Genomic DNA, 113,699 nt, shown 5'->3' with positions numbered 1-113,699 from the left:
CGTCGGTGAAGGTCGAGCCGAGCCGCTCCTCGGTCAGGCCGAACAGCATGCCCGGGCCCTCCTTCAGGGAGGTGTCGGCGATGAAGCCGGGTCCGGCGGCGACCGTCAGGGCCCATGAGCTGATGGCGAGGAACAGCGCCGCGTACCCCACCGCGAGGAACATCACGCGGGAGACCACGATCTGCGGGCGGCTGGTCTCCTCCGCGTAGACCGGGGCCTGTTCGAAGCCGACGAACGCGGCGATGCAGAAACAGAGCGCGGTGGAGAGCCCGGCGCCGGTGAGGGTCTCCGGGTTGAACGCCGCGAACGAGAGCCCCTCGGGGCCCGGCTCGGAGACGGCGGCGATGTCGAAGATCACGACGAGCAGGCACTCGATGACCAGCAGGACACCGAGCACCTTGGCGTTGAGGTCGATCTTCAGCCAGCCGAGGATGCCGACGACGACCACCGAGATCAGTGCGGGGATCCACCACTGCACGTCGATGCCGGCGTACGTGGAGAGGATGACGGAGACCTCGAAGCCGAGGATCCCGTAGATGCCGACCTGCATCGCGCTGTACGCCACCAGCGCCACCAGCGAGGCTCCGGCACCGGCCGTCGGGCCGAGGCCCCGGGCGATGTACGCGTAGAAGGCGCCCGCGTTGTGGACGTGCCGGCTCATCTCCGCGTAGCCGACGCTGAACAGCATCAGGACGGCGCCGAGGATCACGTAGAGGAGTGGCTGGCCGACGATGCCCATCACGCCGAAGACCGTGGGCATCACCCCGGCGACCACCATCAGGGGGGCGCTGGCGGCGAGCACGGAGAGGAGCAGGCCGGGGGTGCCGAGGCGGTTCGCCCGCAGGGCGCGTTCCTCACCCTTGTAGGTGTTGATCCCGCCGGTATCGCCCGTCAGCCTGGTGGTGCCGGTCTGCCGGGTCTTGCCTGGAAATGAACTGCCCGTCGACATGGCGGGGGTGGTCCCTTCTTCGGTCTTCGCTATCTCGGTGTTCCGTCTTCGTTTCTCGGGTGAGGCCCTGGTCAGGGGGTGCCGAGTGCGTGGTCCCGGGCGGCGGTGAACGCGGCGTACGGGTCGCGGCCGGAGTACGACCAGGGGGCGGCCGTGGCGTGCGGGCCGATGCGGTGGAAGAGGGCGGCGGCCTCGGCGGTCCGGCCCTCGCAGACCTTGGCGTGGGCCAGGAAGTTGAGGTCCACGCGGTGGCGGGGGTGGTCCTCGCGCTCCCACTCCAGCCACCAGTCGAAGGCCGCCTTCATCACCTGCCGGGCCCGCCGTCCTGACCAGTGCCCGGACGCCACCGGGTCGTCCGGTTCGCTGCCCGCCGCCACGAGTACGCGGTAGCGCTCGGCGTGGGCGACGACCGGGAGCACGGCGAGCGGCGAGTCGGCCGGGGCCTGTTCGGCGGCCCAGGCGGCGAAGTCGTACACCTCGTGCAGCGGGTCCTGGCCGCTGTCGGGGTGGCTCTCGGCCAGGAGCGCGGTCATCACGTGGTGGGCGTGGTGGTGCTCGGGGTGGCGGGAGCGGACCTCCTCGAAGAGCCTGCCGGTCTCGTCACCGCCGTCGTCGCGGCCCCGGTCCAGGAGGAGCAGGGCCAGCCACGGGGTGGGGTCGTCGGGGGTGATCCGGGCGGCGGCGAGACAGGCCTGCCGGGCGCGGGCGGCGTCGTCGGCCTTGGCCTTGGGGCGCAGGGCCCGTACGACACAGGCGCAGCCGAGGAGGGTGGACGCGTCGGGGCTCTCGGGTTCGGCGAGCAGCCAGTCGCTGGCCCAGTCCACCGCGGAGGGGATCTCGGCGAGGCCCAGGACGCGGTGTCCCCGGCGGTCCCAGTCGTTCCCGGTGGTCACCAGCAGGGCGCGGGCGTCGCCCCAGCGTCCCTGGGTGAACTGGCTGCGGGCGTCGATGAGTTCGTGGTCGTCCAGGGCCGGGTCGAAGGCGTGGTCCGAGCGGCCGCCCCGGCGGCGGGAGCGGCCCAGGGGCGGCGGAGGCGGGGACATGCCGCAGACTTCTTTCGACGCGGTGTGCGAGCAGATGATCGCGCACAGCAAAGCGGTAGGGAATGCTCCGAGTCAAGAGGTGGTCTCTACCAACTGCTCTCCGTTTCCGGATAGTTGGCCGGAAGTCGTCGGGCCGGGAGAGGTGTTTGCCCAGCGTGCGGGTGGGATGGGCGGGTGCGGAGTGACGCCTGACACACTGAGGGTATGGAACCTCGCGAACCTCTCGCCCCCTTCCTCCTCGCCTTTCCCGGCCCGTTGCGCGACCGGCTGGTGGCGGCGGTCCTCTCCGGTGAAAAGGTCTCCACCTCCGGGCTGTTGGCCGAGTACGAGCTGGAGGGCGAGGAGCTTCCACCGGTGGGCGAACGGTCCGCGCTGATCGACTCGGAGGGTCGGGAGGTGGCGGTGCTGGAGATGACCGAGGTACGGGTGCTGCCGCTCGGGGAGGTCGATCTCCAGCATGCGCTGGACGAGGGCGAGGGGTACCGGTCGGTGGCCGAATGGCGTGCGGGGCACGAGGCGTTCTGGCACGGGGAGGAGATGCGGGAGGCGATGGGGGATCCGTCGTTCACGGTGGACGACGGGACGATGATCGTGGCCGAGCGGTTTCGGGTGGTGGAGCGGTTGGACGGGGGCGGGGTCTCCTCTGGGTGAGGGTCCGGGGTGTACGGCGGGCCTTCGGCCGGGTGAGGGTCCGGGGCGCCGCCCCGGGCCCCGCTCCTCAATCGCCGGAGGGGCTTGAATGGTGGCCCCGGTCCGTCATGCGCGGGAGAGCTTGAATGATGGGCTCGCCCCGTCCAGCACCGTAAAAGCTCAGTCAGCCAGTGTCTTTGCCGCCGCCCGACCCGCCGCTCGGCCCGAGAAGATGCAGCCGCCCAGGAACGTGCCCTCCAACGAGCGGTAGCCGTGGACTCCGCCGCCGCCGAAACCCGCCGCCTCGCCCGCCGCGTACAGGCCGGGGAGCGGGGTGCCGTCCGCGGTCAGGACCTGGGAGGAGAGGTCCGTCTCCAGGCCGCCCAGGGACTTACGGGTCAGGATGTTGAGGCGTACGGCGATGAGCGGGCCCGCCGCCGGGTCCAGGATGCGGTGCGGTTTCGCCGTACGGATCAGGCGGTCGCCGAGGTAGGCGCGGGCGCCGTGGATCGCGGTGACCTGGAGGTCCTTGGTGAAGGGGTTGGCGATCTCGCGGTCGCGGGCGGTGATCTCGCGGCGCAGCTCGGCCGCGTCGATCAGGCCGTCGCCGCTGACCGCGTTCATGCCCCGGACCAGGGCGTCGAGGTCCTTCTCCACCACGAAGTCCGCGCCGTGGTCCATGAAGGCCTTCACCGGTGCGGGCACGTCCGCGCGGGCCCGGCCGATCACGTCACGTACCGACTTGCCGGTCAGGTCCGGGTTCTGTTCGGAGCCCGAGAGGGCGAACTCCTTGCCGATGATCCGCTGGTTGAGCACGAACCAGGTGTAGCCGTGGCCGGTGCGCATGATGTGTTCGAGGGTGCCGAGCGTGTCGAAGCCGGGGAAGAGCGGGACCGGCAGCCGCCTGCCCCGGGCGTCCAGCCAGAGGGAGGAGGGGCCGGGCAGGATGCGGATGGCGTGCTTGGACCAGATCGGGTTCCAGTTCTCGATGCCCTCGGTGTAGTGCCACATCCGGTCCCGGTTGATGTGGTGGGCGCCCGCCTCCTCGGCGATGCCCAGCATCAGCCCGTCGACGTGGGCGGGGACGCCGGAGAGCAGTTTCTCGGGCGGGGTGCCGAGGCGCTCGGGCCACTGGGAGCGGACCAGGTCGTGGTTGCCGCCGATGCCTCCGGAGGTGACGATCACCGCCTGGGCCCTGAGCTCGAAGGTGCCGGTGGCCTCGCGGCTGCTGGCGGTGCCTCGCTCGGCCGCGCTCGGCTCCAGGATCTCGCCGGTGACCGTGTCCAGCGCCCCGGCCGTGCGGGCGAGGCCGGTGACGCGGTGGCGGAACCTCAGCTGGACGAGCCCCTTGGCGACGCCCGCGCGCACCCGGCGCTCGAAGGGGGCGACGACGCCGGGGCCGGTGCCCCAGGTGATGTGGAAGCGGGGTACGGAGTTGCCGTGGCCGGTCGCGTCGTAGCCGCCGCGCTCCGCCCAGCCGACGACCGGGAAGATCCGCAGCCCCTGCTGGTGCAGCCAGGAGCGCTTCTCGCCGGCCGCGAAGTCGACGTACGCCTCGGCCCACTTCTTGGGCCAGTGGTCCTCCTTGCGGTCGAACCCGGCGGTGCCGTACCAGTCCTGGAGGGCCAGTTCGCGGCTGTCCTTGACCCGCAGCCGGCGCTGCTCGGGCGAGTCGACGAGGAAGAGGCCGCCGAAGGACCAGTGGGCCTGCCCGCCGATGGACTGCTCGGGCTCCTGGTCGAGGACGATCACGGAACGGCCGGCGTCGACCAGTTCGGCGGTGGCCACGAGTCCGGCGAGCCCTGCCCCGATCACGATCACATCAGCGTCGTACGCCATGGGTTCCATCCTGTTCGGGGAGGCTCAGGGGTGTGAGAAACGTTCAAGTTACCCGTGCGTCAGATCTTGGGTACCGTCCGCTGCCACGTCAACCACCCGGGTGCTGTTGGATGAAACGCATGACGCCTTCTGACGAGATCCTGGACATCGTCGACGAGAGAGACGAGGTCATCGGGCAGGCCCCGCGCGGCGAGGCGACCGCGCGGGGCCTGCGCCACCGCTGTGTCTTCGTCGAGGCGCGCGATGCGCAGGGGCGTCTCTTCGTCCACCGGCGGACGGCGACCAAGCTGCTCTTCCCCTCGCACTACGACATGTTCGTGGGCGGGGTGGTGGGCGCGGGCGAGTCCTACGACGAGGCGGCGCTGCGCGAGGCGGAGGAGGAGCTGGGGGTCTCGGGGCTGCCGATGCCCGAGCCGCTGTTCCGGTTCCTCTACACCGATGAGAAGCACTCTTGGTGGTCCGCCGTCTACCAGGTGCGGTGCGAGCTTCCGGTGGCCCCTCAGGCGGAGGAGGTCGCCTGGCACACCTTCCTGGACGATGCGGAGCTTGAGGAGCGTCTCGGTGAGTGGCCGTGGGTGCCGGACGGGGTGGAGGCGTACCGGCGGCTGCGGGCCTACCGGTCCGCCTGATCCGCGACGCCGGGGCCCACGCCGCGCAGGGCGGTCATCGCGATGACCGCGGTGGTGGCGGCGACCAGGGCACAGACGACGGCGACGGTGTTCAGCCCGCTGGTGTACGCGTCACGGGCGGCGGCCAGAGCCTGGTCGCCCAGCTCCGGGGAGAGCCGTCCGGCCGCGGCCAGGGTGCTCTCCAGGCTGTCCCCGGTGGCCCGGGCCGCTCCCTCGGGCAGCCCCTCGGGCACCTGGACCTGGCTGCGGTAGACGGCACTGCCGATGCTGCCCAGGACGGCGATGCCCAGGGCCACGCCCAGGTCACCGCTGATCGAGGAGAGCGCCGCGGCGGATCCGCCCCTTTCCGGCGGGGCGGAGCTGACCACCAGGTTGGTGCCGAGCGCCCCGGCGGGGCCGCTGCCGAAGAACACGACGACGAAACCGGCCACCAGCAGCGGCAGTCCGCCGACCGGGCCGACAAAGGCGATCAGCACGTAGCCGACGGCGCCGATACCGAGGCCCATGCCGATGACGAGCCCGAGCGGCAGCCGCTTCACCAGGGTCGGGGCGAGTTGCGCGGAGACGATGGAGGCAAGGGCGGAGGGCACCATCCACAGCCCCGCCTCCATCGGGGAGAGGCCCTCGACCATCTGGAAGTAGCCGGTGACGAACAGGTAGAACCCGCCCATGGCGACCATCGACACCAGCAGGACCACCAGCGCGAAGCTGAACGAGGCGCTGCTGAACAGGCGCAGGTCGAGCAGCGGGCTCTCCAGCTTCCGCTGCCGCGAGACGAACAGCGCGCCCACCACGAGACCGGCCAGGATCGCCCCGGCCGCCAGCGGGTCCCAGCCGTACCTGGCCAGCTCCTTGAGTCCGTGGATGACCGGCAGGATCGCGCCGAGCGAAAGGGCCACGCTCAGCAGGTCCACCTTCCCCGCGCCGGCGTCCCGGTATTCGGGCAGCAGGATCGGAGCCAGGACCAGCAGGATCACCATGATCGGCACGCCCAGCAGGAAGACCGAGCCCCACCAGAAGTGCTCCAGGAGCACGCCGCCGACCACGGGGCCCAGCGCGGTGCCCGCCATGAAGCAGCTCGCCCACACCGCGATGGCACGGCCGCGCTCCTGCGGGTCGTGGAACATGTTGCTGATCAGGGCGAGGGTGGACGGCATCAGCGTCGCCGCGGAGATGCCCAGCAGCGCCCGGGCGGCGATCAGCGTCTCGGCGCTCGTGGAGTAGGCGGCGAGCAGGGAGGTGAGACCGACACAGGCGGCACCGATCATCAGGAGCTTGCGGCGGCCCACCCGGTCGCCGAGCGTGCCCATGGTGATCAGGAAGCCGGCGATCATGAAGCCGTAGATGTCCATCATCCACAGCGTCTGGGTCCCGGTGGGCTCGAGGGCCTCGGCGAGGTGCGGCAGGGCCAGGAAGAGGACGCTCTGGTCCAGCGAGATCAGCAGCGTGGGCAGGGCCAGCACGGCCAGCCCGGTCCATTCCCGGGTGCCCGCCTTGGGTGCGGAGGGCGCGGCGGCCTTCGACGACATGCGGTGTTCCTTCCATGGTTGTGCGTGACGTGCGCGTTCGCGTGACGTGCGCGTTCGCGTGACGTACGGGTTCTGCGTGACGTACGGGTTCTGCGTGACGTACGGGTTCTGCGTGACGTACGGGGTCTGCGTGACGTACGGGATCTGCGTGACGTACGGGATCTGTGGGCGGCTCAGCCGGGGTAGGCGCCCTCGGCGCGGGCGTCCCGGAGCAGGCGTCCCCACCAGGTGAGCTGGTCGAGCATCGACGTGGCCGCGTCGAGGGGCCCCTGGGGTCCGACGGGCGGCCCTGGTGGTCGAACTGCTCCCGGCAGTCCCGGCTTCTTCGGCCGCCACTGTGCGCCCGGCCGCTCCCGGTCCGCTCCCGGACTTCTCCCGGGTCCGGTCTCGGCCCGTGGCAGGCCGGGAGGGGCCTGTCGGCCGCCGTCCTCGCCGGGATAGCGTGATCACATGCGTTTCGGGGTGCTCGGTCCTCTGGCGGTGTGGACGGCGGACGGCCGGACGGTCCGCGTGCCCGAGCTGAAGGTCCGCGCGTTGCTGGCCCTCCTCCTGGTCGAGCAGGGGCGGCCGGTCTCGGCCGACCGGCTGATCGACGCGCTGTGGGGCTCCAACCCGCCCGGCAACCCGACGGGGGTGCTCCAGACCAAGGTCTGGCAGCTGCGCCGCGCGCTGGAGGACGCCGAGCCCGGGGGGCGCGAGCTCGTGGTCTCCCTCGCCCCGGGGTATCTCCTGCGCGCGGACGGGGACGCGGTGGATTCCGGCCGGTTCCACCGGCTGGCGGCCGGAGCCCGGGCCGCCGGCGACCCGCGCGAGCGGGCGGCGCTGCTCGCGGACGCCCTGGCCGTGTGGCGCGGGCCGGCGTTCGCCGACTTCGCAGACGAGGAGTTCGCCCACACCGCGCGGGACCGGCTGGACGAGCAGCGGCTGACCGCTCTGGAGGAACAAGCGGAAGTGCGGCTGGAGTTGGGGGAACACGCGCTGGTCGCCGACGAGCTGGGCGACCTGGTCGCCCTGCACCCGCTGCGCGAGCGGCTGCGCGCCGCGCAGGTCCGGGCCCTCTATCTCGCGGGCCGGCAGGCGGCGGCGTTGAGCAGTTACGCGGAGCTGCGCGAGCAGTTGGCGGAGAACCTCGGGGTGGATCCCGGCCCCGGACTGGAGGCGCTGCACCGGTCGATCCTCGGCCAGGACCCCCAACTGACCGCGGCTCCCCCGCCCGCGACCAGCGCCGTGCGTCCGGCGACGAACATCCCAGCCGCCCTCACGGAGCTGGTCGGCCGGTCCGGGGCGATGGATCAGCTCCGCACGCTGCTGGCCGCCAACCGGCTGGTGACGCTCACGGGGGTGGGCGGTGTCGGCAAGACGCGGCTCGCCCTGGCGATGGCCTCCGAGGTCGTCGACCGGTTCCCGGGCGGGGTGCGGCTCGCCGAGTTCGCCGTGCTCGACCCGCCCCGGGTACCGGCGGGGCGGGCGGCGGCGGGAGCCTCGCCCGCCGGGGTGTACGAGGTGGTCGGTGCGGTGCTCGGGGTGCGCGATGACGCCGGGCCGAACCCGGGCGGGGGCGCGCCGCTCTCCGCGGTGGACCGGCTGGCGCACGCGCTGGGCGACGAACCCGCGCTGCTGGTCCTGGACAACTGTGAGCATGTGGTCGAGGACGCCGCCGAGCTGGCCGAGCGGCTGCTCAAGGCCGCACCCCGGCTGAGGATCCTGGCGACCAGCCGGAAGCCGTTGGGGATCACCGGCGAACACCTCCAGGAGGTACCGCCGTTGCGGCACCCCGGCCCTGCGGCCGACCTCGGCCCGGCGGCCGTACGCCGGTTCAGCGCGGTGCGGTTGTTCGAGGCGCGGGCTGCGGCGGCGGCTCCCCGCTTCGTCCTCGACCGGAGCAATGCGGCGGCGGTCGTCTCGATCTGCCGTCGGCTGGACGGTATCCCGCTGGCCCTGGAGATGGCCGCGACCCGGGTCCGGTCCCTGGGGGTGGCCGAGCTGGAGGCCCGTCTGGACGACCGGTTCCCGCTGCTCGCGACGGGCTCGCGGAGCGCTCCGGAACGGCAGCGGACCCTGCGGTCGGTGATCGACTGGAGCTGGGGCCTCCTCGACGAGCAGGAACGCACGGTGCTGCGGCGCCTGGCCGTGCACAGCGACGGAGCCACCCTGGACGCGGCCGAGGTGGTCTGCGGGGCCGGAGGCCCGGACCGCGCTCCGGTGGTCGACCTGCTGGCCCGGCTGGTGGACTGCTCGCTGGTCGTCATGGCCGAGGGGACGGACGGCCCCCGTTACCGGCTGCTCGAATCGGTGGCGGCCTACTGCACCGAACGCCTGCGGGAGAACGGCGAGTCCGACGAGGTGAGGCGGCTGCACCGGGCGTACTACACGGCACTCGCCGAGCGCGCCGATCCGCATCTGCGGGGCCACGGCCAGCGGCAGTGGCTGCGCCGCATGGACGCCGAGACCGCCAATCTGCGGGCGGCGCTCGACAGCGCCGTACAGGACGGGGACGCGGACCGGGCGCTGCGGCTGGTGAACGCGGTGGCCTGGTACTGGCGTCTGCGCGGCCGCAACCAGGAGGCCGAGCGGTCCCTGGCCCTCGCCCTGTCCGCGGCCGACGAGGCCGGACTCCCGGTCCCCGAGGGGGCCGACGCGCGTGCCCTGTCGGTGGCCCGGGCCACCGCCTGGCTGGGGGGCTTCCGGCTGGCGGTCCACGGCAGCACCGATCCCCGGGCGGTGTACGAGGCCGCGCTCCGGCCCTACGCGGCGGTGGACGACCCGGCCGGGCGGGCCAGGTCCCAGTGGTTCCTGGCCTCCCACCTCTACGGCATCGGGGACGTGGCGCCGAGCACGGAGCTGGTCGCCCGCGCCCTGGACGGGTTCCGGTCGCTCGGCGACCGATGGGGCACGGCCGCGGCCCTCGGCAGCCGCACCTACCACGCGAAGCTGCGCGGGGACTTCGGCGCCGTGCGGCGCGACGGCGAGCAGAGCCTCGCCCTGTTCCGGGACCTGGGCGACCAGTGGGGGCAGCTCCAGGCCATGGTTCCGCTCCAGACCCTGGCGGAGGCCGTCGGCGACTACGCGTACGCCGGGCGGCTGTACCGGGACGGGCTGCGCATGGCGGAGGACCTCGGCCTGTGGCGGGACGTCGCCTTCCAGCTCTCGGGGCTCGGGCGGCTCGCGCTGCTGACCGGGGACCTGCCGGGGGCCCGGGAGCTGCACGAGCGGGCGCGGCGGCTCGCGGCCGAGCAGTCGGACACGTTCGGGGAGCAGTACGCCGAGATCGGGCTCGGGCTGGGGGCCCGCAGGGCCGGCGAGCTCGACGCGGCCGAGGCCCACCTGCGCCATGTCCTCGAACTGCACCGGCGGATGGGGTACGAACCGGAGACGCCCCCGCTGATCCTGGCCGAGCTGGGGTTCATCGCCGAACTGCGCGGCGACGCGGGCGAGGCCCTGCGGCTGCAACGGAAGGGGCTGACGGTGGCGCGCGCCACCGGCGACCCGCGGGCAGTCGCGCTGGCCCTGGAAGGGCTGGCCGGAGCGGAGCTGCTGAGGGGCAGGCCCGAGGCGGCGGCCCGGTATCTGGGGGCCGCGGCGGCGGCCAGGGACACCGTCGGTCTACCGCTGCCCGACGGGGAGCGGCACGACATCGACCGCATCGCGGCGCGGGCCGTGGAGGTCCTCGGCCGGGCGACGTACGAGACCCTGTTCGCCGGAGGCGGCGAGCCGGCGGAACAGCTCCTGGGCCAGGGGGAACGGTTCCTGGGCCAGGCGGAACAGTCCATGGGCCAGGTGGAACCGTTCCTGACCTAGGGTTCCCCTGTGAACAAGATCGCGCAGAGCGTACGCCTGTGGTTCGCGCCGCAGCGGATCCGGGACGAGGGGGACACCCCCGACTACCGGTTCTCCCTGGCCAACGAGCGAACGTTCCTCGCCTGGATCCGGACCGCGCTGGCCCTGATCGGCGGGGGCTTCGCCGTGGACCAGTTCCTGCCGGAGCTGGCCTGGGGCGTCCGGGCGGGACTCGCGCTGGGGCTGCTCGCCGCGGGGGTGCTGTGCGCGCTGCGGGCGGTCAACCACTGGGTGCGGTGCGAGCGGGCGATGCGGCGCGGGGAGGACCTGCCGGTCTCGCGGTTCCCGACGCTGCTGGGGATCGTGGTGGCGGTCGTGGCCGTGGCGATGGTGGTGGTGGTCCTCTTCGGCTGGGAGGGCCGGTGACGGCGGCGGTACACGACCGGGACCCCGGGCTCCAGCCCGAGCGGACCCGGCTCGCGTGGCGGCGTACGACGCTGTCCGCCACGGTGGTGGCCCTGCTCGCCGGGCGGCAGGCGCTGCACAGCGGTGTGTCCCCGGCCGCGCTGGTGGCGGTCGCCCTGACGGCGGTGGCCTGGCTGGGGCTCCTGGCAGTGGCCCACCTCAGGGTGCGGCGCATGGGGGTGGCGCGGCCGGAGCCGCTCGCGCCGCGCGGGGCGCTGGCGGCGGCGCTGTGCACGGTGGCGTTCGCGGTGTTCGCGGTGGCCATGCTGTTCTGAGCGCGTCCGGAGATGTCAGCTGTCCCAGTCCACCGTGACCACGATCTTGCCGCGCGTACGTCCCTCCTGGTTGAGGCGGTACGCCTCGGCCGCCTGCTCCAGCGGGAAGACCCGGTCCACATGGACGGTGACGATGCCCCGTTCGGCCAGCTCCGCGAGCTGCGCCAGGTCGGCGGCGTCGGGCCGGACGAAGGCGTAGCGGCCGCCGTAGGAGAAGACCTCGCTGTCGGCGATCGAGGCGAGCCGGCCGCCCTCGGCGAGCGTCTCGGCCGAGACCCGCAGCGCCTCGCCGCCCACCGTGTCGAAGGCCGCGTCGAAACCCTCGGGGACCAGCTCCCGGAGCCGGTCGGCGAGGCCGTCCCCGTACTCCACCGGTTCGGCGCCGAGGCTCCGTACATGGTCGTGGTTGCGGGCGCTCGCGGTGCCGACGACCCGGCAGCCGGTGTGGCGGGCGATCTGGACGGCGAGCGAGCCGACGCCGCCCGCCGCCGCGTGGACGAGGACGGTGTCGCCGTCGCGGATCTTCAGGGTGCGGTGCAGCACCTGGTACGCGGTGAGCCCGGCCAGCGGCAGGCCCGCGGCCTCCTCGAAGCTGAGGCTGAGCGGCTTGCGGGCGAGGGTGCGGACGGGGGCGGCGACGTACTCGGCGAACGTACCGCGGGAGAGGAAGTCCTCGCGGACGTAGCCGATCACCTCGTCCCCGACCCCGAACTCGTCGACGGCGATGCCCGGTTGCACGACCACCCCGGACACGTCCCAGCCGGGGATCACCGGGAAGACGGCGTCGAGGCCGCCCTGGAGGTAGCCCTCGCGGGCCTTCCAGTCGACCGGGTTGACGGCGGCCGCCCGCACCTTCACCAGCACGGAGTCGGGGCCGACCTTGGGGTCGGGCCGCTCGCCGTACTCCAGGACATCGGCCGAGCCGTACGCGCTGTAGCTGATCGCCTTCATTCCTCGACCTTCGGCGCAGGCCGGGGTCGTCGCAACTCAGAGCGCACGGCACCCCCTCACCAGCGCGGGATCACCGGCGCCACCCACTGAGGGTCGCCCCTGCGCATCGCCGCCGCGTCGTCGCGCTCGCGGTGGGTGCCGTCGTCCTCCAGCCAGCGGCGGTGCAGGGCGGCCAGGCGGTCACGGTCCAGCTCGACGCCGAGGCCGGGGGTGTCGGAGACGGTGAGCCGGCCGTCGGTGAAGGTGTGGCGTTCGGTGATGACGTCCTCGGTCTGCCAGGGGTAGTGGCTGTCGCAGGCGTACGCGAGGCCGGGCACGGTGGCGGCCACGTGGGTCATCGCGGCGAGGCTGATGCCGAGGTGGGTGTTGGAGTGCATGGAGAGCCCGACGCCGAACGTACGGCAGAGGGCGGCGAGTTCGCGGGTGCGGTGGAGGCCGCCCCAGTAGTGGTGATCGCCGAGGACGATCTGTACGGCGTCGGTGGCGAAGGCCTCGGGGACCTCGGCGAGGGTGGTGACGCACATGTTGGTGGCGAGCGGGACGTCGGTGGCGGCGGAGACGGCGGCCATGGACTCCGTACCGCTGGTGGGGTCCTCCAGGTATTCCAGGACGCCCGTGAGCTGCTCGGCGACGTACAGCGAGGTGGGGACGGACCAGGCGCCGTTGGGGTCCAGGCGGAGCGGGCGGCCGGGGAAGGCCTCGGCCAGGGCGCGGATCGCGGCGATCTCCTGGTCGGGTGGGAAGACGCCGCCCTTGAGCTTGAAGGAGGCGAAGCCGTACGTGTCGGCGAGGCGGCGGGCCTGGGCGACGATGCCCGCCGGGTCGAGGGCCGCGCCCCAGTCGTCGCGCTCGCCGCCCTGCGGGTGGTGGGCCCAGCGGTAGAAGAGGTACGCGCTGTACTCGACGGCGTCGCGGACCTTTCCGCCGAGCAGGACGTGCACGGGCAGGCCGAGCGCCTTGCCGAGGGCGTCCAGGCAGGCCACCTCGAAGGCGGAGACGACCGAGAGGCGGATCTTCTCCGCGCTCCGGACCCCGCGCAGCCCGCCGGCGTCCACGCGGAGGTCCGCCTCCCGGTCCCCGGCGGGCCGTGAGTCGCCGCACACCTCGTCAGCCAGGGTGAAGAGCCCGTTCAGATCGGTGACCGTGCGGCCGGGGAGCGCCCGGGCCAGCGCGTTCGCGGGGTCCAGGTACGTGCCGTCGCCGTACGTCTCCCCGACGCCGGTCACTCCGCCCCTGGTGACCACTTCCACGATGAGCCGGGGCGTGTACGGCTGGTGGACGCCCTGGGTGTTCAGCAGGGGCGGATCGGCCACGAGGATCGGGGTGAGCCGGACGTCTTCGATCACCAGGTCGGTATGCATCCGTGAAATGTATTCATATATGCGATCCGTTACAGGGGTGGGACGCGGTTCCCGTGGTGGATTGCGGGAGTTCACTGGACGACATACCGACTGGTCGGCATCATGGTCAGCGATCGTTCCCGTCAGCGATCGTTCCGTCGCCCCGGAGGTACGCACCATGAGCTCAGTCCCCCCGCCAGGTCTCGACCCGGAGCTGCTGCGCGGCCATCTCGACCGCGAGCGGCCGGGGCTGGTGAGCGGACCCCTCGAAGCGCGGCTCATCGAGGGCGGCCGCTCGAACCTGACGTACACCGTCACCGACGGGACCGGCCGCTGGGTGGTGCGCAGACCGCCGCTGGGCCATGTGCTGGCCACCGCGCACGACATGAAGCGCGAGCACCGGGTGATCAGCGCCCTGTACCCCACCGCCGTCCCGGTGCCGGAGCCGGTGCTCCTCTGTGAGGACGACTCGGTGCTCGGGGCGCCCTTCTACGTCATGGAGCACGTCGAGGGCACCCCGTACCGCACCGCCGAACAGCTCGCCCCGCTGGGCCCCGAGCGCACCCGGGCCGCCGTCCTCGCCCTCGTCGACACGCTGGTCGACCTGCACGCGGTGGACCCGGAAGCGGTGGGGCTCGGGGACTTCGGGCGGCCGGAGGGGTTCCTGGACCGGCAGTTGCGGCGCTGGGGCAAGCAGCTGGACGCCTCCCGCAACCGCGACCTGGCCGGCATCGACGAGCTGCACGCCTCGCTGGGCCGTGAGCTGCCCGCCTCCCCCGCGCCCACCGTCGTCCACGGCGATTACCGCCTGGACAACGTGCTGCTCGGCCCGGACGACCGCATCAACGCCGTCCTGGACTGGGAGATGTCCACCCTGGGCGATCCGCTGACCGACCTCGGGCTCCTCGTGATGTACAGCTCCGACCTCGATCTGCCGCACTCCCCCGTCTCCACCACCAGCGGCGCCGCCGGGCACCCCTCCCCCGCCGAGCTGATCGAGCGGTACGCCGCCGGGTCGGGCCGGGACACCTCCGCCATCTCCTGGTACACCGCGTTCGCCTGGTTCAAGCTCGCCGTGATCCTGGAGGGCATCCACTACCGCTACACCCTCGGCCAGACCGTCGGCGCGGGCTTCGATCAGATCGGCGATCTGGTCCCGGTCTTCATCGAGCACGGCCTCACCACTCTCCAGGAAGGCTGACCACCCATGGACTTCGCATTCGACGCCCGTACCGAGGAGCTGCGGAGCAGGCTGCTCGCCTTCATGGACGACTACGTCTACCCGGCCGAGCGGACCGACCACGAGCAGCGGGCGCTGCTCGCCTCGCCGTGGGACACCCCGGCCGTGGTCGGTGAGCTGAAGGCGGAGGCGCGGCGGCAGGGGTTGTGGAACCTCTTCCTGCCCGACGCGGAGTACGGGGCCGGGCTGACGAACCTCCAGTACGCGCCGCTCGCGGAGATCACCGGCCGCTCCCCGCACCTCGCGCCGACCGCGCTGAACTGCGCGGCGCCGGACACCGGGAACATGGAGGTGCTCTTCCAGTTCGCCACCGACGAACAGAAGAAGCAGTGGCTGGAGCCGCTGCTGGCCGGGGAGATCCGCTCCGCTTTCGCGATGACGGAGCCGGATGTGGCGTCCTCCGACGCGACGAACATCGAGACCCGGATCGTGCGGGACGGTGACTCGTACGTCATCAACGGCCGCAAGTGGTACATCTCCGGGGCGATGAACCCGGACTGCGCGATCTTCATCGTGATGGGCAAGACCGACCCGGACGGCGATGACCTCCGCCGCCAGCAGTCGATGATCCTGGTGCCGCGCGACACCCCCGGCCTCGAAGTGCGGCGCGCCATGCAGGTGTACGGGTACGAGGACCACTCCCACGGCGGCCACGCCGAGGTGGTCTTCCACGACGTACGGGTGCCCGCGTCGAACCTGATCGGTGAGGAGGGCGGCGGTTTCGCCATCGCGCAGGCGCGGCTGGGACCGGGGCGGATCCACCACTGCATGCGGCTGATCGGGATGGCGGAGCGGGCCATCGAGCTGATGTGCCGCCGGGCGGTGGAACGTACGGCGTTCGGCAAGCCGCTCGCCCAGCAGGGCGTCGTGCAGAACTGGATCGCGGACGCCCGGGTGACGGTGGAGCAGCTGCGGCTGCTGGTGCTGAAGACGGCCTGGCTGATGGACACGGTGGGCAACAAGGGCGCGCACACCGAGATCCAGGCCATCAAGATCGCCACCCCGCGCGCGGTGGTGGACATCCTGGACTCCGCGGTGCAGCTGCACGGGGCGGGCGGGGTGAGCCAGGACTTCCCGCTGGCGGAGCTGTGGGCGTCGGCGCGGACGCTGCGGCTGGCGGACGGGCCGGACGAGGTGCACCAGCGGTCGCTGGCCCGGCGGGAGATCAAGCGCTACCTGTGAAACCGTGTGCGGCCCCCTCCTGGGGAGGGGGCCGCAGCGGGAGTGCCGGGAGGTCAGAAGGTGAGCTTCCAGCTGTCGATGTAACCGGTGTCCTGCCGGGCGATGTCCTGCACCCGGAGCTTCCAGACGCCGTTGGCCGCCTTGGCGGAGGCGTTGACGGTATACGTCGTGATGACGTTGTCCGCCGAATCACCGCTGCTGGAGTTCTTCAGCCGGAAGGCGGCGCCGTCCGGTGCCAGCAGGTCGATGACGAGGTCGCCGCGGTAGGTGTGCTTGATGTCCACGCCCACCTGGAGGGCGGCGGGGGCGTTGCCGGTCCGGCCGGAGACGGTGACCGGGGAGGTCACGGCCGCCCCGGCGTCCGGGATGGCGACGTCGGCGTCGTTGGAGAAGACGGTGCCGGTGGGCGGCTCGCCCGTGGAGCCCGCGGAGAGGGTCCAGATCGCGTGGGCGGCGGCGTCGCTGTTGCGGTCCAGGGCGGTGTCGTTGATGTTCGCCGTGGTGTCGCAGGAGGTGTGGTAGCAGCGGTCGAAGGCCTGGCCCTGCGTTCCGCCCCACTTCTGCACCTGGGCCGCGGTCTTGGTGCGGCTGGCGCCGGTGAAGAGGCCGCCGACGGGGACGCCCGCCGCCTTGAACGGGGCGTGGTCGGAGCGGCCGTCGCCCTCGGTCTCGATCTCGGTGGGCACGCCGAGGCCGGCGAAGTAGTCCTTGAAGGTCTTCTCGATGACCGGGTCGTCGTCGTAGACGAAGTAGCCCGCGTTCGGCGAGCCGATCATGTCGAAGTTGAGGTAGCCGGAGATCTTCGAACGCTCGGCGGCCGGCAGGTTGTTGACGTAGTACTTGGAGCCGATCAGGCCCAGCTCCTCCGCACCCCACCAGGCGAACCGCAGGTGCTTGTCGGGCTGGTAGCCGGCGCGTGAGACGGCGAGGGCGGTCTCCAGGACGGCGGCCGAGCCGGAGGCGTTGTCGTTGATCCCGGCGCCGGAGGAGACGGAGTCCAGGTGGGCTCCGGCGAAGACGACCTTGTTCGGGTCGCCGCCGGGCCAGTCGGCTATCAGGTTGTAGCCGGTGGCGCCGCTGGAGGTGAACTGCTGGATGGACGTGGTGTATCCGGCCGCGTCGAGCTTGGCCTTCACGTAGTCGACGGACGCCTTGTAGCCGGGGCGGCCGTGGGCGCGGTTGCCGCCGTTGTTCGCGGCGATCGTCGAGAACTGGGTGAGGTGGCCCTTGACGTTGGCCAGCGGTATGTCGGGCGCTGCGACGGCGGCGATCGCCGTGGTCGTCGCCGGGGCGGCCTGCGCGGTGGGCGCGGCGGTCCCGAGGAGGGCTGCGAGGGCGACGGCGGCGACGGCTGCCGGGGATCTGCGCAGGGTGAGTCGGTTCGGTCTCATCGATGGGGCTCCGGATTCCGTTCGGGGACTGACGGAACGTGCGGGGGGCACCCGGCCGCGTGGAACGTACGGCCGGGTCCTGGAGCTGGTGGTGCGCACCGCGGGGCCGGTGGCCCGTGCGATGCGTGACCGATGGTCAATGAGGTGACAGTGTTCCGTCAAGAGCGGAAAGCGGACATGTCAGTTCCATTAACGAACACATATCGGCGTTTGGACGTGTTCAACCGGCTCTGATCAGGGCGGAGTCGAACAGGGCGGTGTTACGGGCGCAGGGCCCGCAGCAGCAGATCCGCGAGGTGGCCGGCGACCTGCTCGCGGCTGAGCGGGCCGTCCGGGCGGTACCAGGTGGAGAGGTGGTGGACCGAGCCGAAGTGGTAGTCGACCACCAGGTCGGCGGGGGTGGCGGTGGAGAACACCCCGCTGCGCTGGCCCTCCTCGATCAGCGCCCGGAACCGCTCGTGGTAGCGGCGGCGCTCCACCCGCACCTGCTTGTTCTTCTCCGGGCTCAGGTGGTGCATGGAGCGGAAGAAGATCGCGGCGTCGTCCAGGTTGTCGATGGTCGTGACGACCACGTCGGCGGCCGCGTCACGCAGCCGCTGCTCGACGGGGGCGTCGGCCCCCGCGAAGGCGTCCAGCCGCTCCTGCTGGAGCCGCAGCACCCGGGCGTAGACCTCCTGGAGAAGGTCCTCCTTGGAGCCGAAGTAGTGGTAGAGCGCCCCCTTGGTGACGCCCGCCGCCTCGACGATCTCCTGCACCGAGGTGCGGTCGTACCCGCGCTCGGCGAAGAGCCGGGTGGCGGCGGCCAGCAGCCTCTGAGGGACGGGCGTGCCGTTCTGCTCCGTCGCCTTGGCCATGAGCCGCCACCTGCCTTTCATACCGTGCGTTCGCTGTTTCGACGAGGTTCTAACGGGAGGAACGCAGTTCCCGCCTGAGGATCTTCCCACTCGCCGTCTTCGGCAGCTCGGCCAGGATCTCCACCTCGCGCGGATACTTGTACGCGGCGAGCCTTTCCTTGCAGTACGTCCCCAGCTCGCCCGGTTCGACGGTTGTGCCCGGACGCAGACTGACATAGGCGCGTACGGTCTCCCCCCGGTACGCGTCGGGCACGCCCACGACGGCCGCCTCGCGCACCGCCGGGTGGGTGTACAGGACGTCCTCCACCTCGCGGGGCCAGACCTTGAACCCCGAGGCGTTGATCATGTCCTTCTTGCGGTCGACGACGTAGAGCCAGCCCGCCGCGTCCATGAACCCGATGTCACCGGTGCGCAGCTCGCCGTCCGGGAAGGCGGCCTCGGTGGCCTCGGGGAGGTTCCAGTAGCCGGAGACGACCTGGGGACCGCGCACCGCGATCTCGCCCTGCTCCCCGAAGGGCACCTCCTGCCCGCTCTCGTCGAGGATCCGTACGACGGTGTCGGGGCCGGGCACGCCGACGGAGAGCGTGCCGGAGACCGGGTCCACCGGGGCCTCACGCTCGGGCGGGACCGAGGCGCAGGGGGCGGTGCACTCGGTGAGTCCGTAGCCGTTGCGGATGTACGGGCCGAAGCCGGCGCGGAACTTCTCCACCAGGGCGGGCGGCAGCGGGGCGCCGCCGGAGGAGATCACCTGGAAGGAGGCGAAGTGGTCCGGGGTGACGTCCGGGTGGGCGGCCAGGGCCATGAAGGCGGTGGAGGGGCCGACAGTGTACGCGGGGCGGTGGGCGGCGAAGGCGTCGAGGACGACGCCCGCCTCGAAGCGGTAGGCCAGGACCAGGGTGCCCGCGTTGGCGATACAGGCGGCGAGCTGGCAGACCATGCCGGTGATGTGGAAGAGCGGGGCGAGCGCGAAGTAGGCGGAGCCCTCGGCGACGGGGTGCCCGGTGCGCTGCCGCTCGGCGTTCACCATGATGTTGGCGTGGGAGTTCATGGCGCCCTTGGGGGTGCCGCTGGTCCCGGAGGTGTAGCTGATCAGCGCCACGTCGGCGGCGGTGAGCTCCCGGCCGTCCGGGGGCGTGTGGCCGGCGCGGGCCACGGTGAGCAGGTCGTCGGCGAGGTCGTCGGGGCCGGGGGCGGGGAGCCGCTCGAAGCCGAGGACACGGGGGTCGTCCGCGCTCTGGAGGTCCAGCTCGCAGGCGGTCAGCGCGATGGTGAGGTCCGGGGCGGCCTCGGCGGTCTCCCGCAGATACGCCGCCCAGGCCCGGTCCGAGCAGATCAGCGCGGTGACCCCGGCGTCCTTCAGCACGTGCCCGACCTCGCCGGACTTGTACATCGGATTGAGCGGTACGACGGTGGCTCCGGCCTTCCACGCGCCGAGGAGCGCGAGGACGAAGTGCGGGCTGTTCTGGAGCATGATCGCGACCCGGTCGCCGCGCCGCAGGCCCCGGGCGGCGAGGTGTCCGGCCACCGAGTCGGAGAGCGTGTCGGTCTCTCGGTAGGTCAGGCGCCCGTCGAAGTAGGCGAGGGCGGGGTGGTCCTCGGGGGCCCGGGCGACCGTGTCCCGGAAGGCGTGGAGCACGGTCTCGGCGGGGTGCACTTCGGCGCGCTGAGCGTCGCTGAGGAGGGCGAGCCAGGGCTTGGCGGCGTAGCGGGAGCCGGAGCCGGAGCGTGCGTCGCTCATGCGCCGCTCACCCCCTCCCACTTCTGCTGGAGTCGGTTCATGTTGCCGATCCACCGGTCGGGATCGGCTGCGCGCGCCTGGTAGTAGCCGGCGACCTCCGGGTGCGGCAGGACCAGGAAGCGGTCGGTCGCCATCGCGTCGAACAGCGCGTCGGCGACGGCGGCCGGCTCGATCGCCCCAGGGGCGAGCACCAGCTCGCCGGCCGAACCGGCGGCGGTGAGCATGTCCGTCCGTACGCCCTGCGGGCAGATGGCGTGAACCTTGATGCCGCGGTGGCGGTAGGTGAGCGAGAGCCACTCGGCGAAGGCGACCGCCCCGTGCTTGGTGACGCTGTAGGGGGCCGCGCCGATCATCGTCAGCAGTCCGGCGGCGGAGGCGGTGGTGACGAACCGCCCGCTGCCGCGCTCCAGCCACTGCGGCAGCAGGGCCCTGGCCGCCCGCACGTGGGCCATCACGTTGACGTCCCAGGCGGCGGCCCAGACCTCCTCGTCGGCGAACGCGTCACCGGGCGAGGCGAGTCCGGCGTTGGCGCAGTAGACGTCCACCGTGCCGCCCAGCGCGTCCCGGGCCGCCTCCACGATGCCCGAGGCGTCCCCGGCGACGGCGGTGCCGCCGATCTCCTTCGCGAGCGGCTCGATGCGCGCGAGGTCGAGGTCGTTGACGACGACCCGCGCGCCCTGCTCGGCGAACCTGCGGGCCAGAGCGGCGCCGATGCCGCCTCCGGCTCCCGTGACCACCACGCCGGCGTCCTGCACCGTATCCATCGTCATCCCGCCTCTCGGTCCGTCTGCACCGGCAGACTAACCGGTCGGTATGTGATCGGGGAAGGGTCGGGAAGGGGCCCGGGCCAGGTCGGCGGGGGCGGCGGTCCGGCTGGGGGAATCGGCGCGGCCCGGGTCGTTCCGTGGGGCCCGTACCCGCGCTAGCGTGCGTGGCCATGACAGTCGGCGCGATCATGGAGGTAGCGGAATGAGCCTGTCCCGACGTGGTGTGCTGGCCGCGGGAGGCGCCGTGGGAGCGCTCGCGGCGACGGCGGCCGGCACCGGTGGAGCCGCCGCTGCCGCACGTGGGCCCGGGCGCGGCCGGGTCCGTACCGGCTTCGACCGGCTGGCGGCCGACGGCTACCGGCTGCTGCGGGGCCAGAAGGTCGGCGTCGTCACCAACCCGACCGGCATCACCGCCGACGTACGGCACATCGTCGACGTGATGCACCCGGACGACCGGGTGAACCTGACCGCCGTCTTCGGCCCCGAGCACGGCTTCCGGGGCACCGCGCAGGCGGGCGGCTCGGAGGGGCGGTACGACGACCCGGCGACCGGGCTGCCGGTCTACGACACGTACCTCAAGAGCGGGCAGCCGCTCGCGGACATCTTCACCGCGTCCGGCGTGGACACGGTCGTCTTCGACATCCAGGACGCAGGCGCGCGCTTCTACACGTACATCTGGACGCTGTACGACTGCATGGAGGCGGCCGCGCTCGCGGGCAAGCGGCTGGTGGTGCTGGACCGGCCCAACCCGGTGACCGGGCGGGCGGCGCTGGGGCCGGTGCTGGATCCGGCGTTCGCCACGTTCGTCGGCCGCCGGGAGATCGCCCAGGCGCACGGGATGACGGTGGCGGAGCTGGCGCTCTTCTTCAACGCGGAGTTCCTGCACGCGAACCCGGCGCGGCTGGAGGTGGTGACGATGTCGGGGTGGCGGCGCTCGGACTTCTTCGACGACACCGGGCTGCCGTGGGTGCCGCCGAGCCCGAACATGCCGACGCCGGAGACGGCCCTCGTCTACTCCGGCACCTGTCTCTTCGAGGGCACGAACCTCTCCGAGGGCCGGGGCACCACACGCCCCTTCGAGCTGCTGGGCGCTGAGGGCATCGACCACCGCTGGGCGGCCGCCGTGAACGCGCTGCGGCTGCCGGGGGTTGCCTTCCGGGAGGCGTACTTCGCGCCGACGTTCTCCAAGTTCCAGGGGAAGACGGTGGGCGGGGTGCAGGTGCACGTCCAGGACCGGGAGGTCTTCGACCCGGTCCGGACCGGGATCGCCCTGCTGGTGACCGCGAAGCGGACGTGGAGCGGCTTCGCCTGGCGGCCGGACAACTGGATCGACAAGCTCACCGGGAACACCCGGGTACGCACGATGATCGACGCGGGCGCGGACACGGACGCGGTCGTACAGGCCTGGCAGCGGGACCTGTCGGCGTTCCGGGCGAAGCGGCGGAGGTATCTGCGGTACGGGGGGTAGCGCGGCCGGGGCCGGGGCGATCGCACGAACGCGCCCCGGCCTGCCCCTCTCAGCCCGTGAGGTCCATGTCGCCGAGGTACTCGCCGTCGTCGGTCAGGCCCCGCTTGCGGTAGCCGAGCTTGAGGTAGAACTCCTCCGGGCCGCCCTCACCGGGATGCCAGGTCACGGTCGAGACCGTCCCGCCCCTGCGGCGGATCTCCTCGTTCACCGCGCCCACGGCGAACCGCCCGTACCCCCGGCCCTGCTCACCGGCGGCTATGGCCAGCCGCCAGAGGCCGGAGCGCTTCGGGGCGTCCGGAACACCGGCGTCGTAGTCGAACGTGACGTCGAAGAAGGCCATCACGAAGCCCACGATGCGGTCGCCGTCACGGATCAGCCGGGGCCAGGCGACATCGGGGTGCACATAGGCCTCGGCCAAGGACTGCGCGACCGGCGAGACGAACTTTCGCTGCGCGGGAGCGACTTCCAGCCGACAGGCGTCGAGCACCGTGTCGGCCGTGACCTTTTCCAGGCGGGGGGAGACTGCAGTCATACGGGCACCCAACCGCACCCGCCTGGGCTTCTGCCACCGATTTCCTGGTCAGAGGGTGGGGGCGAACGGTCTCCGGGGGCCGGAGCGCCGACAGGCCCTCGCACGGCCGCACGCCCTCGCACCACCCGTCCGCGCGCCGTTCCGCTTCCGTCCGCCGTCCCCGTCCGACATGGGCAGTCTCAGCCAATGGACGGTTTCCATCTTTCGATGGAGCCGAAACGGGCAGGCGTACGTCCACTCCTTGACGCCGATGGACGAACGACGGAGGTGGCAGACGTGGCCGGTTTCCGGAGTCTAGCGAGACAGGTCCGTGATCCGCTGGGTGATCTGGCACTGCGGCGGTACTCGCTGCGCAAGTGCCTGGAGAGGTTCGCCCCCTACGGTCACCGGGCGACCTGGGACCATCTGTGCGCCCGGCACGGGATCGATCCCGAGGACCGGGCACCCGATCCGGCGCGCCTGCTGGCCGCCCTGGAGGAGCTGGAGGAGGCGCGGGCGATCTGGCTCGCCTACGAGGCGGGGTTCGCCGAGCGGCGGCGGCGCGAGAAGCACGAGGGCCTGCGGCGGCCCGGCGCCTTCGACGACTGGCACCGCCGGACCTGGGGCGGCCACGGGGTGGCGCGCTGCGCGGACCCGGAGGTACACCCGAGCGAGCCGCTCGCCGAGGTGCTGCGCCGGCTGATCGCGGCGCTCGGTTCCGGGCCCGGCTCCACCTGCCCGGTCTGTGCGGACACCGGGATCGAGTGGCGCCAGGAGCGGGAGCGCGGGCACGAGCCGTGGTCGGGTCCGGTGTGCACGGCGTGCGGGATCGCGGTGCCGCAGCCGGTGCTGACGGACCGCACGCTGGCCAGGGCCCGGCTGGTAAGGCACCGAAGGCTCGCCGCGGCGGCAGCGGCGTAGGCCTCCGGGCCCCTGGGACGCGCCCAGGTCCGTTGTCAGTGGCGGATGTCACCATCGGGGACATGATCCAGGTCTGCCTGAACGGCCGGCGTGGTGCGGATGCCTCGGCGGCCGCGCCCCTGTCCCCCGAAGCGCTGGCCCGGTCGGCGGCCGAGGCCGTCGCCGCCGGTGCCACCGACATCCATGTGCATCCGCGGACCCCCTGCGGGCAGGACACGCTCTCGCCCCGGGTGCTGGCCGCGACGCTGACGGCGATACGGGCGGCGGTGCGCGTCCCGGTCGGGGTGACGACGGGCGCCTGGGCCGAGCCGGATCCGCGGCGCCGGGTCGAGCGCGTACGGGAGTGGTCGGTGCTGCCCGACCACGCCTCGGTCAACTGGCACGAGCCGGGCGCCGAGGAGCTGGCCGCCGCACTGCTGGAGCGGGGCGTGGGCGTGGAGGCCGGGCTCTGGTCGGGCACGGAGGGGCACCGCCTCTTCCGGCGGTCCCCCCTGGCGCCCCGGGTCCTGCGGGTGCTGGCCGAGGTCACCGACACCGACCCGGCGACGGCGACCGGCTCGGCCCGGCTGCTCCTCGCCGAGGTGGGCACCGCGCACGGCCGCCCGGTGCTGCTGCACGGGGAGGACGGCGGCGCGTGGCCGGTGGCGGAGCTGGCCTTCAGGCTCGGCCTGGCGACACGGATCGGCGCGGAGGACGTCACGGTGCTGCCGGACGGCCGCCCCGCGCGCTCGAACGCGGAACTGGTCGCCGCGGCGGTGCGGTTACGGCGGACGAGCACGGCCTGATCCAGGCCGAAGGGCTCCGGGTCAGCCGTGCTCCTGCTCCTCCGCCGGGTGCTGCCTGCGCTCGGGCATCAGGCGCGAGCCGGTGATCCGATCGCCGGAGACGTCGTCGGGGTTGGACAGCACACAGGTCTCCAGCGACAGACAGCCACAGCCGATGCAGTCGGTGAGATGGTCGCGCAGCCGGTGCAACTGCGTGATCCGCTCGTCGAGTTCCCGGCGCCAGGCCTCGGAGAGGCGGGCCCAGTCCTCCCGGTTCGGTGTGCGCTCCTCGGGCAGGGCGGCGAGGGCGTCCCGGATCGTGGCCAGCGGGATGCCGACCCGCTGGGCCGCCCGTACGAAAGCGACGCGGCGCAGGGCGTCACGCGAGTAGCGGCGCTGGTTGCCGCTGGTGCGGCGGCTGCTGATCAGGCCCTTGGACTCGTAGAAGTGCAGAGCGGAGACCGCGGCGCCGCTGCGCGCCGAGAGCTGGCCGACCGAGAGTTCGTGGAGTGTCTGTGGGATCTGTGGCACTCCTCAGACCCTACTGCGCCCCCGGCGGACGCCACCCCGGAATCGTTGACAGGAGCCCACCGCGCAAGGATGCTGAGCAAGCGCTTAGACATCGCGCCGGACGGCGCGGCGAGCCGGAAGGCAGGGACCCGGAACATGGCAGAGCCGAAGATCTTCACGTCCGCACAGGAGCTGCGCGACGGAGTGGGCGAGCAGCTCGGGCACAGTGACTGGCTGGAGGTCGACCAGAAGCGGATCGACCTGTTCGCCGACGCGACCGGCGACCACCAGTGGATCCATGTGGATCCGGAGCGTGCGGCGGCCGGGCCGTTCGGCACGACCATCGCGCACGGCTATCTGACGCTCTCGCTGCTGCCCGCGCTGGTGCCGCAGGTGATGCGGGTCGAGGGCATGAAGATGGGCATCAACTACGGGACCAACAAGGTCCGTTTCCCCTCCACCGTCCCGGTCGGCTCACGGCTGCGGGCCACCGCCGTCCTCACGAGCGTCGAGGAGGCCGGGGGCGGTGTGCAGATCACCGCGCTCGTCACGGTCGAGCGCGAGGGCAGCGAGAAGCCCGCGTGCGTGGCCGAATCGGTGTCGCGCTACTACTTCTGACCCGCGCCGCTTCGTCTGACCCGCGCCGTGGAAGGCCCAGGAGGGCTCACACACTCAGTGCCTCCCGGACCGTCCGCTCCGCACCCGTTCCCCCCTCCCCCGACGATGTGACCCGGCCCGCCTCCAGGACGTAGTAGCGCTCGGCCGCCCGCATGGCGAAGCCGACGTGCTGTTCGACGAGGAGGACGCAGAGGCCGCCTCGCGCGGCCAGGGAGAGGACCGTGGTCTCGATCTCGGCGACGACGGAGGGCTGGATGCCCTCGGTCGGTTCGTCGAGGAGAAGGATCCGGGGACGGGTGACGAGGGCGCGGGCGATGGCGAGTTGCTGGCGCTGGCCGCCGGAGAGGAGTCCGGCGCGGCGGTGGGCGAGTTCGCGGAGGACCGGGAAGAGGTCGAGGGCCTCGGCGATGGCGTCGCGGCCGCCGCCGCGCGGGGAACCGTCGGCGACGAGCCGGAGGTTCTCGGCAGTGGTCAGATGGGGGAAGGACTGCTGTCCCTGGGGGACGTACGCCATGCCGCGGGCCACGCGCTGATGGGGCGCCAGGCGGGTGATGTCCTCGCCGTCGAGGAGAACCGTGCCGTGCGATGGCCTGATGAGGCCCATGGCGGTGCGCAGGAGGGTGCTCTTCCCCGCGCCGTTGTGGCCGAGGACGGCGGCGACGCCGTCGTCCGGCACCGCCACGGTCACCTCGTGCAGGACGGTGGTGCGGTCGTAGCCCGCGCGGACGTCGTTGATCTCCAGCACGGCGGTCACACCTCTTCGCGGACGGGGGCGGGGACGGGAACGGGAACGGCTACTGACGGCTCGGGCTCGGAGGCGCGGCCGAGGTAGACCTCCTGGACCTTGGCGTCGGCCTGGACCTGGGCGACCGTCCCCTCGCTGAGGACCTTGCCCGCGTGCAGGACGCTGACGCTGCGGGCGAACGAGCGCATGAACTCCATGTCGTGCTCGATGACGACGACGGTGCGGTCCTCGCTGACCCGCTGGAGCAGCTCGCCCGCGGCCTCGCGTTCGTCGTGGCTCATCCCGGCGACCGGCTCGTCGAGCAGCAGCAGCTTCACGTCCTGGACGAGCAGCATGCCGATCTCCAAACTCTGCTTCTGACCATGGGCCAGCACCCCGGCCGGGCGGTGGCGGAGCGCGGTCAGGCCGGTGATCTCCAGCGCCTTCCCCACTGATTCGGGGACGTTTCTGCGCCGCCGGAGCAGGGTCAGCGCGCTGCGGCCGGCCCCGGCGGCGATGTCGAGGTTCTGCTCGACGGTCAGCTGCTCGAAGACGGTCGCCGTCTGGAACGTGCGGCCGATGCCCCGGCGGGCGATGCGGTGCACGGGCTCGCCGATGATCTCCTCACCGCCGAAGCGGATCGATCCGCTCGCCCGCACCAGGCCGGTGACGGCGTCGACCAGGGTCGTCTTGCCGGCGCCGTTCGGCCCGATCAGGAAACGCAGGTCGCCCGGCCCGATGTCCAGGTCGACGCCGTCGACGGCGGTGACGCCCCCGTCGAACGTCACCCGCAGGTCGCGGACGGTCAGTCCCTCGCCGCTCATGTGGTCACTCCCTTCGTTGCACCGACTCGGTCGGAGGAGGTCCGCCGCCTGCGCAGCACCGTCCTCAGCGAGGCCAGCCCGCCGGGCAGGAAGCCGACCGCGACGACGAACAGCAGCCCTTGGAGGTACGTCCACCCGGCCGGCCACGCGTCCGAGAGCGTGCTCTGCGCCCAGGCCACCGCGATCGCCCCGAGCACCGCGCCCACCAGCGACGCCCGCCCGCCGACCGCCGCGCCGATGACGAAGCCGATGGACGGCACGATCCCGATGAGCGCCGGGGAGATGATCCCCACCGCCGGGACGAACAGCGCACCGGCCAGACCCGCCATGCCGGCCGCGACCACGTACGCCACCAGCTTGACGTTGGCCGGGTTGTACCCGAGGAAGCGCACCCGCTCCTCGGAGTCCCGTACGGCGATGAGGAGTTCGCCGTACCGGCTGACGAACAGCTGCCGAGCGGCGGCCATCAGGAGGAGCAGGGCGACCGCGATGACGACGTAGACCATCCGCTGGTTGATTGGGTCGTTCAGGTCGTAGCCGAAGAAGCCCTGGAAGCCGGTCAGGCCGTTGGTGCCGCCCGTGGTGGCCTGCTGGCCGACCAGCCAGATCGCCAGCGCGGCCGCCAGCGCCTGGCTGAGGATCGCGAAGTACGCGCCCTTCACCCGGCGGCGGAAGACGAGCGCGCCGAGCAGCGCGGCGACGGCCATCGGCAGCACGACCGTCATGGCGAGCGCGAAGGCCGGGTTGGCGAAGGGCTGCCACCACCAGGGCAGCCCGCCCTCGGTCCCGTACAGCAGCATGAAGTCCGGCAGCGTCTCTCCGGTCGCCGCCGCGTCGGCGAGCTTGAGGTGCATCGCCATGGCGTAGCCGCCGAGGCCGAAGAAGACGCCCTGCCCGAGGACCAGCAGCCCGCCCCGGCCCCAGGCGAGGCTCACGCCGACCGCGACGATCCCGTAGCAGAGGTACTTGGCGAGCAGGCCGAGCCGGAAGTCCGACAGGACCAGCGGGGCGACACCCACCAGCAGCACCGCGCCGAGCAGAAAGGCGGCGGGGGTCCGGAAACGGCCCAGGAAACGCCCCAGGAAGGGTGTCTCCGGCGGCCCGGCCGGGGGTTCGGTGGCCGGGGCGGCCGTCGGAGGGGTGCTCGTCGTCGTCATACCAGGCTCCTGGTGCGCACGGTGTACAGGCCCTGCGGCCGCCACTGGAGGAAGGCCACGATCCCCACGAGGACCACCACCTTCGCCACGCTCACGGTCGTGGAGTATTCGAGGACCGACTGGAGCAGGCCGAGGACGAACGCGGTGATGACCGCGCCCCTGAGCCGTCCGATACCGCCGACGACCACGACCAGGAAGGCGTCCACGATGTAGTTGGTCCCCGTCGTCGGACCGATCGGGCCGATCAGGGTCAGCGCGACCCCCGCCATCCCCGCGAGGCCCGAGCCGATGAAGAACGTCGTCCGGTCCACCCGGCCCGTCGCGATGCCGGACACCTCCGCGAGGTCCCGGTTCTGCACCACCGCCCGGATCCGGCGGCCCAGCGGTGTGGTCCGCAGGATCGCCGCCAGGCCGGCCACGCACAGCAGCGCGAACCCGAGGATGAACAGCCTGCTGGTCGCCAGGTTGACCCCCGCGACCGAGACGCTCCCGGTCAGCAGGCCCGGCGCGGTCGTCTGCACGTTCGGCGCACCGAAGATGTCCCGCGCCAACTGCTGGAGCATCAGGGAGACGCCCCAGGTCACCAGCAGGGTGTCCAGCGGACGCGTGTACAGCCGCCGGATCAGCAGCCACTCCAGGAGCGCGCCCATCGACCCGGCGACGAGGAAGGCGACCGGCAGGGCGAGGAGCAGCGAGACACCGGCGTCACCGATCGGCTTCTGGAGCACGTACGTCGTGTAGGCGCCGGCCATGATGAACTCACCGTGCGCCATGTTGATGACGCCCATCTGCCCGAAGGTGAGGGTCAGGCCGAGGGCGATGAGGAGGAGGACGGCGCCGATGCTGACGCCGGTGAAGGACTGGTTGAGGATGACCGTCACAGGTCCGCCGCCCAGTCGTAGCCCTTCAGGTACGGGTCGGGCTTGATGGGCCCGCCCGAGTTCCAGACCTCCTCGATGAGCCCGCTCGCGGTGACCTTGCCGATGCGGGCGGTCTTGTGGACGTGCTGCGTCGCACCGTCGACCGTCACCTTGCCCTCCGGCGCGTCGAACTCGATCCCGTCGGACGCCGCCTTCACCTTCTCGACGTCGAAGGACCCCGCCTTCTCGACCATCGCCTTCCACAGGTGGACGGAGATGTACGCCGCCTCCATCGGGTCGCTGGTCGGCTTGTCCTTGCCGTACGCCGCCTGGTACGCGGCGACGAACTTCTCGTTGGCGGCGCCGGGCGTGGTCTGGTAGTAGTTCCAGGCCGTCAACTGCCCTTCCAGGTACTGCGTTCCGATGCTCTTGACCTCCTCCTCGGCGATGGAGACGGAGAGCACCGGCAGCTTCTTCGCGGTCAGCCCCGCGGACTTGTACTCCTTGAAGAAGGCCACGTTGCTGTCGCCGTTCAGGGTGTTGAAGACCGCGTCGGCCCCGGCGCTCCTGACCTTGTTGACGATGGTCGCGAACTCCGTGGAGCCCAGCGGCGCGTAGTCCTCGCCGAGCACCTCCATGCCGTTCGCCTTCGCGTACGTCTTGATGATCTTGTTGGCGGTGCGCGGGAAGACGTAGTCGCTGCCGACGAGGTAGAGCTTGGTGAGGCCCTGCTTCTTGAGGTAGTCGAGCGCGGGCACGATCTGCTGGTTGGTGGTGGCGCCGGAGTAGAAGATGTACGGGGACTGCTCCAGCCCCTCGTACTGCACGGGGTAGAAGAGCAGCGACTTGTTCCGCTCGAAGACGGGCTTCACCGCCTTGCGGCTGGCCGAGGTCCAGCAGCCGAAGGTCGCGACGACCTTGGAGTCCGTGATGAGCGCCTGCGCCTTCTCGGCGAAGGTCGGCCAGTCGGACGCCCCGTCCTGACTGACCGGCTTGAGCTGCTTGCCGAGGACCCCGCCGGCGGCGTTGATCTCCTTGACCGCGAGCAGCAGCGCGTTGTGGACCGTCACCTCGCTGATCGCCATCGTGCCGGAGAGCGAGTTCAGCAGGCCGACCCTGACGGTGTCGCCCGAGGTGTCGGCCTTCGCACCGGCCGCCTTCGACGTGTCGCTGCCGGTCTTCGCGCCGCAGGCGCTGAGAGCCGCGCCGGCGCCGAGAGCGGAGATGCCGGCCAGAAGACCGCGCCTGGTGATGAGCCCGGACATGGCAATACCTCCTTGCCCCGAAGGGCGGTACGAGCGGATTCCTCCGAGCGAGGGAGCGAGGGAGCGAGCGGAGGAAGGGGAGGGGAAAGGGGAGGGCCCAGCCGTTCCGGGGTGGCCTCCGGGCTGGTCTCTGAAGTGGTCCACAGCCTGCGGCGGAACTGTTTCGGGTGCGTTGCCGCGTAGTTGAAGAACAGTTTCCGGCGGAAGTAATCGTGTTTCGCACTGATGTGAGCCGACGTCAATCGGCCTATGGGGGAACGAATTCGCGATGCGGGTATTCATTACTTCCACCGGAAAGGATCAGAATCGGCATACGGCCTGCCGGGAGCACGGTGATCGGTTGTAGGCTCCGACGCACCCCCGCCACGGGGGCCGTGCCGACGTGAGCTTCGAGGAGTGCGATGGCGAGGCAGCCCCAGGACCTGCTCCACCTGCTGACCCGGGCCGAGCGCCTCGCGGCGCGTCGTATCCAGTCGGTGCTCGACGCGTACGACTGCTCCGTCGACGCGTGGCGGGTCCTCGACCTGCTCTCGGGCGACGAGGGCCGGGGCATGACGGCCCTCGCCGAGGACGCCGCCCTGCCCGCGCCGACCCTCACCAAGCTCATCGACCAACTCGTCGACCAGAACGTGGTGTTCCGCCGCGTCGACCCCGCCGACCGCCGCCGGGTCCTGGTCCAGCTCACCCCCCGGGGACTACGGCGGCGGCGTCAGCTCTCCCGTGCGGTACGGGCGGAGTGGGGACCGACGTCCCCGGGGCTCACGGAGGACGAGGAGAATCAGCTGATGCCGCTGCTCGGGCGGCTGTCGGGCGCGCTGGCCGACGGGGGTGACAAGGAGGGGGCTACGACAACCGCTGCGGGGAGTCCAGTTGGGCGAGCACGGTGAAGTCCAGTCCGTCGGCCTCCGCCAGATAGATGCGCTGGCGCACATGCCGCCCGTCCAGGCCGAGCAGGCCGCGCGGTCCCTCGTACCGGACGTGCTCGGCGGCCGCGCCGATGGCGGAGACGTCCAGGGTGCGGGCCCGCTCGATGAGGGCTGCCAGCAGCAGCACCCCTTCGTAGCAGGACTCGCCGAGGCTGCCGGGGACCGGCGCGTCCGCGCCGAAGCGGGCGGCGTAACGGCCGTGGAAGTCCATGCTGTGCCCGTCTGCGAGCGAGGCGAAGAACCCGGCTGTGCTGTACAGGTCGACGGTCGCCTCGGGGCCGCTGCCCAGGAGCATGCTCTCGTCCATCAACGTGCTCAGCCGCAGACAGCGGGCGTCCAGCCCGGCCGCCGCGAACGCCCGGTTGAACCGCACCGCGTCGCTGCCCACGAGCAGCATCAGCACGGCGTCGGCGTCCGCGCGCTCGATCCGGCGCAGGACGTCGGCGAAGTCGTCCGTCCCCAGCGGCAGATACGCCTCCCCGCACACCCGCCCCCGGGACTCCCGCGCGTAGAGGCGGGCCGCCCGGGCGGTGCGGCGCGGCCAGATGTAGTCGTTCCCGACGACGAACCAGCGGCGCACGTCCCGGATCCGCGCGAGCATCCGCATCGCCGGGAGCAGCTGCCCCGCCGGTGTCTCGCTGGTCATGAAGACGCCCTCGGTCCGCTCACCGCCCTCGTACAGCGCCGTGTAGACGTACGGCACCCGGTGCGCCACCCGTGGTGCCACCGCCTGCCGTACCGAGCTGATGTGCCAGCCGGTGACCCCCTGCACGGCCCCCGCCGTCACCAGCGCCTCGACCTCCGCGGCGACCTTCGACGGCTCCGCCCCGCCGTCCACCTCCAGGAGCCGCAGCTCCCGCCCCAGCACCCCGCCCGCCGCGTTGACCTCCTCCACGGCCAGCCGGGCGCACGCCTCGCACCCCGGTCCGAAGATCCCCGCCGGGCCCTGCATCGGATACACCAGTGCCACGTTCAGCACCGACGCGTCCACGGTGAACCACTCGGGGGGACGGAGGCGCGGCGGCGGGGGCGGTGACATGCGCCCATGATTGCCCCACCGTCCGCCCGGGCCAAGACATGTCTCAGGGCTGAGGCGGGGCTCCGACCATCCGCAGGACGAGGCCGGCGTAGAGCGCGCCGACCTCGTCGGGCGTGCGGCTGCCCTGTGCGTTGAACCAGCGGGCCACGTCGATGCAGAGGGACAGCACGGCGAGGGTGGTGCCGGGGATGTCGGGGACGTCGAACTCGCCCGCCGCCACCCCCTCGCTGATGATCCGGCGCACCACCGCGTCGCTCCTGCGGCGCAGCTCGACGATCTCGGTGCGGTGCTCGGGGCCGAGGGCGTCGAGCTCGTACTGGACGACGCGTGCGGTGGTGTGGCGCTCGGCGTGCCAGCGGACGAAGGACCGTACGGCCCCGGCGAGCCGGTCGGCGGCGGTGCCGTCCCGGTCGGCCTCGGCCTCCAGGACGTACAGCGCCCGGTCGTGGCCGATCTTGCTGATCCGGTGGAGCAGCTCTTCCTTCGTCTTGTAGTGGATGTAGAGCGCGGCCGGGCTCATCCCGGCCCGGCCGGCGATGTCGCGGGTGGTGGTCGCGTGGTACCCGCGCTCGGCGAAGGCGTCGACCGCGGCGACGAGCAGCCGCCTGGCCGCCTCGGGCGTGACCTCGCCCCAGGGAGCGTCGTCGCCGCTCGTCTCCTCCGCCGTACTCATCGTCCAGGGCCCCTCTCCGTCAACAGGACGAACACCATACCCCGAACCTGAGCAAGCGCTTAGGGGCGTCTCAGGGGCGGGTGTGCGGGTTCACGGTCTCGGGAAGGGTCAGAGCTTCTGGAAGGGGTCGTGCTCGGCGAGGATCTTCTCCAGCCGGGCCTGGTCGACCCGGCTGACGATCTGCCCGGCCTCCTGCCGGTCCCGGATCACCTTGGCCAGCGTGAAGCAGGACGTCACGAGGTAGAGCACCCCGATGGCGAGGAAGCCGCGCACCCAGGCGTCGGCGTCGAGGAAGAAGATACCGAGGGCCACCGCGCCCATCGCCACCAGGAAGGAGGCGACGGCCTGGCCGTAGAAGGCGGCGGTGCTCTGCTGCTTGACCGATGTCGTGTCACTCATGGGCTCAGCATCCGCCGACGTGGCGTGCGCCACATCCGTGCCCGTACTCAGCGAGCTACTCAGACACGCGTACGAGCCGGGGCGGCGGCTGACGGCGGTCAGAACGCGGAGACGCCCGTCAGCGCGCGGCCGATGATGAGCTTCTGGATCTGGCTGGTGCCCTCGTAGAGCGTCATCACGCGGGCGTCGCGGAGCAGCTTGCCGACCGGGTACTCGTCGATGTAGCCGTAGCCGCCGAAGACCTGGATGGCGTTGTTGGCGCAGCGGACGGCGGCCTCGGAGGCGTACAGCTTGGCCTGGGAGGCGGCGGTGGCGAACTCCTGGCCCCGGTCGACGAGGTCGGCGACCCGCCAGGTGAGCATCCGGGCCGCCTCGACGTCCACGGAGATGTCGCTGAGCAGCTCCTGGACGAGCTGGTGGCCGGCGATGCCCTTTCCGAACTGCTCGCGCTCACCGGCGTACCGCACGGAGGCGTCCAGGGCGGCCTGGGCGATGCCGACGCAGCCCGCCGCGACGGACATCCTGCCCTTGGCGAGGGCCGACATGGCGACGGTGAAGCCCTTGCCCTCGGGGCCGAGGAGGGTGGCGGCGGGGACCCGGACGTCCTCCAGGACCAGTTCGGCGGTGGCCTGGCCGCGGAGGCCGAGCTTGCCGTGGATGGTGCGACGGGTGAGGCCGGGGGTGTCGGCGGGGACGAGGAAGGCGGAGACACCGCGGTGGCCGGGGGCGTCGTCGGTGCGGGCGAAGAGCAGCACCACGTCGGCCCAGGTGCCGTTGGTGATGAACATCTTGGTGCCGTTGATGACGTAGTCACCGCCGTCGCGCACGGCCCGGGTGGCGAGGTTCCCGGCGTCCGAGCCGGTGCCGGGCTCGGTGAGGCCGAAGCAGCCGATCGCCTCGCCGGAGGTGAGCCGGGGCAGCCACTGCCGCTTCTGCTCCTCGTCGCCCCAGGACGCGATGGTCTTGGCGACCAGGCCGAGCGAGACGGAGACGATCCCGCGCACGGAGGAGTCGCCTCGGCCGAGCTCCTCGGTGACCAGGCAGTACGTGAGGTGGTCGCCGCCGGAGCCGCCGTACTCCTCGGGGACGGTCAGGCCGAGGAAGCCGAGCGCGCCGAGCTTCTTCACGATCGGCCTGTCGACATTCTCGGCCCGGTCCCACGCGACGACGTGTGGCGTGACCTCACGGGCCACGAACTCCTCGGCCAGCCGCCGGACGGCTTCCTGCTCCTGGCTGAGCTCCAGGTTCATCGCGCGCCACCCACCTTCTCGCGCACCGCTTTCTCGTGCGCCGATTAATTAGCACTGCTAGTTTCTGGTTCGCAGCGCCTACTATGAGCCGCATGGCCCGACCGCGCAAGCCCCTCCTCAGCAGAGACCGCATCGTGGAAGCGGCGAGCGCGCTCGTGGACGCCGAAGGGCTCGACGCCGTCTCCACGCGCCGGCTGGCGGCCGTCCTCGGGGTCAGCGGGCCCTCGCTCTACAACCACTTCCGCAACAAGGACGAGATCCTGGACGCGGTCGCCGACGCCGTCTCCGTACAGGTCGATCTGTCGATGTTCGAGGCGTCGGACCCGCGCGACTGGCGAGAGGCCCTGCACGACTGGGCGCTCTCCTACCGGGCCGCCCTGGCCGCGCACCCGCACATCGTGCCGGTCCTCGCCCGGGGGCCGGGGCGCCGGCCGGCGGGGCTGCGGGTCGCGGACGCGGTGTTCGGGGCGATGGTGGGGGCGGGGTGGCCGCCCGCGCAGGCGACCCGGATCGGGGCGCTGATGCGGTACTTCATCACCGGCTCCGCGCTGGGCTCCTTCGCCGGGGGCTTCGTCGACGACGAGAGCGCGTACGACCCGGCCGACTACCCGCACCTGGGCCAGGCGCACCTGCTGGCCGATCACCGGCGGCAGGTGGACGAGGGGGCGTTCGAGACGGGGCTGCGGGCGCTGCTGGACGGGCTGGCGCTCCAGTACGAGGAGTACGCGCGGCCCACGGAAACGGTTCGGCGGGCGCCGAACCGTCCTTGACGCACCCTGGACCCATGGACCGTTCACCGCGCCCCGCCGGTCGCCCGGCGCGGGCCCGCCCCCACGATGACGCCGCGTCGCGCCTCGCCGCGCTGGCCGCCCTGCTCGCGGACGGGACCCGGGCCTCCTTCTGCCTGGCCCTGCTCGACGGGCGGGCCTGGACGGCCGGGGAGCTGGCCCGGTACGCCTCGGTCGCGCCCTCCACCGCCAGCGAGCACCTGGGGCGGCTGGTGGCGGGCGGACTGCTCGCGGAGGAGCGGCAGGGGCGGCACCGGTATGTGCGGCTGGCCGACGAGGGGGTCGCGCGGTTGGTGGAGGAGTTGGCCTCGCACGCCCTGCCCGGCACGCCCGAGCCGCCGCGCACGCTGCGGGCGGCGAGCGTGGCCGGTGCGCTGGCCCGGGGGCGTACCTGCTACGACCATCTCGCCGGGCAGCTCGGCATCCGGATCACGGAGGCGATGACGGTACGGGGGCTGCTGCGGCAGGACACCGGGTTCGCGCTGACGGAGGCGGGGCTCGACTGGTTCGACGCGCTCGGCATCCCGCTGGACCGGGGCGGGCGACGGCCGCTGGCCCGGGGGTGCCTGGACTGGACGGAACGGCGGCCGCATCTGGCCGGGGCGGCGGGGGCGGCGCTGTGTGCGCATGTGCTGGGGGTGGGGTGGTGCGAGAGGTATGGGTCGGGGCGGGCCGTGCGGGTGACTCCGTCGGGGGTGGGGGCGTTGTCGGAGGTGCTGGGGATGGAGGCGGCGGCGCTCCCGGACCACGCCTAACGGTGCCCACTCCAGCCCGTCCGGCGTTTGAGGACGGAACCCTTGCCCGGGATGGGCGGCGCCCGTGCTTTCCGGACACGGAGGGATTACCCGGTGCCACCGCGACGGTTCCGTCCTCAAACGCCGGACGGGCTGAGGGGGCACGGTTGCGTCCTCAAACGCCGGACGGGCTGGGTGGCGGGCTTCCGTCCTCAAACGCCGGACGGGCTGGGTGGGTGCACGGGCACGTTGGAAGGGCGCGGACGGGGTGGAGGGGGCCTCCCGTCGATTGACGGGGACCGACAATTCGGTGGGGGGCGAAGCGTTTCGGGCCTACGGTCGTGGCCATGACGACGCCCCCGGCCGGCCCGGCCACCCCCGCCCCCGCCCGATCCTGGCGCGCCACCGCCGCCGCCTGCACCACCGTGGTCCTGTGGGCCTCCGCCTTCGTCTCCATCCGCAGTGCGGGCGAGGCCTACTCCCCCGGTGCCCTCGCCCTCGGGCGGCTGCTGGCGGGCGTGCTGGTGCTCGGGGCGATCCTCCTCGTACGGAGGGAAGGGCTTCCCGGGCGCGGGGCCTGGCGCGGGATCATCACGTCCGGGGTGCTGTGGTTCGGGCTCTACATGGTGGCGCTCAACTGGGGCGAGCAGGAGGTCGACGCCGGGACGGCCGCGATGCTCGTGAACATCGGGCCGATCCTGATGGCCCTGATGGGCGCCCGGATGCTCGGCGAGGGGCTGCCCCGCCGCCTCCTGCTCGGGATGGGCATCTCGTTCTCCGGCGCCGTCGTCGTCGGCCTCGCGATGTCCGGGCACGGCAGCTCGTCCGTGCTGGGCGTGGCGCTCTGCCTGCTGGCCGCCGTGGTGTACGCGCTGGGCGTGGTGAGCCAGAAGCCGGCGCTCGCGTACGGTTCCTCGCTCCAGATCAACACCTTCGGCTGCCTGATCGGCGCCGTCGCCTGCCTGCCGTTCACCGGGGTGCTGATCTCCGAGGCGGCCGACGCGCCGATGTCCGCCACGCTGAACATGATCTACCTGGGCGTCTTCCCGACCGCGCTGGCCTTCACCACCTGGGGCTACGCGCTGGCCCGGACCACCGCGGGCCGGATGGGCGCCACCACGTACGCGGTCCCGGCGATCGTGGTGCTCATGGCGTGGGTGCTGCTGGACGAGGTGCCGACCCCGCTCGGCGTTCTCGGCGGGCTGCTCTGCCTGGCCGGGGTGGCGGTCTCCCGGAGCCGTCAGCAGACTGGGCCCACACGCGGAAATCAGGCCGGCCCGGTGGAGGGAACCCGTCATGACGCGGAGCACCAAGGCGCACGGCGACCGTAGCGGCGGCAGCGGCCGTAACGGCGACAACGGGGCGAAGAAGAAGAGGACCGCCCGCGAGGAGGCCGCGCGGGCGGCCCGTTACGGCGGGCCCTACCTCGACGGCTTCCACGTGGCCGACAGCGGTGACGACGACCCGGTCCTGGTCGAGCCGGACGGCCACGCCCGGGACGCGTGGCGGGAGGACTACCCGTACACGTACAAGCTCCGGCGCCGCGACTACGAGGAGGCCAAGCGCGCCCTCCAGATCGAGCTGCTGAAGCTCCAGCACTGGGTGAAGGAGCGCGACGAGCGGCTGGTAATCCTCTTCGAGGGGCGGGACGCTGCGGGCAAGGGCGGCACGATCAAGCGGTTCACCGAGCATCTGAATCCGCGCGGTGCCCGCATCGTGGCCCTGGAGAAGCCCACCGAGCGTGAGCGGACGCAGTGGTACTTCCAGCGGTACGTGGCCCATCTGCCGAGCGCCGGGGAGATCGTGCTGTTCGACCGCTCCTGGTACAACCGGGCCGGGGTGGAGCGGGTGATGGGGTTCTGCACGACCCGGGAGTACCTGGAGTTCATGCACCAGGCGCCCGGCTTCGAGCGGATGCTCGCCCGGGACGGCATCCACCTGGTGAAGTTCTGGTTCTCGGTCTCCCGCAACGAGCAGCGCAACCGGTTCATGATCCGGCAGATCGACCCCGTACGGCGCTGGAAGCTGAGCCCCGTCGACCTGGCCTCGCTGGACAAGTGGGACGAGTACACCGAGGCGAAGGAGCTGATGCTCTTCCACACCGACACGGCCGACGCGCCGTGGACGGTGGTGAAGAGCAACGACAAGAAGCGGGCCCGGCTGGAGGCGATGCGGCATGTGCTGGACCGCTTCGACTACCCGGGCAAGGACCCGGAGGTGGTCGGGGTGCCGGACCCGCTGATCGTGGGCCCGGCCTCCCGGCTGTTCGAGGAGGGCGAGATGGACGCCCGGCTGCTGGGGCCGGTCGCCTCGACCTCCCGGACCACGGACTACTAGCGGCGCTCTAGAACACCACCAGCGCCCGGCCGCCCTTGCCCGCGATCATGTTGTCGAAGGCGGCCGGGATGGCGTCCAGGGCGATGCGTTCGGTGACCATCATCGACAGGTCGAAGCGGCCCGCGCGGATGTGGTCGGCCAGGGCGGGCAGATCGCGGGCCGGGTCGCTGTTGCCGTAGACGCAGCCCGTCAGGGAACGGCCCCAGTGGAAGATCTCCAGGGCGTTGAAGGTGACCTCCTGGTCCTTGCCGCCGATCCCGACGACCGTCGTACGGCCGCCGCGCCGGGTGGACTCCCAGGCGGCCCGGATGGTCGCGGGCCGTCCGACGCACTCCACGGCGACGTCCGTGCCCTGGCCGCCGGTGAGCTTGCGGATCTCACGCGGGGTGGTGGCGGAGGCGATGACGTAGTCGGTGGCCCCGGCCTGCCGGGCCAGCTCCTCCTTGGCCGGGGAGACGTCGACCGCGATGATCCGGGAGGCACCCGCGATCCGGGCCGCCTGGAGCACGGCGAGGCCGACGCCGCCGATCCCGAAGACGACCACGCTCTCGCCCTCGCGGACCTTGGCGCTGTGGTGGATCGCCCCGTAGCCGGTGAGGACCGCGCAGCCGAGGAGGGCGGCGTCGGTGAGCGGGATGCCGTCGGGGGCGGGGAGGACGCAGTTCGCGGCGACGACGGTCTCCTCCGCGAAGGCCGCCACGTTGAGGCCGGGGTGGAGGTCGGTGCCGTCGGCCGTACGGGCGTGCAGGTTGGCGGTCCCCTTCAGGGCGTCGGCGCAGAGCCAGACCTCGCCGATCCCGCAGTGGAAGCAAGCACCGCAGGAGGGAGCCCAGTTGAGGACCACGCCGTCACCGGGGGCGACATGGGTGACGCCCTCGCCGACCGCCAGGACCGTACCGGCGCCCTCATGGCCGAGGACGGCGGGCACCGGCACCCGCATGGTGCCGTTGGACAGGGACAGGTCGGAGTGGCAGACCCCCGCCGCGGCGAGCGCGATGCGCACCTGGCCGGGGCCGGGCTCGGGCAGGACGATGTCGGTGATCTCCAGCGGAGCTCCGACGGCGGGCAGTACGGCGGCGCGGACCACGAACAGACTCCTTGCACGGGATTACAGGGGAAGGGTTACGGGGTCAGAACTGGAGCGACTTCGTCTGGAGGTACTCCGCCAGACCGTGCGGACCCAGCTCGCGGCCGACTCCGGACTGCTTGTAACCGCCGAAGGGGGCCAGCGGGTTGAAGCGGCCGCCGTTGATGTCGACCTGTCCGGTGTCCATCCGGCGGGCGAAGGCCACCGCCTCCTCGTCGTCGGCCGCCCACACGGCTCCCGCGAGCCCGTACACGGTGTCGTTGGCGATACGGAGGGCGTCGTCCACGTCCTCGTAGCGGAGGATCGAGACCACCGGGCCGAAGATCTCCTCCTGCGCGATGGTCATGTCCGGGGTGACGTCGGCGAAGACGGTGGGGCTGATGTAGTAGCCGGTCTCCAGGGGTGCGTCGGGGCCGCCCGCGATCAGCCGCGCGCCCTCCTCCATGCCCGTGCGGATGTAACCGCTCACCCGGGCCTGCTGCTTGGCGTTGACGAGCGGGCCGACCCGCTCGCCGGGCGCGTACTTGAGCACGGCCTGCGCCGCGAGCTCCACGGCCTCGTCGTACCGCTCGGAGTCGACCAGCATCCGGGTCCAGGCGCTGCACGTCTGGCCGGAGTTGGTCATGACGTTGGCGATGCCGACGTTGACCGCCTTGGCGAGGTCGGCGCCGGGCAGGATCACGTTGGCGGACTTGCCGCCGAGTTCGAGGGCGACGCGCTTGATCGCGGCTCCGGCGGTGGCGCCGATCTGCTTGCCCACGGCGGTCGATCCGGTGAACGAGACCAGGTCGACGCCTTCGTGCTCGGCGAGCGCCTGGCCGGCGACCGGGCCGAGGCCGGTGACGAGGTTGAAGACCCCGGCGGGCAGCCCGGCGGCCTCGGTGGCCTCGGCGAAGAGCTGGGCGGTGAGCGGGGTGTCCTCGGCCGGCTTGAGGACGACCGTGCAGCCGGCGGCGAGGGCGGGGGCGACCTTGGCGACGATCTGGTGGAGCGGGTAGTTCCAGGGGGTGATCGCGCCGACGACCCCGACCGGCTCCAGCAGGACGGTGGAGTTGCCGATCCGCTCCTCGAAGGCGTAGGAGGCGGCCAGTTCGGCGTACGAGGCGGCGACCATGACCGGAACGGCGGCGTGGACCATCTGCGAGAGCGGCAGCGGCGCGCCCAGCTCGGCGGTGATCGTCTCGGCCAGCTCGTCCTTGCGGGCGGCCAGCGCGTCGCTCAGCGCGGAGAGCCGGGCGGCGCGCTCGGCGGGCGGGGTGGCGGCCCAGCCGGGGAACGCGGCGCGCGCGGCCTTCACCGCGGCGTCGACGTCCTCGGCCGTGCCCGCCGGCACGTGGCCGATGAGCTGCTCGTCGGCCGGGTTCACGACCGCGATCGTGTCCTGGCCGACGGCGGGCCGCCACGCGCCGCCGATGTACATCTGGTCGTGGGCCTTCATGGCTGTTTCCTCCCGGACGGGTTGTGCACGACGCCGACGTCTTGTCGTCTGCCCCGACCGCCCAAACTAGCGCCGTTAGTTTTCCGGCGCCAGGGAGCTCCCGGAGACGCCGGTCACGCCGGGAGGCGTGCGCCGGGGCCGAGGGGAAAGGCTCAGCCGTCCAGCCCGGGCACGTCCTGCGGCAGCGGGCAGATACGGCGGCCGTAGTGGTCGAAGACGTACAGGTGCGCCAGGTCCACCAGCAGCGGCACCTGGCCGCCGGTGCGCAGCCGCATGTCGGGGCCGGTGCGCACCACCAGGTCGCCGGAGATGACGGAGGGCCGGTCCGGGGTGCGGACCGCCGTGGGGTCCGGGGCGGGTTCGTCGAGGGTGACGACCGGGCCGCTGATCCGCGCCCCGGCCCGCCCCTTCAGCCGGTCCAGGACGCCGAGCGCGCCTTGCGTGCTGCCTCCGGTACGGCCCACGGTGGCTCTGCGGCGGCGGGGCATGGCGCGGGGCTGGGCCGATTCGAGGTCCGGGACGACGGCGGGCCGCGAACCGGTGTTGAGGTGCACCAGTGCCTCGTGCCCCTGGTACTCGACGTGCTCCACGATCCCGCTGAGCGCCACCTCACCGGGCCGGGCGTGACTGGGCGGGGCGATGCGGACCGCCTCCGAGCGCAGCCCGACGATGATCCGGCGGCCCTGCTGGATGCGGAGCAACTGGTGGTCGGGGCTGAGGGGTTCGGGCAGGGCGAGCCGCTGGCGGCCGAGATCGATCGACATCCGCCCCTCCAGCGGGGCGTGGACGACGGCCTGGAGGAGGTTGATCCGCGGGGTGCCGATGAACGCGGCCACGAAGACGTTCTCGGGCAGCGCGTAGACCTCCCGGGGCGGGCTGACCTGTTGCAGGACGCCGCCGCGCATCACCGCCACCCGGTCCCCGAGGGACATCGCCTCGGCCTGATCGTGCGTCACATAGACCGTGGTGACGCCCAGTTCTTTCGTCAGCAGGGCGATCTCGGCGCGCAGATGGTTGCGGAGCTTGGCGTCCAGGTTGGAGAGCGGCTCGTCCATCAGGAAGACGGAGGGCCTGCGGGAAATCGCCCTGCCCATCGCCACGCGCTGGCGTTCGCCGCCGGAGAGCTGGGCCGGGTAGCGGTCGAGCACGTGCTCGATGCCGAGCATCCGAGCCGTGGCCTCGATCCGAGCGCTGTTGTCCTCGCGCGGGTACTCCAGCTTCAGCGGGAAGCCGATGTTGGCGCGGTTCGTCATGCTCGGGTACAGCGCGAAGCTCTGGAACACCATCGCCATCCCCCGTTCGCGCGGCGGGATGTGGTTGGCGAACTCGCCGTCGAGCAGCAGCTCACCCTCGCTGATCTCCTCCAGGCCCGCGATCATGCGCAGCACGGTCGACTTGCCGCAGCCGGAGGGGCCGAGCAGGACGACGAACTCGCCGGGTTCGATGGAGAGCGTGAACCGGTCGACGGCCCGCCGGTCCCGGCCGTAGCTCTTGCTGACGTGGTGCAGGGCGATGGCGCGCGTCATGAGGTGTCCCCGGGATCAAGGTGTACGAGATGTACGTCGCGGTGGGGAGCGGCTGTGGAGGGAAGTTAGCCCACCGGGCGGGGTGAGGGAATGACTCGCGCGAAGGTTGGGACGGGTGGGGCGTACGGGGTCGGTGTCTCAGGAACGGCTTCGGTCGGCCAGGGACGCGCCGTCCGCCTGGTCCCGTTCACGTACGGGCGTGGGCTCCGGCGGTACGGAGGAGGCCCGGGTCGCCCGTCCGCCGCGCAGGCCCAGCCCCGCCGCCACCAGCAGCAGCGCCCCCAGCAGGGCGAACGGGGCCGCCGCCCCCGCCGTACCCGCGATCAGGCCCGCGGCGGCGGGGGCGGCGGCCTGGCCCAGCCGGTTGCCGGTGAGGCGCAGGGCCAGGGCCGTGGACCGGGCCTCGGCGGGGGCGGCCTGGACCACCGTGGTCATCGACAGCGGCTGGCCGGCGCCGAGGCAGAACCCGAGGGCGGCCAGCATGACCGCGAGCACCGGGACGGGGACCGGGAGGACCATCCCCGCGCAGAGCAGGCCGGCCAGCAGGCAGCTGGTGGACAGCAGGGCCGTCCGGCCGAGGAGCCGCAGCATCGGGGTCATCACCAGGCGGCAGGCGATGGTGGCGGCGGCCCGCAGGCTGAGCAGCAGCCCGACCGTGGCGGGGGCGATCCCCCGGTGCTCGCCGACCACCGGCAGGTAGGCGGTGAGGATGTCGGTGGAGGACAGGACCGCCATGCTGATGAAGATCCCGGCCGGGACGCCCCGCGCACCGAGGATCCTGGTGACCGGGACCTTGGCCGCGGCCTTGTGCGCACCGGGCCCGGCGCCCGGCGTACGCCGGTGCTCGATGCGCCACAGCGAGGTGAGCGCGACCGCGCAGACCCCCGCCGAGACGAGGAGCGCGAGGGAGCTCGTACGCCCCAGAGCACCGCTCCCACCGGAGATCAGCGCTCCCGCCGCGATCGGGCCGCCCAGCTGGCCGAGCGAGGCGCCGATGGTGAAGTGGCCGAAGTTGCGGTCCTGTTCGGCCGCGGCGGACTGGCGGGCCACGATCGACTGCGCGCCGATCACGAAGCAGAGGTGGCCGAGGCCCATCACCCCGCTCCAGGCGGCCATCGCGGGCAGCGAGGAGACGACGCCGCTGAGCGCGCAGCCGCCGGAGATCAGCACCACGCCGAGCGGCAGCAGGGGCGCGCACCGGCCGTGGTCCGTGCGGCGGCCGAGCGGGACGGCGGCGAACAGCGGCAGCAGCGCGTAGACACCGGCGATGACGCCGACGGCGGTCTCGTCCGCGCCCAGCGCGAGGGCCCGGTAGGAGACGGCGGGCCGCGCCATCGACACCGCCCCCTGCGCGAAGGCGAAGGCGATGACGAGGCGCAGCAGCCAGCCCCTGCCGGGCCCGGCCCCGGGCCCTCGCGCGCGTGACATCAGATCGTGCCGAAGAGGATGCCCGCCCCGAGCACCACCAGCGAGGTGAGCACCGCCCACTTGACGGTGAACCGGGTGTGGTCGCCGAACTCCACCTTCGCCATGCCCACGAGCACGTACACGGCGGGCACCAGCGGCGAGGACATGTGCAGCGCCTGGCCGGCCAGGGAGGCGCGGGCGATCTCCAGCGGGGAGACTCCGTGGGCCGCGCCAGCTTCGGCGAGGACGGGGACGACGCCGAAGTAGAAGCCGTCGTTCGACATGAAGTAGGTGAGCGGCAGGCTGAGCAGCCCGGTGACGATGGCCATGTGCGGGCCCATCGCGTCGGGGACGGCCCCGACCACCCAGTCGGCCATGTTCTCGACCATACCGGTGCCGGTGAGGACGCCGGTGAAGACGGCGGCGGCGAAGACCATGCCGGAGACGTTGAGGACGTTGTCGGCGTGGGCGGCGATCCGGGCCCGCTGGTCCGGCATGTGGGGGAAGTTGACGGTGAGCGCGAGGGCGGCGCCGAGGAGGAAGAGGACCGGGATCGGCATCAGTTCCATGATCATCGCGGTCAGCAGGGCGATGGTCAGACCGGCGTTGAACCAGTAGAGCTTGGGCCGCAGGGTGGAGCGATCGGGGTCGAGGCCCTTGAACTCCTCCTCGTCCTCCTCGTCATCGTCCTCCGTGAGGTCCGCCGAGCCGGTGCCCGAGGCGGCGGAGCCCTTGCGAAGGCGGTCGCCGCCGCTCGCGCCCGTGCCCGCCCCCGCCAGGACGGTCTCCTGCTCCGGCTCCCGTACCAGCGCCTCGTCCAGCGTGAGCATGCCCAGGCGCTTGCGCTCGCGCAGACCCAGCACGTACGAGAGCAGGAAGACGGCGAGCAGTCCGACGGCCAGCGCCGGGATCATGGGGACGAAGATCTCGGAGGCGTCCAGCTTGAGCGCGGTCGCGGCGCGGGCGGTGGGGCCGCCCCAGGGCAGGGTGTTCATGACGCCGTTCGCCGTGGCCGCCACACCGGTCATGACGACGAGGCTCATCTTGAGGCGTTTGTAGAGCGGATACATCGCCGAGACGGTGATCATGAAGGTGGTGGAGCCGTCGCCGTCGAGCGAGACGATCGCGGCCAGCACCGCCGTACCGACGACGATCCGCATCGGGTCCGCCTTGCAGAACCGCAGGATGCCCCGGACGATCGGGTCGAAGAGGCCGACGTCGATCATCACGCCGAAGTAGACGATGGCGAACATCAGCATGGCGGCGGTCGGCGCCAGGTTGCCGACGCCGTCGATGACGTAGTCGCCGAGCTTCGCTCCCTGCCCGACGGCGACACAGAATAGTGCGGGGATCAGTACCAGCGCCGCGATCGGCGACATCTTCTTCGTCATGATCAGGACCAGGAAGGTCGCGATCATGGCGAAGCCGAGGATTGTCAGCATGGGGGATACCTAACGTTCATCCTTGAACTCCCACCGGTCTCGGCGGTCGGTCCGGACGACGTTAGGGGCCCCCTCGAAGAGTTAACAAGACGTTGACGCGTGAGCAATACGAGCAAAACCCCAGGTCAACGCGGTGGTGTTACCGAGAGGGTTACGGGGACGGGGTCACCGTCACCGGAATGGCGTTCAGGACGGCGGTGCCGGAGAGCGGGTCCAAGAGGGTGCCGTCGAGCAGCTGGTTCACGTTGGCCCCGGGGTGGGCGGCGGCGACCGCCATCCGGGTCCCGGGGCGGCTGTGGCCCCAGCCGTGCGGGAGGCTCACCACTCCGCTGCGTACGGTGTCCGTGATCTCGGCGGGGGCCTCGATCCCGCCGCCCGCCGACTCGATCCGTACGGTGGCCCCGTCCACGAGCCCGAGCCGGGCCGCGTCGTCGGGGTGGACCTGGAGGGTGCAGACGTTGGACCCGCCGCTGAGCGAGACGACGTTGTGCATCCAGCTGTTGTTGGAACGCAGATGGCGGCGGCCGACGAGGACGAGCGGGGCGGGGCGGTCGCCCAGCGCCCGGCGCAGGCGGGGCAGGTCGGCGGCGATCGGGGCGGGGAGCAGTTCGATGCGGCCGGAGCGGGTGCGCAGGATCTCCGGGACGCGCGGCTTCAGCGGGCCGAGGTCGATGCCGTGCGGGTGGGCGAGGAGCCGCTCCAGCGTCAGTCCGTACGGGCCGAGCCGCAGCATGAGGTCGAGGCGGCGTTCGGGGCCGCTGCGGCCGGTGAGCTCGTCGGCCAGCTCCTCCGGGGCGCCCGCCTTGGTGATCGCGGTGGCGATGGCCAGGTCGTCAACGGCGGAGGGCGGGGCGCCGTGCATCCCGCTCACCGCGAGGATCAGCCGGGCGTGGATCTCGCTCTCGTCCATCCGCCCGTCCTCCAGGGGGATGGGGGCGCGGGTGTAGCGGACCTGGTTGTGCACGGCGAAGGAGTTGAACGCGAAGTCGAAGTGGGCGCTCTGCGAGGGCGGCGGCGGGGGCAGGACGACGTCCGCGTGGCGGGAGGTCTCGTTGAGGTACGGGTCGACGCTGACCATGAAGTCGAGGTGCCCGGCGAGCGCCGCGTCCAGCCGGTCGCCGTCGGGCGCGGAGAGGACGGGGTTGGCGGCGAGGACGATCAGTGCGCGGATGCGTCCCTCGCCCGGGGTCTCGATCTCCTCGGCCAGGGCGGCGGTGGGGAGTTCGCCCTTGGCCTCGGGGTGGCCGGAGACCCGGGACGTCCACCGGCCCAGCGCGAAGCCCTTGCCGGGCGCGGCTGCGCGCGGTGCGCGGGCCGTCGCGGAGAGCGGGAACAGCGCGCCGCCGGGGCGGTCGAGGTTGCCGGTGAGGACGTTGAGGACGTCCACCAGCCAGCTGGCGAGCGTGCCGTGCTCCACGGTGCAGCTGCCGATCCGCCCGTAGACGGCGGCGGTGGGGGCGGCGGCCAGTTCGCGGGCGAGCGCGGTGATGGTGGCCGCGTCCACATCGCAGGCGGCGGCGACCGCGTCCGGGGTGAAGTCGGCGAGCGCGACGGCGAGTTCGCCCACGCCTTCCAGGTGCTCGGCCAGCGCACCGGGGTCGGTGAGCTTCTCCTCCAGCAGGACGTGGGCCATGGCGGCGAGCAGCAGGGCATCCGCTCCCGGCCGGATCGCCACATGCCGGTCGGCGAGGCGGGCGGTCCGGGTGCGCCGCGGGTCGATGACGGTGAGGGTGCCGCCGCGTCGGCGCAGCGCCCTGAGCCGGCCGGGGAAGTCGGGGGCGGTGCAGAGGCTGCCGTTGGACTCCAGCGGGTTGGCGCCGATCAGGAGGAGGTGGTCGGTGCGGTCGAGGTCCGGTACGGGGATGGCGTTGGCGTCGCCGAAGAGCAGCCCGCTGGAGACGTGTTTGGGCATCTGGTCCAGGGTGCTCGCGGTGAAGACGTTGCGGGTGCGCAGGGCGGCGAGGAGCAGGGGCGGGTAGAGGGAGCCCGCCATGGTGTGGACGTTGGGGTTGCCGAGGACGACGCCGACGGCCTGCGGACCGTGGGCCTCGGCCAGGGCCGGTATGCGGGCGGCGATCCGGTCGAACGCCTCGTCCCAGGACGCCTCCCGCAGCTCCCCGTCCTCCCCGCGCACGAGCGGGACGCGCAGCCGGTCGGGGTCGGCGTCCAGGCCGCCGAAGGACGCCCCCTTGGGGCAGATGAAGCCCCGGCTGAAGATGTCGTCGCGGTCGCCGCGCGCACCGGTGACGGTGGTCCCCTCGATGGTGAGGGTGAGGCCGCAGGTGGCTTCGCAGAGGGGGCAGATACGCGGTGCGGTACGGGATGCGTGGGACATGGGCCCTCCCCGGGGCGACGGCGGTGGCAGCACTCGGACGGCACCGCGAGCATACCGACCGGTAGGCATGCCGGGGAGGGGGTCGACGGCGGGCACGTGACGCCCCCCACCCGATCCCCCGGCGCCCTCAGTCCAGGATCTGCGCGAGGTACGCCCGTACCAGCGTCCGGGTCTCGGCCACGATCGCCGGGTCACCCGACGGGTCCGTCCGGAAGGCGAGCTGGAGCAGCGCGTCCGCCGCCTCGACGCTCACCAGGATGGCCCGCAGCAGCTCCGGGCCGGGGTGGCGGCCGAGGTGCCCGGCGAGGAGGTCGGTGAGCCGGCCCGCGAGGCGGCGGTTGGCGTCGTCCGACGCGTCCTCGGCGGGCGACGGGGGCCCGAAGTCGACCAGGGCGAAGCCGGGCACGGTCCGCTTCATCGCCAGGTACTCGTCCAGCACCGCGTCGATCGCCCCGCGCCAGTCGTCGGCGGGGAGGGAGCCGAGCCGGGCGGTGATGCGCTCGGCGTAGAGGTCCAGATTGCGCAGCGCCAGGGCGTCGACCAGGGCCCGTTTATTGGAGAAGAAGCGGTAGACGGAGCCGATGGGCACCTCGGCGCGCAACGCGACGTCACGGGTGGAGAGCTGCTCGTAACCGGTCTCGTCGAGCAGTCCGGCGCAGGCGTCGAGTATCCGGGCGAGCCGGTCGGCGCTGCGCTGCTGTACGGGGGCGCGGCGGAGGTTCGGGTTCGGGTGGGGCACGGGACCCATGATGCCGTGCACGTCCCGGGTGCCGTCCGCAAGCCCCTCCGAAGCCACCCCACGCCCCTGATCGGCGCCCGGACCCCCCGAATGGCGTGATCCAGACCGTTGACGCGTCCGTCTCCTATTCCTACGGTGTCCCATAGGATTCGTTGTCCGGCGGATCCAAGGGCTTCACGGTCACCGGGAGTGCGGGATGAGCGGCATCGAGCAGGCGAGGAAGCAGGCGAGGAAGACGGCGGAGGGACTGGCGTACTCCTCCGGTTTCGGCAACGAACACAGCTCGGAGGCGGTGCCGGGGGCGCTGCCGCACGGCCGTAACTCCCCCCAGCGCGCCCCCCTCGGCCTCTACGCGGAGCAGCTGAGCGGCTCCGCCTTCACCGAGCCCCGCGCCGACAACCGCCGCTCCTGGCTCTACCGGATCCGCCCCTCCGCCGCGCACCCGGCCTTCACCCGGACCGACAACGGCGATCTGCGCACCGCGCCCTTCACCGAGTCGGTGCCGGACCCGAACCGGCTCCGCTGGAACCCGCTCCCCGCCCCGGCGCCCGGCACGGACTTCGTGAGCGGGCTGTGGACGCTCGGCGGCAACGGTGACGCCGCCCAGCGCACGGGCATGGCGGTGCACCTCTACCACGCCAACTCCTCCATGACCGACCGGGTGTTCAGCGACTCCGACGGTGAACTGCTGATCGTCCCGGAGCACGGCGGGCTGCTGCTCCGCACCGAACTGGGCCTGCTGCGCGCCGAACCGGGCCACGTCGCGCTGATCCCGCGCGGTGTCCGCTTCCGGGTGGAGCTGCTGGAGGAGACCGCACGCGGGTACGTCTGCGAGAACTACGGCCGCCCGTTCGTGCTCCCGGACCTCGGGCCGATCGGCGCCAACGGCCTGGCGCACGCCCGGGACTTCCTGGCCCCCGTCGCCGCGTACGAGGACGACGACCGGCCGGTGGAGGTGGTCAACAAGTTCTGCGGGAACCTCTGGTCGGCGACGTACGACCACTCCCCGCTGGACGTCGTCGCCTGGTACGGCACGCACACCCCGTACGTCTACGACCTGCGCCGGTTCAACGTCATCGGCTCGATCAGCTACGACCACCCCGACCCCTCGATCTTCACGGTGCTGACCTCGCCGTCCGACACCCCCGGCCTGGCCGGTGTCGACTTCGTGGTCTTCGCGCCGCGCTGGCTGGTCGGCGAGGACACCTTCCGGCCGCCGTACTTCCACCGGAACGTGATGAGCGAGTACATGGGGCTGATCGACGGCGCGTACGACGCGAAGGCGGACGGCTTCGTCCCCGGCGGCGGCTCGCTGCACAACATGATGTCGGCGCACGGGCCGGACCGGGAGACCTTCGACCGGGCGAGCGCGGCGGAGCTGAAGCCGCAGAAGATCGACGACGGCCTGGCCTTCATGTTCGAGACCCGCTGGCCGATCATCGCGACCCCGCAGGCGGCTGGGGCCGGCCATCTGCAGCGCGGTTACGACGACGTGTGGCAGGGTCTGAGCCGCAACTTCCGGCCGTAGACGGTCGTAGAGACCGGGCCAGGCGGCCGGAGGGGCCCGGAGGGACGGGACGGGGACGACGACGTGACAGAGAGCCATGAGACGACGACCGGGGCGAGGGCTGCCGAATCGAGGGCGGCCGGAGCGGGGGCGCGCGGAGACGCGACGGCACGGCCCGGGTCCGGCGTGAACCCGGTGGGCCGGGCGCACCCGCCCGCCTTCGCCCCCGACTCACTCGTCCTCAACCGGAAGCTGCCGCTCTGGTACCAGGTCTCCCAGTCCCTGCGGGCCTCCATACTCGGCCGCCCCCAGGACGCCTCCCTCCGGCTGCCCACCGAGGAGCAGCTCGCCGGGCACTACGGGGTCAGCGTGCTCACGATGCGCCAGGCGCTGAAGGAGCTGGAGACGGAGGGGCTGATCAGCCGGCACCGGCGGCGTGGCACGTTCATCGAGCCGCGCGCCCGGCGGGTCTCCCCGGTCCGGCTGCTGGGCTCGGTCGACGCGATCGTCGCCCAGCAGTCCGGGGAGGCGACGACGGTTCTCGGCCACGGGACGGTGCCGGTCCCGGGTGACCTCGCGGAGTTCTTCCCGGACTGCGGCGAGGTCGTCAGCTACCGGCGGCTGCGCCGCGACGGCGAGAGCGACGAGCCGACCAACTGGGCGGAGAACGCGGTACGCCCCGACATCGCCGCCCGGATCGACGTGGCCGACCTCGAACGCTGGCCGATGACCAAGGTGCTGCGCGACGGCGTCGGGGTCAGGATCTCCCGGATCACCGACACGGTGGAGGCCCGGCTCGCCGACCCGGTCACCGCCGAGCTCCTCCAGGTCCCGCTGCTCAGCCCGATCCTGCACTACACGGGCGTGACGTACGACGAAGAGGGCCGCGTCGTGGATGTGGCCCGGATCCGCTACCGGGGCGACCGGTTCTCGTTCTCCGTGACGGTGGAGGCCCACTGACCCGGCCCCACGGGAAGACCGCCCGCCGTTACGATGCGAACGGTCACGGCGGACAGGGGAGGGACGGCTCGGTGGCAGCGCGCAGGACCGCAGCGGCGGCGACGGCGGCCGGATCGGGCGAGGACTCGACGTCCCTGGAGCTGGACGAGCTGATGCCCTGGTCGGTGCGGCCGCTGAGAACCGGACGCTCCTGGGTGAGCGGCCCCGACCCCGCCGCCCTCCGGGCCCGTTGGGAGCGGCTGGCCGCCGCCGAGGGCGCCGAGCAGGAGCGGCTGTTCCGCCCGAGCCGCTCCCGTACGCCGCACACGCCGGTCGCCGCGCTGCCCGGCCGGTCCACGGCCGGTGCCGGTGCCGCCGCCGGCACCGGCCGCTTCGCCCGTGAACCGGGTGCCTGCCCCGACCCCGTACGCATCCTGCACGGCCCGTTCGACGAGCAGTGGCTGCTCCCCGACCACCGGCTGATCGACGCGGCCCGCCCGGAGCTGTGGCGGGTCGGCGACGGGCGGCAGCTCTTCGCGGTCGAGCACGGTTACGTGCCCCAGACCGCCGGGCCCGCCCTGTCGGTGACCCACCTGCTCCCCGACGGGCACTCCCCCGCCGGGCGGCCGGGCCGGATCCGGCCGCTGTACCGGCGGCCCGACGCCACCGATCCCAACCTGGCACCGGGGTTGCTGGACGTGGTGCGTACACGGCTGGGGCCTCAGGAGGCCTGCCCCGAGTCCGTGCTGGCCTGGATCCTGGCCGCCGCCCTGCCCTCCCCGTCCGGCTGCCGGATCCCGCTGCCCGCCGACGCCGAGGTGTGGGCGGCCGGCGTGGAGCTCGGCCGGGAGCTGGTGCGGCTGCAGCTGCGCGGGGCCCGGGGCGGGGAGCGGCCCCGGCTGCCGGGCGGGCGCAGGCCATATGTGCGGGCGGCGCTCCCGGCCCGGCCCACGGGGATCGTGTACGACGCGGAGGCCGAGGCCCTGGTCATCGGCGATGGCCGGATCTCGCCGGTGCCCGCGGGGGCCTGGGAGTTCACGGTGAGCGGTGTACGGGTGCTGGAGCTCTGGTTCGGCCGCCGGGCGGCGGCAGCGGTGGGCGCGGTTCCCGAGGGCGTGGAGGCGGACGGGCTGGAGGTGGTCGGGGCGCGCGGGTGGACCCCGGAGTGGACCTCGGAGCTGCTGGAGCTCATCACCGTACTGGCGCTCCTGGACGGGCTGCGGCCCCGGCAGGAGGCGTTGCGGGCCCGGCTGGAGCGGGCGCCCCTGATCTCCCGGGACGAGCTGCGGGCGGCGGGGGTGCTGCCGGTCCCGGCGTCCCTCCGGCGGCCCGCCTCGGTCCTGGGCCACCAGGAGGAGGGGCCGGAGGGGCAGTTCGCGCTGCTGTAAGCCTTCTGGTGAGGGGGCGGAGGTGGCGAAAGGGCCGGTCGGCAGGGTAAGCACGGCCCATGAGCACTCAGCCCCTCCCCCTCGACGGCATCACCGTGGTGGCCGTCGAACAGGCGGTCGCCGCCCCCTTCGCCACCCGCCAGCTCGCCGACCTCGGCGCCAGGGTCATCAAGGTGGAGCGCCCCGACGGCGGCGACTTCGCGCGCGGTTACGACACGGCGGCCCGCGGTCTCGCCTCGCACTTCGTCTGGTGCAACCGGGGCAAGGAGTCCCTGGCGGTCGATCTGAAGGACCCGCGCGGCCTGGCGGTGGTGCGCGAACTCGTCGCCGGGGCCGATGTGTTCGTACAGAACCTGGCCCAGGGCGCGGCGGCCCGGCTCGGGCTGGACGCCGCCACGCTCTGTGCGGCCCACCCGCGGCTGGTGGCCGTGGACATCTCCGGCTACGGGGAGAGCGGACCGTACGCGCACAAGCGGGCCTACGACATGCTGGTGCAGTGCGAGGCGGGCCTGGTCTCCGTGACCGGAACGGCGGATCAGCCGGTGAAGGCGGGTATTCCGGCGGCGGACATCGCGGCTGCCATGTACGCGTTCTCCGGGGTGCTGGCGGCGCTGCTGCGGCGGGGTACGACCGGGCGGGGCGGGCCGGTGGAGGTCTCCATGCTGGACGCGCTGGCCGAGTGGATGGGGCATCCGCTGCACCAGGGGATGCACGGGGCCCCGCCCCCGCCGCGTACCGGGCTCGCGCACTCGGTGATCGCGCCGTACGACGCCTACGGCACGGCCGACGGTGAGCAGGTGCTGCTCTCCGTGCAGAACGACCGGGAGTGGCGGCGGCTCGCCGAACAGGTTCTCGTACGACCTGAGTTGGCCGAAGATCCGGACTTCGCGACGAACACCGCGCGGACGGCCAACCGGAAGCGGACCGACGAGGTCGTGGGGCGGGCGCTGGCGCGGCTGGCGGGGCAGGAGGCGCTGGACGCGCTGGAGGCGGCGGGGATCGCCTGCGCCCGGCTGAACACGGTGGCCGATGTGGCGGCGCATCCGCAGTTGGCGGCGCGGGACCGGTGGCGGGAAGTGGAGTCACCGGTCGGGCCGTTGCGGGCGCTGCTGCCGCCGATCACGCTGCCGGGCGGCCCGGAACCCCGGATGGGTGCCGTACCGGCGCTGGGTGAGCACACCGATGCGCTGCTGCGAGGCCTGGGGATGACGGACGAGCAGACATCGGCGCTGCGCCGGGACGGAGTGATCGGCTGAGCCACCCCGAGCGGTGGGGTGGACCGAGCGGCAGGGCCGCCCCGGATGTCGGGCCGGCCCGGTGATCGACGTGCGTCGGTCAGTGGCGGCTGCCGAAGAGCGAACGCCGCAGTCGCCGCAGCGGGGCGAAGAGCGACACACGGGCGCTCCTGCTCCGGCGGGTGTGCGCGGCATCACGCGAGGTCAGCTCGCGCATAAGCAGCGTCGCTTCCGCCGACTCGCGCTGCGGGACGACAGGGCCGCCGAGCACCGCGAGATGGCGGTCGAGGCGCGTACTGGTCGCACCGCTTCCGCAGGTGATGGCAGGCACCCGAGGCCTGCTCCGCACCGTTATCTGTTCCATGTCACTCCCCACCCGTACGAGGGCACCCGGTCCGGGCAGGTTAACCCTATCGCCCCACGGTGACACACGGGTATCCCGCCTACGGGACCAGCACACCTATACGGAGGTTGACGACCAGTTACCGAATCCGCCCGATTCCAGGGCGAGTTCGGACAGTTCGGATGGACTGTTCGACGGAGCGGGAGGCCCCGATGGCCGGGGCCTCCCGCTCCGAACGCAGGTTCGTCGCGCAACTCGCCTGTCAGGCAGCCGACTTGAAGACCGGCAGATAGCCGCCCGACTGTCCGGCGGCGGTGGGGTGGTAGGACTCACCGATGTTGAGCCAGTTCACGCTGTGCAACCACGAGTTGCCCGAGCAGATCTCGTGCCCGGTGAAGGTCGTCCTGACGTCACCGAAGGTGAAGCCGTGGTCGGCGGCGCGCTTGGCGGTGGCGGTGTTCAGGTGGTCGGACGCGCCGTTGATGGCGGCGCGCTCCTTCTCGCTGAGGCCGGCCACGCAGTTGCCGCTGAGCTGGTAGAAGCGGGGGTAGCCGAGGACGACGACGCGGGCGGAGGGGGCCTTGGCCTTGATGGCGGAGTACACGGAGTCGAGGCGGCCGGGCAGGGTCGAGTCGACGTAGGAGCGGGCGGTGGCGATGCGGTTGAGGCAGGTGGCCTCGGACTGCAGGACACAGGTCGTCATGACGTCGGCGAAGCCCGCGTCGTTGCCGCCGATGGAGATCGAGACGAGGTCGGTGGAGGCGTTGAGCGGTCCGAGCTGACCGCTCGTGACGTCGTTGGTCCTGGCGCCGGAGCAGGCGGTGAAGGCGAAGCTGGAGGGGGAGTTGGCGTTGGCCCAGAGCCGGGGGAAGGCACGGGTGCTGCGCTTGCAGTCGCCGCTGGAGCTCTCGTAGCTGCCGGCACCGACGCCGGAGGAGTACGAGTCGCCGAGGGCGACGTAGTCGACGGCCTGGGCGGAGGAGTCGGCGTTCGCGATCCCCGCACCGGTGAGGGCGAGGGCGGCACCGAGCAGGAGTGAGGACGAGAACGCCACGAGTCTGGACATTTTCATGGGGGGGACTCCTTGAGCAGGGGTAACTGCGTTACTCCGTAGTAGCAGCGCACCCGGCTCGCTGGAAGTGTTCATGCCAAAAATAAGTGGTGAGTGCTTCCGTCCGCCGCCCGGAGTTCAACGTGCGCGCCTTGACGCGCCGGTGTCGTGGCGTCACCTGCGGCGCGCTTGGGCAGGGGGCGGCGCGTCCGCAGGCAGGCGCGGGCCGGGCCGGACCGGTGAAACCTGGGTGCGTGGGGTGGTCCCGTGCCGGATCATGGGCGCCATGTCTGCCAACCCCGAGTCCGCTCTGCCGATCCGGCTCACCGTCGACGACAGCGACTCCCCCTCCGACGTCGTCGACGCGCTCTTCCTCGGCCGCTTCGCGACGGGCGAGCAGCCGTACTCCCACAGCTCCTCCCTCGACCGGGTCAAGGCCGGCGCGACCCTGCTGCCCCCGCACGCCTCGGTGCTGCGGTCCGCCCGTGACGACGACCGCAGCGCCACGCTGGCCGAGGGCGACGGCTGGACCCTGCTGATCTCGCGGTGGAACCGGGGCGCGGACGTCACGGTCACCGCGACCAGCGCCGAGCTGGCGGAGAAGGTCCTCGGGCAGGCGACCGACGGCGCCCAGGACGAACCGGAGCCGCAGCCCGACAACGTGACCATGGGCTTCTGGTACGTCTCCCCGCGCCGCGGCCCGTACCGCACCACCCGGCGCATCACCGCCGGGAGCTGGGACGAGGTCCGCCCCAACTACACCGCCCCGGTGGCCGATGCGATGGACCGGCTGATGAAGGTCACCCCGGACGACATCGCGGGGCGGCTGCTCCTGCTGCACGGGCCGCCCGGCACCGGCAAGACGTCCGCGCTGCGCACGCTGGCGCGCTCCTGGCGGGACTGGTGCCAGGTCGACTGCGTGCTGGACCCGGAGCGGCTCTTCAACGACGTCGGCTATCTGATGGACATCGCGATCGGCGAGGACGACGGCACGGCGAAGGGCCGGTGGCGGCTGCTGCTCCTGGAGGACTGCGACGAGCTGATCCGGGGCGAGGCCAAGCACACCGCGGGCCAGGCGCTGTCCCGGCTGCTGAACCTGACGGACGGTCTGCTCGGCCAGGGCCGGAACGTGCTGGTGGGCGTCACCACCAACGAGGACCTGGAGCGGCTGCACCCGGCGGTCGTCCGGCCGGGGCGCTGCCTGGCCCGGATCGAGGTGGGCCCGCTGACCCGCAGCGAGTCGGTGGCCTGGCTGGGGACGGAGGAGGGCGTGAGCCGGGAGGGCAGCTCGCTCGCGGAGCTGTACGCGCTGCGCCGGGGGATCGGCCCCGCGTCGGTGCCGAAGCAGGACGCGGGGGCGGACGCGGGGCTGTATCTGTAGGGGGTACGGGATCTGTAGGCCGTACGGGATCTGCAGGCGGTACGGGATCTGCAGGCCGTACGAGGACGGGCGGCGGCCTCAGTCCCCGTACGCCGCCCGCACCGCGTCCTTGGCCAGGGCCAGGGCCTGCTGCCGGGTGAGGCCGAGCCGCTCGGCGGTCTCGGCGTACAGCTGGGCGGCGGTCGCCGCCTTCTGCTCGGCCGCTCCCCCGGCGGCGGCGACGAAGGTCCCGTTGCGCCCCCGGGTCTCGATGACCCCGTCGGCCTCCAGCGCGCGGTAGGCCTTGGCCACGGTGTTGGCGGCGAGGCCCAGCTCCTCGGCGAAGCCGCGTACGGTCGGGAGCCGGTGGCCGACCGGGAGCGCACCGGAACGGGCCCGTTCGGAGAGCTGGGTGCGCAGTTGCTCGTACGGGGCGATGCCGGAGTCCGGGTCCAGAACGATCTTCTCAGCAGCGGGCTTCTCAGTCACCGGCCAATTGTCCCCCACGGGCGCCCCCACGGCGGGAAAAAGGGGAGGCGGTCGCGGCGGGGCCGCGCGTAACCTCCGCCGCATGACTGTGATTGTGCGCGATTTCCGGCCGCCCGACGCGGAGGCGTGGACCCGCGTCCGGCGGACGTCGGTCCCCTACCTGGTGTCCACTCCCGAGCAGGTGACCCACGATCTGGCCCATGCCCATCCGGACCGGCACTACCGGCTGCTGGTGGCCGAGCGGGACGGCGAGATCATCGGTACCGCGCAGGCCGGGATCGCCCACGAGGGAAAGGAGCCGGGTCAGGGCTTCTGCACCCCGCACGTGCTCCCCGGCCACACGGGCCACGGGGCGGGCTCGCTGCTGCTGAGCACGGCGGAGGAGCATCTGGCGCAGGCGGGCGCCACGGTCGTGCACGCCTGGGTGCTGGACAGGCCGGAGAGCCTGGAGTTCGCGCGGGGCCGGGGCTACCGGCCGGGCCGCTCCGCCCACTTCCAGCACCTGGACCTGGCGGGCGGCGCCCTGCCGCCGCTCCAGGAGGTCCCGGCGGGTGCCGAGCTGAGACCGGGGTCCGACTTCGCCGACGATCCCCGGCCGCTGTTCGATGCGGACGCCCAGGTGACACTCGACGAGCCGACCGACATCCCCACCGAGCCGGCCGACTACGAGGACTGGCTGGCGACCGTCTGGCGCCACCCGACGTTCGACGCCGCTCTGACGACGGTGGCCCTGGTGGACGGCCGGGTGGCGGCGTTCAGCGCGGCCGGCACCGACGGGGACCGGACGTACTCCAGCAACATGACCGGCACCCTGCGGGCGTTCCGGGGGCGGGGTCTGGCCAAGCTGGCGAAGAACGACTCACTGCACCGGGCGCGGGCGGCCGGATACACAGACGCCTACACCGCCAACGACACGGGCAACGGCCCGATGCTCGCCATCAACAAGTGGTTCGGCTACACGGTCTGCGCCACGGAGGTCCGCCATGCCCGCACTCTCGGCTGAGCCCCGCGCGCCCCGGTCCAAGGGCGTGGTCGTGGCCCTGACCAAGGCAGGTCGCACCAAGATCAGGTATCCGGCGGAGCTGGTCCGGGACGACGGCACCCGGGTCACCGTCCGGGCGCCGTGGGCCGCGCCCGGGGTGCGGGACTTCGGCTTCGTCCGGTTCGAGCCGGGCGATGTGTTCACCGAGCACTACTGGCGGGACCGGTGGTTCGCGGTGAAGGAGGTCCGCACGGGTGAGGGCGAGCTGAAGGGCTGGTACTGCGACATCACGCGGCCGGCGGTCCTGGCCGACGGGGTGCTGGCGGTCGAGGACCTGGACCTGGACCTCTGGGTGTTGGCGGACGGCTCCTCCGTACTGCGGCTGGACGAGGACGAGTTCGAGGCGAGCGGCCTGGCCGCGCGCGACCCCGAGGCGGCCGGAGCGGCGGCCGCCGCCCTGGACGAGCTGGAGCGGCTGGCCCGGGCGGAGGGCCTGACGGCCCTGCTGGCCTGACCGCCCCCTCACCGCACCGCTGACGGGGCTTCACGCGCGGGGCGCGGGCTTCAGGGACGGACTCGTGCTTCACGCGCGGGGCTCGGACGTCACGACCAGCTCCACCTCGTACCCCGCCTCGTCCTCCAGATAAGCGGCGCGGTGGCCGTCACCCCCGGCGTACGGATGGCGTTCGGGGTGGAGCAGCCGCCAGCCGTACGCGGGTGCCTCGGCCGTCAGGGCGTCCAGCGTGGCCCGGTCCGCGACATGGAACGCCAGGTGGTTGAGGCCGGGGCGGCGGCGGTCGTGGTGGTCGGCGGACAGGTCGGGCGACTGCTCCACGACCACGTAACTCTCCCCGCGCCGCCAGCTGCGGCCGCTTGCCCAGCGCTGATACGGGAGATGGCCCAGCCGTCCCAGCAGCCAGCCCCAGCGGCGCTCCGCGCCCGCGAGGTCGGGCACCCACAGCTCGATGTGGTGCACCCGGCCGGTCCGCTCGGCGGCGGTCGGCAGCGCCACGGCCCGGCGCGGGCCGTCCGGCCGGTGGGCGATCGGGTCGCCGTCCTCGTGCCAGTGGATCATGAAGTGCTCGCCCGCCCGGTAACCGTCCAGGCCCGCACGGCAGTAAGCCACCATGTCGTCCGGCAGGGCGTCCAGCGGGAACCAGTCCAGCTCGGAGCACTTCTCCGGCTCCGCGTTGTGCGGCGGGTGCTCCGCGTCGTACTCCGCGACGAAGAACCAGCCCATCCGCGCCCCGCCGCCGGGCCCCCGGTGCTGCATCACGAGGGCGACCCGCACCTCGTCCGGATCCAGGACGACACCGGTCTCCTCGGCGGCCTCCCGGATCATCGCCTCGCGGACGTCCTCGCCGTCCTCCGCGTGGCCGGAGGGCATGTGCAGCAGCCCGTCCGCGTAACCCGTGTTGGCGCGGCGGGCGAGCAGCACGTCCGGGCCCCGGCGCAGGATCAGGTGGACGTCGACGACCTCGGTGTGCCGGTGGGGCGGCTCGGCGCGGGCGACCAGCGCATACCGCTCGTCGTCGACCTCCTTGCCCCACAGCCGCGGGTCACCGGCCAGGTCCTCGTGGTGGACGCGCTCGGTGTGGGGGGCGAGCAGGGCGGTGACCCGGGCGGCGGAGAGCCCGACACCGCCCCACACCCCTTCGATCAGGACCAGCCGCCCGCCCGGCTTCAGCAGCCCGAACCAGCGGGCCAGGGCGGCCGCCGGATCGGGCAGCAGCCAGACGACGTGCCGGGCCAGGATCACGTCGAACGCCCGCTCCCCGACCGGCGGCAGGGCCGCGTCCCCGACCAGGACCTCGGCGCCGGTCCCGGCGAGCTTGGCGCGGGCCAGCTCGGCCATCCGGGGCGAGCGGTCGACGGCGGTGACCCGGTGGCCCTGGCCTGCGGCGAGCAGGGAGAGGCTCCCCGTACCGCATCCCAGGTCCAGCACGTCACCGCGGCGGGCGGGCAGCCAGCTCTCCAGCCGCCCGGCCCACGCGTCGCGCACCGCCGGGTCGAGAAGCCCGTGGTCGGGCTCCTCGTCGAAGGAGCCGGCCGCCGCGTCCCAGTCGATCGTCGTCATGCGTCGATACTCTCAGCCACCACTGACAGTGCCGGTTCCGTCGCTCTCCTTCCGGCCGCCCCGCCGCCGTACGACGGCCGGCCGGTACACCAGCGGCCAGGCCAGGATCAGCACCACGATCGCGTAGACGGTCACGGAGAACGGGGTGTTGACCAGCCCGGTCACGCCGCCGTCGCTGATCTGGAGCGCGCGCCGCAGCTGCTGTTCGGCGGCCGGGCCGAGGATCACGCCGATGACGGCGGGGAGGACCGGCAGTCCGTAGCGCCGCATCCCGAGCCCGATGAGGCCGATGACCAGGAGGACCACCAGATCCAGGGCCTCCCCGCCGACCGCGTACGCGCCGACGGCGGCGAAGAAGAGGATGCCCGCGTAGAGGTAGGGGCGCGGGATCCGCAGGAGCTTGGCCCAGACGGGGGCGAGCGGCAGGTTGAGGGTGAGCAGCAGCACCATGCCGACGAAGAGCGAGGCGATGAGGCCCCAGACCAGCTCGGGTTCCCGCTCGAACAGCAGGGGCCCGGGCTGGATCCCGTACTGCTGGAAGGCGGCGAGCATCACGGCGGCGACGGCGGTGGTGGGCAGGCCGAGGGTGAGCATCGAGACGAGGGTTCCGGCGGCGGAGGCGGAGGCCGCCGACTCCGGTCCCGCGACGCCTTCGATGGCCCCTTTGCCGAACTGGCCGCGGTGCTTGGAGAGCCGCTTCTCGGTGACGTAACTGAGGAAGGTGGGGATCTCCGCGCCGCCCGCCGGTATCGCCCCGAAGGGGAAGCCGATGAGCGGGCCGCGCAGCCAGGGCTTCCAGGTGCGGCGGAGGTCGTCCCGGCCGAGCCAGGGCCGGCCGACGGGGATGGCCTCGCCGGTCGTGCGCCGCAGGTGGGCGGCGACCCAGAGGGCCTCGCCGATCGCGAAGAGGCCGACCGCGACGATCACCACGTCGACCCCGTCGGCGAGTTGGAGCGAGCCGAAGGTGAGGCGCTGCTGCCCGGTCATCTGGTCGAGGCCGACCAGTCCGATGGTGAGGCCGATGAGCAGGGAGGCCAGTCCCCGGATGCGGGAGGCGCCGAGGACGGAGGTGACGGCGATGAAGGCCAGCACCATGATCGCGAAGTAGTCGGGCGCGCCGATGCCGACGGCGAGGGAGGCGACGGTCGGCGCGAGGACGACCAGCAGGATCGTGCCGATCATGCCGCCCGCGAAGTGGCCGATCGCGGCGGCGGCCAGCGCCTGGGCGCCGCGTCCGGCCTTCGCCATCGGGTTGCCCTCGATCGCGGCGACCACGGCGGCGCTCTCGCCGGGGGTGTTGAGGAGGATCGAGGTGGTGGAGCCGCCGAACATCGCGCCGCAGTAGATCCCGGCGAACATGATGAACGCGCCGGTCGGGTCGAGTCCGTACGTCACCGGGAGCAGCAGCGCCACGGCCATGGCGGGTCCGATGCCGGGCAGCACGCCGATCGCGGTGCCGAGCAGGACGCCGAGGGCGGCCCAGAGCAGGTTGGCCGGGGTGAGCGCCGTACCGAACCCGTCGATGAGGGAGTTGAGGGAGTCCATCGGTCAGATCACTCCCATCAGCGGGCCGCCCGGGAGGGGGACGCCGAGCAGGTTGTCGAAGAGGAAGTAGGTGGCGAGGGAGAGGACGGCGGCGATGAGCGGATCGCGGTCGTGGTGGCGGCTGCCGAGGGCGTAGGCGGAGCCCCAGAAGAGCAGGGCCCCGGCGATGGGGAAGCCGAGCGGGCCGATGAGGACGGCGGCGGCGAGGAAGACACCGCTGAGGAGGAGGACGGTGCGCCAGTCGGCGGGCTCGTCGAGGTCGACGTCCTCGCCGCCTTCGGCTTCGCCGCGCCCGCCGCGCAGGACGTCGACGGCGAGGAGGACGGCGACCAGGAGGAGCGCCGAGCCGACGACGAAGGGGACGGTGCGGGGGCCGATGGGGCCGCGCTGGGCGATGTCGACGCTCATGGTGAGGGCGTCGGTGAGGACGAGGGCGCCGATGGCCAGGAGGAGGGCGCAGACGCCGAGTTCGGAGTGGTCGCGCAGCCAGGAGCGGGTGGTGTCCTGCTTCGGGGCGGGCTCCTGGGTGGGCCCCGTCGGTTCGGCCGGGCCCGTGCGGCCTGTGGGCTCGGCCGGTCCCGTGGGGCCTGTGGGCTCGGCCGGTCCCGTGGGCCCTGTCGGTTCGGTGGTCACAGCCCCAGCTCCTTCAGCACGGTGGCGACGCGCCGGTCCTGTTCGGCGAGGAAGTCCCCGAAGGGCTCCCCGGCGAGGAAGGCGTCGTCCCAGCCGTTCTTCTTCATCGACTCCTTCCACTCCTTCGAGGCGTGCAGTTCGGTGATCAGCCCGGTGAGCTTGGTGCGTTCGGCGTCCGAGAGCCCGGGCGGGGCGACGATGCCGCGCCAGTTGGTGAACTCGGTGTCGAGGCCGGCCTCGCGCAGGGTGGGCGCGTCCATGCCGGGGACCCGCTTCGGGCCGGTGACGGCGAGCAGCCGCAGCTCGCCCGCCTCGATCTGGTCGCGGTACTCGCCGAGGCCGGAGACGCCGAAGCCGACCTTGTTGCCGAGGACGGAGGCGAGCAGCTCGCCGCCGCCGTCGAACGGGACGTAGTTGACCGCCTTCGGGGCGATCCCGGCGGCCTGCGCCATGAGCATGGGGGCGAGGTGGTCGGGCCCGCCGGGCGACGACCCACCACCCACCGGCACGGCGGCCGGGTTCTTCTTCCAGGCGGCGAGAAGCTCACCGATGGTGCGGTACGGGGAGTCCTTGCCGACCACCACGATGTCCGGCTCCTCGGTGAGCCGGGCGATGGGGGTGGTGTCGGCGAGGGTGCTCGGGGACTTGTTGGTGTGGACGGCGCCGACGACGCCGAGGCCCATGGAGAGGGCGAGCTTGCCGTTGCCGTGTTCGCCGACGAGCCGGCTGAGGCCGACCGTGCCGCCGGCTCCGGGGAGGTTGAACACCTCGATGTCGTGGGTGAGTCCGGCGTCCTCGGCGTCCTTGGCCATGGTGCGGGCGGTGATGTCGTAGCCGCCGCCCGGGGTGTTGGGGACCATGAAGCGGAGCCCGGGAATCTGGGTGCCGGTGTCGGAGCCGTCGCCCGTGGCGAGCAGGGGTGGCCCCACCAGCACGAGCAGTGCGGCTCCGAGCAGGGCGAGGGGAGTGCGCAGTCGCACGGGTTCCGCCTTTCGCTGTGAAGTGGCCCACATGTTGCCCGCGCGTTAAGAACCTGTCTCTCTTCCGGAATCAACGGACGTTGTGGTCGTTGCGGTCGCGGCTTAGCGTGTCGGCGTGACAACGGTGCTGGTGGTGGACGACGACTTCATGGTCGCGAAATTGCACAGCCGCTACGTGTCCGCAATGGACGGTTTCACGGTGGCCGGTGTGGCCCACAACGGAGCCGAAGCCCTGCGGGCGGCCGAGCGGCTGCGCCCCGACCTGGTGCTGCTGGACATCTACCTGCCCGATATGGACGGGATCGACGTCCTGCGCGCCCTGCGCACGGCGGAGGAGCAGGACGCCTCACGCCCCAGCACGGACGCCCTGTTCATCACGGCGGCCAGGGACGCGGGGGTGATCCGGTCGGCGCTGCGCGCCGGCGCCCTCCACTACCTGATCAAGCCGTTCAATCGCTCGGCCCTCCAGGAGCAGCTGCGCCATGTGGCCGCGCTCCGCACCCGCCTGGACGAGCTGGGCGAGGCGCGTCAGGAGGACGTGGACCAGATCTTCGGCACCCGCCCGCCGGGCTCCCGCGAACTCCCCAAGGGCCTGGCCGCCCCCACGGCCGACCTGGTGGAACGCACCCTGCGCGCCCGCCCCGAGGGCCTGTCCGCCACGGAGTGCGCGGAGGCGGGCGCCCTGTCCCGGGTGAGCGCACGCCGCTACCTGGAACACTTCGCGGGCACGGGGCGCGCCGAGGTGACGCTGCGCTACGGGGGGACGGGGCGGCCGGAGCGGCGGTATCGGTGGATCGGGTGAGGGCGCGTGGGGTTCCGTCCGGCGACCGGGGCTACGGTGGCGGGTTCGCGTCCGGCGACTGGGGCTAGCGCGCCGGGCGGGCCGCGTCCTCGGGGACGTAACGCAGGTCGGGGTGGGCCGGTTCGAACCGGGGAGTGCCCGGGGGAAGGACCGGGCGCAGGGCCTCGAAGACTCCGCGGAGGACCTCGTCCGTGTACTCGGCGGGCGTCCGGCTAGCCTGGAGCACCACCCCGCCCGCCCGGAGCGGGTGCACCGCGTGGAAGGCTCCGGTGGCGGCCAGGGCGTCGGGCCCGCCGAGCCGCCGGGACAGCTCTTCCGGGCACACGGTGGTCCAGGAGTAGCCGCGCAACAGCATGCGGGCCTCCCGCACCGAATTCCGAACCCGTCGGCCCAGCACCCAGTCCAGGTTGGTCTCCTCCGAGGCCGGGGCATCGGCGCCCAGCCAGGCGAAAGCGGGGTTCACCGTGTCCAGCGCGGCGACGAGGAACTCCACCACGCCGGAACAGAAGGCGGGGTCGTCGAGCCCGCCGCGGTCCGCACCGAACATGAGCTGCGCCTGGGCGTTGGGGCGGCGGACCCTGATGGAGGAGCTGCGCACGTGGACGAGCGGCCTCCCCAGGTACTCGCGCATGAAGAGCAGGTGCGCCGTCTCCGGCTCACGCAGCAGCTCCTCGCGCATGACCTCCCACTCCGCGGCCAGCGGGTGGAACTCCCGGCTCGGGGCCCGCTCGTCCGCCCGGATGCTCGCCGAGAAGAAGGCCGTGCCCTGGCTCTCCTCCTCCAGCCGGCCACGCAGGGGGTGGGCGAGGGCGGCGCCGAACCAGGAGGCGAGGGCGTTTCCCACCCCGCCCCTGGTGTGGACATCGAACGTCGCGATGGCCCGCAGGCTCACGGCGCGCTCCTTTCTCGGCGGTGTTCGGCGATCTCCGGCACCGGCACCTCCGAACAGGAGGAGGGGTGACCCGACGGCGACCACGGCGCGGCCCCACTCCGAGCTCCACCAGGGCTGACCGGGTACGGGCGGGTTCGCCATACCGGTGGCCGAGGGGTGGGTTCGGGCGTCGACGACTGCGTCGGCCGTGAAGCAGAGGAGGCGTCCGGGCTCGGGCCGGGCCCGGGAGAGGCCGGCCGCGGCATACAAAGGGGCCCCACCGACTGGTGGGGCCCCTTTGCCCTGGTGGGCGACTAGATCGCAGCGGTCCTCGCGTACTGCACCAGACCGGCCCACGCGGCGCGCGAGACGGCCAGGGAGGGGCCGACAGGGACCTTGCTGTCACGGACAGGGACGATGCCCGTCTCAGCGGCCACGGAAGGGCACCACTCCACGCAGTTGCCGCCGTCCTGGCTGCTGTAACTGGACCTCACCCAAGAGGGAGTGGCCTTCACGATGCCTCCAACTGACACTTGATCATGCGGGCCGAGCGTTCCCGCGAGAGAGCGGATGCGCTGAGCACATCGTAAGACCTCGCAAGGGCTCGGACCTCGGTCGGTTCATCGATGACGGAACCCGATCGAACGCCCTCCGTGTAGGCAATCATCCCTTCACCAGGCATGGTCAGGATGGAGAGGGACCCGTCCATCAGACTGTGCGTACCTGCATCCAGCGGAAGAACCTGGAGGAGAGACGTCCGCTTCTCCGCAAAGTTCAGGAGAGCCAACAGCTGCTTCCGCATGGTGTCCTCGCTCCCGACTCTCCGCCGAATCACCGACTCGCAAATCACCACCGACAGATCGGGCGGGGAGGCACCAAGCCACAGTTCTTGCCGGTCCATGCGCTGCCGAACCTTGTTCTGAACCTCCGCCTCGCTGGCCCTCGGCAAGCCTTCCCGCAGGAGCGCGTACGCGTACGACGCCGTTTGGAGCAGGCCAGGCACGACGGTGGGGGACCACTCAAGGATGGTCAGGGCTTTGGATTCCAGTGCCAGCCGTCGCCGTGAGTGGGCGGGAAAGCCCTGTGACTCGATCTCTTCGTAGAGTCGGTTGAAGAGGCCATCCGTATCGAACACCTCGTCGAGACGTCGAGGGATGTCAGGCGGAATGTATCCCGCTGAAGCCTCAAGACGGCTGATCGTGCTTCTTGAGGTCCTCACCATCTTCGCCAACTCGGTTTGAGTCAGCCCTCTTTCACCGTGCAGCTCCCGGTGACTTCTCAACTCCGAGGCAAACCTCTTCGCGCGTCAACGTCCTCAGACATTCCCCATCTCCCCTGATCACACCTCTGGGCACGCAAGAGCCCCCTGCGTCTACGCTGCTCAGCAGCTCCGGCATATGCCCCGCTGCTCACCATGCAGGTTGAGCACCTGAGAACTTCACAGCGTAGCCAGACAAGTGCAGGCTGGAGGCAGATCAAGCGGAGATCCCCCACCAGGAGTACTCACATGCCCACCAGCTCCCCGCTGCCCTACGTGCCGCCAGACCTCAATGACCCCACGGAGAAAGACGCATCGGCCACAGCCGTCCGACTTGTCCGAGCACTGCGCGGTTGTGGCGTCTTCCTGGAGCAGGTTGTTCCTGAGTCCGTGAGCGGGCGGCCTGTGGTAGCTGTTCGCGGACGCATGAACGTGAGGACGGCGGAGCGCCTCGCAGCCGGACTGGAGAGCCTCGCGCGTCGGCCGGCGAAGCCGCTCGAAGAACTGCGTCCGGGAGGCACCTTGCCTCTGGAGGTATCTCCCGATCAGGTCAAGGTCGGTGACCACCTTCCTCTCGACGGCGGCTGCTACCGCATCCGCAACATGAGAGGGGCAAGCGGGAGCAGCCGGATTCTGGAGCTGGAGGGCCGACAACTGCCCTGGATCATGACCGGCCCCCGCACCGTCTTCCGGCCGACTGATCAGTTCCAGTTTCCTCTGCCCACATGAAACTCAACCGGGCCATGGGGCCTTGCTGGCTCGGGTGCCGCCGGGAGCGCGTACCCGTCAAGTGGTTCGGCCCTGTCCGTACGAGGGACGGCGACGGCGACATGTTCGCTTGCGACGCCTGCTTGGCCACGGTCGAACGAATGGTCGCCGAGCAACTGGCCCGCCGCGACGCGGACGACTTGCGCTCCCGCTCCACAGCACGCCGGGCATACCTGTAACCAGGCCTGTAAGGCGGCGAAATCGACGAGCAAGATGACTCCGATTTCGTCACCATCAACCGATATCGGGCATCAGTACCACGAGGTTCGTGATGCACCCGGGTAGTCCACGTTCACTATCCACTGGACCAGCGCCCCCATTGGTTTTCGAATGAAGTCGGACTGAGTGGGTGCGAGGAATCGGTACCTCACTCAGACACAAGAATCTCCTCACACAAGTAAACCCCACGACAAAGGGCTGACTATGACAGAGAATTTCCACGAGAACCAGATCAGGGTTTCCCTGAATTTCGGTGACGATGTCGGTCCTGAATATTTCGACGACACGGATCGCGTTGAAGCCGTGTCGGCCGGAGTTCGACTGGTCAACGCCTTGCGAAGGTTCGATGTCGACTTCGACGGCATCGGAGTTTCGCAGGTCTGCCACACCTGCACTGTTGTCGAGGCTCCCTACTTGGTGGCTCTGGGCAACCTGCGGCCGGCGGAGGCTGTCGAAATAGCGAAGAAGATCGACGAGTACGCCGTCGAGTTCCAGCGCATGGACAGGGAGATCAAGTCCCTCTCCCATCCCAAACCCAAGGAAGCGCAGGCGGAAAATCTCGATCCCGCTGACTAGGCCCACCTTCTCCTCTCCCACCTGAAAGGATTTTCGTGCAGCAGAAGTTTCAACCAGTCGGCCCGGAATATTTCGATGACCAGGATCGCGACTATGCGGTGGTAGCTGGCATCGAGCTGGTCAACGCATTGCGGAGGCTGGGGGTTGATCTGGAAGGGATCGTGGTGTCGGCCCCATGTGATCGGTGCTCGTCAGTGGGATACGTTCTCGATCTGGGACCAGTGGAGCCTGCTCAGGCACTGAAGATGGCCGCCACGATCAACAGCTACGCTGAATCCAATCGGCTCCGCGAACCGTCCTCACCCTTGCCTAAAAGGCAGCGTAAGCGAAGGGCAAAGAATCTGAACGCCACCCTGTGAGCACCGCTCCCTGTCGCATGACGCACTCTGCGGCAGGGAGCAGATCATTCCCGGTTGACCGATGTCGATCCACGGATTCCCGGCAACTCCATGGGGTGCCCATCGGCGCGGCAGCGATTCTGCGAGATCTCGGCAAGCAGGCACGCCCATTCGATCAGGACAGTCGTGATCACGCCGGGATTGATCTCGTCAGGCCAGTAGGGCCCAACGCTTACCCTGGCAACTCTCACGGCCGGGCGGGGGAAGCCCAAAGGACGCGTACTGTGCGCCCCTTGCTGTGACGGTGGCGAGCAAGCCGGTCCCCTCCATCTGGGCAAGCACACGATGCACGGTCGTGCGCGATACACCGAAGCGCTCGCAGAGCTTCGCCTCAGACGGCACGTGTCGCCGATCGCCAGCGATTTCTCAGCAATCAGGTCAGCCATCCACTCCGCAAGGGAATGGCGGTCGCCACCTTGGGCGACAGGCCAGCTGATTCCTGGTACAGGCTCCAGGGCGCCCTCGGCTTCGAGCACCTTGAGAACACGGCGGATCGCGCCGCGTGCGACGCCGTGCGAGCGCATGAGCTGAGCCTCGGACGGCAGGGGCCGCTTCATCTCACCCGCCTTGGTCCCCCTTCACAGCGCCTCAGCGATGACCAGATAGGTTTTTCGCGGACTGGCCTCCGACACTTCGGCTCCTCTCAGGTTGCTCCGTCGCTCGCGACCAAGGATCCCATGGCCGCTGGCGGCGCTGTTCGGTCGACGTCAGGCCAGGCTCCGGCTCGAGTATCAGTTCTCTTTTGATCGTCGCTCCTCCTCAGCTGGACCACGCAAGGAATACTCCCCGAGTGGGGCGTTCTTCAGAAGGAGAGAACGCTGCAACAGGTCCTCGAGGCTCTGCTGCAGCCCACCATCACCCTGGAAGACTTCCTCGGAAATCTATGTAGGGAGCCACCGCACACGACCGAGGGCACATTCAGGCGTGGACGACCGTGGACGCTGAACCGCCCTGATGTGAGCTTCGCCCCCCTCGGAGGCCCTGCACCTCAGCGCCCTCTTAGCCCCTCCTTAAAGCGACCATAAGGATGCTCTCCACCCCGTCCCAGCAGGGTTTTTGGTCCTTCCGAGCGGCTAGCTTGCTGATCGCCGGGACGGATCGAAGACCCGGCGCCCCACCGTTGTGCCGCTTTGAAGGAGAACCCTCCATGACCGCTCGTCGCAAGGCCGCCGGGATCGTCGCCCTCGGCTTCGCACCGTTCGCGCTGGCCGGACTCACCGCCACTCCGGCGCTGGCCCACGGTTCGCTCACCGACCCGGTGAGCCGGGTGTCCGCGTGCTTCGCGGAGGGGCCGGAGAGCCCGGTGTCGGCGGCGTGCAAGGCGGCGGTCGCGGCGGGTGGGACGCAGGCGCTGTACGACTGGAACGGGGTCAACATCGCCAACGCGGCCGGTAAGCACCGTGAGTTGATTCCGGACGGCAAGCTGTGCAGCGCGGCCAACGACAAGTTCAAGGGGCTCGACCTGCCGCGCGCCGACTGGCCGGCCTCCCCCGTGAAGGCGGGCAAGCACACCTTCAAGTTCCGGGCCACGGCCCCGCACAAGGGCTCCTTCGAGCTGTACCTCACCAAGCCCGGCTACGACCCGACGAAGCCGCTGGCCTGGTCGGACCTGGAGGCCAAGCCCTTCGCCGAGGCCACCGACCCGGCGCTGGTGGACGGCTCGTACGTCTTCGACGGGACCATTCCGGAGGCGGCGGGGCGGCAGCTGATCTACACGGTGTGGCAGCGCTCCGACTCCCCCGAGGCGTTCTACGCCTGCTCGGACGTGGACTTCGGCGGTGGGTCGGCGGGGACGGGCGGTGCCGGTGGTGGCGGTGACAGTCAGGAGGAGAAGCCTGCTAGTGAGGCGCCCAAGCCTCAGGAGAGTGCGCCTGCTCCCGCCCCCTCCGCTCCCTCCGAGGACGCGATCACCGAAGGCGCCGAGAAGTCCTCCGTGGAGCACAACGGGCACGGTGACGACGACGCGAAGACCGGGGCGAAGGTCAACGCCGCCGCTCCCGCCGCCCCGGCCGCCGAGCCCAAGGCCGATGCCGATGCTGATGCCGGCAATGCGCCGCAGGCCAACGCCGCCGGGCAGGAGGACGTGCTCGCCGAGACCGGCGGGTCGAGCAGCAGCACGTATCTCGCGATGGGCGGGGCCGCCGTACTCGCCGTCGGCGCTGCCGTGCTGTTCTCCTCGCAGCGTCGCCGGGCCACCGCCTCCGGTCGTCACAGCCGCTGACCCACGCGTAGCAGGTCATGAACACGGGCCGAGGTCGCTGTCCGCCCCACCGGACAGCGACCTCGGCCTGTCGTGGTTCGTAGCTCGTGCGTCAGCCGATCACCGAGGAGCAGGTCGTCGGGGTCGCGCGCGCCGGGTCCAGGGCGTTCGCCACCTCGTGGAAGGCGATCCGGTCGATGGTCCCGATCGCCACGTGCTCGGACAGATCCAGCGGGCACAGGTCCTGGAGCAGGACGTTGCGTACGTTCGGTCCGTCCAGGTACTGCGTGCGGTACGGGGTCACCACCTGGTCGTACTTGGTGGCGATGACGGTGTAGCGGACGCCGGGGACGGTGTCGCCGCCCGCGGTGAGCTTGGTGATGAAGGGGGATCCGGCGACCTGGTCGGCGAGTCCGGGGGTCTTGTCGCTGATGAACTTCTCGACGCCGGGGAAGTACGGCAGCAGCTTGGTGAGGCCGAGCAGCGTGGTGCCGTGGTTGTCCGGGGCGAGGCCGATGAGGGCGTTGACCTTGGGGGCGCCGCCCAGGAACTTCAGGTAGTAGTTCGGCATCATGCCGCCCTGGGAGTGGCCGATGATGTCGGCCTTCGGCGCTCCGGTGGAGGCGAGCACCTTGTCGACGAACACGTCGAGCTGTTCGGCGGACTTGTCGATGGGGCCGAGTCCGTGGAAGAACGGCACGCCGGGGAGCTGGCCGTAGTCGAGGGAGAAGACGCAGTAGCCCCGGTTGACCAGGTAAGGGGCGAGGACCAGCCAGTTGTCGACCGAGTTCCCGAAGGTTCCGTGGACCAGGACGACGGGGCGGGGATGGGCGGCGGAGGGCTTGCAGGAGTAGTCGTTCCAGCCACGGGAGGTGGCCGCCGCGGCGGTGGGGGCAGCTGCGGTCGCGGTTGCCGAGGGGGCGACCAGCAGGGTGACGGCCAGGAGGAAGGCGGCGAATACGCTGCGCGTGCGGGGGACGCGCGCAGCACGGAACCAGGGCAGCATCGTGTGGTCTCCTTGCGGCTCAAGGGAGGTGCGATGGCGGTGCGCCCTGTGGCCCGGACCACAAGCTTTATGTGCTCATGCCAAATTACGCATGAGTAAGGTTGGGTGGGAAGTTACGCGTCGGTAAAAAATGGCGCGGACTAACCGTAGATCGGGTAGGGACGTCAACCCCGCCCTTCAGGCCGCGAGTCCCGCCGGCTTCACCGCACCCGGCCCGAACCTCTCCCGCAGCCGGTCCGCCACCTCCTCGATCCGGCGCGACCGCTCGTCCGCCGGGTCGAAGGTGAGCTGGCGGGAGGCCCGGTCGGCGTCGGCCAGCCCCTCCGCGCGCAGCGCGATCCCCCGCACCCGGGCCCGCTGGAGCCCGAAGGACTCGTGGATCCGGTAGGCGAGCGCGGTGAGCGCGGCCGAGTGCGCGGTCGGCTCCCCCAGCGTCCGGCTCCGGGTCAGCGTCGCGTAACCGGTCCGGTCCGCGTACCGCACCGAGACCGCCAGCGACCGGCACACCTGCCCCTCGCCCCGCAGTCGCGCCCCCAGCTCCTCGGTGAGCGAGAGGAGGGCACGGCGGTGCTGCTCGGGGGACAACTCGTCGCGGGGGAAGGAGCGTTCGGCGGCGAGCGAGCGAGCGGCGGCGTTCGGGACGACCCGGGTGCGGTCGATGCCCCGCGCCCGTTCCCACAGCTCACGCCCGGTGCGTACGCCGGTGATGCGCTGGAGCGTGGCCAGGGGCGCGGCGGCGATCCGGCCGACGGAGTCGAGCCCGTAACCGCACAGGGTGCGCGCCGTGGCGGCCCCGACGCCGTCCAGGGCGGCGGCCGGGAGCGGCGCGAGGAACGCCGCCTCCTCGCCCCGGCCCACCACGAAGGTGGTCCCGGGCGCGGCCCGCCGGGCAGCCATCCGGGCCACCATGGGGTTGGCCCCCGCGCCGATCGCGCAGTCCACACCGTGCAGGGCGAGCGCCCGGACCCGGATCACCGAGGCCAGGCCCTGCGCGTCCCGCCCGAAGTAGCGCAGCGCGCCGCCCACATCGGCGAGCGCCCCGTCGGGCGGTGCGGCCTCGACGACCGGGGTGAACGCGCCTAGCAGGGCGAGCAGCCCGGTGTAGCCGGCGCTGTCCGGGGGTCCGCCGGCGGTCCTGCGGAACCGCAGGTACAGGACGCCTGCCGGATCTTCCGCCACCACGCACTCCCTCGGGACTTCTCCCGGATCCTCCGTCATCCCGCGCTCCCCTGCGACTGGTGCCACAACTTCCGTCCCGTGGGCACCCCTTCACCGGACGGCTGAAGGTCGGCCCAGGGATTCATCTCGTAACCGGTCTCCATCCGTATACGACGTCCGGTCCCGGGTTCCGCCTCCTCGCCGTCCTCCTCCGGCGGCTCCTCCGCCAGCCGGGCCGCCACCGCGTCGAGCCCTCCGGTGCGGCGCAGTTCGGCCAGTTCGGCGAGGTTCCAGGCGGCCTCGCCGACCACGCTCAGGCTGCGCGCGCCGCGCCGCTGCACCACCCCGCGCACCAGCAGCAGCCAGGAGTGGAAGACGGTGTGCGCGCAGGCGGCGTGGCTGTCCTCGAAGAACGCCAGGTCGGCCAGGCCGCTGCCGTCGTCCAGGGTGGTGAAGACGACCCGGCGGCCGGAGCGGATCGGCGGCGTCTGGGTGGCCACCTTGGCCCCGGCGACCAGCACGGTCTCGCCGTGCCGGGCCTCGCGCAGCCGCTTGGCGGAGACCACGCCCAGCTCGTCCAGGAAGGCCTGGTGATCCCCCATCAGGTGGCGGGAGACATCCATGCTCAGCACCCCGAGCTCGGCGCTCAGCCGCTCCGCCTCGTTGAGGTCGGGCAGCCCGACGGAGGCCGTGCGGTGCCCGTCGCCCAGCGGGAGCTGGGCTCCCCGGGTGCCGGAGCCGGAGCTCCGGTGGGCGCGGTGGAGTTCGGAGAGGTGCAGCAGCAGATCGCGGCGGTTGGCACCGAAGGCGTCCAACGCGCCTACCTGCGCGAGCCGTTCGGCGACCGGCCGGCCCGGGCGGGCCCGCTGCCAGAAATCCATCAGCGAGGTGTACGGCTGCCCCTCCTCGATCCGGGCGGCCTCGGCCTCGCTGATGCCGTGGACGTCGGAGAGCGCGAGCCGCAGACCCCAGGCTTCCTCCCCACCTCCCTCATCAGACACCAGTTCGATTCGATGGGCGACCGCCGACCGGTTCACATCCAGCGGCAGCACCGGCACCCCGCGCCGCCGGGCGTCCGCGAGCAGGAGCCGCTTCGGGTACATCCCGGGGTCATGGGTGAGCAGACCGGCGTAGAAGGCGGCCGGGTGGTGCGCCTTGAGCCAGGCCGACTGGTACGTCGGTACGGCGAACGCGACGGCGTGCGCCTTGCAGAAGCCGTAGCTGCCGAACGCCTCGATGATCTTCCAGGTACGGGCGATCACCTCGTCGTCGTACCCCCTGGCCGCCGCGCGCCGTGCGAACCAGACCTTGATCCGCCCCTGCGACTCGGGGTGGGAGAGCCCGCGCCGCACCCGGTCCGCCTCGCCCCGGCCGCAGCCGGTCATGATGGCGACGATCTCGATGATCTGCTCGTGGAAGACGACCACGCCGTAGGTGCCGCTCAGCGCTTCCTCCAGGTCACGGTGGGGGTAGCGGACCGGCGCGCGGCCGTGCCGGGCCTCGATGAACGGCCGCACCATGTCGGCGGCGACCGGCCCGGGCCGGAACAGCGAGATGTCGACGACCAGGTCGTGGAAGGTGGCGGGCTGAAGCCTGGCGACCAGGTCGCGCTGGCCGGGCGACTCGATCTGGAAGCAGCCCAGCGTCTCGGAGGTGCGGATCAGCCGGTACGTCTCCGGGTCGCCCGGCGGTACGGCGTCCAGGTCCACCACCGCGCCCGAGGCGCGTTTCACCTCGGCGACGGCGTGCGCCATCGCCGACTGCATCCGTACGCCCAGCACATCGAGTTTGAGCAGCCCGAGGTCCTCCACGTCCTCCTTGTCGAACTGCGTCATCGGGAAGCCCTCGCCGCTGGTGGGCATGGTCGGCGTACGGTGCAGCAGCCCGGCGTCCGAGAGCAGCACCCCGCACGGGTGCATGGCGACCCCGCGCGGCAGCGCGTCCAGCCCCTCCACCAGCTCCCAGAGCCGCCCGTACTTCTCCTGGTTCCGCGCGACCTCCTTCAGCTCGGGCAGCTCCTCCATCGCGGCACGCGCGTCGCGGGCCCGGATGTGCGGGAACGCCTTGGCGAGCCGGTCGATCTCGGCCGGGTCCATGGAGAGGGCGGCGCCGACGTCCCGGATGGCGTGGCGCACCCGGTAGGTCTCGGGCATGGCGACGGTGGCGACGCGTTCGGGACCGAAGCGTTCGATGATCCGGCGGTAGACGTCGAGGCGGCGGGCCGATTCGACGTCGATGTCGATGTCGGGCAGGACGAAGCGGCGCTTGGAGAGGAAGCGCTCCATGAGGAGCCCGTGCTTGACCGGGTCGGCGTGGGCGATACCGAGGAGGTGATTGACCAGGGAGCCCGCACCGGAGCCGCGCGCGGCGACCCGGATGCCCATCTCCCGTACGTCGTGGACGACCTGAGCCACCGTCAGGAAGTACGAGGCGAAGCCGTGGTGGGCGATGATGTCCAGCTCCTCGTGCATCCGGTCCCAGTACGCGCGGTCGCGGTCGTGGCCGCGCAGCACCATCCCGGCGGCGGCCCGGGAGGCCAGCACCCGCTGAGCGGTACGCCGGTCGGCGCCGACCAGGTGGGGCTCGGGGAAGTGGACGCCGCCCATCCCGAGGTCGGCGGCGGGGTCGACCCGGCAGGCGTCGGCGGTGTGCCGGGTCTCCGCCAGCAGCCGTGCCGCGGCACCCTGCCCGAGCCCGGCGGCGGAGGCGATCCGCTCGGCGGCCTCCCTCATCGCACCCTCGCCCTTGAGCCAGCGCTCACCGCTGTCCAGGGGCGAGCGGCGCGGGTCGACGGGGACGAGCCTGCGGGCGGAGTCGAGGACGTCGGCGATGGGACCCTGCCCCGGGTCCGCGTACCGCACGGCGTTGGTCAGCACGGCCCGTACGCCCTGGTCGGCGGCGAAGCCGAGGGTACGGGCGGCCAGCCGCAGCGATCCCGCCCCGGCGCCCGGGCGGCCGTGGTCGACGGCTTCGAGGCGCAGGTCGTCGCCGTACATCTCCCGCCAGGGCGCGAGCAGCGCGGCGGCCCGGTCGGGACGGCCCGCGGCGAGCGCCCGGCCCACCTCGGAGGCGGGCCCGAGCAGCACGGTCAGCCCGTCGGCGGGCAGGGCGGCCCGGCCGACCAGGGCCGGCCCGGTGACGTCCGGCGGCCCGGACCCGTCCAGCGGCCGGAAGCCGGCGCCCCGCGCATGGGCGGCGGTCACGAGCCGGCACAGCTCGGCCCAGCCGCGTGCGCCGTCCCGGGCGAGGAAGGTGACACGGGGTGCGGATTCATCGACAAAGGCACCACCGCGCGCGGGAGTGCGCGGGCGCACAGCAGCCCGCCCCGCCCCCTCCGCGTACGAGGCCACCGCGAGGTCCACCCCGAAGAGCGGCCGGACCTCGACGTCCCCGCCCCGGCAGGCCTTGGCGAACCGGACCGCCCCCGCGAGGGTGTCGCGGTCGGTCAGCGCGAGAGCGCGCATCCCCCGCTCGGCGGCCCGCTCGGCGAGCCGCTCGGGGTGCGAGGCCCCGTACCGCAGGGAGAACCCCGAGACGGTATGGAGATGCGTGAAACCGGACATCCGCACCTCCTGAACCGTTCCGACCGCTCTGTCACTCACCACCCCCTGTTCTCCACCATAGACCAGCTTCGAACATTCGTACGATATCCAGTGTGCACCCGACGGTCGGCGGCGGCTCCCGCACGCGGCCGCATGCCCTTGAGCCATTCGGCCCCGCCCCGCCTGCGCCCCCACCGGCCCGCCCGGACGGTGGGGGCATGACTTTCGTCGACGAGGTGAGGAACGCCGTCACTCCACGGGCCGCCCTGCTCGTCATCGGCGTGCTCGGGTTGCAACTGCTGTTCATCGCGTCCTACGTCGGCGCGCTGCACAAACCGAAGCCGACCGATGTCGCCTTCGGGGTGGTGGCCCCGCAGCAGATGTCCCAGCAGCTCATCACTCAGCTCGACGGCCTGCCCGGCGGACCGCTGGACCCCCGGGCGGTGAGCAGCGAGGCCGAAGCGCGCGAGCAGATCATGAACCGCGACATCGACGGCGCCCTGATCGTCTCGCCCCAGGGCCGCACCGACACCCTGCTGGTCGCCTCCGGCGGCGGGACCGTCCTGTCCAGCGCCCTGGAGCGGATCCTCACCCAGGTCGAGGAGGGCCAGCAGCGGACCGTACGGACCGTGGACGTGGCACCGGCCTCCGCCGACGACTTCGACGGGCTCTCGTCCTTCTACCTGGTGGTCGGCTGGTGCGTCGGCGGCTACCTCTGCGCCTCGATCCTGGCGATCAGCGCCGGCACCAAGCCCGCGAACCGGCAGCGCGCGCTGATCCGGACCGCCGTGATGGCGGTGTACGCGGTCGCGGGCGGCATCGGCGGCGCGGTCATCATCGGCCCGATCCTCGGCGCCCTGCCGGGCAGCGTCTGGGGCCTGGCGGGCCTCGGTGCCCTGGTCGTCTTCTCGGTCGGCATGATCACGCTCGCCCTGGAGGCCCTCACCGGCATCGTCGGCATCGGCCTGGCCGTCCTGATCATCGTCATCGCGGGCAACCCGAGCGCGGGCGGCGCCTTCCCGCTGCCGATGCTCCCGGACTTCTGGCGGGCGATCGGCCCGGCCCTCCCACCGGGCGCGGGCACCTGGGTGGCCCGCTCGATCGCCTACTTCCGCGGCAACGCGGTCACCGGCCCGCTGCTGGTGCTCTCCGCCTGGGCGGTGGCGGGGACGGCGCTGACCTTGTTGTTGTCGATGCGGCGACGGGGCGGGCCGGATGACGGGAGCACGGGGACGGTACCGCCGTCGGCCGGTGGGTCGACGGCTGTCTGAATCCGCTTCACACCCGGCTGCCTCGCACCTGGCCGCTTCACACCGGGCCGCCTCCCAGGGCGGCGGCGACGTCCTGGCCGTCCCAGCTCTGCTGCGGAGTGCGCCACAGGACGTGGACGCCGAAGACATCGTGGACCGTGGCGGGCGCCCACTCCTCCGCCGGAGGGCCGGCCAGGACGAGGCAGAGCCGGTCGGCGCCCACGGCCAGGGCATGGTTGATCTCGCGGAGGCGAGCCGCTCCCGAGCGGAGATCGGCGTACGAGGTGAGGCCCGCGCCGAGCACCTCGTAGAGCAGGTGCTCCTCGTCGGTCACACAGGCGACGTCGACGACCGGATGCTCGGGCTCCGGCTGCCGGTCCGCACGCAGAAGGGCCGCCTTCAGTTCGAAGCGCACCGCCTCGTGGGTCTTGCAGGTGCGGTCCGCTGCGGCCGAAGTCGCAAGGAGCTGAGGAAGACCCGTGCTCGACTCCGTCTTCTCCGGTGCGGCGGGGGCGGCTGTCGTGGTGGTCATGGGTTCAGCTTCCTCGGGCTCGGAGGGCGGGGGCGTTTCGGACGGCTCGGACGGCTCAGGGTTCTCGCGCCGGGAGACGGGGGGCTGGTCATCCGTCACCGGGCCGGTCGCGGCGTGGATACGTGCCTCGATGGTCCGCCGGGCCTTGTCCAGGTCCTCCGCCCAGCCGCTGCGCTCCAGTTCGGCCCGGAACCGGTCCAGGTCCGGCGAGCCGGCAGCCGGAACGCGGTGGGCGGCGAGGTCCCGCAAGGCGTTCAGACGTGATCTGTCCGGGGAGCCGAGGACACGCCAGACGTCCAGCCAGTCGTGCTGGTCCAGGCGCAGGCAGCGGTTGGCCATGCCCTTGAGCTCCGAGAGCCGCGGGCGGAAGTCATCCGGAACGCTCCCGTCGGCCAGTTCCGCGACGATCCCGAGCGCGGCCGCGTAGCGCGGGGCCATGGTGGGCGAGATGGGCCTGCGGCCGCGTTCGTCGACCGTGACGAAGCTGACGCCGGAGAGGTGGCGGAGCACCCAGGCGTCCAGTTCCGCACCGGCGGTGGGCGGGGCGGAGCCGTGGCGTACGGCCATGAGCAGGGGGCGGTCCATGGGGGGCGAGATGGCCTCGACCCGGTAGTTGCCGCCGGTGGTGTGGCCGACCACGCGGACCCGGACGTCCGAACCGATCTCCGGGATGCCGCTCTCCGCCACCGGTACGGGGGCGGTCCCGGAGTCGGTTCCGGTCCCTGAGCCGGATTCGGTCCCGGATTCGGGGACGCGAAGCTGCGGTTCCGCCGGGGCACCGCCTGTGTCCGTCAGGACAGCGGGGAGCGGGGCAGTGTGCAGGACGGTCAGGCTCTGTGTGCTCCTGGTCAGCGCGATGTAGAGCTGGCGCAGCCCGGAAGGCCCCCTGTCGGCGATGGTGGCGGGTTCGACGACGAGAACGTGGTCGTACTCCATTCCCTTGACCTGACGGGCGGCCAGGACCGAGACCGCCTCCCGTTCCTGCTGCGTGATCCCGTCGGCGGCGTCCAGATGCCGGCCGATCTCTTCGAGCCAACCGGAGTCGTCGGGCACGATGACGGCCACGGAACGCAGCGTGCGTCCGTCGTTGCTGCCCACCAGGCGGACGACCTGAGCGACCGTGTCGCCGAGCAGCTTCCACGGCTCGGTGGCAACCGTCCGTACGGCGTCCGCTCCGGCCGCCCGTACCGCCCGCGGGTAGGGAAGAGCGGGGGCGACCGCGCGGGCCAGCGGGGCGACGAACGCCATGATCTCGGCGGGTACGCGGTAACTGGTGGTCAGCTCCTCGACACGCCAGTCACCGTGGTCGGACAGGAGCGTGCCCAGCCGGTCCCAGCCGGGATACGGATACGGGCCGGTGGCCTGGGCGAGATCGCCGAGCACGGTCATCGATCCACCTCTCGCGACCCGGCGGCGCAGGGCACGGGCCTGCATGGGGGTGAGGTCCTGGGCCTCGTCGACGACGATGTGGCCGTAGCGCCGCGGTGGCTCGCCGGTGATGAGGTGGCGGAGTTCCTCCAGACAGACACGGTCGTCCAGGGTCCACGGGTCGTCCTCGGCCCGCTCGGCCCGGGGGCGGTGCAGCGTGGCCTGCTCCTCCGCGTCGAGGAGGCCGTCGGCACAGGTGCGTAACAGCTCGGGCGAGTCGTAGAGGCTGCGCAGGGCCTCCCGGGCTCCCGGTGAGGGCCAGGCACGGTCGATGAGGCGTTCCACCTGACGGTTGCGTTCCAGGCTGCGGCGGATGGTGCCGTCCGCGCCACGGCGCGGGGCAAGAGCGGCAAGTTCCCGCAGGAGCCGGTCGACGAGCAGGCTGCGGAAACGGTCACGGCGCTCGCGGTGGGCGCCCTCACCGCTGCGTGCCTCGTCGAAGAGGGCGTGAACCTCCGTACGCGGAATGCGCAGTGTCGTGCTGCCCGCGGTGACGGTGAAGGCCGGTTCGTCGCCGGCGAAGGAGGGGGCGGTGAGGAGGCTGTCGACGGCCTCCGGACGGCACTCATGCTCGACTCGGCGTTGCAGGACGGCTGCCATGCGCTCGTCGGACTTCACCAGTCGCGCCTGCGGGGCGTCGGCTCCGAGAACCTCGCCGTCCCACAGACGGGAGAGCTGTACGACATTGACGTCACGGGTGCCCAGCGTGGGCAGCACCTGGCCGACGTAGTCGAGGAACCTCTGGTGCGGTCCGATGACGAGGATGTCCTGGGCCGGGAAGTGACGGTTGTTGACGAGCCAGGTCACGCGGTGCAGACCGACTGCGGACTTTCCCGTGCCCGGCCCGCCCTGCACGACGAGGATGTCGGAAGGCGAGCCGGTGACCAGGTCCATCTGGTCGCGGCGGATGGTCTCGACGATGTCCCGCATGCGGCCGCCGCGGGAGCGCTGGAGCTCGCGCAGCAGGAAGTCGTCCGGCTGGAGGGACGGACGACGCCGTCGCCGGGCGAGGTCGGCGGGGGTGCGGGCCGGCGGGCGCCTGTCGGCCGCCGTGGTGTCCGCCCCCTCCACCGCTGCTCCTTCGTCGACGGAGGAGTCCTGCACAGCGGTGTCGTCCCCGGCCTGCCGGGGCGCCGGCACGGCCGGTAGCACGGGAGGTACGGGAGCGGGGACAGGGACGGGGACGGCCGGAGCGATGTCGTCGAAGTAGTCCTCGACGACGCGCTGTACGCAGCGCAATTGCCGCCGCAAGGTGATGTCACCGGGCGTCTGCGGTTGTACGGCGGCCCACTTCGTCGCCATCGGGCTGGTCCACAGCACGACGACGGTGTCCCGGGTCCGGACGTCGGAGACAGCCCGCCGCCCGATGTACCAGGGCCTGGGCTCGCTTCCTGGCTCATCCGGCGCGTCCACACGCGCCGTGACCAGTGATTCGCCGCCGAGCCCGTCGTACGCCGCCGCCTTCTCCTCGGTGTCGAGCCGGTTGGCGATGCCGTCCTTGTTGCTGGCGGCGGCCGTGGCTGCCGCTGTCCCGGTCATTTCGGCGAGCCGCTCGGCGTAGCAGTCGTACGCGCGGTCCACGGCCTTCTGCTCATCGGCGATGACCTGGTCGCGTGTGGTGGTGTTCATCCGCTGTCCCCCTCCCTGGCAGCGGCCGGTGGAACGCCGCTACGGGCCCGAACCCGCATCGCCAACTTAACCATCGGAGAGGGCGTCATGACTGCCAGTCAGGATTCTGCACCGGAGCCGGTACCCATCTGACGTCCACCCCAATTCCTGATGACAGGTCGGCGCAACGACTAGGCATGACAGGTACATGACGACATTCTGGAGCGGCCTCGTTCACCCGACGAGGAGCACGGCCAGGACAGCTCCTTTCCACCCCCACGGAGGTCGCTCATGCGTCGTCGATTCATGGCTCCGCTCGCCGCAGTCGCCCTGTCTCTCCCGCTCGCCCTGATCACCGCCCCTTCCGCCGCGGCCGCCCCCGCCGACAAGCCCCAGGTGCTCAGCTCCTGGACCCAGACGAGCGCCTCCAGCCACAACGCCTGGAACGCGGCCCGCAACAACCAGGGCGCCTGGTCCGCGTACGGCTTCGACTGGTCGACGGACTACTGCAGCAGCTCCCCGGACAACCCCTTCGGCTTCCCCTTCCAGACCGCCTGCGCCCGCCACGACTTCGGCTACCGGAACTACAAGGCCGCCGGTACGTTCTCCGCCAACAAGGCCCGCATCGACTCCGCCTTCTACGAGGACCTCAAGCGCGTGTGCGCCGCCTACTCCGGAGCGAAGCGGACCTCGTGCAACAGCACCGCCTGGACGTATTACCAGGCCGTGAACGTCTTCGGCGTCGCCCCGGCCAAGGCGGACTCCACCGGCCTGGCTGCCTGAGCGCAGGCACGGGAGAGGCCCCCGGCGGACCGGGGGCCTCTCCTTGATGCCGTGATGCGGTGTTACGTCAGCCGATCTCGGCGCCGTAGGCGGCAAGCGCCTCAGGGACCGGCTGGAAGAACGTCGTGCCGCCCGAGGAGCAGTCGCCGCTGCCGCCCGAGGTCAGGCCGAGCGCGGTGTCGCCCGCGAAGAGGGCGCCGCCGCTGTCGCCCGGTTCGGCGCAGACCGTCGTCTGGATGAGGCCGTTGACGATGTCGCCGTTGCCGTAGTTGACCGTGGCGTCCAGCGCGGTGACCTCGCCGTCGTGCACCTGGGTGGTGGAGCCGCTGCGGGTGACCTGCTGGCCGACCGTCGCGTCGCCCGCCTGGGTGATCGCCTGGGTGGAGCCGTTGTAGAGGTTGACCTCGCTCGGGTGCGCGGTGTCCGAGGTGTACTTGACCAGGCCGTAGTCGTTCTCCGGGAAGCTGGAGCCCTCGTTCGCCCCGATCTCCGCGCCGCCCTGGGTGTCCGACCAGCTGGTGACCCCCTCGGTGCAGTGGCCGGCGGTCAGGAAGTACGGCTCGCCGTCCTTGACCACGTTGAAGCCGAGCGAGCAGCGGGAGCCGGAGCCGAAGATCGCGTCGCCGCCCGCGATCAGCGGCTTGAACTCGCCCGCCGCCTTGTTCAGTTCGGCCTTGCCGCCGAGACCCTCGACCACGGCCGAGAGCTTCTTCCAGGCCGTGCCGTCGACCGTGCTGTCGGCGGTGACGAGGACCTTGTTGCTCACCGGGTCGACGGCCCAGGAGGTGCCCGGGATCGTCGCCTTGTCGGTGAGGGTCTGCCGGGCCGACTTCAGCTCGGCGAGGGAGTGCTCCACGACTCTGGCCTTGCCGCCCGCCTGGCGGACCTGCTCGGCGGCGGCCTCGTCGACGACGTTCACGACGAGGGCCTTCGCCTTCGTGTCGTAGTACGAGCCGGCCGCGTCCGCGCCCAGGTCCCGGTCGAGCGTGGTGGCGAGCTTTCCGGCCGCGGCAGCATTGAGCGTCTTGACCGTGAACTGGGGTACTTCGTCACTGGCGTTCGCACTCTGGAACGTGAAACCCGCTACGACCAGGGCGGCCACGGCCGATCCGGCAACCGTCGCGCGCTTCCTGGATATGCGTCGATGCTTCAACTTCGACCTCCTGTGGGGCCGTGCACGGAGCAAGTGGGGTGCTCGTACACGGAGGATGGGGCGCTCACTATTCCGACAGGGCCGGGAGCACACAAGGCCGACTTCCGGACGTGCACACGACACCGACGCTTCACCCGCGCGATGTTCACTTACCGCGGGTCATGCCATGTCGGTTCCGTTTGCGAACACTCGGTGCAACCATCGACCGCCCCTGGGTGAGGACTAGTCCTGTCCGGTTTTCGCCCCCACGAAGGGCTGGCCGGCCGTCGACAAGGAACCGACGGGGAGTGCCGGTTGCCGCCCTGATGGGTCATCATCGAAAGGTCGGCAGACGCCGGGGGGAACCGAGCTGAGGAGGCGCGGGTGCGCAATCGGGTGCGCGCGGCGGACGGGCGGCATCTGATGGTGGAGCGGCTGGGGGACCCCCGGGGCAGACCGGTGTTCCTGCTCCATGGGACGCCGGGCAGCCGGCTCGGGCCCGCTCCTCGCGGCATGGTCCTCTATCAGCGCCGTACGCAACTGATCACCTACGACCGCCCGGGGTACGGCGGCAGCGACCGGCAGGAGGGCCGCCGGGTCAGCGATGTCGTCGAGGACGTCCGGGCGATCGCCGACTCGCTGGGGCTGGAGCGGTTCGCCGTGGTCGGCCGCTCCGGCGGGGCCCCGCACGCGCTGGCCTGCGCGGCGCTGCTGCCCGATCGGGTGACCCGTACCGCCGCCCTGGTGACGCTGGCCCCCTGGGGCGCGGCCGGTCTCGACTGGTTCGACGGGATGGCCGCCTCCAACGTGCTCGCGTACTCCACGGCCGCCGCCGACCCGGACTCTCTCGCGGAGTCCTTCATCGTCCGCTCGGCGCAGATCCGGCAGGACCCGGTCCGGCTCCTGGACGATCTGCGCCGGGAGCTGACCGACTCCGACCGGATGGTGGTCAACGACGCGGGGATCCGGTCCATGCTGCTGCGCAACTACAGCGAGGGGCTGCGCACGTCGGCGTACGGCTGGATCGACGACGCCATCGCGTTCTGCAGCCCGTGGGGGTTCGACCCGGCCCACATCACCGGCCGGGTGCTGCTCTGGCACGGGGTGAAGGACGTGTTCTCGCCGGTGGGCCACTCCCGCTGGCTCGCCGGGCAGATCCCGGGCGCCACCGCCGTACTGGAACCGGCGGCGGCGCACTTCGACGCGCTCGCCGTACTCCCCCGCATCCTCAACTGGCTGCTGGACGAACGGGAGGACCCGGGCGAGCCGCTGCCCGCCACGGCGACGGGGTGACCGGGCAGGCTGCCGAGAGGACCTCCCTCACACCGCCAGCGGTTCCAGTTCGCGCCGGAAGCGCCGCTCGTCCCGGGCGATCTGGGTCAGCGGGTGCTCGTCGCCGAGCTGCCGGGCCAGCTCGCCCAGCAGTTCGGACCGCAGCTGTGCCGCCTCCTCCTCGCGCCCCATCGCGTCCAGCGTGACCGCCATGTTCGAGATCATCGCCAGGGTCTCGGGGTGGTGGGCCCCCAGCGCCGCCGTCAGCTGGGTCGCCAGCCGCTGTTCCGTCTCCAGGACCAGGGGCAGATCGCCGCGGTCCGCCGTGGCGTTGGCCAGGTTCATGACGCAGAAGAGCGTGTTCGGATGTTCCCGGCCGAACCGCTCCCGCATCGAGGCCACCACCAGCGTCAGGATCTTCTCCGACCGCTCCGCCTCCCCGGTCCCCGAGAGGTAGACGCCCAGGTTGTTCTGGGCGGCCAGGGTGTACGGGTGCTTCTCCCCCGGCACCTTCATGTACTGGTCGACCACCTCCTGGGCGGTGTCCCTGGCCCCGACCGCGTCCCCGGCGGCGAACAGGTCGGCCGCCAGGTTGAGGTCGCAGGCCAGCGAGTCGGGGTTGGCGGAGGTGTACTTGGCCCGGTAGCGGGCGCGGGTGGCGACCGTCAGCCGGTGGGCGTCCTCGAACCGGCCGGCCCGCCGCAGCGACACCGCCAGGCTCTTGGCCGCGCTCAGCGTCGTCGGGTAGGTGCGGCCGAGCGTCTCCTTGAAGCTCTCGTAGGTGCGGCTGAGCAGGCCCACGGAGTCCTCGTACCGCCCCACCTCGCGCAGGTCGCGGGCGAGGTTCATCGCGGAGGAGAGGGAGTAGGGGTGCTTCGCGCCGAGCACCTCGGTGCGCCGGTCGTAGACGTCCTGGTCGATCTCGCGGGCCCGGGCGTACTGGCCGATGCTGCGCAGGTTCAGGGCCAGGTTGTTGGCGGCCGCCAGGGTCCTGGGGTGCGAGTCGTGGAAGATCTGGCTGAAGCCGTCGTGGGCCTCGGTGGCCAGCTCGATCGCCCGGCCGTAGTCCCCGAGCAGCCCCAGATCGATCGCCAGGCTGCTGGTGGTCATGTACGTGTGCGGGTGCTCGGGGCCGAGCACCTCCCGCTGGCGGTCCAGGGTGAACTCGTCCAGTTCCTTCGCCTCCACGTAACGCCCGCGCGTGCGCAGGATGTTGGAGAGGTGGAAGCAGAGGTAGAGGTACTGCAGGTCACGCTCGCCCAGCATCTCCAGCCAGGTCTGCCGCAGCTCCTCCCCCAGCGCCCCCGCGGTCCTGACGTCCCCGCGCTTCCAGAGGTAGCGGACCCGGTCGATCAGGAGCCTGCGGGTCTCCGGCTCCTTGCAGTGGCGGGCGTCGGAGGGGCCGAGGTGCGGCCAGATCGTGGCGAAGCGCGGCCAGGTCTCCGGGTTGTCGATCGGCTCGTCGTCGTCGGGCCGGGCGCCGGCCAGGATGCGGTGGACGACGTGCCGGGCCTCGCGCTGCTCCTCCTCGGAGAGCTGCGCCTTGATGACGGCCTGGACGAGGCGGTGCACCTGGATGGAGTTGGAGACCTGGTCGACCTTGGCCAGGGCGAACCGGCCGATCTCCCGGATGACCCGGCCCAGCACCAGCTTCTCCTGGAGCGAGGAGTCGTACGGCTTCAGCGCCTCGATCATCTCCTTGCTGTAGAGCAGGTTCGCGGAGATCGGCTCGGGGGCGAAGAAGGCGCAGAGCTGGAGGAGGCGCACCGCGGCGGGCGAGCGTTCCTTGAGCCGGGCGATGGAGATGTTCCAGGTCGCGGCGACCGGTTCCGGGTAGCCGGCGGGCTGGTTGAGGGAGAGCACCTGGGGCGCCTGGCGGGCGAGCTGTTCGAGGTAGGTGTCGATGGGGGTCGCGGTCTCCGCGATCCAGGCAGCCGCCTGCTCGACGGCGAGCGGCAGGTCGCCCAGGGCGGTGGCCACCTGGTCGGCTTCGTCGTCGGTCAGCCCGGAGGCCCGGCGCTGGAGGTGTTCGATCGACTCCTCCCGCAGGAAGACGTCGACGGGCAGCGCGTCCCCGTGCTGGGACCAGCTCTGGTTGCGGGAGGTCACCAGGATGTGGCCGGAGCCGCCCTGCGGGAAGTAGCGGCGCAGCGCCTCGGGGTCGTCGGCGTTGTCGAAGACCAGCAGCCAGCGGTCCGACGGCACGCCGCGCCGCAGCAGGTCGACGGCTTCCTGGGAGGCGGCCGCCATGTCCTCGCCGCCCTGGGCGCCGAGCCGGACGGCGAGTTCGGCGAGCGCGGCGACCACGTCGTCGCCCTGCTCGGACGATATCCACCAGACCAGGTCGTAGTCGGCCATGAAGCGGTGCACGTACTCCAGGGCGACCTGGGTCTTGCCGACGCCGCCGAGTCCGTACAGGGTCTGGGGCTGCGGCAGGACGACGGCCATGCCGCCGCCGAGCTGGTCGCGCATCCGCTCCAGGACGAGGGAGCGGCCGGTGAATCCCGGGTTGCGGGGCGGTACGTTCCAGATCCTCGGGACGGTGCCGGGGAAGCGCGGTCCGGGCGAGACCCCGTCGGCGGGCTGCACCGGCCGGTCCAGGGCGCGCATCAGGGCGGTGGTGGCGTGCACCTCGTCCAGCCGGAAGAGATCGACCGGGTTCCGGTCGATGTACGGGGCGGACAGCCGTACGTCCCCGACGCGCAGCGGCAGCAGCTGACGCCGGCCGCCGCCCGGGTCCTCGGCGACGGCTCGCTCCCAGAGGTCGACCGCGCGCTGCGACTTGAGGTAGGCGCTGGAGAGCAGCACCACGGTACGGGCGGCGCTCGCGGGGGTGACCGCCGGTTCCGGGGAGACCGGTTCGGCGGAGACGTCGCGCGGGACGACCCGGAACCCGGCCCGGGTGAGGACCGATTCGATCCAGTCGGCCCACATCCGGTTCTCCGCCACATAGCTGAGGAAGAGGTCGGCGGGCAGGGCGGGCCGGCGCCGGGTGAAGGCGTCGCGGATCCGCAGGCGTACCTCTTCGCCGACCGGGGGCATCGAGGTGATCTCGCGGTCGGTGATGACGGCGGCGAGCCGCTCGAAGGCGGAGAGGAGGGAGTTGGTGAGCCCGGCCTCGTCGCCGAAGGTGGCCAGCGTCTCCTCGTACGCGTAGTACGGGCGGTAGGGGATCTCCACCGCGCCCCAGTAGGCGGTGAGTTCGTCGCCGGACAGGTCGCGGGGCAGCCGGTCGAACTTGAGCCGGGCCAGGGCCCGTCCGGCGTCCGCCTTCTCCTTCTCGCCCTCGTCGATGCGCATGGGGACGGGGAAGATGGAGATGGGCCGGCCGGTGTAGCGCTCGGCGATCTGGCGGGCGACGGAGGCCGCGCCGTCGATGGACTGGTCGCTGAGGGTGAAGCAGTCGACGAGGACGTCTGGGAGGTGGACGGTGCAGATGTCGGCGATGTCGCTGAGGCCGGTCCGGCTGTCGATGAGGACGTAGTCGTAGTTGGCCTTCATGTCCTCGCGCAGCGCGTCGAAGAAGTGGCCGCCGCCGAGCCGGTCGTAGAAGTTGTCCCAGTCGAAGGTGGAGACGGTCGCGCTGTACTCGCGGTTCTGCCGTCCGGCGGAGACGAAGTCGAGGGTGCCGCCCTGCGGGAACTCCCAGCCGAGCGCCTCCGGGGTCAGCGATACGGCGTGCGGCTGGATGCGGGCGTAGTCGCGGTGCCAGTCCTCCGCGCGCTGGGCGGGGCTGGTCGCGGCCCAGGCGTACTCGGTGATCAGGTCGATCACGCCGGTGGTGGCGCCGAGGGTGGCGGGGTCGAGGAAGGGGTGGAAGAACCGGTGGAGTCCGGGTGCCTCCAGGTCCCAGTCGACGGCCAGCACCCGCTTGCCGTTGGCGGCGAGGATCCAGGCGGTGTTGGCCAGGGCCATGGTGCGCCCCGTGCCGCCCTTGTAGGAGTAGAAGGTGACGATGCGCCCGTCACGACCGGCACTCATAGGTCCTCCGCTTCCGTCGCAGGGTCGTGCGGGTCGGGTGTGTAGCTGGTGTGGCCCATGGGTCCCGTCAGCCGGGTCCGTTCGCCGTGCCCTCCGCCGGTGACCGGCGGGTAGGCCTTCGCGTGCTTGAGGTACTGCTGGGCGGCGACCTCGACGACCTGGGGCAGGATCTGGCCGAACGCCTCCATCGTGGGCACCCCCCTGGCCGCGGCGCGGCAGAAGGTCCGTCCGTGGCGCATCTTGGCCGGCATGGTCGCTTCGAGCTTCTCGGTCAGTTCGGCCTCCGCCGCCCGGCTCTGGTGGTCCTCGCGGCTCCACGGCACGACCATGGTCACCCAGGGCCGGTCCTCCGCGTCGAAGGCGGCGAGCCTGCGGCGGCGGTCCTCGTCCTGGAGGGCCCAGCGGTCGACGAGGAGGATCTCGGGGGTGGTGGGCGGGGACTTCCCCTCGGGCCGGCCCGACTCCTCGTCGAACGAGGTGATCTGGGCCTGGTAGTTGAGCGAGCGCACCAGCTCCTCGGCGACATAGGCGAGCGGGCGGGCGGCGGCCGGATGGTAGGGGTTCCAGTCCTGCGGGTGGTCGCCGTAGTAGTCGCCGATGCGCCCGTCGGGCAGGTCGTGGCGGGTGGGTGCGGCGATGGTGATCCGCATCGGCCGGGGGGCGCCGACCCCGCTGCTGGGGGAGCCGAAGGCGCTGGGGGCGAGACGGTAGTCGACGGGTCTGCCGGTGTCGATGCGGACGGTGTCGGCGACGCGGACGATGCGCTTGGCCAGTTCGTAGACGGCCCGTTCGTATTCCTGGGCGAAGAGTCTGAGCTTGATGAGGCCGTAGAGCCCGTCGGTGACGTACCGGTCCCCGAAGTCGCGGTGGTTGAACTGTAACCGCTCGGCCGAGCCCGGGAGTTGGCTCGGCGGTACCGGCACCCACAGGGCCGGGACGATCGCCTCGGCGGGCTGGTTGGAGCGGGCCCGGTGGTGGATGGCGCGCTGCTCGAAGGCGTGCCACTCCTTGCCACACATCTCGCTGGCGAAGTAGCGCGGCGAGAACAGCGGGACGAAGACCCGGCAGGTGGCGAGGACTTCGCCGAGCCGTTCCGACCAGCCCTCGCCGGAGCGTATCTCGCGGTCCATGAAGCCGGGGGACGCGCCTGCGGGAAGGTCCGTCATGGCCAGCACATGGCCGCACAGGTCACGGAAAAGGCGTTCGACCCACATATCGGGGTCCGTTCCGCTGCCGTGGCCCGGCGTGTGGGCGTAGCTCAGAAAGAAGTACGGTCGATGGTCCGCCGCTCGCTGCTGCGTCGATGCGTGCACACGACCCCCGTCCTGTGTGAGCACTCGCATCCGAGGAGGAGGAAAGGAAATGCGAGCGAATTCATCATTCCGGAGCGGACTGCACTCCACCCCCCTGCCGTTCGGTCATTGAACGCCATTTTTCAGTCAGGCGTTCCCCTGTTCACCGCATTGCGGCGCGCTCCACATCGGTCTTGCAACCGTTCCTCCCGGATGTCCCGTGTGTACCGTTGATCTCTTTACGCATCACGGCGAGCAATTGCTTTCCGTCGACGGTCGTTTCGGCCGCCTCTTCGATCATGTCGAGCGCTTGCGGGACCCCGGCGAGGAACCGTGGTGCGAAGAGGCCGAGCCCGACCCGTTCGTACGTTTCCGAGAGCAGCCGGGAGAACGGAACGGGCCCCTCCCGCTCCTCCCGCCAGGGCATCCGATGATCCCAGGAACCGTCCGACGCGTACAGGTCCGTGACCTCGGCCAGGGCCCGTAGTTTCGTCCGCCGGAACCCGCGCAGCAGGGCGGTCGCCAGGGTGTGGGCGTCACCCCCGGCCGCGATGCCCAGCGCCCCGTACCCGTGGCGGCCCTCCTGGACCGGCGCGCCCCCGGCGAGCGGGGTGAGCGTGGTGAGGACGGCCGCCGCCTCGGCCGCCTGCTCCGGCACGGTCTCGGCCAGCAGCTCCCAGGCGGCCGCGAGGGAGACGGACCAGGCATCGGCGGCCGACGGGGAGAGCCGCTGGGCTGCGGGCGTGTCGAAGCAGGCGCGGTACGGATCGAGATCGTCCAGTACGGGGGTGGGGACGGGACCGGGGCCGTCGGTCGCCCGTACGGCCCCGGGCCCCCCGGCCGCGAGGCGGCGTACGGGCGACCAGTACGGCCCCTCCCCCTCGCCCCGCGCGATACGCAGCGCGCCCCCTTCGGTGTGAACGGTGAACCCCTCGCCCTCGGCCCGCACCAGAGCCGTGCCCGTCCCCCCCGCCTCGCCGGCCCGGACCTCCCCGAGCGTCGGCAGGAAGAGGCGGCCGTCGCGGTGGACCACCGGGACGGCCAGGCCGAGCCCGGCGTGCACGGCGGCGGCGGCCACCGTGGCGGCGAGCCGCTCCACCGGGGGGCCTTCCACCGGCCGGCCGGCCCGTACCGCCGCCAGGACGTCCACCAGCCAGGTGCGGGTGTAGGGGTGGGCGAGGACCAGGTCGAGGGCCGCCTGCCCGGCCGGGTCGCTCTCGACCTCGGCGGCCAGCGCCCACGCCGTCTCCCAGGCCTCCCCGCCCCTGCCGTCGAGGCCGTCGTGGAGGGCGGCGAGCAGGGTGCGGGTCAGATCCTGCTGGGCGGCGAGCAGCTCGTCGGGATCGCGGACGGCGGGCGACTCGGTGGCGGCGGCAGTCCGGTCCTCGATGCCCCGGATCAGCGCGGCCAGGTCGGCGCAGTAGACGGACGGGTGGTCGAAGCCGCCCGGCGAGCGGTAGCGGTGGGTGTAGAGCCCGCCGCCGCACGAGCGTACGACGGGGCAGCGGCGGCAGGTCTCGCTGACGCCGGCCAGGCCGAGCTGGCGCGCCCGGACCCCGGGGTGCGCCGCGACCTCGTCGAAGCTGTGGGTGAAGACGTCGAACCCGGTGGCCGCGGCGCCTTCGTAGGCGCTCTTGAGGGAGTCCACCTGTTCCAGCTGGCCGTCGGTCTCGACGACGACCAGGTCCGTGGGGGCGAGCCCGAGGGACTCGGTGAGGCTGGGGCCGCCGCTCAGGGTGGAGAGCACCGAGGAGAAGAGGCGGACCGGCACCGGGCGCCCCTGCTCCTGCCAGCGGTCGAAGACGGTGAGGAGCCACTCGGCGTACGCGGTGGGGGATCCGTCCGGGCGCGGCGGCGGCTCGTCCCAGGTGGCGTGCGGGAGGAGGAAGTCGATGAGCGGCGGTTCGAGTCCGGTGAGCGCGTCGAGGACGGCGACCGGGTCGTTGGCGATGTCGATCGTGCACAGGAGGCCGAGATCGAGATGGCGGTAGCGGTCCTGCCGGAGCAGCTCCACGGCCTTGAGGACCAGGGGGTGGCTGCTGCGCCCGTCGGCGTAGCGGCGGTGACGGTCGTTGGCGGCGCGGTCGCCGTCGAGGGAGATGCCCACCTTGACGTCGAACTCGTCGAACAGGTCGAGGTAACGGGGGCTCAGCTGGAGGCCGTTGGTGTGGATACGCAGATCCAGCTCGGCGATGCCCGCGAGGGCCGAGGTGAACTCCTCGCAGACGCGGCGCAGTCGGGCCGGTCCGGCGAGCAAGGGCTCCCCTCCGTGCAGGATCACTGTCACGGAGGGCAGGGCGTGGGTCCTGGCGTGTTCGGCCAGGCGTCGAGCCGTCCGGGAAACAACATGGTCAGAGATCGTCTTCGGCCGGGTTCGCCAGCTCTGATCAGCATGTTCGTAGACATAACAATGGTCGCAGGCCAGATCGCACCTGCTGTGAACCTTCAGAACGATTTCGCGGAATGGGACCGCGGGTCCTGTCATTCCGTCAGTCTAGTCCAGCGTTCCGCACCGAAATGCGACCGTGCGGAGCGCCTCAGAGAGCCGAGTTGAAGGTGGAAATCCGAGAGGGGCGGCCGGCGGCCGTGGGGATCACTCGCGCAAGCTTCCGGGCGGCGGCGCCACCGGAAATGTCGATCTTGGCGAGCGGCACACGGCGCGTCTTCGCATCAGCGAAGAGAGGGGATGATTCGTAGGTCTTCACGGCCGTCCTAGGGGGGCTCGTTCCGGTCAGGGGGACAACACCGGCAGTTGCACCATTGCAGTGCCTGGCGGCACGACTTTACTCTCATGACCTAGGTGTGCAACTCGTGTCGCACCCTCGTAAGCCGAGTGACATACGGGACTGCTCCAAATGGTCCGGAACCTTTCATTCCGACAACGGAGCCCCGACTACATGGGATACGGGAGTGAACATGACGGCGATTCCCGGACCTCTTCAGAGCATGGTCTTCAGGAACGCCGACCTGCCCGCCCTCTTCCACCGTACGGACGCCATCGCGGTGTCCCGCCAGCGTGAGGCCGTGAACACCACCAGGGTCCAGCTGGCGCTGCTCGTGGCGGGCACGGTGCCCGCGGCCCTCCCCTGGCACGCCGAGGACGGTCTCGCCGTCCAACTTCTGTACGGCGCAGCGGTGTTGGCGTACCTGGGTGTCCTGTTCACGACCTACCTCGCCTCGCGCCGCAAAGCGAAGTCGCACTGGCAACTCAACCGCTCGGCGGCGGAGTTCATCAAGTCCCTCTGCTGGCGCTACGCGGTCCACGGCTCGCCTTTCGAGAGCGCGACCCACCACCCCGAGGCGCTCTTCGCCAACCGGCTGGAGGAAGGGCTCCAGGAACTGAGGAAAGTGGGCTGGGCCGATCCGCGTGAGGTGATGACGGACGCCGACGGGGCGGTCATCACGGAATCCATGCGGGAGTTACGGGACAAGGCCTTCACCGTACGCAAGGAGACCTATGTACGGGACCGGCTCATCGAGCAGCGGCGGTGGTACCGCAGACGGCGGCTGGTCTCCCGGCGCGGCGCGCTCGTCTGGTCCGGGGCCATCGTCGCGCTGACCCTGCCGGCGCTGGCGCTGAGCGTGGCGCAGACCTTCGGGGTGGGGCGCTCCCTCGGGCTGACCGGGGTGCTGTCGGCGGCCGCGGCGGCCTGTCTCGCCTGGAACGAGCTGCGCCGCCACCATCCGCTGATCTCCGCGCACTCCCTGGTGGAGGACGACCTGGAGTCGATGCAGGCGGCGATGGAGACCACGCTCACCGAGCGGCAGTGGCCGGTGGCGGTGTTCGAGACCGAGCGGATCGTCTCGCCGGAGCACACGGACTGGCTGGTGCGGCACCGTACGTGACGCGCCGTCAAGCGCGAGTCATCCCCGCTCCACACCGTCCCGCCAGATGACGGTGACCGGGCGGCCGAGCGTACGGGCGTAGTCCACGATGTCGCCGGTGCCGCCGAGGCCCCGGGCCGGTCGGCCGTCCCAGACGGCGAGCAGCAGGTCGCAGTGGTCGGCGATGTAGGCGCCGGCCGCGTAGTACGCCTCGTCGGTGGAGTGCGGGAAGTCCAGCCGGACCTCCTGGGCGGCGCGGGACTTGAGGAGCCGGTAGCGGGCGAGGTCGGCGGTGGACTCGAAGCAGGCCTCGTAGTCGCCGCTGGGGATGACCACCGTCAGCTTGGCGCCGCAGTCGAGGGCGAGGCCGGCGAAGAGCTGGTCCGCGCCGACGGCCAGGCTGGAGAGGGCCTCGGTGGCCCCGTCGAGTCCGCACAGGGCCGCGCGCAGACCGGCCAGGACGTGGGTCCTGGCACCGTCGGGGATGGAGCGGTGACCGGTGATTCCGATGCGATTCACGGAGCTGGGACCCCCTGGTGTCGGCGCTTCGCGTGCGACCGGTCGTCGCGACATCTTCTCAAGAGCCGGGGGGCGCGCGGGAGCCCCCGTCCGGAATTCCGGACGGGGGCTCATATGTACGGACAGCGCCGGGCGTGGCCGGTGCGCGGGCCGGGGAACCCGTGCGCCGGTGGGGATACCCGGTGCGCCCGTCAGTAGACGCTGACGCCGTAGGCGTTCAGGGCCTCGACGACCGGCTGGAAGAAGGTCGTGCCGCCGGAGGAGCAGTTGCCGCTGCCGCCGGAGGTGAGGCCGATCGCCCGCGTGCCGGAGTAGAGCGGGCCGCCGGAGTCGCCGGGCTCGGCGCACACGTTGGTGCGGATCATGCCGTACACGACATCGCCGCCGCCGTAGTTGACGGTGGCGTTGAGGCCGGTGACCGATCCGCTGCGGGTTCCGGTGGTGGAGCCGCGGCGGGTGACGGCCATCCCGACGGTGGCGTTGGCGGCGCTGGTGATGTCCTGGCCGCCGACCGTGCCGTCCTTGGGGATGGTGGTGTTCGTGTAGCGCACGATGCCGTAGTCGTTGTTCGGGAAGCTGGAGCCGGAGGCGTTGCCGAGCACGGTGGTGCGGGCGGAGTTGGCGTACCAGGTGCCCGTGCCGTTGGTGCAGTGGCCGGCGGTCAGGAAGTAATAGGTGGAGCCGCTGCGGACGTTGAAGCCCAGCGAGCAGCGTCCGGTGTTGGAGTAGATCGCGTCGCCGCCGGAGATCAGCTTGTTGAACGTGCCGGGCGTGCGCTCGATCGTGAGGGCGGAGGCGTTGGCGCCCGCGGCCTTCTTGATCTGCGCGATCTCCGCCTGCGTGACCGTGCTGTCCACGGTGACCAGGAGGCGGTTGGTCTTCGGGTCGATGTTCCAGGCGGTCCCCGCGATGTCGGCGCCGAGCACGGCGTCACTCGCGGAGGACAGCTGGGTGGCGCTGAACGTACCGGTGGGTTCGGCACTGGCGGTGGGGACGGTGAACGCCGCGACGGCGGCGAGTCCGGCGAGGACGGCCGTGGTCCGGACGCGTCTCGCCTGGTTGTGGCGGGGGTTGGTGCGCTTGATCCTCACTTCGGGTTCCTCCGAGGGGAATCGGGGGCCCTCCTGTGGGGTGGCGGGCCCGTGAGGCGCAGTCGGGGGCCTGTCCGGATTCCGGAGTTGCCGTGCCCCTGACAATCGCTGACGGGAGTATCGAGGGGTCCGGACAGGCGGCGCAAGCATGCCTTTCGGCCACCCACGCCCCACCCGCACCCCGGCCCCCGGCAGCGCTCGGGCTGCCGGGGGCCGGGGTGTCGTACAGGGATCGCGGCTCAGGCGTCCAGGCGGTTCCGCTCCCCCGCCGGGACCGGCACGGTGAGGGTGTTGCCCGGGGGCGGGAAGGGGCAGATGAAGTGATCGGCGAAGGCGCACGGCGGCAGCAGCGCGCGGTTGAAGTCGACGTTCACCCTGCCGTCGGCGGCGGGCGGACCGGGGCGCAGGAAGCGGAAGCGGTAGCTGCCGTTCCCGCTGGTGGCGTCGGCGAAGACGGCCCAGAGCGAGCCGTCCGGCTCGACGGCGACCTGGAGCGTGTGCTCGTCCCCGGCCACCGTGAAGGCGATCTCCCCGCCGAGCCCGAGACCCCGCTCGACCCCGTCGGCGTTGGGCACCCGTACGGCCCGCTCCTCGGCGTACGGACGGAAGGTCCCCGGCAGCGCCCAGTCCGGGTCGTACGGGGTCGCGTCGATGGTCGAGAAGGCGTGCCGCGAGGGTGCGGCCGGGTCGAAGTCCCGTACGGCCCAGAGCCCTTCGCGGCGGAGCACCACCAGCCGCCGCTCGCCCTGCGCCACCCGGGAGTCGTCGATGGGGCCGCGGTCCGCGGAGAGCCGGACCTCGCCGGTCAGCGGCTTGCCGTCGACAACGATGCCGTCCTCGGCGGTGGCGGTCAGCACCACCTCGTCGCCGTCCTCGCGCCACTGCCCCGGGACGGCCGGAATTCGCCCTTCCGGGTGATCGGAGAGCCAGTGGGTTCCGGTCAGCGAGAGCGGGCCGTAGGGGGCCGCGACCGCGAGGACGCGCTCCTCGTGCCACCGCTGCCAGTCCTGTGCGGCGTCCGGCTCCCCGGCCTGCTGGTCCTGCTGTGCGTCCGTGCTCATGCGATCAACCTTTCCACACCGGCTCCGCCAGGCCGAGGTGCGACCGCAGCGTGGAGCCGGAGTATTCGGAGCGGAATGCTCCGCTCTCCTGGAGGAGCGGGACGACCCGGTCGACGAAGTCGTCCAGACCGCCCGGGGTGAGATGCGGTACGAGGATGAAGCCGTCGGCCGCCCGCTCGTCGACGAACGCGGTCAGCTCCGCCGCGACCGTCTGCGGCGAGCCGATGAACGACTGCCGGGTGGTCGTCTCGATCACCGTCTGCCGCAGGGAAAGCCCCTTGGCCTCGGCGATCGCGCGCCAGCGGGCGACGACGGCGAACGGGTCCCCGTGCAGCACCCTGCCCTTGACGAGGCCGGAGTCGAGGACGGGGTCGATCTCGGGGAGCGGCCCGTCGGGGTCGTACGCGGAGAGGTCGGTGCCCCAGAGCTGCTCGGCGGCGAGGATCGCGTTCTGCGGGGAGACCTGCTGGCGGCGGATCTCGTACGCGCGCTCCTGCGCCTCGGCGTCGTTGTCGCCGACCACCACGGTGACCCCGGGCATGATCTTGAGGTCGTCGGGCTGCCTCCCGTACGCGGCGAGCCGGGCCTTGACGTCGGCGTAGAAGTCGCGGCCCGCCTCCAGGGTGCCGTGCCGGGTGAAGATGATGTCGGCGGCGGAGGCGGCGAACTCCCGGCCCTCGCCGGAGTCCCCGGCCTGGATCACCACCGGGTGGCCCTGCGGGGAGCGCGGCACGGTGAACTCGCCGGAGATGGTGAACTGCTTCCCCTCGTGCGCGAAGGGCCGTGACTCGCCGCCCGGGGTCCAGGAGTCCCACAGCTCGCGGGCGGTGGCGACGAACTCGGCGGCCCGGGTGTAGCGGTCGGCCCGGTCCAGATAGCCGCCCCGGCGGAAGTTCTCCCCGGTGAAGGCGTCGGAGGAGGTCACCACGTTCCAGGCGGCGCGTCCCGCGCTGAGGTGGTCGAGGGTGGCGAGGCGGCGGGCCAGTTCGTAGGGCTCGTTGAAGGTGGCGTTGACGGTGGCGGCGAAGCCGAGCCGTTCGGTGACGGCGGCCAGCGCGTTGAGCACGGTCAGCGACTCGGGGCGGCCGACGACGTCGAGGTCGTGGATGCGGCCGTTGTGCTCGCGCAGCCGCAGCCCCTCGGCGAGGAAGAAGAAGTCGAACTTGCCGCGCTCCGCCGTCCTGGCCAGATGGACGAAGGACGAGAAGTCGATCTGGCTGCGGGAGCGGGGGTCGGCCCACACGGTGGTGGCGTTGACGCCCGGGAAGTGCGCGGCCAGATGCATGGTGCGGGGCACGGTCAGGCCTCCTTCGACGCGGTTTCGGCGCGCGCGTAGCGGCTGGCGGGGCGGGCGAGCCCCAGGTGCTCGCGCAGGGTTCCGCCGGGATGGAAGGTGCGGAAGAGGCTGCGGTGCTGGAGGAGGGCCACGGTGCCGTTGACGATCCTTTCGAGGTCGCGCTCGGGGGTGATGGGCGTGAGGTGGAAGCCGTCGGCCGCGCCCGACCGGTGCCACTGGGCGATGAGGTCGGCGAGGTCGACCGGGCCGCCCCGGAAGTAGGTTCCGCGCCCGGCGAGTTGGGGTCCGCTCTCCAGTCCGGGTTCGGGAGCGCTCTCGGCGTCCCCGAGGTCGACGGTGAGCGCGACCAGGACCCGCAGCGCGTCGGGGTCCCGCCCGTGGGCCGAGGCCCTGGCGCGCAGTTCGTCCCGGAGCGCGGCCGCCTGCTCGGGGCTGGTGGCGCGGATGTGGATGACGTCCGCGTGCCGGGCGGCGGCCTCCTTGGACGGGGCGCCGACGGCGTCGATGACGGTGACGGGCCTGCCCTGGGGCGGGCGCGGCACGATGGCGGGGCCCTTCACGGTGAAGGTGGAGCCCTCGAAGTCGACGTAGTGCAGCTTGTCCCGGTCGATGAAGCGTCCGGTCGCGGTGTCCCGGATCTCCGCGTCGTCCTCCCAGCTGTCCCAGAGCCGCGCGGAGACGTCGGCGACCTCTCCGGCCTCCTGCCACAGGGCGGCGGGCGGGGCGGCGGGGCGTCTGCCGAAGAGCCGGGCCTCCGCCTCGGTGGTGGAGACGTCGGCGTGCCAGCCGGCCCGGCCGTTGCTGACCCAGTCCAGGGAGGCGACCGCCGAGGAGACGTGGAAGGGCTCGGTGTGGGTGGTGGTGACGGTCGGGACGAGCCCGATGCGGTCGGTGGCGGGCGCGACGCGGGCGAGGACCGCGAGCGCGTCGAGCCCGGGGCGGGCGAAGGAGTCGCCGAGGGTGACGTAGTCGAGTGCGCCGCCTTCGGCGAGCTTGGCGAGGCGGAGGTAGTGGCCGGCGTCGTAGTGCGGCGGGCCGCCGATCTCGGCGGCCAGGTGGAGGGGGGTACGGGCGGACATTGCGGGACCTCTCGGGTCGACGGTCGGGCGGGGGCCTCGCCCAGGGCCTGGCGTCGCGCCGCAGGCGGCAGTTCGACGACAGGCCCAGGGGTGTCCGGCGGTCGGGGCCGGACACCCTGGTGGTCATCGGCTGGGCGAGGCCCCTGGAGGGTTGCCCCGGATCAGCTCGTGGACTTGGGCAGGCCGGGCGGGTTGATCTCGGACTTCTCCACGGCCTCGCCGGTCAGCCCCCAGCGCTCCAGGACCTTGCCGTACGAGCCGTCCTCGATGATGTGGTCGATGGCGGCGGCGTAGGCCTTGACCAGGCCGCTGTCCTTCTTGGTGGTCGCGGCGATCTTGCCCTGGAGGCCGCCGCCGGCCCCGGAGATCTGCCCGACGATCTCGCTCTGGCCGGCGGACTCGACGTGGTACGCGGCGGACGGGCTCGGGCCGAGGTGGAGGTCGATACGGCCCGACTGGAGGGCCAGGTAGTAGTCGTTCTCCTTCTGGAAGTACTTGATGTCGACGGGCTTGCGGCCGGCCTTGACGTTCTCCTCGCTCCACTCGACGAGGATCTTCTCCTGGTTGGTGCCGGAGGAGACCGAGATCGTCTTGCCCGCGACGTCCTCGGGGCCGTTCACCTTCCAGCCGGAGCCCTTCTTCGCCTCGAAGGCGATGTTGTCGAGCCGGTAGGTGGCGAAGTCGTACTTCTCCTTGCGTTCCTCGGTCACGGTGACGTTGGAGAGGACCGCGTCGAACTTGGAGCTGTCCAGGCCGACGAAGAGGTTCTCCCAGGAGACCTGTCCGAAGTCCGGCTTGAGGCCGAGGGTGTCGACGAGGAGGGTGGCGATGTCGATCTCGGAGCCGATCCGGGTCTTGTCGTCGGTGGCGAAGAAGCCCAGCGGCGGCACGGCGTCGGCGCTGGCCCCGATCCTCAGGGTGCCGCGCTTGCGGATGTCCTCGGGTACGAGGGCGGCGATGGCGTCGACCTTCTTGCCTCTGAGCCGGTCCTGGTCGGGACTGATGTTGATCCCGGTGTCCTTCTTGCCCTTGGGCGCCGCCACGTCGGTGGAGGCGTCGGGGTTGCCGCAGGCGGTGAGCAGTCCGGTGGCGGTGAGCGTGGCGATGGTGAGGGTGATGCTGCGGCGGACGGACACGTACGTACTCCTTGCGAATGATGCGGATGAAAGGGACATGAAGGCGGTTCTACGAGCCTCGGAGCGGTTCAGAGAACCTTGGACAGGAACGCTCGGGTGCGCTCCTGGGTCGGGTGGTCCAGCACGTCGGCGGGCCGGCCCTGCTCGACGATCCGGCCGTCGTCCATGAAGACGACGGTGTCGGCGACCTCACGGGCGAAGCCGATCTCATGGGTGACGACGATCATCGTGGTGCCGCCGTGCGCCAGGTCCTTGATGACGTCGAGGACCTCGCCGACGAGCTCCGGGTCGAGGGCGGACGTCGGCTCGTCGAAGAGGAGCAGCTTGGGCTCCAGCGCCAGGGCGCGGGCGATGGCGACGCGCTGCTGCTGGCCGCCGGAGAGCTGGGCGGGGTAGGAGGAGGCCTTGTCGGCGAGACCGACCCGGGCGAGCAGCTTCTCCGCCGACTCGACGGCCTCCTTGCGGGGGCGGCGCAGCGCGGAGACGGGCGCCTCGATGATGTTCTCCAGCACGGTCAGGTGCGGGAAGAGGTTGAAGTTCTGGAAGACGAAGCCGATCTTGGTGCGCTGGCGCAGCACCTCGCGCTCGCGGAGTTCGTAGAGCTTGTTGCCGTCCCTGCGGTAGCCGACGAGGGTGCCGTCCACGCTGATCCAGCCCTGGTCGACCTTCTCCAGGTGGTTGATGGTGCGCAGCAGGGTGGACTTGCCGGAGCCGGAGGGGCCGAGGATGACGGTGACCTCGCCGGGCCGTACCGACAGGTCGACGCCGCGCAGCACCTCCAGGGAGCCGAAGTTCTTGTGCACGGAGCGGATCTCGACCATGGCTTCGACGGTTGCGCTCATCGCACGGCCCCCTTTGCGTAGTGACGTTCGACGTAGTACTGGATGATCGAGAGGGCGGTGGTCAGGATGATGTACCAGGCGGTGGCGACCATCAGCAGGGGGACGACCCGGCCGCTGCGGCCGTAGACGACCTGGACCTGGTAGAAGAGTTCGCCGATCGCCATGACGGAGACGATCGAGGTGCCCTTGAACAGCGAGATGATCTCGTTGGCCGCGTTGGGCAGGATCGAGCGCATCGCCTGCGGCAGCACGATCCGGCGCAGCTGCCGGAGCTTGGGTATGCCGAGGGCGGACGCCGCCTCCAACTGGCCGCTGCCGACGGCGAGTACGCCACCGCGCACGATCTCCGCCGCGTACGCCGCCTGGTGCAGCGCGAGGCCGAGGACGGCCGCGCTCACCGCGCCGACCAGGTTCATCGTGTCGAAGGTGAAGAAGCCCGGCCCGAACGGGATGCCGAACTGCAACTCCTTGTACAGATAAGCCAGGTTGAACCAGAACAGCAGCTGCACGATGAGCGGGATCGAGCGGAACGCCCAGATGTATCCGTACGCCACCGTCCGCAGGAACGGGCTGGCCGACAGCCTCATGAACGCCAGCACGATACCGAGCGCGAAGCCGAGGACCGTGCCGTAGACGGTCAGCTGGAGGGTGAGCCAGACGGCCTTGAGGATGACCGGCGCGGAGAAGAACTGCGCGAAGACGTCCCACTCCCAACCGGGGTTGGTGACAAGGCCGTTGATGAACTGGGCGACCAGGACCGCGGTCACGGCGATGGCGACCCAGCGCCAGGGGTGGCGGGCCGGGACGACGGTCAGCTCTCCGTAGTCGGTACCGGGGTCGGCGGCCTTTCCGACGGCCTTCTCGGCGGGCGGGCCGTCGGTGGTTCCGGCGGCTGGATCGATGGGTGGATCGCTGGTCAGCGACATGGCGGGATCCTTGGGAGCGGTGGCGGTGGCGGTAGGGGAACGAGCGCGGGTGGGGGTCTCAGGAGGCGATCCGGCCGCTACAGGAGAGGTCGCGCAGGAAGGTGAGCGCGGCGCGGGCGGCCGCGTCGTTCTGCCGGAAGGCGGGTCCGCCCGTACGGGGGCGGGTGAAGGCGCCGCTGTTGCGTGCCGTGGTGAACGGACCGAGCGCGAAGCGGCGCGGGTGCGGGCGCCCCTCGCGGTCCACGATGCGGCTGTCGCCCGGGTCCACGGAGAGCAGGCCCGTGTCGGTGACGGCAGCCCCGCCCTCGTACAGGGTGCGCAGCAGCGGGCTGGCGGTGTGCCGGAGCGAGGGGTCCGGGAGGCGGGCCTCCACCAGGGCGCGGGCCTCGATGTGCTCGCCGGGCACGGTGGCGGCGCTCGCCCGGAAGACGCCGCGCTCCTCGTCGGCCTCGACGGTGACGGAGCCGCCGAGGAAGCGGACGACGCCGGCCCGGGAGAGGGCGAGGAGCTGTTCCAGGCGGGGGCCCGGCGGTCCGGAGGCGAGGTAGCTGAAGAAGCCGTGCCACCAGTTGCCGATGTCGCCGAGCCGGATGAGCTGCGCGTAGGCGGAGAGCAGCCCGAGGAAGACGGCGAGATCCGTGCTGTGGTCCGGGTCGTGACGGCGGGTCAGGTCAGCGGTGATGTAGTCGCGCAGCCCTTCCTGGAGCGCCTCGCCGCTCTCGTACGTCACCCCGTCCAGCGGCCGGTCGAGCGCGTCCAGGTCCAGCCGGTCGGCGGGGTCGGGTACGGCACCGGCGACGAGGTCGGCCAGCTCGGGGCTGCCGGGGTCGGCGGCGGCGTACTTCGCGTCGAAGACCTCGGGGTCCAGGGTGGTGCGCCCGGGGTGGGCGGTGAACAGCCGGTGGTAGTGGGCGTGGCCGAGCTCCTTGGCGACCAGTGGCCACACATCGCGCCGGAAGTCGAGCGGCCCGGGCCGGCTCAGCAGCTCATCCGCCCATGCCGGGGTCAAGTAGCGCGGCAGCGGCGGGCGTTCGCCGGTCCAGGTGTAGCCGATCTTCGAGTGGTACGGGACCCCGCGCCGCGATCCCACGTACAGCACGGGCTCGCGCCCCGACGGCACGTAGACCCCGTTCTCGTGACGTCCGCCGCGCCCCTCGGTGAGCAGGACCATCAGGTCGATGAAGGCGAGGCCGAAGCCGCGGACGATGACCGGTTCGCCGGCGGGCAGTGCGGTGAGGTCGGTGTCGGCGGTGAAGTCGGGCGGCAGGTGGATCAGCCCGTGCCGTGCCGCGAAGTCGCTCAACTCGGCCTGCTCCGGCTCCTGTTCGGCGTCCAGGTGGCCGACGGTCAGGACGACGAGGTCGGCGAGGAGCGGCTCGGTGCGGTCCTTCAGCCTCACGCGCTGGCGGGAGCCGCGCGGGCCGGTGACGGAGAGAGCGGTGGTGCGGTGCTCGTGCACGGTGATCGAGGGTGGCAGAGCCGCCAGGGCGCGCTCGTAGGTCCAGCGCAGATAGGCGCTCTGGAGCCGCCGGCTGGGGAAGTCCTGGCCGGTGAGGCCGCGTATCTCCGCGAGAACGGCGGGCTCGGCGTCGGGGGTGACGCGTCCGGCGCGGACGTCCTCGGCCCAGGCGTGCAGGGCGGGCCCCGCGACGACCGGTCCGGCCAGCTCCACCGTCTCGTCGGTGAACATGGTGACGTCCTCGGCCATGGAGTTCATCCAGAGCAGCGGCGACTGGTCCGGCCGCCAGATCCGTCCGCCGCCGGCCGGGTAGGGGTCGACGAGGTGGATGTCCAGGGGCAGATCCCCGTACAGCTCAAGGGCGTTGGCGGCGATGCGCTCGATGACGCCGGTGCCGCGCGGGCCGCCGCCGATCACCACCAGGGTGGGTGCGGTGCTCATCGGGCACCCGCCGTACCGCGGGCGTAGTAGCGCTCCACATAGCGCTGGCCGATGCTCAGCAGCGAGGTGACGAGCGCGTACCAGATGGTGGCGACGAGGAGCAGCGGGATGACCTGGTAGGTGCGGTGGTAGACGAGCTGGACGGAGTAGAGCAGGTCCTGCACGGCGATGATGCTGACGATCGAGGTGCCCTTGAGGGTGCCGATCAGCATGTTCCCGGCCGGCGGGACGATGGAGCGCATCGCCTGCGGCAGCACGATCCGCCGGAAGCGCCGCCAGGGGCCGAGCCCCAGGGACTGGGCGGCCTCGATCTGGCCGCGTTCGACGGAGAGGATGCCGCCGCGGACGACCTCGGCGGCGTACGCGGCCTCGTGCAGGGTCAGCCCGATGACGGCGATGGTGACCGGGCCCATGAGGGTGACGGTGTTGACGCCGAGGATCTGCGGGTAGAGGGCGCCGATGTTGAACCAGAACAGCAGCTGGACCAGGATCGGGGTGGACCGGAAGAGCCAGACGTACCCCCAACTCACCGCCTGGAGCACGGGGTTGCCGGAGAGCCTCAGGACGGCGAGGAGCGCCCCGAGCGCGAAGCCGAGCACCATGACGACCGCGGTGAGCCACAGGGTGAGCCAGAGCCCGCGCAGGACGGAGACGGTGGCGAAGTAGGAGACGACGACGTCCCACTCGAAGGCCTCGTTGCGGATGACCGAGTTCAGCGCCAGTGCGAGGAGGACGAGTACGGCAACAGCCGCTGTCCAGCGGCCCGTTCGGCGTACGGGGACGATGCGGGGGACCGTACTGTCGCCGTCGTTCTTGACGGGGGGCGCGGAGGACGAGGGAGGCAGCAGATCGGTCTGCGGGGGCATGCGAGGGCTCCGTGGATGCTGAGATCGAACACGGGGCGTACCTTCACACCGGAAAACCACACGGAACGGGCCCCTCAGCGCCGGTCCGCCTCCGAGATAAGCGGTGAACACGGCGCGTTGTCAAGCCTGTCCACGATCTGAGCGGCTTGTCTCATCTCGGTTGACGCGCACCCGGATGCCTGTTCCACTGGCCCCATGTATTCGCAGCAGTGGCTGGTCACCCGCTCCCACATCGACTTCGGTCGCGTGTGGTCCTCTTCCTGTTGAGCTGACCGCCTGCTGTCCGGATTTCCCCTGCTCACGCCTGCTCTGAGGGCGTTCGAGCAGCATTCCCCGCGTGACTTCACCTCCACCACACCGCGTCACCCTCCCCTCGCTCCGCCGCACGTCCTCGCGCCCAGGCACCACTGAACCGCGCTCACGCACCGCTGAACCTGTCGCCGCCGCTCCGCGCCCTTCCGGGCCCGGGGCCGGTCGGCATACCTTGACGAACCCGGAGAAAACAGAGCCATGCCCAGATCGCGTCACAGCGCCCTCTTCGCCTTGATCACCGTCGCCGCCCTGGCCCTCACCGGCTGCGCGGACCCGGCGGAGCCCGGGGCAGGCACCGCCAAGAACGGGGTCAAGAAGGGGGACACGCCGACCACGGACGTGGTGTCCTCGGTGAAGAAGGCCGACGCCGTGGCGGAGCTGCTGCCCGAGGACGTCCGGAAGGCCGACACCCTGCGGATCGCGGCCGCCACCGGCTCCCCGCCCGGGGCGTTCTACGAGGAGGACGGCACCACGCTGTCGGGTGCGGACATCGACTTCGCGGACGCGGTGGCCAAGGTGCTGGGCGTGAAGCTGAAGCGCGAGGTGGCGTCCTTCGAGGCGATCCTGCCGGCGCTCGGCAGCGGGAAGTACGACCTGGGCACGGGGAACTTCGGCGTCACCGACGTACGGCGCAAGACGATCGACTTCGTGACGTACATCAACGACGGCCAGGGCTTCGCCGTCCGCGAGGACAGCCCGCTGAAGGAGATCACCGACCTCACCGACCTGTGCGGCCTGAACGTGTCGACCGGCGCGGGCACCACCTTCGAGGTCGCGCTCCAGGAGAACCTGCCCCGGTGCGCGGAGAAGGGCAAGAAGCCCTACGAGGTGAAGACCTACGCCGACCCGGCGGCGGTCTGGCTCTCCCTCAAGCAGAAGCGCACGGACGTGAACATGTCCACCATCAACGGGCTGCGGTACGCCGTGACCCAGCAGGAGGGACTGCGCTTCCTCAACGAGTACAAGCGGCTCGACGTCGGCTTCGCCTTCAAGAAGGGCAGCCCGCTGACGCCGGCCTTCCAGGCCGCGGTCAACGAGCTCAAGAAGGACGGGACCTACGACCGGATCCTGGAGAAGTGGGGCACCACCGAGTCCGCGATCGAGAAGTCGCAGATCTCGCCGCCGGAGCTGAAGGGCCCCGAGCCGAAGTAGCCCGGGGCCGGTGATTCCTGCGGGCCAGGACCGGTCGTCCTAGCAGTCGCACCCGCAGGAATCGCCGCAGCAGCAGCACCCCTCGCCGCACTGGCCGCAGCAGTCGCACGCCTCGCAGCAGTCGCCGCAGCTCTGGCACGGCGCCTCCCGCCGCTCCCCGCTCCAGGGGTCCTCGTAGCTCCCGCAGCACAGCTGGCAGGTGCAGGCGAGCCCGGCCCAGACCAGGCACCCGGCGATCAGCCCGCGCCGGTCGCGCGGCGGCCGGGGCGGAGGCGGGGCGGCGGGACCGCCGGGGGTGGGACCGTACGGATTGCCGGGGGTGGGACCGTAGGGGCTGCCGGGGGTCGGACCGTACGGGTTGCCGGGGGGCGGCCCGAAGGAACCCTCCGGCACCTCCAGCCCCTGGTGCGAGCAGGACGACGTGCCGAACGCCCGGTCGACCGAGCGCCGCAGCTCGTGGGCGAGCAGGACGTGGACGAGCTGGCCGTCGGTGAACTCCACCTCCCGCAGCGCGAGCCGTACGCCGTGCAGCGCGTCGTCGCAGAGCCGGCGCGCCTCGGTCAGCGAGGTGCCGGTCACCGTGAGCGGGTTCCAGGCACCCGACGCGGCGTCAGCTTCCCGGTCCTCCACGGCGTCCAGCAGATGCGCGAGCCGCCCGAAGAGCCGTCCGGCCTCCGCGAGCGGGGCGGCGTTCTGCGGCTTCCCGGCGAGGACCGCGGTGTGCGTGAAAGCGGCCGCGGTGGCCGTCTCGGTGGGTTCGGTGACCGTCAGCAGCGGGGTACCGGGCCCGGCGAGGGTCTCGATGCCGGTCTGCCGGTCGACCGCGTCCACCAGGAGGGCGGTGTCGAAGCCGAGCGCCGCCCCCGTACGGGCTCCGGCCCGGTCCCAGCCCGCCGCCACCCGCCGCGCGGCCGCCGCGACCGGCCGGCGGGCCAACAGCCCGTCCCGGTCGGCGACGTGGTCGCGCACCTTGGCGGAGGCGAGGACGAGCGAGACGGCGGCGGCGAGCCGGGCCCCCTCCCCCATCGCGACCGGGGCCGTCCGCATGGCGCGCAGCGGGCACGGCCCGGCGGTGCGCCGCCCGGCGGGCATGGCGCCGGTCTGAGCCTCCGTCAGGACCGAGACGATCAGACCGTCATAGTTCGTGACGATCCGGGCAAATTGCCCGTGATCCGCCCTCAGGGCCAGGCAGAGACCGCAGAGATGGGCCATCCACTCGGTCCGCAGACCTTCGGAGAGCCGGTGCGTACAGGGCCTCACGATTCCGAACATGCCGATCCCCCGCGAGCCGTTCCAGCCGGTGCGCGCCACTCGCACACCTGAGCGCCGTGCATCGTATCGAGTGATCCGTTCACCCGTACGTCCCCCATGTCACCCGTACGGACCGGCGCATCATATTTTCCCATCGGGGCAGGCCTTACGCAGGCGGAACCTTGACGAACCGCCACATGTTCTGCACCAGTACCGTCACGAATCACCTGTGCGGCGACTATCCACTTGGCGCGGTATCCGCATCATGGACGACCATAGGGATACGAAAGAGATGCGGAACACCAAGGAACCGCGGTTGAGAGGAGGCGTCCATGGGATCGGTGCGCAAGGCGAGTGCGTGGCTGGGGCTCGTAGAGGACAACGACGAGCGGTACTACGACGACGAGTACGCCGAGGGTACGGAGACGGGCACGGGCAACCAGGCCTGGGTCACCGACCCGCGGGTGCAGGTGGCCGCCGAGGCGGCGCAGGAGCAGGACCGCCGGATCGCCACGGTGACCCCGGACAGCTTCCGGGACGCACGGGCCATCGGTGAGCTGTTCCGGGACGGTGTCCCGGTGATCGTCAACCTCACGGCCATGGACCCCGCCGACGCCAAGCGTGTGGTGGACTTCGCCGCCGGGCTGATCTTCGGTCTGCGCGGTTCGATCGACCGGGTGGCCACCCGGGTCTTCCTGCTCTCCCCGGCCGACACCCAGGTGGTCGCCGGGGAAGCCGCCGGCCGCAAGGCCGACGGCTTCTTCAACCAGAGCTGAGCAGGGCGCTCGCCGGAAAGTTCCGGTCAGCGCCTCCGGTCGGCACGCCCCTCGGGGCGGGTCGTGTTCACCGGAAGGCGTCGAGACCGGTGAGCGCCTTGCCCAGTACCAGCTGGTGCATCTCCACGGTGCCCTCGTATGTGAGCACCGACTCCAGGTTGGTCGCGTGCCGCATCACCGGGTACTCCAGCGAGATCCCGTTGGCACCGAGGATCGTGCGCGAGGTACGGCAGATCTCGATGGCCTCCCGCACGTTGTTGAGCTTGCCGAAGCTGACCTGCTCGGGGCGGAGGCGCCCCGCGTCCATGCGGCGGCCCAGATGGTGGGCGAGCAGGATGCCCTTGTGCAGTTCCACGGCCATGTCCGCAAGCTTGGCCTGGGTGAGCTGGAAGCCGCCGATCGGCCGGCCGAACTGTTCCCGGGTCCTCGCGTAGTCGAGGGCCGACTCGAAGCTGGCCCGCGCCGCGCCCATGGCGCCCCAGACGATCCCGTACCGGGCGTGGCTCAGACAGCTGAGCGGGCCGCGCAGCCCCTTCGCGTCCGGAAGCACCGCGTCGGCCGGAAGCCGGACGCCGTCCATGACCAGCTCGCTGGTGACCGAGGCGCGCAGCGACCACTTGTGGTGGATCTCCGGCGCCGAGAAGCCGGGGGTGTCGGTCGGTACGACGAAGCCGCGGATGCCACGGCCCTCGTCGCCCTCGTCGGTCTGCGCCCAGACGATCGCCACGCCCGCGACCGATCCGTTGGTGATCCACATCTTGCGCCCGGTGAGCACCCAGTCCTCGCCGTCGCGCTTGGCGTACGTCCGCATCCCGGCCGGGTCGGAGCCGTGGTCGGGCTCGGTCAGCCCGAAGCAGCCGATGATCTCGCCGGCCGCCATGCCGGGGAGCCACCGCTGCTTCTGCTCCTCGGAGCCGAAGCGGTGGATCGCGTACATGGCGAGCGACCCCTGTACGGAGACGAGCGAGCGGATCCCGGAGTCGGCGGCCTCCAGCTCCAGGCAGGCCAGCCCGTACTGGACGGCGCTCGCCCCGGCGCAGCCGTAGCCGTCCAGCGACATGCCGAGCGCGCCGAGCGCACCGAGCTCCCGGGCCAGCTCCCGGATGCCGGGCAGCTCCCCCTTCTCGTACCACTCGGCGATGTGCGGCAGGACCCGGTCGGCGGCCCAGGTGCGGACGGTGTCGCGGATGGCCAGGTCGTCGGGGCCGAACAGATCGTCGATGCCGAGGGGGTCGGTGGGCTCGAACGGCGGGAGCTTCGACGGCTTCGCGGAATCGGTGCTGGACATGAGGGTGCCTCCGGCGGCTCGCACGGTGTCCGGAGGGGCGGGGTCGGCCGCGGCCCTCCGAAAACTAGCAGTGGTAGTCGAAACGTCGTGGAGACGTTACGGCTCAGCGTGCCGCTCGTCCAGAGCCGGTCGCCTCGGCCGGTTCGCGCCGCGCGGGGAGCCTCAGGCGCGGGGCCGAGGGCTCGGGAGCGGGGGCCGGGACGGCGGCGGTCCGGGGCTCGGTGGCGGGGGCCTCGGAGTCCGGGCGGTCGGCGGAGGTCCCGGGCTCGGCGGCCGGGCGCTCGCCCAGGAGGCAGACCTCCTTGGGCGGACAGTCCATCGCCCTCGGCAGCCGCAGCGCGGCGAGCGCGCCGAGCAGCAGCAGGCCCGCGCTGACGAAGAGCGTGATGTGCAGCCCGCCGACGAAGGCGTGCCGGGCCGTGGAGCGCAGCAGCTCGCCGGTCGGGCCGCCGAGCTGCGCGGCCACCTGGTAGGCCTCGCCCAGCGAGTGGGAGGCCTCCGCACCCGCGCGGGCGGGCACGCCCTTCTCGCGCAGGGAGGCGAGGCCGGGGGCGTAGGCGGCGTTCATGACGCTGCCGAGGAGGGCGATGCCCAGGCCCGCGCCGAGCTGGTAGGAGGTCTCCCCTATCGCCGCGGCCCCGCCCGCCCGCTCGGCAGGGGCGTCGCTGAGCATCGACTCGTACGCCCCGAAGAGCGTCGACTGGAGGCCGAAGCCGAGGAGGACGAAGCCCACCGTCAGCAGGGCGGGCCGGTCGTGGTGGCCCATCGAGGTGAGCAGCAGCACGGAGGAGGCCGTCAGGACGAAGCCCCAGCCGACCATCCTGCGGGGGCCGACGCGGCGCAGGGTGTACGAGCCGGTGGCGCCCGCGGCCATCGCGGCGAAGGTCAGCGGCAGCAGCCGCAGCCCGGTCTCCAGCGGGCTGAGGCCCAGCACCAGCTGGAGGTACTGGACGGCGATCAGCTGGAGGCCGACCAGCGCCAGCATGGCGAGCACGATGCAGCCGACGGCGGTGGAGAAGGCCGGGCGGGCGAACATGGCGATGTCGATCAGCGGGTACGTACGGCGCTTCTGGCGGCGTACGAAGAGGATCAGGAGCGCCAGGCCGAGGGCCAGCGGGCCCAGCGAGACCGGGTCCAGGAGGTCCGCGCCGCCGCCCAGGCGCTTGACGCCGAGGACGACCCCGAGCACTCCGGCCGCCGCGGTCAGCGCGCCCAGCACGTCCCACGGGCCGTCGTCGGCGCCGCGCGACTCGGGCAGCAGCCAGCGGCCGAGCGGCAGGATGACCGCCATCAGCGGGATGTTGATCAGGAAGACCGAGCCCCACCAGAAGTGCTCGACCAGGAAGCCGCCGACGACCGGTCCGACGGCGGCGCCGACCGCGGCGACCGCGGTCCACACCCCGATGGCCAGCGCCCGCTCCCGCCGGTCGGGAAAGACCTGGCGCAGGATCGACAGGGTCGCCGGCATGATCATCGCGCCGCCGACGCCGAGCAGGGCGCGGGCCGCTATGAGGACGGCGGGGGTGTCGGCGGTCGCGGCGAGCAGGGAGGCGACGCCGAACAGCGCGTAGCCCAGCAGCAGCACCCGTCGTCTGCCGATCCGGTCACCCAGCGTGCCGAAGAGGATGAGCAGCGAGGCGCAGACGAGGGGGTAGGCGTCGACGATCCAGAGGAGTCCGGTGGCGCTCGGGCGCAGGTCCTCGGTGACCGAGGGGACCGCGACATGGAGCACGGTCGCGTCGAGGGCGACCACCAGCAGGCTGAGGCAGAGGACGACGAGGACGACCCAGCGGTTGGCACCGTCGGCGGCTCGGCGCAGCCGGACTCCGGCCGTGGTCGTCCCGGACATCTACGTACCTCCCGATGGGTTCCTCGCGCTCGGTGGACCGGCGGGGTGTGGTCTGTCGTGTCCCCGGGGGCCCGGCATCGACGGGCGAGTGAGCCGTCAGCGTACGCGAGTTCGGCCAGGTCACACGTGGCCCACCTCATACGCCGGTCCGCCACACAGTGTGGCGTACGCCACAGAGGTCCACCCGTCGGCCCTCCGCGCCACCCGCCGCCGGGCTCCTCGGAACGGCGTGCGCCTGCCCCGGACGGCCGGATCAATTCCCGCGGATTCCTGTGTGCGAAATTGCCCGGGAGATCAAACATGCTTCCGAACGGAGCCCCGGGGAAATTGACCGCAAGATCACGGAGATTCTTCTCCGCCGCCGGAAAAAGTAACCGCTCTGAGACGAAGTCCACATCACATCGTCATCACAAAGCGCCCGGATTGGCCTGCACACACACTCACTCGCTGTAACGTCGATTGGGTGCGTACCGACATCTTTGCCCGCCTGGACCGGGAGCCGGAACCGCCGAAGATAGTGGCACCACGGATGAGCCGTCACCGTGCCGCCCTCTTCGGCGGGACGTTGGCGTTCTATCTCGCCATCGTCTTCGCCGTGCTCGTGACGTCCTGGCTGGTGGCCCTGGACTGGAAGGTCATGCTGTTCCGGCCCTACCAGCAGTGGCCCGAACTGCACGCCTTCCTCGACTACTACGTCGTGCTCGGCCAGCGCGGCCCGACGGCGGTGATGGTCGCCTGCTGGCTGGGCTGGCGCTCCTGGCGTCAGCACACGCTGCGGCCGCTGCTGGTCCTCGGCACCTCGCTGCTGCTGCTCAACGTGACGGTGGGCGCGGTCAAGCTGGGCCTGGGGCGGCTCGGCCCGCACTACGCGACGCAGATCGGCTCGGCCGAGATGTTCGCCGGCGGCGATATATTTCCCTCGGGACACACCGCCAACGCCGTCGTGACCTGGGGAATCCTCGCCTATCTGGCCACCACGCCCCGGGCCAGGCGCTATCTGTCGGCGGTCTCCGCCACGGTCTCGCTGGGCGTCGGCCTCACCACCGTCTACATCGGCACGCACTGGCTCAGCGATGTGGTGCTGGGCTGGGCGGCGGGGCTGCTCATCCTGCTGGCGCTGCCCTGGTTCGAGCCGCTGATCGCCCGGGCGGAGAGCTGGATCTTCGACGTGCGCGAGCAGTGGCGCGCGCGGCGCAGGGCGGTCCGCCAGGTGCGGGCCCCCGGGGTCGTCCCGCAGCCGGTGCTGCTCCCCCAGTCGATCGCCGCCGAGGGCGCGGCCCTCGCGGCAGGCACGGGCACTCCCGCCGCGCACCCGCACCTGGCGACCGGGGCCCGGGCGCGGGCCCACCATGCGCCCACCGTCTGCCCGGAGCGGCCGCAGCCGGCCCAGGCGGGCCCGATGACGGGCGGCTAGGGCGCCGCCCTACGCACCTTCTCGGTACGGCGAAGGCCCCGACCATGACGTGGTCGGGGCCTTCGCCGTACCGAGAAGGTGTGGGGGTCAGCCCACCCAGCAGCGGGTCACCGTGGCGTCCTCGACCTGGAAGTTGATCCGTCCGGAACGGAACTCCATCGTCAGGATCGTGCCCGGCGGGACCGCCCGGACGGTGTCCCAGCCGCGGCTTCTCGCCTGCTGTTCGGCGGTGTCGGCACCGAGGCCGACGTACGTCTCAGGGGCGTCGTCCGGCTGTGCGGGAGGGGTCGGTTCAGAGGCCATACCCCTCACCGTAGGCGGCCGCGGACGAGGACGGAAGGCCGGGCCCCGGCATCCCCGTATGCCGTCCTCCGGCATCCCTACGTGCCGTCCTCCGGCATCCCCGCGTGCCGTCACGGTCACGCTTGTGTCACAGAATCCCCACACCCGGATATCCCGGCCTATTCACCCGAACAGCCCGCCCTGAAGCCCGGATACGAAAGGGACGGCGGCCTCGTGCGGCCTTGCGGCGAGGCCCGTGCGCACGCTCCGGAAACATCCTGGGTGACCTGCCGCTTTTACCGTCCGGGGCTCGTCACCCGAATGGCCGGGACACCTGAATTTCATGTTCCCTTATATCCGCCTTACATTTCCTCACGTTTTCTCCCCGGGCCCCGTCTCCGCCGGCGGCGGACGGTATCTCACGATCCGGATGCGTCGAGCGCCCGGTCGAGGCGGTCCCGGGCCCGGGTCATCACCTCGATGAGGCCGGGCGGCTCGACCACCTCGAAGTCGATCCCCATGAGCAGCACATGGATCACCAGGACCTCCAGGTCGGGCGCCCCCGCGGTGAGCCGGCAGGTCCGCTCGTCGACGGGCTCCAGCACCCCGGCGGAGGGCGAGATGCGCTGGGCCGCCTCCGCCACCGGAGCCTTCAGCAGGACCACCGCGCGCGCCGCGTAGGCGGAGACCGAGACGCCCTGGGAGACATAGGCGGCCAGGTCATCGGCGGGCGGTGGCCGGGGGGTGAAACGGGGGCCGTGCGGCGGGGTCGGGGTGATCCGGTCCACCCGGAAGGTCCGCCAGTCCGCCCGGTCCAGGTCCCAGGCGACCAGGTACCAGCGGTGCTCGGTGCAGACGAGCCGGTGCGGCTCCACGGTCCGGCGGGAGTCCGAGCCGCCGTGGGAGCGGTAGGAGAAGCGGAGCCGCTCGCTGTCCCGGCAGGCGGCGGCCAGCTCGGTGAGGAGCGCCGGATCGACGGTGTCGGTCTCCGCCCCGCGCAGCATCGGCACGGTGAAGGCGCCGAGCGCGCTCACCCGGCGCCGCAACCGGTTCGGCAGCACCTGCTCCAGCTTGGCCAGGGCCCGTACGGAGGTCTCGCCGATGCCCTCGATGCCGTGGCCCGCGGCCGTGCGCAGCCCCACGGCGACCGCGACGGCCTCCTCGTCGTCGAGCAGGAGCGGCGGCAGCTCGGCCCCGGCCCCGAGCTGGTAGCCGCCGCCGGTACCGGGGCTGGCGTTCACCGGATAGCCGAGCTCGCGCAGCTTGTCCACGTCCCGGCGCACGGTGCGCGGGGTGACGCCGAGCCGCTCGGCCAGGTCGGCGCCGGACCAGTCCCGGTGGGCCTGGAGCAGCGAGAGCAGGCGCAGCAGTCGTGCCGAGGTCTCCAACATGGGGACGAGTCTGCCAGGACTTGCGGACAGCACCTGTCCGCGAACGGATCAGGCAGCCGGGGGTGTGAGCCGCACGCAGAGGTCGTTCGCCGCGCTGTAGCAGGGTGTGGCGCGGACACCGTCCGCCACCGGGCGGCCCGGGTAGACGAAGGTGTGCTCCCGGGACCAGACGTCGTCGAGGATGCGGGAGATCCTGACCGCCTTGGCACCGGGCGAGGGGATCACCCACAGCCGCCAGAGCCGCTCCTCGGTGACGGGTCCCTCGGCGAGCGGGGCGTAGGGCAGGGTGAAGGCGAAGCCACCCGGCTGCCCGGAGGCGGTGAGCGGCACCCGGTGGACCCGGGCGGGCTCGCCCGGCAGCCGGGCCTCCACCACGGCCCCCTCCCCCACCTCGACCCCGTAGAGCTCGCCCTCGGCGCTCATGCCGGACGGGCCGACGCGGATGGCGCCGGCCTCGGCGTGCGGGGCCCGGACCCAGCAGCGCAGGGCGAGGCGG

The 113,699-nt window shown here is 71.8% G+C and carries 99 protein-coding genes (2 of these 99 only partly in view); 35 read left to right on the top strand and 64 right to left on the bottom strand.

Going from position 1 to position 113,699, the window contains the following annotated elements; all coding sequences use genetic code 11:
• Together IF17_RS0125265 and IF17_RS0125260 are read right to left on the bottom strand one after the other, a co-directional pair.
• Positions 1-949, bottom strand: partial view of an APC family permease gene (locus IF17_RS0125265; protein ID WP_030570119.1) — the 5' portion only. 632 nt of this gene lie to the left of the window's left edge; only the first 949 of its 1,581 coding nucleotides appear in the window; its start codon is at positions 947-949; the stop codon falls past the left edge of the window.
• Positions 950-1,020: 71 nt separating this feature from the next.
• Positions 1,021-1,992: a hypothetical protein gene (locus IF17_RS0125260; RefSeq protein WP_030570117.1), complete on the bottom strand. Its 972-nt coding sequence runs from the start codon at positions 1,990-1,992 to the stop codon at positions 1,021-1,023.
• A gap of 204 nt (positions 1,993-2,196) precedes the next feature.
• Here IF17_RS0125260 and IF17_RS0125255 point away from each other — a divergent pair, with 204 nt between their 5' ends.
• On the top strand, positions 2,197-2,643 hold the full coding sequence (locus tag IF17_RS0125255) for an ASCH domain-containing protein (protein ID WP_030570115.1): 447 nt from the start codon (positions 2,197-2,199) through the stop codon (positions 2,641-2,643).
• Between the two features lie 159 nt (positions 2,644-2,802).
• On the opposite strand, the gene IF17_RS0125250 is transcribed toward IF17_RS0125255, so the two are convergent.
• Entirely contained in the window at positions 2,803-4,461 is a 1,659-nt protein-coding gene (locus IF17_RS0125250; protein WP_030570113.1) for an FAD-binding dehydrogenase, read from the bottom strand.
• A gap of 119 nt (positions 4,462-4,580) precedes the next feature.
• On the opposite strand from IF17_RS0125250, the gene IF17_RS0125245 reads away from it, so the two are divergent.
• Positions 4,581-5,090, top strand: a complete 510-nt coding sequence (locus IF17_RS0125245; RefSeq protein ID WP_030570111.1) for an NUDIX hydrolase — start codon at positions 4,581-4,583, stop codon at positions 5,088-5,090.
• Here the strand turns inward: IF17_RS0125245 and IF17_RS0125240 are convergent.
• Complete coding sequence (locus tag IF17_RS0125240; RefSeq protein WP_030570109.1) at positions 5,075-6,619, bottom strand: MFS transporter; 1,545 nt, start codon at positions 6,617-6,619, stop codon at positions 5,075-5,077. The two genes, IF17_RS0125245 and IF17_RS0125240, sit on opposite strands and share 16 nt — an antisense overlap.
• A gap of 450 nt (positions 6,620-7,069) precedes the next feature.
• On the opposite strand from IF17_RS0125240, the gene IF17_RS0125235 reads away from it, so the two are divergent.
• Genes IF17_RS0125235 through IF17_RS0125225 form a run of 3 tightly spaced genes read left to right on the top strand, consistent with a single transcriptional unit; the run spans position 7,070 to position 11,136 of the window.
• Positions 7,070-10,417, top strand: a complete 3,348-nt coding sequence (locus IF17_RS0125235; protein WP_030570106.1) for an ATP-binding protein — start codon at positions 7,070-7,072, stop codon at positions 10,415-10,417.
• A 9-nt stretch (positions 10,418-10,426) separates the two neighbouring features.
• On the top strand, positions 10,427-10,822 hold the full coding sequence (locus tag IF17_RS0125230; protein WP_030570104.1) for a YidH family protein: 396 nt from the start codon (positions 10,427-10,429) through the stop codon (positions 10,820-10,822).
• Positions 10,819-11,136 (top strand): DUF202 domain-containing protein, encoded by a 318-nt coding sequence (locus IF17_RS0125225; protein ID WP_030570102.1) that lies wholly within the window; start codon positions 10,819-10,821, stop codon positions 11,134-11,136. Before IF17_RS0125230 ends, IF17_RS0125225 begins: the two co-directional genes overlap by 4 nt.
• 15 nt (positions 11,137-11,151) lie before the next feature.
• Here the strand turns inward: IF17_RS0125225 and IF17_RS0125220 are convergent, their stop codons facing one another.
• Positions 11,152-12,087, bottom strand: coding sequence for an NADP-dependent oxidoreductase (locus IF17_RS0125220; protein ID WP_030570100.1), 936 nt, complete (start codon positions 12,085-12,087; stop codon positions 11,152-11,154).
• A 56-nt stretch (positions 12,088-12,143) separates the two neighbouring features.
• A complete protein-coding gene (locus IF17_RS0125215; RefSeq protein WP_030570098.1) occupies positions 12,144-13,448 on the bottom strand; it encodes a glucarate dehydratase family protein in 1,305 nt (434 codons plus the stop codon).
• Between the two features lie 157 nt (positions 13,449-13,605).
• Here IF17_RS0125215 and IF17_RS0125210 point away from each other — a divergent pair, with 157 nt between their 5' ends.
• Together IF17_RS0125210 and IF17_RS0125205 are read left to right on the top strand one after the other, a co-directional pair.
• Entirely contained in the window at positions 13,606-14,628 is a 1,023-nt protein-coding gene (locus IF17_RS0125210) for a phosphotransferase family protein (protein ID WP_030570096.1), read from the top strand.
• Between the two features lie 6 nt (positions 14,629-14,634).
• Positions 14,635-15,849, top strand: a complete 1,215-nt coding sequence (locus IF17_RS0125205) for an acyl-CoA dehydrogenase family protein (protein WP_030570094.1) — start codon at positions 14,635-14,637, stop codon at positions 15,847-15,849.
• Positions 15,850-15,902: 53 nt separating this feature from the next.
• Here IF17_RS0125205 and IF17_RS0125200 read toward each other — a convergent pair whose 3' ends face one another.
• The 4 genes from IF17_RS0125200 to IF17_RS0125185 all read right to left on the bottom strand — a co-directional run bounded on the left by IF17_RS0125200 (position 15,903) and on the right by IF17_RS0125185 (position 20,602).
• Entirely contained in the window at positions 15,903-17,240 is a 1,338-nt protein-coding gene (locus IF17_RS0125200) for a M28 family metallopeptidase (RefSeq protein WP_030570092.1), read from the bottom strand.
• Positions 17,241-17,500: 260 nt separating this feature from the next.
• The gene (locus IF17_RS0125195; protein WP_030570090.1) at positions 17,501-18,094 is read right to left on the bottom strand and encodes a TetR/AcrR family transcriptional regulator; all 594 of its coding nucleotides are present in this window, start codon (positions 18,092-18,094) and stop codon (positions 17,501-17,503) included.
• Positions 18,095-18,143: 49 nt separating this feature from the next.
• Positions 18,144-19,832 carry an AMP-binding protein gene (locus IF17_RS0125190; protein ID WP_030570088.1) on the bottom strand — a complete coding sequence of 563 codons (1,689 nt, stop codon included), beginning with the start codon at positions 19,830-19,832 and terminating at the stop codon, positions 18,144-18,146.
• A complete protein-coding gene (locus tag IF17_RS0125185) occupies positions 19,829-20,602 on the bottom strand; it encodes an SDR family oxidoreductase (RefSeq protein WP_030570085.1) in 774 nt (257 codons plus the stop codon). The genes IF17_RS0125190 and IF17_RS0125185 overlap by 4 nt, the downstream gene beginning before the upstream one ends.
• Before the next feature lie 199 nt (positions 20,603-20,801).
• On the opposite strand from IF17_RS0125185, the gene IF17_RS0125180 reads away from it, so the two are divergent.
• Entirely contained in the window at positions 20,802-22,067 is a 1,266-nt protein-coding gene (locus IF17_RS0125180) for an exo-beta-N-acetylmuramidase NamZ family protein (protein ID WP_030570082.1), read from the top strand.
• Positions 22,068-22,116: 49 nt separating this feature from the next.
• Here IF17_RS0125180 and IF17_RS0125175 read toward each other — a convergent pair whose 3' ends face one another.
• On the bottom strand, positions 22,117-22,599 hold the full coding sequence (locus IF17_RS0125175; RefSeq protein ID WP_030570080.1) for a GNAT family N-acetyltransferase: 483 nt from the start codon (positions 22,597-22,599) through the stop codon (positions 22,117-22,119).
• A gap of 276 nt (positions 22,600-22,875) precedes the next feature.
• On the opposite strand from IF17_RS0125175, the gene IF17_RS0125170 reads away from it, so the two are divergent.
• Both IF17_RS0125170 and IF17_RS0125165 read left to right on the top strand, forming a co-directional pair.
• Positions 22,876-23,499 carry a hypothetical protein gene (locus tag IF17_RS0125170; RefSeq protein WP_030570077.1) on the top strand — a complete coding sequence of 208 codons (624 nt, stop codon included), beginning with the start codon at positions 22,876-22,878 and terminating at the stop codon, positions 23,497-23,499.
• Positions 23,500-23,561: 62 nt separating this feature from the next.
• Positions 23,562-24,284 carry a 3-keto-5-aminohexanoate cleavage protein gene (locus IF17_RS0125165; RefSeq protein WP_030570074.1) on the top strand — a complete coding sequence of 241 codons (723 nt, stop codon included), beginning with the start codon at positions 23,562-23,564 and terminating at the stop codon, positions 24,282-24,284.
• Positions 24,285-24,305: 21 nt separating this feature from the next.
• Here the strand turns inward: IF17_RS0125165 and soxR are convergent, their stop codons facing one another.
• Positions 24,306-24,794: a redox-sensitive transcriptional activator SoxR gene (gene soxR, locus IF17_RS0125160; protein ID WP_030570071.1), complete on the bottom strand. Its 489-nt coding sequence runs from the start codon at positions 24,792-24,794 to the stop codon at positions 24,306-24,308.
• Positions 24,795-24,929: 135 nt separating this feature from the next.
• On the opposite strand from soxR, the gene IF17_RS0125155 reads away from it, so the two are divergent.
• On the top strand, positions 24,930-25,391 hold the full coding sequence (locus tag IF17_RS0125155; protein WP_026242090.1) for a MaoC family dehydratase: 462 nt from the start codon (positions 24,930-24,932) through the stop codon (positions 25,389-25,391).
• Positions 25,392-25,437: 46 nt separating this feature from the next.
• Here the strand turns inward: IF17_RS0125155 and urtE are convergent, their stop codons facing one another.
• From urtE to urtA, 5 genes are read right to left on the bottom strand one after another with little or no spacing between them, the layout of a single operon-like run.
• On the bottom strand, positions 25,438-26,136 hold the full coding sequence (gene urtE, locus IF17_RS0125150) for an urea ABC transporter ATP-binding subunit UrtE (protein ID WP_030570068.1): 699 nt from the start codon (positions 26,134-26,136) through the stop codon (positions 25,438-25,440).
• 5 nt (positions 26,137-26,141) lie between these two features.
• Positions 26,142-26,939, bottom strand: a complete 798-nt coding sequence (gene urtD / locus IF17_RS0125145) for an urea ABC transporter ATP-binding protein UrtD (protein WP_030570065.1) — start codon at positions 26,937-26,939, stop codon at positions 26,142-26,144.
• Positions 26,936-28,096: an urea ABC transporter permease subunit UrtC gene (gene urtC / locus IF17_RS0125140; RefSeq protein ID WP_030570062.1), complete on the bottom strand. Its 1,161-nt coding sequence runs from the start codon at positions 28,094-28,096 to the stop codon at positions 26,936-26,938. The genes urtD and urtC overlap by 4 nt, the downstream gene beginning before the upstream one ends.
• Positions 28,093-28,977 carry an urea ABC transporter permease subunit UrtB gene (gene urtB, locus IF17_RS0125135; protein ID WP_030570059.1) on the bottom strand — a complete coding sequence of 295 codons (885 nt, stop codon included), beginning with the start codon at positions 28,975-28,977 and terminating at the stop codon, positions 28,093-28,095. Before urtB ends, urtC begins: the two co-directional genes overlap by 4 nt.
• Positions 28,974-30,221, bottom strand: coding sequence for an urea ABC transporter substrate-binding protein (urtA, locus tag IF17_RS0125130; protein WP_030570056.1), 1,248 nt, complete (start codon positions 30,219-30,221; stop codon positions 28,974-28,976). The genes urtB and urtA overlap by 4 nt, the downstream gene beginning before the upstream one ends.
• A gap of 401 nt (positions 30,222-30,622) precedes the next feature.
• Here urtA and IF17_RS0125125 point away from each other — a divergent pair, with 401 nt between their 5' ends.
• Positions 30,623-31,108 (top strand): MarR family winged helix-turn-helix transcriptional regulator, encoded by a 486-nt coding sequence (locus IF17_RS0125125; RefSeq protein ID WP_030570053.1) that lies wholly within the window; start codon positions 30,623-30,625, stop codon positions 31,106-31,108.
• Here the strand turns inward: IF17_RS0125125 and IF17_RS0125120 are convergent.
• The 4 genes from IF17_RS0125120 to IF17_RS0125105 form a co-directional block, all read right to left on the bottom strand.
• Positions 31,065-32,186 carry a substrate-binding domain-containing protein gene (locus tag IF17_RS0125120; protein ID WP_030570050.1) on the bottom strand — a complete coding sequence of 374 codons (1,122 nt, stop codon included), beginning with the start codon at positions 32,184-32,186 and terminating at the stop codon, positions 31,065-31,067. The two genes, IF17_RS0125125 and IF17_RS0125120, sit on opposite strands and share 44 nt — an antisense overlap.
• Before the next feature lie 43 nt (positions 32,187-32,229).
• Entirely contained in the window at positions 32,230-32,859 is a 630-nt protein-coding gene (locus IF17_RS0125115) for a TetR/AcrR family transcriptional regulator (RefSeq protein ID WP_030570047.1), read from the bottom strand.
• Positions 32,860-32,967: 108 nt separating this feature from the next.
• Entirely contained in the window at positions 32,968-33,258 is a 291-nt protein-coding gene (locus tag IF17_RS0125110) for a YiaA/YiaB family inner membrane protein (RefSeq protein WP_015607581.1), read from the bottom strand.
• A gap of 98 nt (positions 33,259-33,356) precedes the next feature.
• Positions 33,357-34,508 carry an acyl-CoA dehydrogenase family protein gene (locus tag IF17_RS0125105; protein ID WP_030570044.1) on the bottom strand — a complete coding sequence of 384 codons (1,152 nt, stop codon included), beginning with the start codon at positions 34,506-34,508 and terminating at the stop codon, positions 33,357-33,359.
• A 92-nt stretch (positions 34,509-34,600) separates the two neighbouring features.
• Between IF17_RS0125105 and IF17_RS0125100 the strand changes: the two genes are divergently transcribed.
• The 4 genes from IF17_RS0125100 to ppk2 all read left to right on the top strand — a co-directional run bounded on the left by IF17_RS0125100 (position 34,601) and on the right by ppk2 (position 38,367).
• A complete protein-coding gene (locus IF17_RS0125100) occupies positions 34,601-35,278 on the top strand; it encodes a TetR/AcrR family transcriptional regulator (protein ID WP_030570041.1) in 678 nt (225 codons plus the stop codon).
• Positions 35,279-35,292: 14 nt separating this feature from the next.
• Positions 35,293-36,051 (top strand): ArsR/SmtB family transcription factor, encoded by a 759-nt coding sequence (locus tag IF17_RS0125095; RefSeq protein ID WP_030570039.1) that lies wholly within the window; start codon positions 35,293-35,295, stop codon positions 36,049-36,051.
• Positions 36,052-36,377: 326 nt separating this feature from the next.
• On the top strand, positions 36,378-37,361 hold the full coding sequence (locus tag IF17_RS0125090) for a DMT family transporter (protein WP_030570037.1): 984 nt from the start codon (positions 36,378-36,380) through the stop codon (positions 37,359-37,361).
• Positions 37,327-38,367, top strand: coding sequence for a polyphosphate kinase 2 (ppk2, locus tag IF17_RS0125085; protein WP_030570034.1), 1,041 nt, complete (start codon positions 37,327-37,329; stop codon positions 38,365-38,367). Before IF17_RS0125090 ends, ppk2 begins: the two co-directional genes overlap by 35 nt.
• 7 nt (positions 38,368-38,374) lie before the next feature.
• Here ppk2 and IF17_RS0125080 read toward each other — a convergent pair whose 3' ends face one another.
• From IF17_RS0125080 to IF17_RS0125050, 7 genes are all read right to left on the bottom strand, one after another.
• Positions 38,375-39,454, bottom strand: coding sequence for a Zn-dependent alcohol dehydrogenase (locus tag IF17_RS0125080; protein ID WP_030570031.1), 1,080 nt, complete (start codon positions 39,452-39,454; stop codon positions 38,375-38,377).
• A gap of 43 nt (positions 39,455-39,497) precedes the next feature.
• Positions 39,498-40,892 (bottom strand): aldehyde dehydrogenase family protein, encoded by a 1,395-nt coding sequence (locus tag IF17_RS0125075; RefSeq protein ID WP_030570028.1) that lies wholly within the window; start codon positions 40,890-40,892, stop codon positions 39,498-39,500.
• Positions 40,893-41,044: 152 nt separating this feature from the next.
• Positions 41,045-42,418: an ABC transporter ATP-binding protein gene (locus IF17_RS0125070; protein ID WP_030570025.1), complete on the bottom strand. Its 1,374-nt coding sequence runs from the start codon at positions 42,416-42,418 to the stop codon at positions 41,045-41,047.
• 138 nt (positions 42,419-42,556) lie between these two features.
• The gene (locus tag IF17_RS0125065) at positions 42,557-43,846 is read right to left on the bottom strand and encodes an MFS transporter (RefSeq protein ID WP_030570021.1); all 1,290 of its coding nucleotides are present in this window, start codon (positions 43,844-43,846) and stop codon (positions 42,557-42,559) included.
• A complete protein-coding gene (locus tag IF17_RS0125060; RefSeq protein WP_030570017.1) occupies positions 43,846-45,267 on the bottom strand; it encodes a CitMHS family transporter in 1,422 nt (473 codons plus the stop codon). The genes IF17_RS0125065 and IF17_RS0125060 overlap by 1 nt, the downstream gene beginning before the upstream one ends.
• Positions 45,268-45,418: 151 nt before the next feature.
• A complete protein-coding gene (locus IF17_RS0125055; protein ID WP_030570014.1) occupies positions 45,419-47,602 on the bottom strand; it encodes a molybdopterin-dependent oxidoreductase in 2,184 nt (727 codons plus the stop codon).
• A gap of 127 nt (positions 47,603-47,729) precedes the next feature.
• The gene (locus IF17_RS0125050) at positions 47,730-48,350 is read right to left on the bottom strand and encodes a TetR/AcrR family transcriptional regulator (RefSeq protein WP_030570011.1); all 621 of its coding nucleotides are present in this window, start codon (positions 48,348-48,350) and stop codon (positions 47,730-47,732) included.
• 187 nt (positions 48,351-48,537) lie between these two features.
• Here IF17_RS0125050 and hmgA point away from each other — a divergent pair, with 187 nt between their 5' ends.
• The 4 genes from hmgA to IF17_RS0125030 all read left to right on the top strand — a co-directional run bounded on the left by hmgA (position 48,538) and on the right by IF17_RS0125030 (position 53,431).
• Positions 48,538-49,869: a homogentisate 1,2-dioxygenase gene (gene hmgA, locus IF17_RS0125045; RefSeq protein ID WP_030570008.1), complete on the top strand. Its 1,332-nt coding sequence runs from the start codon at positions 48,538-48,540 to the stop codon at positions 49,867-49,869.
• A 165-nt stretch (positions 49,870-50,034) separates the two neighbouring features.
• Entirely contained in the window at positions 50,035-50,808 is a 774-nt protein-coding gene (locus tag IF17_RS0125040; protein ID WP_030570005.1) for a GntR family transcriptional regulator, read from the top strand.
• A gap of 71 nt (positions 50,809-50,879) precedes the next feature.
• On the top strand, positions 50,880-52,175 hold the full coding sequence (locus tag IF17_RS0125035; protein ID WP_030570003.1) for a type ISP restriction/modification enzyme: 1,296 nt from the start codon (positions 50,880-50,882) through the stop codon (positions 52,173-52,175).
• A gap of 59 nt (positions 52,176-52,234) precedes the next feature.
• Positions 52,235-53,431, top strand: coding sequence for a CaiB/BaiF CoA transferase family protein (locus IF17_RS0125030; protein ID WP_030570001.1), 1,197 nt, complete (start codon positions 52,235-52,237; stop codon positions 53,429-53,431).
• 79 nt (positions 53,432-53,510) lie between these two features.
• On the opposite strand, the gene IF17_RS0125025 is transcribed toward IF17_RS0125030, so the two are convergent.
• The gene (locus IF17_RS0125025; protein ID WP_026242095.1) at positions 53,511-53,774 is read right to left on the bottom strand and encodes a hypothetical protein; all 264 of its coding nucleotides are present in this window, start codon (positions 53,772-53,774) and stop codon (positions 53,511-53,513) included.
• A gap of 241 nt (positions 53,775-54,015) precedes the next feature.
• On the bottom strand, positions 54,016-54,825 hold the full coding sequence (locus tag IF17_RS0125020) for an SGNH/GDSL hydrolase family protein (protein ID WP_030569998.1): 810 nt from the start codon (positions 54,823-54,825) through the stop codon (positions 54,016-54,018).
• Positions 54,826-55,090: 265 nt separating this feature from the next.
• Here IF17_RS0125020 and IF17_RS0125015 point away from each other — a divergent pair, with 265 nt between their 5' ends.
• On the top strand, positions 55,091-56,185 hold the full coding sequence (locus tag IF17_RS0125015; RefSeq protein ID WP_030569994.1) for a DUF5925 domain-containing protein: 1,095 nt from the start codon (positions 55,091-55,093) through the stop codon (positions 56,183-56,185).
• Between the two features lie 78 nt (positions 56,186-56,263).
• Here IF17_RS0125015 and IF17_RS0125010 read toward each other — a convergent pair whose 3' ends face one another.
• Positions 56,264-56,653: a GntR family transcriptional regulator gene (locus IF17_RS0125010; protein WP_030569991.1), complete on the bottom strand. Its 390-nt coding sequence runs from the start codon at positions 56,651-56,653 to the stop codon at positions 56,264-56,266.
• An 82-nt stretch (positions 56,654-56,735) separates the two neighbouring features.
• On the opposite strand from IF17_RS0125010, the gene IF17_RS0125005 reads away from it, so the two are divergent.
• Both IF17_RS0125005 and IF17_RS0125000 read left to right on the top strand, forming a co-directional pair.
• On the top strand, positions 56,736-57,656 hold the full coding sequence (locus IF17_RS0125005; RefSeq protein WP_030569988.1) for a GNAT family N-acetyltransferase: 921 nt from the start codon (positions 56,736-56,738) through the stop codon (positions 57,654-57,656).
• A complete protein-coding gene (locus IF17_RS0125000) occupies positions 57,637-58,149 on the top strand; it encodes a ribonuclease FAU-1 family protein (protein WP_030569985.1) in 513 nt (170 codons plus the stop codon). Before IF17_RS0125005 ends, IF17_RS0125000 begins: the two co-directional genes overlap by 20 nt.
• Positions 58,150-58,218: 69 nt before the next feature.
• Here the strand turns inward: IF17_RS0125000 and IF17_RS0124995 are convergent, their stop codons facing one another.
• From IF17_RS0124995 to IF17_RS0124980, 4 genes are read right to left on the bottom strand one after another with little or no spacing between them, the layout of a single operon-like run.
• Positions 58,219-59,712 carry a trifunctional class I SAM-dependent methyltransferase/NUDIX hydrolase/VOC family protein gene (locus IF17_RS0124995; protein ID WP_078616023.1) on the bottom strand — a complete coding sequence of 498 codons (1,494 nt, stop codon included), beginning with the start codon at positions 59,710-59,712 and terminating at the stop codon, positions 58,219-58,221.
• 12 nt (positions 59,713-59,724) lie between these two features.
• Positions 59,725-61,257, bottom strand: coding sequence for a tripartite tricarboxylate transporter permease (locus tag IF17_RS0124990; RefSeq protein ID WP_030569979.1), 1,533 nt, complete (start codon positions 61,255-61,257; stop codon positions 59,725-59,727).
• Between the two features lie 3 nt (positions 61,258-61,260).
• A complete protein-coding gene (locus IF17_RS0124985) occupies positions 61,261-61,890 on the bottom strand; it encodes a tripartite tricarboxylate transporter TctB family protein (protein WP_030569976.1) in 630 nt (209 codons plus the stop codon).
• Positions 61,887-62,870 carry a Bug family tripartite tricarboxylate transporter substrate binding protein gene (locus IF17_RS0124980; protein WP_030569973.1) on the bottom strand — a complete coding sequence of 328 codons (984 nt, stop codon included), beginning with the start codon at positions 62,868-62,870 and terminating at the stop codon, positions 61,887-61,889. Before IF17_RS0124980 ends, IF17_RS0124985 begins: the two co-directional genes overlap by 4 nt.
• A gap of 148 nt (positions 62,871-63,018) precedes the next feature.
• On the opposite strand from IF17_RS0124980, the gene IF17_RS0124975 reads away from it, so the two are divergent.
• On the top strand, positions 63,019-63,672 hold the full coding sequence (locus IF17_RS0124975) for a response regulator (protein WP_244890548.1): 654 nt from the start codon (positions 63,019-63,021) through the stop codon (positions 63,670-63,672).
• Between the two features lie 64 nt (positions 63,673-63,736).
• Here the strand turns inward: IF17_RS0124975 and IF17_RS01000000136670 are convergent, their stop codons facing one another.
• The 3 genes from IF17_RS01000000136670 to IF17_RS01000000136665 all read right to left on the bottom strand — a co-directional run bounded on the left by IF17_RS01000000136670 (position 63,737) and on the right by IF17_RS01000000136665 (position 65,825).
• Positions 63,737-64,564 carry a hypothetical protein gene (locus IF17_RS01000000136670; RefSeq protein WP_032772548.1) on the bottom strand — a complete coding sequence of 276 codons (828 nt, stop codon included), beginning with the start codon at positions 64,562-64,564 and terminating at the stop codon, positions 63,737-63,739.
• A 293-nt stretch (positions 64,565-64,857) separates the two neighbouring features.
• On the bottom strand, positions 64,858-65,058 hold the full coding sequence (locus IF17_RS0124965) for a DUF397 domain-containing protein (RefSeq protein ID WP_030569967.1): 201 nt from the start codon (positions 65,056-65,058) through the stop codon (positions 64,858-64,860).
• Positions 65,055-65,825, bottom strand: a complete 771-nt coding sequence (locus IF17_RS01000000136665; RefSeq protein WP_106980229.1) for a helix-turn-helix domain-containing protein — start codon at positions 65,823-65,825, stop codon at positions 65,055-65,057. Before IF17_RS01000000136665 ends, IF17_RS0124965 begins: the two co-directional genes overlap by 4 nt.
• Before the next feature lie 225 nt (positions 65,826-66,050).
• Here IF17_RS01000000136665 and IF17_RS1000000139030 point away from each other — a divergent pair, with 225 nt between their 5' ends.
• The 3 genes from IF17_RS1000000139030 to IF17_RS1000000139025 all read left to right on the top strand — a co-directional run bounded on the left by IF17_RS1000000139030 (position 66,051) and on the right by IF17_RS1000000139025 (position 67,723).
• Complete coding sequence (locus tag IF17_RS1000000139030; protein WP_143660190.1) at positions 66,051-66,530, top strand: hypothetical protein; 480 nt, start codon at positions 66,051-66,053, stop codon at positions 66,528-66,530.
• A 462-nt stretch (positions 66,531-66,992) separates the two neighbouring features.
• Positions 66,993-67,364 carry a hypothetical protein gene (locus tag IF17_RS0124945; protein WP_030569961.1) on the top strand — a complete coding sequence of 124 codons (372 nt, stop codon included), beginning with the start codon at positions 66,993-66,995 and terminating at the stop codon, positions 67,362-67,364.
• Between the two features lie 35 nt (positions 67,365-67,399).
• Positions 67,400-67,723 carry a hypothetical protein gene (locus IF17_RS1000000139025; RefSeq protein WP_143660191.1) on the top strand — a complete coding sequence of 108 codons (324 nt, stop codon included), beginning with the start codon at positions 67,400-67,402 and terminating at the stop codon, positions 67,721-67,723.
• Positions 67,724-67,912: 189 nt separating this feature from the next.
• Here the strand turns inward: IF17_RS1000000139025 and IF17_RS1000000140270 are convergent, their stop codons facing one another.
• Positions 67,913-68,053: a hypothetical protein gene (locus IF17_RS1000000140270; RefSeq protein ID WP_337249739.1), complete on the bottom strand. Its 141-nt coding sequence runs from the start codon at positions 68,051-68,053 to the stop codon at positions 67,913-67,915.
• A gap of 856 nt (positions 68,054-68,909) precedes the next feature.
• Between IF17_RS1000000140270 and IF17_RS0124940 the strand changes: the two genes are divergently transcribed.
• A complete protein-coding gene (locus IF17_RS0124940; RefSeq protein ID WP_030569958.1) occupies positions 68,910-69,983 on the top strand; it encodes a lytic polysaccharide monooxygenase auxiliary activity family 9 protein in 1,074 nt (357 codons plus the stop codon).
• 91 nt (positions 69,984-70,074) lie between these two features.
• On the opposite strand, the gene IF17_RS0124935 is transcribed toward IF17_RS0124940, so the two are convergent.
• The 3 genes from IF17_RS0124935 to IF17_RS0124925 form a co-directional block, all read right to left on the bottom strand.
• A complete protein-coding gene (locus IF17_RS0124935; protein ID WP_030569956.1) occupies positions 70,075-70,968 on the bottom strand; it encodes an esterase/lipase family protein in 894 nt (297 codons plus the stop codon).
• A 177-nt stretch (positions 70,969-71,145) separates the two neighbouring features.
• Entirely contained in the window at positions 71,146-72,186 is a 1,041-nt protein-coding gene (locus IF17_RS0124930) for a DNA polymerase Y family protein (RefSeq protein ID WP_106980228.1), read from the bottom strand.
• Positions 72,183-75,689, bottom strand: a complete 3,507-nt coding sequence (locus IF17_RS0124925; RefSeq protein WP_030569949.1) for a DNA polymerase III subunit alpha — start codon at positions 75,687-75,689, stop codon at positions 72,183-72,185. Before IF17_RS0124925 ends, IF17_RS0124930 begins: the two co-directional genes overlap by 4 nt.
• 197 nt (positions 75,690-75,886) lie before the next feature.
• On the opposite strand from IF17_RS0124925, the gene IF17_RS0124920 reads away from it, so the two are divergent.
• Positions 75,887-76,939, top strand: a complete 1,053-nt coding sequence (locus tag IF17_RS0124920; protein ID WP_030569945.1) for a membrane protein — start codon at positions 75,887-75,889, stop codon at positions 76,937-76,939.
• A gap of 37 nt (positions 76,940-76,976) precedes the next feature.
• On the opposite strand, the gene IF17_RS0124915 is transcribed toward IF17_RS0124920, so the two are convergent.
• A complete protein-coding gene (locus IF17_RS0124915; protein ID WP_030569942.1) occupies positions 76,977-80,507 on the bottom strand; it encodes a HelD family protein in 3,531 nt (1,176 codons plus the stop codon).
• A 270-nt stretch (positions 80,508-80,777) separates the two neighbouring features.
• On the opposite strand from IF17_RS0124915, the gene IF17_RS0124910 reads away from it, so the two are divergent.
• Positions 80,778-81,269 (top strand): phospholipase, encoded by a 492-nt coding sequence (locus IF17_RS0124910; RefSeq protein WP_030569939.1) that lies wholly within the window; start codon positions 80,778-80,780, stop codon positions 81,267-81,269.
• Between the two features lie 67 nt (positions 81,270-81,336).
• Here IF17_RS0124910 and IF17_RS0124905 read toward each other — a convergent pair whose 3' ends face one another.
• Positions 81,337-82,422: a S1 family peptidase gene (locus IF17_RS0124905; RefSeq protein ID WP_030569936.1), complete on the bottom strand. Its 1,086-nt coding sequence runs from the start codon at positions 82,420-82,422 to the stop codon at positions 81,337-81,339.
• A 363-nt stretch (positions 82,423-82,785) separates the two neighbouring features.
• On the opposite strand from IF17_RS0124905, the gene IF17_RS0124900 reads away from it, so the two are divergent.
• Positions 82,786-83,694: an alpha/beta fold hydrolase gene (locus IF17_RS0124900; protein WP_030569934.1), complete on the top strand. Its 909-nt coding sequence runs from the start codon at positions 82,786-82,788 to the stop codon at positions 83,692-83,694.
• Between the two features lie 27 nt (positions 83,695-83,721).
• On the opposite strand, the gene fxsT is transcribed toward IF17_RS0124900, so the two are convergent.
• The 4 genes from fxsT to fxsA form a co-directional block, all read right to left on the bottom strand.
• The gene (gene fxsT, locus IF17_RS0124895; RefSeq protein WP_030569930.1) at positions 83,722-87,654 is read right to left on the bottom strand and encodes an FxSxx-COOH system tetratricopeptide repeat protein; all 3,933 of its coding nucleotides are present in this window, start codon (positions 87,652-87,654) and stop codon (positions 83,722-83,724) included.
• Positions 87,651-88,997, bottom strand: coding sequence for an FxsC protein (gene fsxC / locus IF17_RS0124890; RefSeq protein ID WP_157851171.1), 1,347 nt, complete (start codon positions 88,995-88,997; stop codon positions 87,651-87,653). The genes fxsT and fsxC overlap by 4 nt, the downstream gene beginning before the upstream one ends.
• Before the next feature lie 112 nt (positions 88,998-89,109).
• Positions 89,110-91,431, bottom strand: a complete 2,322-nt coding sequence (gene fxsBH / locus IF17_RS0124885) for a radical SAM/SPASM protein FxsBH, inactivated beta-hydroxylase extension form (protein WP_078616021.1) — start codon at positions 91,429-91,431, stop codon at positions 89,110-89,112.
• Between the two features lie 52 nt (positions 91,432-91,483).
• A complete protein-coding gene (gene fxsA, locus IF17_RS1000000138035; protein WP_076967922.1) occupies positions 91,484-91,651 on the bottom strand; it encodes an FxSxx-COOH cyclophane-containing RiPP peptide in 168 nt (55 codons plus the stop codon).
• Positions 91,652-91,892: 241 nt separating this feature from the next.
• Between fxsA and IF17_RS0124880 the strand changes: the two genes are divergently transcribed.
• Entirely contained in the window at positions 91,893-92,792 is a 900-nt protein-coding gene (locus tag IF17_RS0124880; protein WP_018515463.1) for a DUF4231 domain-containing protein, read from the top strand.
• 18 nt (positions 92,793-92,810) lie between these two features.
• Here the strand turns inward: IF17_RS0124880 and IF17_RS0124875 are convergent, their stop codons facing one another.
• The 10 genes from IF17_RS0124875 to IF17_RS0124830 all read right to left on the bottom strand — a co-directional run bounded on the left by IF17_RS0124875 (position 92,811) and on the right by IF17_RS0124830 (position 103,488).
• Positions 92,811-93,290, bottom strand: coding sequence for a hypothetical protein (locus tag IF17_RS0124875; protein ID WP_030569921.1), 480 nt, complete (start codon positions 93,288-93,290; stop codon positions 92,811-92,813).
• Between the two features lie 191 nt (positions 93,291-93,481).
• The gene (locus IF17_RS0124870; protein WP_030569918.1) at positions 93,482-94,381 is read right to left on the bottom strand and encodes a S1 family peptidase; all 900 of its coding nucleotides are present in this window, start codon (positions 94,379-94,381) and stop codon (positions 93,482-93,484) included.
• Between the two features lie 239 nt (positions 94,382-94,620).
• Positions 94,621-95,442, bottom strand: coding sequence for a DUF1684 domain-containing protein (locus tag IF17_RS0124865; RefSeq protein WP_030569915.1), 822 nt, complete (start codon positions 95,440-95,442; stop codon positions 94,621-94,623).
• Between the two features lie 4 nt (positions 95,443-95,446).
• Positions 95,447-96,727 (bottom strand): NtaA/DmoA family FMN-dependent monooxygenase, encoded by a 1,281-nt coding sequence (locus IF17_RS0124860; protein ID WP_030569911.1) that lies wholly within the window; start codon positions 96,725-96,727, stop codon positions 95,447-95,449.
• Positions 96,728-96,741: 14 nt separating this feature from the next.
• A complete protein-coding gene (locus tag IF17_RS0124855; protein ID WP_030569908.1) occupies positions 96,742-97,818 on the bottom strand; it encodes an LLM class flavin-dependent oxidoreductase in 1,077 nt (358 codons plus the stop codon).
• 161 nt (positions 97,819-97,979) lie between these two features.
• Complete coding sequence (locus IF17_RS0124850) at positions 97,980-98,954, bottom strand: ABC transporter substrate-binding protein (RefSeq protein WP_030569905.1); 975 nt, start codon at positions 98,952-98,954, stop codon at positions 97,980-97,982.
• Between the two features lie 68 nt (positions 98,955-99,022).
• Positions 99,023-99,775 carry an amino acid ABC transporter ATP-binding protein gene (locus tag IF17_RS0124845; protein ID WP_030569902.1) on the bottom strand — a complete coding sequence of 251 codons (753 nt, stop codon included), beginning with the start codon at positions 99,773-99,775 and terminating at the stop codon, positions 99,023-99,025.
• Between the two features lie 17 nt (positions 99,776-99,792).
• Complete coding sequence (locus IF17_RS0124840; protein WP_030569899.1) at positions 99,793-100,722, bottom strand: amino acid ABC transporter permease; 930 nt, start codon at positions 100,720-100,722, stop codon at positions 99,793-99,795.
• 58 nt (positions 100,723-100,780) lie between these two features.
• On the bottom strand, positions 100,781-102,622 hold the full coding sequence (locus IF17_RS0124835; RefSeq protein ID WP_030569896.1) for an FAD/NAD(P)-binding protein: 1,842 nt from the start codon (positions 102,620-102,622) through the stop codon (positions 100,781-100,783).
• Entirely contained in the window at positions 102,619-103,488 is an 870-nt protein-coding gene (locus IF17_RS0124830) for an amino acid ABC transporter permease (protein ID WP_030569893.1), read from the bottom strand. The genes IF17_RS0124835 and IF17_RS0124830 overlap by 4 nt, the downstream gene beginning before the upstream one ends.
• 510 nt (positions 103,489-103,998) lie before the next feature.
• On the opposite strand from IF17_RS0124830, the gene IF17_RS0124825 reads away from it, so the two are divergent.
• A complete protein-coding gene (locus IF17_RS0124825) occupies positions 103,999-104,952 on the top strand; it encodes an ABC transporter substrate-binding protein (protein WP_030569888.1) in 954 nt (317 codons plus the stop codon).
• A gap of 39 nt (positions 104,953-104,991) precedes the next feature.
• On the opposite strand, the gene IF17_RS0124820 is transcribed toward IF17_RS0124825, so the two are convergent.
• Positions 104,992-106,224 carry a DUF5685 family protein gene (locus tag IF17_RS0124820; RefSeq protein WP_030569885.1) on the bottom strand — a complete coding sequence of 411 codons (1,233 nt, stop codon included), beginning with the start codon at positions 106,222-106,224 and terminating at the stop codon, positions 104,992-104,994.
• A gap of 311 nt (positions 106,225-106,535) precedes the next feature.
• On the opposite strand from IF17_RS0124820, the gene IF17_RS0124815 reads away from it, so the two are divergent.
• Positions 106,536-106,979: a cell division protein SepF gene (locus tag IF17_RS0124815; RefSeq protein WP_030569882.1), complete on the top strand. Its 444-nt coding sequence runs from the start codon at positions 106,536-106,538 to the stop codon at positions 106,977-106,979.
• Positions 106,980-107,046: 67 nt separating this feature from the next.
• Here the strand turns inward: IF17_RS0124815 and IF17_RS0124810 are convergent, their stop codons facing one another.
• Positions 107,047-108,267 (bottom strand): acyl-CoA dehydrogenase family protein, encoded by a 1,221-nt coding sequence (locus tag IF17_RS0124810; RefSeq protein WP_030569879.1) that lies wholly within the window; start codon positions 108,265-108,267, stop codon positions 107,047-107,049.
• A gap of 103 nt (positions 108,268-108,370) precedes the next feature.
• Positions 108,371-110,116, bottom strand: a complete 1,746-nt coding sequence (locus tag IF17_RS0124805) for an MFS transporter (RefSeq protein ID WP_030569876.1) — start codon at positions 110,114-110,116, stop codon at positions 108,371-108,373.
• Between the two features lie 463 nt (positions 110,117-110,579).
• Here IF17_RS0124805 and IF17_RS0124800 point away from each other — a divergent pair, with 463 nt between their 5' ends.
• On the top strand, positions 110,580-111,530 hold the full coding sequence (locus tag IF17_RS0124800; RefSeq protein WP_051884117.1) for a phosphatase PAP2 family protein: 951 nt from the start codon (positions 110,580-110,582) through the stop codon (positions 111,528-111,530).
• Between the two features lie 87 nt (positions 111,531-111,617).
• On the opposite strand, the gene IF17_RS0124795 is transcribed toward IF17_RS0124800, so the two are convergent.
• The 3 genes from IF17_RS0124795 to IF17_RS0124785 all read right to left on the bottom strand — a co-directional run.
• Positions 111,618-111,833: an I78 family peptidase inhibitor gene (locus IF17_RS0124795; RefSeq protein WP_030569871.1), complete on the bottom strand. Its 216-nt coding sequence runs from the start codon at positions 111,831-111,833 to the stop codon at positions 111,618-111,620.
• 398 nt (positions 111,834-112,231) lie between these two features.
• A complete protein-coding gene (locus IF17_RS0124790; protein ID WP_030569869.1) occupies positions 112,232-113,203 on the bottom strand; it encodes a helix-turn-helix transcriptional regulator in 972 nt (323 codons plus the stop codon).
• A 48-nt stretch (positions 113,204-113,251) separates the two neighbouring features.
• Positions 113,252-113,699, bottom strand: partial view of a transferase gene (locus tag IF17_RS0124785; protein WP_030569867.1) — the 3' portion only. 371 nt of this gene lie beyond the right edge of the window; only the last 448 of its 819 coding nucleotides appear in the window; its start codon lies off the right edge, out of view; it ends in the stop codon at positions 113,252-113,254.

The sequence above is a fragment of the Streptomyces cyaneofuscatus genome (genome assembly GCF_000718135.1).
In the GTDB taxonomy this organism is placed as follows: Bacteria; Actinomycetota; Actinomycetes; order Streptomycetales; family Streptomycetaceae; genus Streptomyces; species Streptomyces cyaneofuscatus.
Note: the sequence above shows the minus strand (reverse complement) of the source record. Positions and strands in the feature narration are given on the sequence as shown.

Coding starts and splice junctions, on each gene's coding strand:
- IF17_RS0124790 (WP_030569869.1), bottom strand. CDS start 113,203: ATGTTGGAGACCTCGGCACGACTGCTGCGCCTGCTCTCGCTGCTCCAG.
- IF17_RS0125105 (WP_030570044.1), bottom strand. CDS start 34,508: ATGAACCTGGAGCTCAGCCAGGAGCAGGAAGCCGTCCGGCGGCTGGCC.
- fxsT (WP_030569930.1), bottom strand. CDS start 87,654: ATGAGTGCCGGTCGTGACGGGCGCATCGTCACCTTCTACTCCTACAAG.
- IF17_RS0124995 (WP_078616023.1), bottom strand. CDS start 59,712: ATGACGACGATCGACTGGGACGCGGCGGCCGGCTCCTTCGACGAGGAG.
- IF17_RS0125070 (WP_030570025.1), bottom strand. CDS start 42,418: ATGACGCGCGCCATCGCCCTGCACCACGTCAGCAAGAGCTACGGCCGG.
- IF17_RS0124830 (WP_030569893.1), bottom strand. CDS start 103,488: ATGCCCCCGCAGACCGATCTGCTGCCTCCCTCGTCCTCCGCGCCCCCC.
- IF17_RS0124805 (WP_030569876.1), bottom strand. CDS start 110,116: ATGTCCGGGACGACCACGGCCGGAGTCCGGCTGCGCCGAGCCGCCGAC.
- IF17_RS0124815 (WP_030569882.1), top strand. CDS start 106,536: ATGGGATCGGTGCGCAAGGCGAGTGCGTGGCTGGGGCTCGTAGAGGAC.
- IF17_RS0124945 (WP_030569961.1), top strand. CDS start 66,993: ATGACAGAGAATTTCCACGAGAACCAGATCAGGGTTTCCCTGAATTTC.
- IF17_RS0125115 (WP_030570047.1), bottom strand. CDS start 32,859: ATGAGTACGGCGGAGGAGACGAGCGGCGACGACGCTCCCTGGGGCGAG.
- IF17_RS0125100 (WP_030570041.1), top strand. CDS start 34,601: ATGGCCCGACCGCGCAAGCCCCTCCTCAGCAGAGACCGCATCGTGGAA.
- IF17_RS0124940 (WP_030569958.1), top strand. CDS start 68,910: ATGACCGCTCGTCGCAAGGCCGCCGGGATCGTCGCCCTCGGCTTCGCA.
- IF17_RS0125025 (WP_026242095.1), bottom strand. CDS start 53,774: ATGGAACAGATAACGGTGCGGAGCAGGCCTCGGGTGCCTGCCATCACC.
- IF17_RS0124975 (WP_244890548.1), top strand. CDS start 63,019: ATGGTCGCGAAATTGCACAGCCGCTACGTGTCCGCAATGGACGGTTTC.
- ppk2 (WP_030570034.1), top strand. CDS start 37,327: ATGACGCGGAGCACCAAGGCGCACGGCGACCGTAGCGGCGGCAGCGGC.
- IF17_RS0125090 (WP_030570037.1), top strand. CDS start 36,378: ATGACGACGCCCCCGGCCGGCCCGGCCACCCCCGCCCCCGCCCGATCC.
- IF17_RS0124855 (WP_030569908.1), bottom strand. CDS start 97,818: ATGTCCGCCCGTACCCCCCTCCACCTGGCCGCCGAGATCGGCGGCCCG.
- IF17_RS0125250 (WP_030570113.1), bottom strand. CDS start 4,461: ATGGCGTACGACGCTGATGTGATCGTGATCGGGGCAGGGCTCGCCGGA.
- urtA (WP_030570056.1), bottom strand. CDS start 30,221: ATGTCCGGGCTCATCACCAGGCGCGGTCTTCTGGCCGGCATCTCCGCT.
- IF17_RS0124795 (WP_030569871.1), bottom strand. CDS start 111,833: ATGGCCTCTGAACCGACCCCTCCCGCACAGCCGGACGACGCCCCTGAG.
- IF17_RS0125190 (WP_030570088.1), bottom strand. CDS start 19,832: ATGAGCGACGCACGCTCCGGCTCCGGCTCCCGCTACGCCGCCAAGCCC.
- IF17_RS0124840 (WP_030569899.1), bottom strand. CDS start 100,722: ATGTCGCTGACCAGCGATCCACCCATCGATCCAGCCGCCGGAACCACC.
- IF17_RS0125235 (WP_030570106.1), top strand. CDS start 7,070: ATGCGTTTCGGGGTGCTCGGTCCTCTGGCGGTGTGGACGGCGGACGGC.
- IF17_RS0125260 (WP_030570117.1), bottom strand. CDS start 1,992: ATGTCCCCGCCTCCGCCGCCCCTGGGCCGCTCCCGCCGCCGGGGCGGC.
- urtD (WP_030570065.1), bottom strand. CDS start 26,939: ATGAGCGGCGAGGGACTGACCGTCCGCGACCTGCGGGTGACGTTCGAC.
- IF17_RS0124825 (WP_030569888.1), top strand. CDS start 103,999: ATGCCCAGATCGCGTCACAGCGCCCTCTTCGCCTTGATCACCGTCGCC.
- IF17_RS0125155 (WP_026242090.1), top strand. CDS start 24,930: ATGGCAGAGCCGAAGATCTTCACGTCCGCACAGGAGCTGCGCGACGGA.
- IF17_RS0124910 (WP_030569939.1), top strand. CDS start 80,778: ATGCGTCGTCGATTCATGGCTCCGCTCGCCGCAGTCGCCCTGTCTCTC.
- urtC (WP_030570062.1), bottom strand. CDS start 28,096: ATGACGACGACGAGCACCCCTCCGACGGCCGCCCCGGCCACCGAACCC.
- IF17_RS0124810 (WP_030569879.1), bottom strand. CDS start 108,267: ATGTCCAGCACCGATTCCGCGAAGCCGTCGAAGCTCCCGCCGTTCGAG.
- IF17_RS0125110 (WP_015607581.1), bottom strand. CDS start 33,258: ATGAGTGACACGACATCGGTCAAGCAGCAGAGCACCGCCGCCTTCTAC.
- IF17_RS0124820 (WP_030569885.1), bottom strand. CDS start 106,224: ATGTTCGGAATCGTGAGGCCCTGTACGCACCGGCTCTCCGAAGGTCTG.
- IF17_RS0125255 (WP_030570115.1), top strand. CDS start 2,197: ATGGAACCTCGCGAACCTCTCGCCCCCTTCCTCCTCGCCTTTCCCGGC.
- IF17_RS0125015 (WP_030569994.1), top strand. CDS start 55,091: ATGTCTGCCAACCCCGAGTCCGCTCTGCCGATCCGGCTCACCGTCGAC.
- IF17_RS0125120 (WP_030570050.1), bottom strand. CDS start 32,186: ATGTCACCGCCCCCGCCGCCGCGCCTCCGTCCCCCCGAGTGGTTCACC.
- IF17_RS0125095 (WP_030570039.1), top strand. CDS start 35,293: ATGGACCGTTCACCGCGCCCCGCCGGTCGCCCGGCGCGGGCCCGCCCC.
- IF17_RS0125205 (WP_030570094.1), top strand. CDS start 14,635: ATGGACTTCGCATTCGACGCCCGTACCGAGGAGCTGCGGAGCAGGCTG.
- IF17_RS0124845 (WP_030569902.1), bottom strand. CDS start 99,775: ATGGTCGAGATCCGCTCCGTGCACAAGAACTTCGGCTCCCTGGAGGTG.
- IF17_RS0125215 (WP_030570098.1), bottom strand. CDS start 13,448: ATGCATACCGACCTGGTGATCGAAGACGTCCGGCTCACCCCGATCCTC.
- IF17_RS0125125 (WP_030570053.1), top strand. CDS start 30,623: ATGGCGAGGCAGCCCCAGGACCTGCTCCACCTGCTGACCCGGGCCGAG.
- IF17_RS0125240 (WP_030570109.1), bottom strand. CDS start 6,619: ATGTCGTCGAAGGCCGCCGCGCCCTCCGCACCCAAGGCGGGCACCCGG.
- IF17_RS0125075 (WP_030570028.1), bottom strand. CDS start 40,892: ATGAAGGCCCACGACCAGATGTACATCGGCGGCGCGTGGCGGCCCGCC.
- IF17_RS0125185 (WP_030570085.1), bottom strand. CDS start 20,602: ATGACGATGGATACGGTGCAGGACGCCGGCGTGGTGGTCACGGGAGCC.
- IF17_RS0124925 (WP_030569949.1), bottom strand. CDS start 75,689: ATGTCCGGTTTCACGCATCTCCATACCGTCTCGGGGTTCTCCCTGCGG.
- IF17_RS0125210 (WP_030570096.1), top strand. CDS start 13,606: ATGAGCTCAGTCCCCCCGCCAGGTCTCGACCCGGAGCTGCTGCGCGGC.
- IF17_RS0124990 (WP_030569979.1), bottom strand. CDS start 61,257: ATGGACTCCCTCAACTCCCTCATCGACGGGTTCGGTACGGCGCTCACC.
- hmgA (WP_030570008.1), top strand. CDS start 48,538: ATGAGCGGCATCGAGCAGGCGAGGAAGCAGGCGAGGAAGACGGCGGAG.
- IF17_RS0125020 (WP_030569998.1), bottom strand. CDS start 54,825: ATGAAAATGTCCAGACTCGTGGCGTTCTCGTCCTCACTCCTGCTCGGT.
- IF17_RS0125005 (WP_030569988.1), top strand. CDS start 56,736: ATGACTGTGATTGTGCGCGATTTCCGGCCGCCCGACGCGGAGGCGTGG.
- IF17_RS0125195 (WP_030570090.1), bottom strand. CDS start 18,094: ATGGCCAAGGCGACGGAGCAGAACGGCACGCCCGTCCCTCAGAGGCTG.
- fsxC (WP_157851171.1), bottom strand. CDS start 88,997: ATGCGAGTGCTCACACAGGACGGGGGTCGTGTGCACGCATCGACGCAG.
- IF17_RS0125055 (WP_030570014.1), bottom strand. CDS start 47,602: ATGTCCCACGCATCCCGTACCGCACCGCGTATCTGCCCCCTCTGCGAA.
- IF17_RS0125245 (WP_030570111.1), top strand. CDS start 4,581: ATGACGCCTTCTGACGAGATCCTGGACATCGTCGACGAGAGAGACGAG.
- IF17_RS0124880 (WP_018515463.1), top strand. CDS start 91,893: ATGGTCTTCAGGAACGCCGACCTGCCCGCCCTCTTCCACCGTACGGAC.
- IF17_RS0125000 (WP_030569985.1), top strand. CDS start 57,637: ATGCCCGCACTCTCGGCTGAGCCCCGCGCGCCCCGGTCCAAGGGCGTG.
- IF17_RS0125200 (WP_030570092.1), bottom strand. CDS start 17,240: ATGAGACCGAACCGACTCACCCTGCGCAGATCCCCGGCAGCCGTCGCC.
- fxsBH (WP_078616021.1), bottom strand. CDS start 91,431: ATGACAGGACCCGCGGTCCCATTCCGCGAAATCGTTCTGAAGGTTCAC.
- IF17_RS0124930 (WP_106980228.1), bottom strand. CDS start 72,186: ATGACGGAGGATCCGGGAGAAGTCCCGAGGGAGTGCGTGGTGGCGGAA.
- IF17_RS0124835 (WP_030569896.1), bottom strand. CDS start 102,622: ATGAGCACCGCACCCACCCTGGTGGTGATCGGCGGCGGCCCGCGCGGC.
- IF17_RS0125180 (WP_030570082.1), top strand. CDS start 20,802: ATGAGCCTGTCCCGACGTGGTGTGCTGGCCGCGGGAGGCGCCGTGGGA.
- IF17_RS0125065 (WP_030570021.1), bottom strand. CDS start 43,846: ATGTCACGCGCGCGAGGGCCCGGGGCCGGGCCCGGCAGGGGCTGGCTG.
- IF17_RS0125175 (WP_030570080.1), bottom strand. CDS start 22,599: ATGACTGCAGTCTCCCCCCGCCTGGAAAAGGTCACGGCCGACACGGTG.
- IF17_RS0124860 (WP_030569911.1), bottom strand. CDS start 96,727: ATGCATCTGGCCGCGCACTTCCCGGGCGTCAACGCCACCACCGTGTGG.
- IF17_RS0125030 (WP_030570001.1), top strand. CDS start 52,235: ATGAGCACTCAGCCCCTCCCCCTCGACGGCATCACCGTGGTGGCCGTC.
- IF17_RS0125050 (WP_030570011.1), bottom strand. CDS start 48,350: ATGGGTCCCGTGCCCCACCCGAACCCGAACCTCCGCCGCGCCCCCGTA.
- IF17_RS0124915 (WP_030569942.1), bottom strand. CDS start 80,507: ATGAACACCACCACACGCGACCAGGTCATCGCCGATGAGCAGAAGGCC.
- IF17_RS1000000139030 (WP_143660190.1), top strand. CDS start 66,051: ATGCCCACCAGCTCCCCGCTGCCCTACGTGCCGCCAGACCTCAATGAC.
- IF17_RS0125165 (WP_030570074.1), top strand. CDS start 23,562: ATGATCCAGGTCTGCCTGAACGGCCGGCGTGGTGCGGATGCCTCGGCG.
- IF17_RS0124935 (WP_030569956.1), bottom strand. CDS start 70,968: ATGCTGCCCTGGTTCCGTGCTGCGCGCGTCCCCCGCACGCGCAGCGTA.
- IF17_RS0124865 (WP_030569915.1), bottom strand. CDS start 95,442: ATGAGCACGGACGCACAGCAGGACCAGCAGGCCGGGGAGCCGGACGCC.
- IF17_RS0124920 (WP_030569945.1), top strand. CDS start 75,887: ATGACTTTCGTCGACGAGGTGAGGAACGCCGTCACTCCACGGGCCGCC.
- IF17_RS0125060 (WP_030570017.1), bottom strand. CDS start 45,267: ATGCTGACAATCCTCGGCTTCGCCATGATCGCGACCTTCCTGGTCCTG.
- IF17_RS0125220 (WP_030570100.1), bottom strand. CDS start 12,087: ATGAAGGCGATCAGCTACAGCGCGTACGGCTCGGCCGATGTCCTGGAG.